Raw genomic sequence first — 114514 nt, forward strand, 5'->3', positions numbered from 1 at the left:
CGAAGCGCGTCATTCTCGCGCCGGCGAAGAGCGAGGCCGCAAGCCGGCCGCTCGCAGCCGTAGCACTCGCCCGCCAGCTTTCGCGGCGCGGCAGCCGCGTGCTCCTCGTCGATCTCCATGCCGATGCCGCCGATGGCAAGGCGATGGCGATGGTGGACGAGATCACACCGGGCCTGTTCGATCTGTTCGCGGGCGCGGCTTCCTTCACGGAAGTGATCTTCCGCGATCGCCGTTCGCGCGCCCATGTCATCCCGCGCGGCACGGCGACGCTCTCGAGCGACATGGCGGCGAGCCCGCGCTTCGCCACCATCCTCGACGCACTCGACCATACCTATGATCACATTCTGATCGATGCGGCAGGTGAAATGGCGGGTGCATTGGCGCCGACCGCCGGCGCCGTGGTGGTGGTGGCGGATGCCGACGAGGCGGAACCGGCGGCGCTGCCCGGCTATGCCGCGATGGCTGCCGTCTCACCGGTCGAGATCATGCTGCTCATCGCCGACATGCCGCCGCTCGCCGACGAGCCCGACCCGGAGACGCAGGCGGCCTGATCAATCGGCGCCGGCCGGCTCGGTACGCCGGCCGCCCAGGCGTCGGCGGAGCGATTTGGCGAGGCCCCAGAGCCTCGGATTGCCGCGGAGCGCGCGCTCGACCCGTCCGGCCTGCCCGAACAGCGCCACGGCGAGCCGCCCGCGCCACGTCACCCCGATAAGTACGCGCACATGCGGCTCGCGCTGGTCGAGCCATGACGTCTTGTAGCGCTCGTCGCCGCGGCCGAGATCGAGGATTGCGAGGCCGCGGGTGCAGCTCGCCGCCACGACGTCATGGATCAGCAATTCTCCGGGGCTGATGCGGCGCCATTCAGTATTGGCGACCGAGAGGAAATAGCCGCTCAGGCGGCCATGCTCCGTGCCGCTGCCGAGGATCGCCTGCACGGCGCCGTCGACGATCACCGCGTCGAGTTCGATGATCGGCGCGCCGGTCCGCCAGCGCCGCGCGACGAGCGCGCGAAAGAATGCAGCCACGCCCGGCTCGGCGAAACTGTCGGCGATGCCCTGTGCGCGGAACCAGGCGGCCTTCTGCGCGAAATAAGCGTCGAGCAGCGCCAGCGCCTCGTCTGCATCGGCCGCGCGGCGGACCATGTAGCCGCCGACCGGGGCGAGCGCGTTGACCTGCCAGCGATGCTTCTTGGCCTTCCTGGCGCCGTGATGGGCCGCCAGCACGGCCTTGAAATCCGGGCCGAGCGCCATCGCCCCGACATCGGTCCGCGCCGGCCGGGCGACGGGATGGGCGGCAAGCGGCACCGGCCTGCCATCCCACATCACCGGCATGGCGTCGAGATCAATGAGGTCGATGCCCTTGATCGCCCGCGCGATCCGGCCAAGCAGGCGGTCGCTGCCCTCGGCGTCCAGCCGCGCGAACAGGGCGGGGTCGAACAGCGGCATGCGGATATTGGCGTGCTCGCCGCCGAGAAAGCGCGCGATACGGAGCGGGCCGACACGCTCGATCCCGAGCGGGAGGATCGCGGCGAGCCGCCCCGCGATTCGCAGCGTGACGAGCGCCGGGCGGATCCGCTGCGGCCCCGTCGCGGTACTCACCCAGCAGTCGACCCAGTCGAAATTCTGGTAGACCGAGATCGGCCAGAGAGTGGCCGCTCTGCGCCACTCCGCCTCGATCGCGCCCATCCGCTCATGCACGCCGATCTCGATCGCGTCCGTGTCGAGCGCCGTCTGCGGCGGTGCGTGCCGGGCCTCGCTCGCTCCAGACCCGTCCATGCCGCGCTGCTCCCCTTCGTCGAATTCTTCGGTGCTATCAACCTAGTGTAAACGTCGGGTTCGTAAGAGCCTGACGATACGGTAGCTTGATGTGGATGATGGCGCTCGATGCAGGGTCTGAGAAGTCTGGGCGTCAAGGCGGGGCTGAACGCGCTCTACTGGAGCGGCGCGCATCGGCTGCTCTCCGCGCGGACCGAGGGCGCCGGCGCGATCCTGATGTTTCATCACGTCCGGCCGGCTCGCGGCGACGGCTTCCGCCCGAACGACCATCTCGAAGTCACGCCGGATTTTCTGCGCAGTGTCGTCGAGCGGCTCCGCGCGCGCGACATCGACATTGTCGACATGGACGAGGCGCTGCGGCGGCTCGGGGAGGGCAGGCGGGCGCGGCGCTTCGCCGTGCTCACCTTCGATGACGGCTATCGCAACAATATCGTCGAGGCCTATCCGGTCCTCAAAGCGCTCGAGGCGCCGTTCACCGTCTATGTCGCGACAGGGCTGGTCGATCGCGAGGCCTCGCCCTGGTGGGACGTCATCGGCGCCGTCATTGCCCAGAACGACCGCATCGATGCGACGATCGAAGGGGCGCGGCTCGCGCTCACCGCCCGCACGTCGGCCGAGAAGGCCATCGCCTGCGACCGGCTGATCTGCGCGCTGGTCGCGGCGGACGAAGACGAGCAGCGCCGTGCCGTCAGCACGATCGCGATCCGCCACGGCGTCGATATCGCCGCCATGCTCGATCGCGAGATGATGGACTGGGCCGATATCAGCCGGCTCGCCGCCGATCCGCTCGTCACCATTGGCGCCCATACGGTGGGCCATTATGCGCTGGCTAGGCTCGATGCCGCCCGCGCCCGAGACGAAATGCGCGAGAGCCGCGAGCGCATTGCCGCGATCCTCGGCGAAAGGCCGCGCCATTTCGCCTATCCCTATGGCTCGGCGCTGACGGCAGGTGAGCGGGAGTTCGCCATGGCGGCCGAGCTCGGCTTCACCAGTGCGGTCACGACGCGCCGGGGCGTGTTGCGCGCCGGCGGCGGCCAACGCCTGACGGCCTTGCCGCGCATCTCGATCAACGGCCGCTACCAGTCGATCCGCTATCTCGATCTCTTCCTGTCGGGCCTGCCCTATGTGCTGGAGGCCGGCTTCCACCGGCTCTCGGGCGGTGGCGCTAGGAGCGCGGCGCGGGCGGCTTTTGCATCCACGCGATGATCGCGCCGGCGGGCACGATCCAGAGCAGTCCGCCGATCACGTAGAACAGCGCCTGCACATAGCCGGGCGTGCCCGGCAGCTTGGCGGCGGCGATCGTCATGGCGACCAGCGCATAGACGACGACCAGAACGACGAGCGCGACCATGCCGATGAATTTGCGGAGGCGTTCGGGCATGCGAGTTCCATTCCGAAGCGATGACGCATCCCAAAAAGGGACGATGTGTCGGCATAACCTGTTCGTGCGAAGACGGCAAACGGTCGGGCGCGCCCGCCCCTGCGACGACCTGCCGGTTGTCGGCGGGCGCGCCAGCCGATAATTCCCGTGCGGCGGGGTGAGATCGAGGTGCGATGATGACGGATGGTGTTTCATTGGCCGGCTCCAGCCCGAAAGCGCCCGCGAGCCGCGCGCCCGCCTCGAAGGCGCCCGTGCGCGACAGGCGCCGCGATCGCGCGCTGATCCGCGTCTGGCTCGGCGCCGTGATCGTCATGATCGTCGCGATGATCGTCGTCGGCGGCGCGACGCGCCTCACCAATTCCGGCCTTTCGATTACCGAATGGAAGCCGATCCACGGCGTCATCCCGCCGCTCAACCTCGCCGAATGGCAGGAGGAGTTCGCGAAATACCAGCAGATCCCGCAATATGAGATGCTGAACAAGGGCATGACGCTCGATGCCTTCAAGAGCATATTCTGGTGGGAGTGGGGGCATCGCCTGCTCGGCCGGCTGATCGGCGTGGTCTTCTTCGTGCCCTTCGTGCTGCTCTGGCTGACGGGGCGGATCGAGCGCAAGCTCGTGCCGCCGCTGCTCGGCCTGTTCGTGCTCGGCGGCCTGCAGGGCGCCGTCGGCTGGTGGATGGTGGCGAGCGGCCTCGTCAACCGCGTCGACGTCAGCCAATACCGGCTGGCGACCCATCTTCTCCTCGCCTGCTTCATTCTCGCGGCGACGGTCTGGATCCGGCGTGGCCTTGCCGCCGACGATGGCGAGGATCGCGTCGCGAGCCTGCCGCTCAAGGGCATGGCGACCGCGCTCATCGTGATCGTCTTCCTGCAGATCTTCTTAGGCGGGCTCGTCGCCGGGCTCGATGCCGGCTTCACCTACAACACCTGGCCGCTGATGGACGGCGCCATCATCCCGGCGCGCGTCTACGATTACGACCCGATCTGGCGCAGCGTGTTCGAGGATGTGATGACCGTGCAGTTCGACCATCGCATGGTGGCCTATCTGCTGCTGATCGGCTCCTTCGTCCACGCCTATCAGGCCTGGAAACTGGTGCGCCGGTCGCGTGCGGCGCGGCGCGCGCGCCATCTGGCGGCGCTGGTCCTGGTGCAGGCCGGCATCGGCGTCTCGACCCTGCTCACGGTCGTCCCGATCGACCTGGCGCTCCTGCACCAGTTCGGCGCGGCCGTAGTGCTGATTGCGGCCGTATCGCACCGCCGGGCGCTCTCGCCGCCTATTCCAATCGAGAGTTGAAAGCAACGAGAGCCTACAGCTGACGTTGGTTTATTTTGCGCTGCACTCTTGACTTGCGGCTGCACAATATTTGAATTGTCAGCATGCGCTGTAGACCGTAGCCACTGTATTCGGCTCTCGTTTCGATGAGACTCTATGGACGAAGTCGTCGCGAAACTCTTCCAGATCTACGAAACCACGCCGGTTCTGGTATCGGCCTATGACGGGTTTGACCGTCTTCGCTATGCGAACCCGGCATTTCGATCGGCCTTCTTCGTCGAGCTCGGCGAGGAGCCGCTCTGGTCGGAGCTGATGCGGCGGAATTTCCTCCTCGGCCGGGGCACCGTCATTCGCAATCCCGATTTCGAGGCATGGCTATTCTCGACGCAGGCACGCCGCGGCAAGGCCGGGTTTCGCGCCTTCGAGACCGACGTGGTCGATGGCCGGTGGTTCTGGATGACGGAGACCGTGCAGGCCGACGGCTGGATGCTCTGCATTGCGAGCGACGTTACCGAGCTCAAGGCGGAAGACCGCGCCGTGCGCCAGGATCGCGACTTCGCCATCAAGACGGCCCACACGGACGACCTGACCGGCGCCGCCAACCGTCGCTATGTCATGGCGCGGATCGACGACATGCTGGACCGGCCGGCGGAGCCCCGCACGGTGCTCGGCTGCGTCGCGATCCTCGATCTCGATAATTTCAAGGTGATCAATGATCGATTCGGCCATTTGACCGGCGATCTGGTGCTGACCGATTTCGCCCGGCGCATCCAGCAGCAGATTCGCCGGACCGATTGTTTCGGCCGTGTCGGCGGCGAAGAGTTCATGCTGGTGCTGCCCAACACGTCGATCGAACAGGCCAACCTGATCGCCGAGCGCATGCTGGCCGTGGTTCGCGCATCCATGCCGTTCCCCGAACGACCGGATTTCAGATACAGCTTCTCCGCCGGCATCGCGGCGGGGCTTGAATCCGATACGGTCTCCAGCCTTTACGCCCGCGCCGACAGCGCGCTCTACCTCGCCAAGGTCGCCGGCCGCAACCGCATCCATATCGCCGAGCTGCCGCCGAGCCAGGCCGCCATCGCCTGACCTCGCCATCGCCTGAACAGGCCTATTCCGGCGCCTTGCCCCAGCCGCCGCCCTGGGCGGTCGTGATGCGGATGATCTCGCCAGGCGCGACGGGGAGGGCGCTCACCACGGCGTAGCGCTCTGTGCTGCCGTCCGTGCGCACCAGCTCGACGCGGTTGGTGGTGCCGGGTTCCCCGCCATTCAGGCCCCAGACGGGCACCACGCTGCGGCTGAAGCCTGCGCCGAGCTGCGTATCGCGGCCGCGCACGGCATATTCCGAGACGATGCCCTTGCCGCCATGATGCAGCCCGGCGCCGCCCGGCTCGTCGTTCAGCGCGAGCGTCTGGTAGTCGAGGCCATAGCGTGCCTCGGCGATCTCGATCGGGCAGTTGAACGTATCGCCATGGCCGGCCGAGAATTGCGCATTGAGGCCGTCGCGGGTCGCGCTCGCGCCCCAGCCGCCGACCTGCGGTTCGACCAGGGTGAAGTTCCGATCGGTGATGGGGTGACGACCGGCGATGACGATCGAGCAGATCGAGGCGAAGTGACCGGCCGGCAATCGCTCCGGCGAAGCCTCGGCGAGCGCCCGCCAGAGCATGTCGTAGAGCCGCACGCGGGTTTCGAAATAAAAGCCCTGCGGTGCCGGCGGAAGGGGATCGAACACCGAGCCCGGCCGCGTCAGCACCTCGAGCGGGCGAAATGACCCGGCATTGCAGACCATGTCCGGCGCCGCCACCATCTTGAACACCAGCTGGCAACCGATGACGGCGCCGTCGCGGCTCAGATTGGTCGGCCGGGCGCGCTGGTCCGGCGCGTCGCGTAGATCGACGATGAAGCGATCGTCGGTGATTTCGATCGCCGCTTTCCAGATGGTGCCGTCGTCGAGCTGCTCCTCGACCGTCAGCCGCCCCTTGGGCAGCAGGGCGAGACCCTGGCGCGAGCGCGCCTCGGCATAGTCGTAGAGGGCCGAGATCGCCCGTTCGACCGTTTCGGCGCCATAGGTCGCGACCAGGCGTTCAACCCGCTCGGCGCCCTTGCGGATGCTCGCAATCGATGCCCAGAGATCGCCTTCGAGAAAATCGGGCAGGCGCGAATTGACCTTGAGGATGGCGAGGACCGGCTTGACCGGCTCGCCGGCATCAAAAAGCTTGATCGCCGGCAGGCGCAGCCCCTCGGCGAAGATGTCGGAGGCCTCGGTCCACATCGAGCCAGGCACCGCGCCGCCAATATCGCTCCAATGGCCGACATTGGCCGTCCAGGCGATCAGGCGGCCTTCGGCGAAGACCGGCATGGCGAGGACGACGTCGTTCAGATGGGTGACGCCGCCGAAATAGGGATCGTTGGTGGCGAAGATATCGCCGGGCCGGATCTCGTCGGCCGGCGTCAGCGCGATGATCGCCTTCACCGCCTTGTCGAGCATGCCGACAAAGGTCGGGATGCCGGCACCGGAACTCACCAGATCGCCATGGGCATCGGTGATGCCCGTGCCTACATCGAGCACCTCATAGATGATCGGGCTCATCGCCGTCTTGCGCAGCACGGCGAACATCTCATCCGCCGCCGCGGAGAGCGAGGAGGCGATGATCTCGAGCGTGAAGGGATCATCCACGCCGTCGCCCATCGTCAGGCCTCGATGGGCGCGACGAAGACATCGCGCGGCAGGCGGCTGACGATGCGCGGTCCGTCCGCTTCGAGAATCACGATCTCCTCCAGGCGGATGCCAAACTTGCCCGGCAGGTAGATGCCGGGTTCGATCGAGAACACCATGCCCTCTTCGAGGATCGTCTCGCTCGTCGCCGTCAGGTAGGGCGGCTCATGGCCTTCGAGTCCGAGGCCGTGGCCGGTACGGTGGGTGAAATAGGGGCCATAGCCGGCCGCCGTGATCACGCCGCGCGCGGCCGCGTCGACATCCCTGGCCGCCACGCCGGGCTTGGCGGCGGCGCAGGCGGCCTGCACGGCTGCTTCGACGACCGCGTGCACCTTCAAATAGTCCGCGCTCGGCGTGCCGACATAGGCCATGCGGGTCAGGTCGCTCGAAAAGGCGCCGGAGCGCGCGCCGATATCGATCACGATCGCATCGCCTTCGGCGACGGCCTGGTCGCCGGTGGCATAATGCGGGAAGGCTCCGTTGCCGCCGGCGCCCACAATGGTGAAGAGCGGCGTCGCGCCGAATTCCTTGAAGACATTCTTGGCGGCCTCGGCGATCTCGCGCTCGGTCACGCCGGGCTTGATCGTGGCGAAAGCTGCTTCCATCGCGAGATCGTCGATCTCGGCATTGCGCAGGATCTCGGCCTTTTCTGCCGCATCCTTGGAGAGGCGCATCCGCCCGACCGTCTCGGCCGCGAATTTCGATTGCGGCCCGCCGAGCATCTCGATGAAGAGGAGGGCGAAATCGGCGCGCATCGTCTCGTCGACCTGCACGAGCTTCGCGCCCTGCTTGAGGCCGACCGACTCGACCAGCGCCTTGAGCGCGGCGTCGGGGCCGTCTTCGTCCGCCCAGGTGAAGAAGGGAAGCTCCGTCTGTCGGCGCATCTCCTCCGCGTTCAGCGCCGGCATCAGGAAGGCAGCTCCGGTCGGCGTCGCGACCAGCAGGCAGGGGCGCTCATCGGCATGCGGGTGGACGTCGGCGATATAGGCCATATGCGGCCCCGGCCCGAGCGCGACGGCATCGACGCCGGCCTGGCGCAGCATGGATTGCAGGGTCGCAAGACGCGTCATCGAACTCTCCCGAAATGAATTTCACTATTAGTAAAAAGTCGCGGTGCGGCGGTCAATCGATCTGTCGGGTTGCGGATGAAGTCGCTTTGCGGCATTCCGATGGTCCGGCCGTTTCGGCCCTCGCGGATCGGCATGCGCGTCCTCCTGGTCAAACTCTCCTCGCTCGGCGACGTCGTCCACAGCTTTCCGGCGTTGACCGATGTCATGCGCGCCATTCCCGATCTCACCATCGACTGGGTGGTCGACGAAGCCTTCGCGCCGCTCGCCCGCCTCCACCCCGCCGTCCGCAAGGTCATCGCGCTCCCGATTCGCCGGCTGAAAAAGGCGCCGCGCGCCACCTTCGCCGAGGCGAGGGCTCGGATCGCCGACCTTCGCTCCGAACATTACGATATCCTGATCGACGCGCAGGGGCTCGTCAAAAGCGCCCTCGTCGATCGCTTGGCCCGCGCCTCCAGCCGGCATGGCTTCGGCCGCGGTAGTGCCCGCGAAGGGCTGGCGACGCTCGCCTATACGGTCGGTCACGACATCCCCGAGACCGAACACATGGCGACCCGCATCCGCCGCCTGTTCGCCGCCGCGCTCGGCTATCCCATGCCGGAGGGCCCGGCGGCACCCGGACTCGATCCAAAGGCAATCATAGGCAATGCAGGGGCAACGCAAAGGCAACGCGTTGTCCTCATCCACGGCACGAGTTGGAAGACGAAGACCTGGACCGTTGACGGCTGGCGCACGATCGCAACCCGCGCCGGTGAGACCGGCCGCGACGTCGTCCTCTTCGCCCATGGCAAGGTCGAGACGGGCAGGGCGGAGGCGATCGCCCGCGGGCTGGACCACGTCCATCTGGAGCCGCCGGCCGGCCTCGACGCGATCATCCCGAGGATTGCCGCGGCCTCGGCCGTGGTGACGGTCGATACCGGCCTCGGCCATCTCGCTGCCGCCTTCGGCATCCCGACCGTCGGGCTCTATGGCCCGACCAATCCGGGCCTGACTGGGCTCGTCGGGCCGCATGTCGTCGAGTTGGTCGCTGGCCTGCCTTGCGCGCCCTGCGAACAGACGCAATGCCGGATCAAGCCGGATTTCGGCGAGGGACCGCCCTGCCTCGCCGGGCACGCGGCCGGCAGGGTCTGGAACGAACTTGTCAATCTGATCGAAGAATCAGGCGGAACGATCTGATCCGAATAGGGAATCAGCCTCGAGGATCGCGCCTGCAATATGGTAGAGCGTGCTGGCCGGCATATGGTCGACCAGCGGCTCGCCTGTGACACCGCGCCGATCGATCCAGCCGCCATGCAGTTCATCCGGCGCGAAGCTATCCATCAGCCGGCCGAGCAGATAGTCCGCCATCTCGGCCGCGCCCGGCTGACCCCGCTTCGCGGCCGCAGCGAACGCCTTGACGCCCTCGGCATGCGGCCAGGACCGCACCGTCCGCGCCGTGCAGGCGCCAGTCTCGTTCACTGCATCGACGATCAGCCCGGTCTCTCCGTCAAGGCCGTGCCTGAGGCCGAAGGCGAGGAGGCCGTCGACGATGCCGATCGGAACGTCGCCGCCGAGCCGGTTATACTCCTCGAAAAGCCAAGCCCACTCAAAGAGATGTCCGGGTTCGACCCGGTTTGAGCCGGCGGGGTTCAGCGGTTGCCAGTCGGGGCCGAAATCCTCGAGCAGGGCGCCGCTCCTGGGATCGATGAAGCGGCTCCGCGCCAGCCCGACCAGAGCCTGCGCCCGGACGAAATAGCGCTCGGAACCAGTCGCCTCATAGAGCGCGAGCAGCCCTTCGAGCAGGTGCATATGCGGATTCTGCCGGCGGGTCGGATCGGTGCTCGGCGCGGCGTCGAGAAAGCCGCCGAGCGGTGCCGCAAGCACCGTGTCGATCGAATCGAGCGTCTTGTCAGCAAGGCGGATCGTGCCGGGATCGCCGGTCTGGCGGAAGCTCCAGGCCAGCGCATAGAGGATAAAGGCATGGGCATAGAGGTCGCGCGTGGCATTGGCCGGCCGGCCTGCCGGATCGATCGAGAAGACCCAGCCGTCGCCGCCATCGGCGCGGAAATAGAGCCTTTCGACAGAAGCGAGGCAGCCCGCCATGTGCGCGTCGTCGGCTCCGTGCCAGCCGGCGAGGCTCGCGCGCGAAAAGGTCGCGATCTGTCGCGCCTGAACCATCAGCCGACGTGCCGGCAGTGCCACCGGGCGATGCTCGAAATCGAGGCGTTCATGATAGAGCGCGCCGTCGCGACCATGGGACGACCAGAGCGGCAGCGCCTTCGCGACGGCCCAGTTCCGCGCCGCGCCGAGAGTCTTCATGATTTCGCGAGCTTGACCAGCGCGCTGGTCGATCTGCCGGGAACGATCGGCGCCAGCACAAGCCGGCCGCCATGCGCCTTGACGAAATCGGCGCCCACCACCTCGTGCTCCTGATAGTCGGCGCCCTTGACCAGCACGTCCGGCTTCAGCGTCTGGATGATTTCCAGTGGCGTATCCTCCTCGAACAGCACGACGAGGTCGACGGCCCGCAGCGCTCCAATGACGCGTGCGCGCGCGATTTCATCCTGGAGCGGGCGTGAGGGACCCTTGAGGCGCTTGACGGACGAGTCGGTGTTGAGGCCAACAACCAGCCGGTCGCCTTCATTCGCCGCCAGTTCGATGATCGCGATGTGGCCGGGATGGACGAGGTCGAAGCAGCCATTGGTGAAGACGACGCGCTCGCCCAGCGCCTGCCAGTTCCGCACGATCTGCGCCGCCCGCTCACGCTCGGCCAGAGCGCCGGGCTCGAAACCGGCGAGCGGCGTACGGTTCAGGGCCGCGTTCAGTTCGGCGCGCGTCACTACGGCGGTGCCGAGCTTGCCGACGGCGATCGCTGCCGCCGCATTGGCGACACCCACGGCCGATTCGACCGGCAGCCCCTCGGCGATCGAGACGGCGAGGGCGGCCAGCGCCGTGTCGCCGGCGCCCGAGACGTCGAAAACCTCGCGTGCCTCGGCCGGAACATGCGTGACCGCGCCACCCTGGCGCCAGAGCGTCATGCCCTTCTCGGCCCGCGTCACGAGCACGTCGCCACCGAATTGTCCGGCGGCAGCTGCTGCCGCGATAGCGGCCGTCTCGTCGGTGTCGTCGGGCAGACCGGTCGCCTCGAAGAGTTCCTTGCGATTGGGGGTTACGAGCGTCGCGCCGCGATAGGCCTCGAAGGTGCGGCGCTTCGGGTCCACGATGATCGGCACGTTGCGCGACCGCGCTTCCGTGATCAGAGCGGTGATCACGCGGTCGGACAGCACGCCCTTCGCATAGTCGGAGAGAACGACGACATCGGCATCCGCAATCGCCACCTTGCCGGCCTCGACCAGTTCCGCCTCGATCTCTGTGCCAGGAAAGCTGGTGTTCTCGGCATCGATGCGCACGATCTGCTGTCGTCCGCTCATGACGCGGGTCTTGGTGACCGTTGGTCTGGCGGGATCCACGACCAGGCCGGCGAGGTTGGTGACACCGTGCTGACCGAGAACGTCGCGCAGTTCCCGCGCTTCGTTATCGGCACCGACCAGCCCGACAAGATGCACCCGAGCGCCGAGCGCCGACACATTGGCGGCGACATTGGCGGCGCCGCCGGCGACGACGCGCCCTGCGCTGTGGAGCAGCACCGGCACGGGCGCTTCGGGCGAAATCCGATTGACCGAGCCGGTGATGTACCGGTCGATCATGACGTCGCCTATGACAGCGACCCGCCCGGTGTGACGTTCATCCAGCATCGTGGTCCCGTGCATTCCGTCTATTCGTCGGTCGCTAAGAGCACCGATGAGAGGAAATCGTCAAGGTTGCCGCCGGCAAACAGGTGACCCGGAATTCCGGCCGCAATGGCGGCGATCAGATCCGTGTCCTTGTCGCCGATCAGGAAGGAGCGCCCGCGGTCGATCGGGAAATCGCCGAAGGCGCGCAGGATCATGCCGGGATTGGGTTTCCGATCCGGATGATCCTGCCGATAGATGGGGATCGTCGCCTCGGGGTGATAGGGGCAGGTATAGATCGCATCGAGGCGGGCGCCATGGCCTGCGAGCTCGGCGCGCAGATGGCCGTGGAAGGCGTCCATCTCGGCCTCGGTATAGTAGCCGCGCGCAACGCCGGACTGGTTGGTTACGACGATCACGAGATAGCCGGCCTCGTTCAGGCGGCGGATCGCCGCCGGCGCGCCGTCGATGAAACGGAGCGCTTCCGGCTTGTAGACATAGCCGTCATCGACATTGATGACGCCGTCGCGGTCGAGAAAGGCGGCGGGCTGCTGGGTCACGGCTTCAACCGGCGTCGTCAGTCGCGCGCAGGAAATCCACATAGCGGCGGACACCCTCTTCGAGCGACAGAAAATCGGCATTATAGCCGCGGGCGCGGAGCTTCGACATATCGGCCTCCGTAAAGTACTGATAGCCTTTGCGGATCCGCTCCGGCATGTCGACATAGGCTATCTTCGGCTCCTGGCCGAGCGCCGCGAACACCGCGCGGGCGAGGTCGGCGAAGCTGCGCGCCTGGCCGGTGCCGACATTGAAAATGCCGCTGATCGAGGGGCTAGCGACCAGCCAGCGCATCACGGCGACGCAATCGTCGACATGCACGAAATCGCGCAACTGGCCGCCATCCTCATAGTCGGGATCATGCGAGCGGAAGAGCGATACCGTCTCTCCGGCCGCGGCGATCGGATAGATCTTGTGGATCACCGATCGCATGTCGTCCTTGTGCGCCTCATGCGGGCCATAGACGTTGAAGAACTTCATCCCCGCCCATTGCGGCGGCGTCGGCCGGCCCGCGCCGACGTCGGACATGATGCGGCGGTCCGTGGCGAGCTTGCTCCAGCCATAGGCGTTGAGTGGGCGAAGGCGGGCGAGATAATCGGCGTGCTGCTCATCGATGAAACCAGCTTCGCCACCGCCATAGGTCGCCGCTGACGACGCATAGATCAGGCGCAGATCGTTTTCGGCCGCGAAGGCCCAGAGATCGAGCGTCGCGCGGATATTGCGCTCGACGATCAGGTCGACATCCGGCTCGGTCGTCGCCGAGATCGCGCCAAGATGGACGATGACCTCGACGCGGCGATGATTGGCCGCGAGCCAGCCGAGCGTGGTTTCGGGGCGTATGATGTCGTCGAGCCCGACATCGACGAGGTTCTTCCACTTGCCGCCCGTGCCGAACCAGTCCGCGACGACGACCCGCCAGCCATCGGCCGCAAGCGCGCGCGCCATGTTGGAGCCAATGAAACCGGCGCCGCCGGTGACCAGGATCGTATCGCGGCCGTCTCTCGCAGGAAGCGTCATCAGCATCACTCGTTCCGCCGGCGCATATTCGCCGGTCGGGGGCCGGTTGGATAGCGCAACTCGTCAGGCGATGGAACTGCCCGCCCGCCGCGCCGTGTCGGCAACACGGTTGACCGCGGCGAAAACCGTCACCGGATCAATACCTTCGAGGCAGGCCAGCGTCCCGAGCGGGCAGACGCGCTTGTGACAGGGCCGGCAGGAGAGATCGAGCGAAACGACCTCGGCATTGGGCGCCGTGGGCGGCGTCATTTTTTCCGAGCTCGAGCCATAAAGGACGACGAGCGGACGATCGAGCGCGCCAGCGACGTGCATCAGGCCCGAATCGTTGGAGACGACGACGTCACACGCCGAAAGCAGCGTCGCGGCCTCGACGAGCGAGGTGCGGCCGGCAAGGTCATCGACAGGCACGCCGGCCTTGTCCGCGATCTCGGCCGTGATCGCCCTGTCCTTCGGCCCACCGAAGAGCCGGACGCGATAGCCGCGACCATGGGCGAGGCGCGCGAGTCCAGCGAACTTCTCGGCCGGCCAACGCTTGGCCGGGCCATATTCGGCGCCGGGACAGAGGCCCAGCACAGGGCCCTTGCCGACCAGCCCGAACTTGTCGAGCAGTTCGGCGCTCGGCGCGTCGGGATGGCGCAGCACGGGTCGAGGGGAGGCGGGACTTGAGGAGGCGGGACTTGGGGAGGCCGAGCGGGCAACGACTGCCTCCCTCGGATTCGCGAGCGCCACGAAGCGGTCGATGGTGCGCGCCGTCTTCCTCTCGCTGTCGGGCCGGGCATCGGTGAGCAGGATGGCACGGCCCTCGGCGGAATAGCCGATGCGCTCGGGGATGCCTGCTGCGAAGGTCGGGATGGCTGCCTTGAAGGCGCGCGGAAGGATGATCGCCGTGCCATAGCCGGCCGAGCGCAGCGACCGGCCGAGCTTCCAGCGCGCGACGAGGCCGAATTCGCCATGGCCGAGCCCAAGGGGGATGGTGTTGCGCACCCCTTCGATCAGCGTAGCCATGGGCAAAGCTGCCGGAGGCGCGAGCATGTCGATAGGCCTGCCAGGGTAACGGGCACGAAGCGCCGCGACCAGGCTTGCAGCCATGACCATATCGCCGACCCAGGAGGGGCCGACGATCAGGATGGGTGATGATGGATCTGGCTGAGGCATGGTGAGGTTCGACACGTGTTCATGGCGTCGCCGAGCCATGCCGTCAAGCGCTGCGTCACATGACGGGCGGCTCGGGCCGGATCGGCGGGATATAATCCGGTTCCGCGCCCGGCAGGTCGTCTATTCCGGGATCCTCGACCGGATAGGGATGTCGGCCCTTGGGATTGGTCGCGGGAATTTCCTGCGGATCCTGGTCGGGCAATTCCTGCGGCACGTTCCCGGGGATGTCGGGAGGTCCCTTCGGCGGCTCCGGCTCGGGCACGGGATCGTGCACCGGCGGCATGTTGTTGGGATTGGGGTCGGGCTGGTTCGGCTGATTGGGCATATTGGGTCTCCTCTCAGTGTGGAAACGGCTGTCCCACACACAAGGTTCCCTGTCTGATCAAGGTGTCTGCCCCGTCCCTTCCGACGCGGGTTCCGCGCGGGAGCCGCCATGGCCGAAGAGCAGGCGCTGGTAGAGCAGGCCGATCCCGATCAGCACGATGCCGAGCCCCATGAACGAGAAAGCCCGCCAGACGCCCTCCAGGTTGGCCATGTCGACGAGAAAGACCTTGAGCACCGTCAGAAGGATCAGGGCTGCCGAAGCGAGGCGGGCCGCCTTCATGTCGAAGACGAGCCCGACCAGCAGCAGTGCGAGGCCGAGGACGAGCCAGGCGGCGGAATAGGTGTACGATTCGGCCGAGCCGATGCTGTCCACCGTCAGGTCGGGAGCCTGCGCGAACAGGAAGCGGATCTCGAGCGAGATCGCACTAAAGGCCAAGGCGAATGCCACGAGGCCAGTGGCGCTGCGGAGCCAGCGCTGGACGGGACGTGCGGCGGCGGGCAGGGGGGACGCCGCGATCAGCGCGGCCAGGATGGCGGGCAGCGCATAGGCGAGCAGGATCTCGTTGAAGATAGCGCCGCCGGCCACGGCGATGCCCGTCAGGATCGGGTTGACCACGAAGCCGAGTGCCAGCACGGCATTGGTGAGGCCGAGCAGCCGCGCCAGGACCGCGCCGATCCGGAAGACCGGGCTCGGGCGGCTTTGGGAGAGGCGCGAGAGGCCGAGCGCGAAGGCGAAGGCCGCGACCGTCGTGAGGCCCTGCTCGCTGAGTGCCGTAGAGGGCTTGAGCAGGTCGCCGCCAAAGGTGAAGGCTCGAATTTCGAAGATGACGAGGAGTGCCGCCATGATCACGGCGAGGGCCTCGGCGGCATGGACGGCGCGATCCTCGCGGACCCGCCGGAGCAGGGTCGAGGCGCCGGCAAAGGCTGCAGCCGGTATGCCGTAGCCGAACAGGATCGATAGATAGATGCCGCTGCCGGAACGCGTTCCGAAGATATAGGGATCCCAGGCGACGCGGGCGAGCGTCAGCAGCGCCAGCACGCCGACCGCGTAGCGCAGCGCCGTTATGGGGCGGCGAAGCTGCACCCAGGCCGCGCCCAGGCTCGCCAGTGCAAAGGAGGTGGTGAGCACGCCGCCTTCGAGCGCCATCGTCAGCGACAGGGCGACGGCGCCAACTGCGCCGGCGGCAAAGAGGCCGGTCGGTATCTGATCGGATGGCGCGTCAGCCCGCTCTCGGCGGGCAAAGCGCTCGGTCAAAACCGCATAAAGGAAGCCGAGCGCCAGCGTCAGCGCGGCGAAGCTGACATTCGAGACGAAGCCGGTGATGCGGAGATAGGCCACGATCGCGATCAGCAGCGGGCCGGCCGTCGCGGCGGCTGCGTGGGCTGAGATCGCGAATCGGCCGGGCTCGGGCGTGGTTCTCAGCCGGGCAAGCGCTGTCGCGATCAGCGCCGCGGCGCTCGCCGCCGCGACCGCCGCGAAGGCATTGATCGCGTCGGGCAGCGGGAGATAAGCGCTGACGGCATCGATGATCTGGGTCGTCGGCTCGGCAGCCGCCTGGCGCGCCGCCGGCCAGAAATAGAGCAGGGCGAGCGCCAGCCCGGCCGCTCCGGGCGAAGCCAGCGCGACGGCATCGTATCGCCAGGCGATGACGAGAAGGATCGCACCGCCGATAAGGCTCGCAATGATCGATGCTGTCTCATAGTCGCTCGCCATCGCGCCGGCGACGAGCAGCGCCGCGATCGCCCAGACGACGCCGACGGCCAGCCAATCCGGGCGCCCGGACGGTTCGCTGTCACGCTGCACGTCGATGATGAGGAAGAAGGCGGCGAGTACCAGCATGACGACGGCATAGATCCCGCTCTCGATTGGGGCCGCCGGCGAAGTCAGCAGCAGGAAGCCCCAGCCGACGGCGCCGATTCCGGCCGCGATCGCGAGCCAGCGCCATTGCCGGAGCCGCGCGAGGCCGTAGGCGGCGGCAGTGACGAGAGTCAGATAGCTCATCAGCATCGCGATATCGGGCGCGTCTGAGCCGACCAGCAGCGGTGCTGCATAGGCGCCGACCAGGCCAAGGCCGGAGAGCCATGGTCCATGCAGGGCAGCCGCCGCCATTGTGCCGAGGCTGATCAGCGCGAGCAGGACAAACGCCGCCGTCGGCCCGATTAGCCCATAGAGCGCGTAGGCCCCATAGGCGGTGGCGAAGAGCCCGACGGTGCCAGCAGCGGTCAATATGCCGGGAATATTGGCCGATGGGATCGCGGAGAACGCCGTGACGCGGTCGGAGCGACGCAGCCATTCGCCGGCCGCGAGCAGGGCGAGCGAGAAGGCGGCGCCAAACGCGATCCGCACACCGGGCCCGAGCAGGCCGGCATCGATCGAATAGCGCACGAGGAAGATCGCGCCGAGCGCCAGCGCGAGGCCTCCGACCCACACGGCCCAGCGCGTTCCAAGCCTTTGTTCGAGGCTCTCCTTCGGACGAGCGACCGACGGTCCGGCCGCGGAGGCAGGCTCATCGGGCGGCAGGAGCGATTCGGGTTCGGGGACCGGCTCGCTTGCCGGAACCGTCTCCGCTTCAACCGCAGGCGCAACAATTGCGACCGGCGTCTCGGGACTGACGTCCGGACCGACTGGCGGCTGCACGGCGACCAGTGATCTGCCGTCGAGCGCCGCGAGACGGGCTTCGAGCGCGGTGATCCGTCGATGCGCCTTGATGCCCATCACGAAGGACGCGATCAGCATGACGGGAAGCGCAACGATCAGCAGGAGCCCGAGGGAGATCAGTCCATCCATGAGCCGTTCCTAACACGCAATCCGGTCGACATGGCGCTGGGCCACGCTCCGCTCTTCAGGCGACAGAAAAGTGCCATCGCCGATCGATCGAGAAGCTGATCCTATCAGCCATGGCTTCCGAACGGATGAATCGTCGTTCGTCAGCCGATTCAGGTGGTGAACCCAGTCCGGGTCGCCAGAGTGGGCGGGGCTTAGCACGGCCGGAGACAGGGTGGATGTGACCATGATCGCAGGACGTCATCCAATCGCCATCTCTGTGCGGTTGCTGGCGTCGCGACTTCGCTGTATCCCGCTCAGTCGGAACAATGTGAAACAGATCAGACGGTTCGACGCGTGAACAAGGCCGAAGCCCCCGAGATGTCCGCCTCGCCGTTTTGGCTGAAGCTGGCTGCGACGATCGAAGGCGGCCTCGACAGGGTTGCCTGCTCCCGCGCTGCAAGCTTGGCGGCCATAGTGCTCGTCGCCCTGATCTGTGTGTTGCCGGGCTTCTTCACGCTGCCACCCATCGATCGCGACGAGCCGCGCTTTGCGCAGGCGACACACCAGATGGTCGAGACCGGCAATTATTTCGACATCCGCTTTCAGGACGAGGCCCGCTACAAGAAGCCGATCGGGATCTATTGGCTGCAATCGGCCGCGGTATGGCTCACCGGTACAGGTCCCGACGCGCCGATCGCCGTCTATCGGCTTGCCTCGCTCTTCGGAATTCTGGCGGCTTCCTGCCTGACATGGTGGCTCGCCATGGCCTTTGGCCGGCCACGCCTCGCGCTCCTGGCTGGTCTCCTGCTCGCCTCCACGGTGCTGGTCGGTGTCGAGGCGCGGCTCGCCAAGACGGATGCCGTTCTGCTTGCGACGATCGTGGCCGCGCATGGCGCGCTGGTGCGGGCCTGGCTCGCCGACACGCGGGAGCGAAGCTTCAAGCTCGCTGCGATCTTCTGGACGGCGCTCGGCGTCTCGATCCTCATCAAGGGGCCCGTCGGCGTCGGTGCGATCCTCTGCCCCGTTGTCGTCCTCTCGATCGTGCGGGGCTCGTTTTCGTGGCTGAAGCGGCTTGCGCCGCTGCCGGGCTTCATCTGGATGCTCATCGTCGTCTTGCCCTGGTTCGTCGCAATCGGGATCGCGAGCAAGGGAGCCTTCTTCCAGGAAGCGCTCGGCCGCGACCTGCTCGGCAAGGTCTCGGACGTGCAGGAATCGCATGGCGCGCCGCCAGGCGCCTACCTCCTCACGTTCTTTTTCACGTTCTGGCCTGTTGCCGCTTATTTCTCGACCGGTTTCGGCTGGGTACTGGACCAGTTGAAGCGGCCGACCGTGCTCTATGCCATGGCGTCGGTGGTGCCGTTCTGGCTTGCCGTCGAGGCGATGGCGACCAAGCTGCCGCACTACGTTCTGCCGCTTTATCCGTTGATCGCACTCGTCACCGCGGATGTGCTCGACAGCGGCGGGATCCGGCGTGGTTTCTCGGGCTGGTTTGCACGCTTCGCGGCATCCGGCGCGGCGCTCTTTCCCCTCGCTCTGGCGATCGCTGCGATCGTGATCGCCATTCTTCTGCACGAGGCCATGCCTATCTTCGGCATCGCGATCCTGATCGTGGCGATCGCCGTCGGCGTCGCGTCGGGCCGGCTCTTCCGCATCTCGGCGCTGGCGAGCGCGATGCTGGCAATCGCAACAGCGGCGTTGACCTATGCCGGGACGCTCGGCGTCATCCTGCCATCCTTTGACATGATCCGGATCAGCGAGAACCTCGTCCGCACCGGGCGCAGCGATCCGGCCTGCCCGGATCCAGACTTCGCCAGTGCAGGTTTCGACGAGCCCAGCCTCGTGTTCGTCGGCGGCACCAATACGCTTCTGGTCGACGGCGAGCGCGCCGCGAACTTCCTCGGCGGTGGTACGTGCCGCGTCGCATTCATAGAAAAGCGCCAATTGTCGGGTTTCAGCAGCCGTGCCGACGATCTCGGGCTGACGCTCAAGCCGCTCGGCGTCGTCAAGGGCTACAACATCAACGGCGGTCGGATGCTGGAACTGAATGTCTTCCTGCGCGGTGGGGCCGCTCCTTGAGGTCGGTCGGCGCACGGCGCTTCGCGGTGATCAACGAGAGGATCGGCGCCAATCTCACCGCCATCGGAGCGCGGATCACACGCTATCGCGAGCGGCCGGCCATCAATCCATCGGCACTGCGCCGGTCCGAAATCGCCGTGCTGACGGTGTTCTCACTTCTGGTCGTGCTCGCCGTCGGCCTCGCCTTCGACCGTCTCTCGGTCGAGCGCGCGCGCGAGGTGCCGGCGATCGGCCGCTGGTTCTTCGGCCTGCTGACCGAACTGGGCCTCTCTGCCTGGGAACTCTATCCGGCCGGGATTCTCGTGCTGTTGCTGCTTTTCGGCCGCTGGTCGATGGTGCCGCGCCGCGTCGCGGCGTTCTGGGCGGAGATCGGCGCCTTTGCAGCCTATATTTTCGGCGCAATCGCGGGCTCGGGCATCGCGCTCAACATTGCCAAGCAGTTCATCGGCCGGGGCCGACCGGGGACCTTCGACGAATATGGCGCGCTGGTCTTGCGACCCTTTCGCTTCAGCTATGAATTCCAGAGCTTTCCATCCGGCCATTCGGCGACGGCGGGCGCCCTGATCGCAATCGGCTTCCTCGTCGTGCCCAGACTGCGGATCTGGCTGATGGCGCTCGCTCTCGGCATAGCGGCGAGCCGCGTCGTGGTCGGCGCGCATTATCCGAGCGACATCGTTGGCGGGCTGTTGTTCGGCTATGTGTTCAGCCTCTGGCTCGCGGGACGCTTTGCCGCCGCCGGCTGGGCCTTTGCACGCGGACCCGAGGGCCTTATAAGGGCGCGCGCTGCGGCCATTACCTATGTCTTCGACAGTCCGGCGCGCATTATTGTTGTCATAGCTGGGCTGATCGACGCCCTTATCGGGCGACGGGTCTGGATTCCCGCGCTCTTGTCCATCGGAGATGGTTCTCATGGCGTTCCCCGCATCCAACGAGATCGCGCCGATGACATTTGATGGTTCGACGATCCGTGCGCGGCCGGCCCTTTCTGTTGTCATCCCGTGCAAGAATGAAGCGGAGAACATCCCCGAGCTGATCGGCGAGATCGCTGCCGCCCTTTCCGGCCGCTCCTTCGAAGTGATCGTGGTCGATGACGGGTCCGATGATGGCACGGATGCGGTGCTCAAGGGGATGATGCGGGAGCGCGACTGGCTGCGGGCGGTGCGACATCCGCAATCCTGCGGCCAGAGCGCAGCGGTCCGCACGGGCCTTCTGGCGGCGCGTGGCGACATCGTCATCACGATCGATGGTGACGGCCAGAACGATCCGGCCTTCATGCCGGCGCTGGTCGATGCGCTCGAGAAGGGCGGTCCGGCGATGGCGATCGTCGCCGGCCAACGGCTGAAGCGTACGGATTCGGGTGCGAAGCGGATTGCCTCGCGCCTCGCCAACAAGTTGCGTGGCGCGATATTGCAGGATGGCACGCGCGATTCCGGCTGCGGCCTGAAGGCAATCCGGCGCCCAGTCTTCCTGCTCTTCCCCTATTTCGATGGTTGGCACCGCTATCTGCCGGCGCTCGCCATTCGCGAGGGCTATACGGTCGGGCACATTGATGTCGTCGACCGCAGCCGCCGACATGGCGTGTCGAAATATGGAATTCTCGATCGGGCGCTGGTCGGCGCTGCCGATCTCTTTGGCGTCTGGTGGCTCAGGCGGCGGCGGAAGCGGATTCCGCGCCCCGTGGAGGTTAAGGTCGATGGCTAGTCTGATGAGCCAACTGAGCAACTGGCTGCACTCGGTCTTCGTGCAGCAGTTCGACGTCTGGATCCTGCTTGGATTTGCGGCGCAGGCGCTCTTCACCATGCGCTTCGTCGTGCAGTGGATTGCCAGCGAGCGCGCGCGGCGCAGCGTGGTTCCGGCCGCGTTCTGGACGTTTTCGATCGTCGGCGGTGGATTGCTGCTCGTCTATGCGATCTATCGCAAGGATCCGGTCTTCATTGCCGGGCAGGCGGCTGGCCTCGTGATCTATTTCCGCAATGTCTGGTTCATCCTGCTCGAGCGCAAGCACGCCCGCGCCGGCAATGTGACCACCTGAAGCCTGTCTGGATCCGATGAACTCCCGTGACACCCGCGCAGAAGCGCGGGTGTCTGCATTTTGGGCCGGTTCTCAGGCGAGATTGCCGATCCGGGCGAAGCTCTGTTCGAGATCGGCGATCAGGTCTGCCGGCTCTTCCAATCCCACGTGCAGGCGGATCGTCGGGCCGCCGGCCTCCCAGCTCGTTGCGGTGCGGTGGATCTTGGCGGGGATGGCGAGGCTCTCGAACCCGCCCCATGAATAGCCGAGCCCGAACAGGCCGAGCCCGTTCAGGAAGGCTTTGGTCTTGTCCTCGCTCCAGCCGTCCATGACGATCCCGAACAGGCCACTCGCGCCCTTCATGTCGCGCTTCCAGATCGCGTGGCCGGGATCGGAGGGCATGGCGGGATGCAGCAGCCGCTTGACCTCGGGGCGCTGCTCCAGCCAGCGCGCGACCGTCAGCGCGGATTGCATCTGCCGGTCGAGGCGGATTCCCATCGTGCGCAGGCCGCGATTGGCCAGATAGATGTCATCCGGCCCGACGCAGAGGCCGAGATTGCCGTGGGTGTTCTTGACGGCCTTCCAGACGGCGTCATTGGCGGCCAGCGTGCCGATCATCACGTCGGAATGACCGGAAAGATACTTGGTGCCGGCCTGGATCGAGATGTCGGCGCCATGGTCGAGCGGCTTGAAAAAATAGGGCGTCGCCCAGGTGTTGTCGGTGAGGACATAGGCGCCGCGCGCATGCGCCGCGGCGGCGATCGCAGGGATATCGGTCATCTCGAAGGTCAGAGAGCCCGGGCTCTCGACATAGACGGCCTTGGTCTCCGGCTCCATCAGGCTGGCGATCTCGGAGCCGAGCGTGGGGTCGAAGAAGGTGGTGCGGATGCCGAGGCGGGCGAGCGTCGTCACTGCTATGTGGCGCGCCGGCTCGTAGACATTGTCGGCCATGAGCAGGTGGTCGCCGGCGCTCAGGATCGCGAGCAGCGCGGTCGAGACGGCTGAAAGCCCCGATGGGCACAGGACCGTGCCTTCGGCGTTCTCGAGCTCGGAAATCGCTGTCTCAAGTCCGTCCGATGTCGGCGTACCGCGTCGGCCATAGGCATATTTCTGCGCGCCGGGCGCCATCATGTCGACGTTGGGGAACAGGACCGTCGAAGCGTGGACTACCGGTGGGTTGACAAAGGGACCGGTCAGGGCCGGATCGCGGCCGGTGCGTACGAGCCGGGTCGCAGGCCCCTGCTTGGAGCCGTCTTCATCATGCGATGACATTTCGGGGCAGAACTCCGCAAATTGGTATGGCGCAACACACCATCCCTAGCGCGATCCATGTGGAGCAAGCGCATCTGCGGTAGCTGTCGCCTCTTGACCCGCCTGCCATAATGCCCTGTGATGCAACGGTCAAATCAAGTTCCACGGGGGCGGCTTGTTTTGTGGCGGTGCCCGACGAGAGTTCGGCATGTTCAATTGAATTGATCCTGGCCGCGCCGTGATAGAGGTCGGGCACGACGACAGATTTCGTCAAATAATAAGCGCGCCTCTTCGTCTTGTAGTGACTACCTTTCTCAGGGCAACAAAAAAGGCTGTAGGATGAACAAGCATATTACTTCTCTTATTTTTGGCGCGTCACTTGCGCTTGCAGGAATATCGGCCGCTTCGGCTGGCACGCTTGAAGATGTCAAAGCCAAGGGATTTGTGCAGTGCGGTGTCAATCCGAGCCTGATTGGATTTGGTATTGCCGACGAGAAGGGTGAGTGGAGCGGTATCGACGTCGATTTCTGCCGCGCGGTCGCCTCTGCCATCTTCAACGATCCGACCAAGGTCAAGTTCAGCCCGCTGAACGCCAAGGAACGCTTTACGGCACTGCAGTCCGGCGAAGTCGACCTGCTCTCGCGCAATACGACCTGGACCATGTCGCGCGATTCTTCGCTCGGTCTGATGTTTGTCGGCGTGACCTATTATGACGGCCAGGGCTTCATGGTTCGCAAGTCGCTCGGCGTCTCGTCGGCGCTGGAGCTTTCGGGCGCCAAGGTCTGCACGCAGACCGGCACGACGACGGAACTGAACCTCGCCGACTATTTCCGCTCGCACAACATGCCCTACGAGGTCGTTGCTTTCGAGAAGAACGAGGAAGTGCTGCAGGCCTATGAGGCCGGCCGCTGCGATGCCTACACGACCGACGCCTCGGGCCTCTATGCCGAGCGCCTGAAGCTGACGAACCCCGACGACCATATGATCCTGCCCGAGATCATCTCCAAGGAGCCGCTTGGCCCGGCCGTCCGCCAGGGCGACGACAAGTGGTTCACGCTCGTGAAGTGGACCTATTTTGCGCTGATCAACGCCGAGGAACTCGGCCTGACCAAGGCGAACATCGACGAGAAGAAGTCCTCCGATAATCCCGAGATCAAGCGCTTCGTCGGCGCGGAAGGCGACTTCGGCACCCCGATCGGCCTCACGAGCGACTGGGCCTACCGGATCGTCAAGAATGTCGGCAATTACGGCGAGATCTTCGACGCGAATGTCGGCCCGTCGACCAAGCTGGGCATTGCCCGTGGCCTGAACAATCTCTGGTCGAAGGGCGGAATCCAGTACGCGCCGCCGATTCGCTAGGATCTTTCGAAATCCGCGGGCGGTTCGTCGCCGCCCGCGGACGCCCTGTCTCGGTAGACGGATCCATAGAAATCCGCGCCGGCTGCAAGAGCGCGTTCGACCAGGGGACCGGCGCTTTCGCCGGGCGATGAGGGGATATGGCATCCAGCGAACTCGGCGCGGCGTCGCCGGGGCGGCGCATAGCCGCCATCTTGAACAATCCCGCCGTGCGTGGTGCGGTCTTCCAAGTCGCATTCGTGGCCGTGCTCGGCTGGCTGATCTGGGACATCATCCAGAACACGGCGCACAACCTCCAAAAGGCCAATATCGCCGCCGGCTATGGCTTTCTGGGGCGCACGGCCGGCTTCGGCATTATCCAGAAATTCGTCGATTACACCGAGGCGAGCTCCTATGGCCGCGCGGTCTATGTCGGCCTGCTCAACACGCTTGCGGTGGCTGGACTCGGCGTCGTGCTGGCAACCATCATCGGCTTCGTCGTGGGCGTGGCGCGCCTCTCGTCCAATTGGCTGATTGCCCAACTCGCGGCCATCTATGTCGAGGTAATCCGCAATATCCCGCTGCTGCTGCAGCTCTTCTTCTGGTATTTCGCCGTCCTGCGCTCCGTCCCCGGCATGCGGGAAAAATGGAGCCTGTTCGGCCTTTTCCATATCAATATCGGCGGCTTGCACGTTCCCCGCCCCGTCGTCGAGGACGGCTTCGGATGGGTTGTGGGAGCCGTCCCGGTGGCGATCGCCATTGCCATCTTCGTGGCGCGCTGGGGCAAGGAGCGCCAGGAGGCGACCGGCGGTCGGCCGCCGATCGGCGCGATCAATACGGCGGTCATCATCGGCTTGCCGATTCTGGTCTTCTTCCTGGTCGGCCGTCCGCTGGTCTTCGATATTCCGCTCTTCAACGAAACGGGCCCGCTGCTGCGCCGCGGATTCCAGGCCGGCTCGGGCCTCACTGTCATCCCGGAATTCGTCGGCCTGCTCCTCGCGCTCTCGCTCTATACGGCCGCCTATATCGCGGAAATCGTGCGCGCCGGTATCCTCGCGGTCAGCCACGGCCAGACGGAGGCGGCGCATTCACTCGGGCTGCGATCCGGCCAGACGCTGCGCCTCGTCGTGATCCCGCAGGCGATGCGCGTCATCATCCCGCCGCTCACCAACCAATACCTGAACCTCACCAAGAACTCCTCGCTCGCCGTCGCGGTCGCCTATCCCGATCTCGTCTCGGTCGGCGGCACTGTGCTGAACCAGACCGGCCAGGCGATCGAGATGGTGAGCATCTGGATGCTGTTCTATCTCGGCCTGAGCCTCATCACCTCCTTCGTGATGAACCAGTGGAACAAGCGCGTCGCGCTGATCGAGCGGTGAGGGGGATATCATGACTGCATTCGTATCCGCCTTCGTTCGAGACGAGTTCGTCGCGCCGAAGCCGCCGCCCCCCAGCACTGTGGGTGTCGTCGGCTGGATGCGGCAGAACCTCTTTTCGAGCGTTCTCAACAGCATCCTGACGATCGCCGCCGGCGCGCTGATTGTGTGGCTGCTGATCCCGCTGGTGCGCTTCACTCTCATCGACGCCGTCTGGTCCGGCGAGGATCGATCGGCCTGCGCGCAGGCGACCGGCGCATGCTGGGCCTATGTGAAGGCCTATCTGCCGCAATTCGTCTATGGCCGTTATCCGATCGGCGAGCGTTGGCGCGTCGACATCGTGTTCTGGATGCTGGTGATCGGCCTTGTGCCGCTGCTCATTCCGCGCGTCCCGCTGAAGCGGCTGAATGCGATCTTCCTCCTGACCTTCTATCCGCTCATCGCCTATGTGCTGCTGACTGGCGGGCATCACGTGTTCACCGGCAGTTTCCTGCCTGAGGGCCTGGTTCCGCCCTCTGTGCGCTTTGCGGCCGAATACGCCCTTGTTTCGGCGCTGATCATTCTGGCGGTCGGGCTGCTGTCGGTCCTGCTGGGCAAGCCGGTGGCGGGCTCGGGTGCGCTCGCCGGCATGATTCTCGGCGGTCTCGGACTGGTGCTGGCCGTCGTCAGCATCGATTTCGGTCTCGAGCCGGTCGAGACGGCAAACTGGGGCGGCTTGCTGGTCACGCTGGTCGTGGCGGTCACAGGCATGGTGGCGTCGCTGCCGCTCGGCGTCTTGCTGGCGCTCGGGCGCCGCTCGGCCATGCCGGTCGTGCGGCTCGCCTCGGTCACGTTCATCGAAGTCTGCCGCGGCGTTCCGCTCATCACCGTGCTGTTCATGGCCTCGGTGATGCTGCCGCTTTTCCTGCCGGAGGGCGTGACCTTCGACAAGCTGCTCCGTGCGCTGATCGGCGTCGCCCTGTTCTCGTCGGCCTATATGGCGGAGACCATCCGCGGCGGCCTGCAGGCCATGCCGCGCGGGCAGTATGAGGGCGCGATGGCGCTCGGCCTCAGCTATTGGCAGATGATGCGCATGATCATCCTGCCGCAGGCCCTGCGCCTCGTCATCCCCGGCATCGTCGGATCGTTTATTGCGCTGTTCAAGGATACGACTCTGGTCGCGATCATCGGCCTGTTCGATTTCCTGGGCCAGATCCAGGCATCGGCCAATGATTCCAAATGGGCGTCGCCCGTCACCGGCATCACCGGCTATGTGTTCGCGGCAATGGTTTTCTGGGCTTTCTGCTTCTCGATGTCGCGCTATGCTGGGTTCATGGAAAAACGGCTCGATAGAAGCCGCCGCTAGACAATAAGGGGATTTCCAATGTCCGAAATGATCGCCGTCGGCGAGACGATCGTTCCGCCGCCCGCGCTTAAGGTGTCGAGCACCGAAGTCGCGGTCGAGATGATCGACGTCAACAAGTGGTATGGCGAATTCCACGTGCTGCGCGACATCAATCTCAAGGTCATGCGTGGCGAGCGCATCGTCGTGGCGGGCCCGTCAGGGTCCGGCAAATCGACCATGATCCGCTGCATCAACCGGCTGGAAGAGCACCAGAAGGGCAAGATCATCGTCGACGGCAAGGAACTCACCAACGATCTCCGGAAGATCGACGAGGTCCGGCGCGAGGTCGGCATGGTGTTCCAGCACTTCAACCTCTTTCCCCATCTCACCATCCTGGAAAACTGCACGCTGGCGCCGATCAATGTGCGCAAGATGCCGAAGCGGGAGGCGGAGGAGGTGGCGATGCATTATCTCCGTCGCGTCAAGATCCCCGAGCAGGCCAACAAATACCCTGGCCAGCTCTCGGGTGGCCAGCAGCAGCGCGTGGCGATCGCTCGTTCGCTCTGCATGAACCCGCGCGTCATGCTGTTCGACGAGCCCACCTCGGCGCTTGATCCGGAGATGATCAAGGAAGTGCTCGACGTGATGGTCGGTCTCGCGATGGAAGGCATGACGATGATCTGCGTCACCCATGAGATGGGCTTTGCGCGTCAGGTCGCGAACCGCGTGATCTTCATGGATGGCGGACAGATTATCGAGCAGAACGAGCCGGAGGCGTTCTTCACCAATCCGCAGCACGAGCGCACCAAGCTGTTCCTGAGCCAGATCCTGCACTGAGCAGCACAGGGCTCCGGCGGAGCGACACGAGGCCGGGGCGCCCCGTCAACAGGGCGCCCAATCCGCGACAGTCATCAATACCCGTTGAGGAGCGGCGTGATCCGGCGCACCGTGACGCGGCGGTTCTGGCGCTCCGGGCCATCGGTCGGGATCTTCAGATATTGCTCGCCATAGCCCTGGGTCACCAGATTGCGCGGCGGAATATCGAAATAGCGGGACAGGATGCCGGCAACCGACGCGGCGCGGCGGTCCGACAGATCCAGATTGGCGGCGTCCGAGCCGACCGCGTCGGTATGGCCCTCGATCAGGAAGACCTCGTTCGGGCTGCGGTCGAGGATGCGGCCGAGCGCGCGCCCCATGGAGCGGAGCTTGTTCACCTGGTCATCCGGAACCCGCGCCGAGCCGGTCTCGAAGGTGATCGTATCGAGGTCGACACGGCCGACCATGTCGCGGATGCGGGCATCGCGGCGGATCTCGTTCAGGCTGTAGCCGCGCCCGAACCGCCGGACCGGCGCGGCGCGCAGGGTGTTCTCGATCTCGGCCTCGCCAGCCTGGTCGCCGTTCAGGACATAGCCACGACCGGGGCCGGGTGGCGGGACATAGCCGGGCGGGGGCGGAACCTGGAACGGATCGACATAGCGCGGATCGGGCCGAACCGGGCGCTCCGTATCGATCAGCACGGTTTCGTTGCCCATCGGGTCGATCTCGATGCGGCGGATCAGCTGTCCGTCCGGGCTGGTCCATTCGACGATCCGGTAGCCGTTCGGGCGCGGGTAGGTGTTCATGATCTCGCCGCCCGGGCGTGCGGCCCGTGGCGGTGCCGACGGCGCCTTGGGCTTCGCAGGCTGCTCCCGGGGCGCTGCCGATTTCTCGACCGGCGGTGCAACTGGCTTGGCCGGTGCTGGCTTGGGCGCTGATGCGCCGGCAGCCGGCTTCTCGGGCGTCGGGCTGGCGGATGGCGATTTCGCGGGAGCAGGCTTGGCGGCGTCTGGCTTCGCTGGCGCCGTCTGCTTGACCGCCGGCGGCTGATAGGGTTTCGGCGAGGCCGGTGCGGCCGGCGGCGGAGATGCGGGCGCCTCCGCGCTCGGCGCCGGCTGGGCGCTGGCCGGCGCGGTTGGCTTGGGTTGCTCCGCGGGCGGTGTCGGGGCCGCGGCGCCGGGCGGGACGCCGGCCGCCGCCTCTGCGGCACGCAGCGACTTCATCGCATTGGCGAGCGCCTTACGGGCAGCACGAATGTCCCCGCCGGTATCCTCCGCATCCTGCAGCGACTTTTCGGCCGCTTCGAGCGAACGCTGTGCCGAGGCGACATTGTTTTCGGCCTGCGCGACCACGATCGTGCCAGCCGCGTTCTCGGCAGCGTTGGCTGTGGACATGGTGGCGAGGATGATCTGGAGCGCTGCGGTCGAAAGAAGAAGATGCGGAAGTCTCATGAAGCGTCCTTGGGACCGGCTGGTTCCGGGAACCGTCAAATGAACAGCGTTTCTGGCGCGCCTGATCCTGCCAATGCCCGGAAAATGAGGCGGCCTTATGAGGCGCAGGATGGAGCGGACCGGCTGAATAGCATCTGAACGGCGCGTTCAGACGCGCTCGAGCTTCTGGTACGGCTCGGGCGGCAGCTCGATGCCGATGTCGTCGCCGGGGCGGACCTCTCCGCCCTCCAGCACGATCGCCATCACGCCGGCCTTGCGGACGAGTTCGCCGTTCTCGTCGCGGCCGAGCACGGCGCGGGTCAGGCCAGCCTGGAAATTATCGAGCTGGATACAGGGATTGCGCAGTCCCGTGACCTCGATCACCGCATCGGGGCCGAGATGCAGGCGCGTTCCGCGCGGCAATCCCAGCAGGTCAATGCCAATGGTCGTGACGTTCTCGCCGATCGTGCCTTCGGCCACGTCGAAGCCGGCAGCGCGCAGTTCCTGCAGGATCTCCGCATGCACGAGATGAACCTGCCGGAGATTGGGCTGTGTCGGGTCGACGGCGACGCGCGAGCGGTGCTTGACCGTCTCGCCCATATGGGCGTCGCCCTCGACGCCGAGCCCCTTCAGCAGGCGGATGAACGGCCGCGCCGGCTTGGAAAAGCTGTGTGTGTCGCTCGAACTGACCGAGATCACACGCGCGCTCATTTCGTGCTGTCTCCGTCAGGCCGGGCCGGTCTCGACCGGCGTATCCGCCTTGCTGCCCCATTCGGCCCAGGAGCCGTCATAGAGGCTGACCTTGTCCGCGCCGATCGTCGTCAGGGCCAGCGACAGGATCGCCGCCGAAACGCCCGATCCGCAGCTCGTAACAATCGGCTGTGACGGATCGATGTCGGCCGCGGCGAAGACGGACTTGATGTCGTCCGCACTTTTCAGGCGGCCATTGGCGACGACCTCGCCGAACGGCACGCTGTGGCTACCCGGCATGTGGCCGGCGCGGAGGCCTGGGCGCGGCTCGGGCGCCTCGCCGCGGAAGCGGTCGGCGGGACGGGCGTCGACGATCTGGGCCGAATGGTCGGCAATGACAGACTTGACGTCGTCGATGGTGCGGACGGCATCGCTGTCGAGCGTGGCGTGGAACGTCTTCGCGGTCGCCGAGGGCAGGCCGGATTCGAGCGGACGTCCCTCCGTTTTCCAAAGCGGGAAGCCGCCGTCGAGAATGCGAACATCCTTCGCGCCGAACACGCGGAACGTCCACCAGACGCGCGCGGCGGAGAACAGGCCCGCACCGTCATAGACCACGATGGTCTGCTTGTCCGAAATCCCCGCCGCGCCAACTGTCGCGGCGAACAATTCGGCCGAGGGCAGCATGTGCGGCAGGCCGGATGTCGTGTCGGCGACCTTGTCGATATCGAAGAAGACCGCGCCCGGAATATGCGCGGCGGCATATTCGGTTGCGGCGTTTCGCCCCGCGGTCGGCAGGTACCAGGAGCCATCGACGATTGCGATACTGGGGTCTCCCAAATGGGCGGCGAGCCATTCGGTCGAGACGAAGATATCGGCGCGTTCGGTCATGATTGATTCCTTGAACGGGACCTACGGTCGGGGCGTCGGTCAGACGATTGGGGGAGGTCCTTGATCCGCAAGCCTCATTTCGGCGCGGGCGATGAGGGGAGGGTCGCAGCGGGCTAGACGAAGCGCACCCTGATGCGGCGGTTCTGCTTGCCCTTGTTCTCGATCTTCGACACGGCGAGCCCGCCAATCTCCGCCGTCGATTGCACATGGGTGCCACCGCAGGGTTGCAGGTCGATATCGCCGATCCGGACCAGCCGGACGCGGCCCGAGCCCATGGGCGGCTTGACGCTCATCGTCTTGATCAGGCCGGGATTGGCGAGAAGCTCGTCATCCGTGATCCACTCGGTCGAGACCGCGTGGTCGGCAGCGATCAGTTCCGCGAGGCGGGCATCGATCTCTTCCTTCTGCGGCACTGTGCCGTCAATGTCGAAATCGAGATGGCCTTCCTCTGTGCCGATGCGTCCGCCCGAGACCGGGAAGGGTACGGCCACGGTGAGAAGATGCAGGCCCGTATGGATCCGCATGTGGCGATGGCGGGTCGCCCAGTCGAGATGAGCGACGAGCGTTTCGCCGATCTCCGGCAGCGGCGAACCCTCAGCCGGCACATGCACGATCTCCGTCTTCGTGTCGCCGTAAACGGTCGTCGCGATCGAAATCATCGTGCCGTCGGCGCGCTCGAGCGCGCCGGCATCACCGGGTTGTCCGCCACCCGTCGCATAGAAGATCGTACGGTCGAGGATGATGCCGCCGCGCTCATTGACGCCGACCACCTTCGCCTCCGCCGTGGAGAGATAGGGGTCTTCGCGGAAGAGCAGGGCGGTCTCGGTCATGGTCGGCTTGCCTCGAAGGGGATGGTCAGATTGCGGGTGCGCTCGAGCCAGCTTGGGACTGGCAACCCTTTTTCGCGCAGGAAGGCCGGGTTGAACAGCTTGGATTGGTAACGCGTGCCATAGTCGCACAGAATGGTCACGATCGTATGCCCCGGCCCGAGCGTCTTGGCGAGCCGGATCGCCCCGGCGATGTTGACGCCGGACGAGCCGCCGAGCACCAAGCCCTCATGCTCCGCCAGATCGAAGACGATATCGAGCGCTTCGCTGTCGGTGATCTGATAGGCGGCATCGACGGGCGCGCCTTCGAGATTGGCCGTGATGCGGCCCTGTCCGATGCCCTCGGTGATCGAAGAGCCTTCGGCCTTCAGGACGCCGGTGGTGTAGTAGCTGTAGAGCGATGCGCCGAGCGGATCGGCGAGCGCGATGACGACGTTCGGGTTGCGCTTCTTCAGCGCGATGCCGACGCCGGCGAGCGTCCCGCCCGAGCCGACGGCTGAGACGAAGCCATCGACCTTGCCGTCCGTCTGCTCCCAGATCTCGGGACCGGTCGTGTCGATATGGGCCTGCCTGTTCGCGACATTGTCGAACTGGTTGGCCCAGATTGCGCCGTTCGGCTCGGTCTTGGCGAGTTCGAGCGCGAGCCGGCCCGAAAGGCGGACGTAATTGTTCGGGTCCTTGTAGGGGACAGCGGGAACCTCGACCAGCGTGGCGCCGGCGAGACGGAGCGCATCCTTCTTCTCCTGCGACTGCGTTTCCGGAATAACGATCACAGTCTTGAAGCCGAGCGCGCTGGCGACGAGCGCCAGTCCGATGCCGGTGTTCCCCGCCGTGCCTTCGACGATCGTTCCGCCCGGCCGCAACTGGCCCTTGGCGATCGCGTCCTGCACGATGAAGAGCGCGGCACGGTCCTTGACCGACTGGCCGGGATTCAGGAACTCCGCCTTGCCCAGGATATTGCAGCCGGTCTCCTTCGAGGCCCGGCGCAGCCGGATCAGCGGCGTGTTTCCGATCGCTTCGATGACGGTGGGCAATACGGCCATGATGTCTTTCGCGCTTGTCTTGAGAGGCTAGAGCAAGTTCGCCTCACATTGAAGCGGACAGGCTTTTCGTGTCGATTGCCGGCAGCCGCGTTTCCCCGCAAACCGTTCCTCGTTCTGCGGGAAGAGCAGGAGCCGACCGCCACCAGACTTGCTGCAATGCGCGCGGAACCGCAAAGCACCATTCCGCGCGTCGGTGTCGGCTCAGGGAAAAATATTCCGGAAATCAGGGTGTCGGCGCAACGGTTGATCAGCCGGCGTCCTGCGTCGAGGCGAACGCGCGCAGCGCGCGCTCTCGGCTCGCCGAGAGGTCGACCAAGGGCGGCGGGTAGTCGAGCCGTTTTGCGCTCGTCCAGGGCTTGTGAATCTGCTTCGCCGGCAGACCCGCGAGCTCGGGCACGAAGCGGCGGATGTAGGCGCCCTCCGGATCGAATTTCTCACCCTGCAGCACGGGATTGAAGATGCGGAAATAGGGCGCGGCATCGGCGCCGGAGCCCGCCACCCATTGCCAGCCGGCCGGGTTGTTGGCGGCATCCGCGTCGACCAGCGTATCCCAGAACCACGCCTCGCCGAGGCGCCAGTCCGCGAGCAGGTTCTTGATCAGGAATGAGGCCGTGATCATGCGGACGCGATTATGCATCCAGCCGGTCTGCCAGAGCTGGCGCATGCCGGCATCGACGATCGGGTAGCCGGTCCGGCCGCGCTGCCAGGCCGCAAGCAGGGCGGGCTCGGGCTGTGACCATGGAAAGCTGTCGAAGCGCGGCTGGAAATTCGCGCTGGCGAGATCGGGCCGATGATAGAGCAGGTGCCAGGAGAATTCCCGCCACCCGAGTTCCGACAGGAATTTCGTCCGGTCCGGCCCACCTCGGTCCCTTTCATCGCCGCCGTTCAGCGCATGCCAGATCTGGAACGGACTGATCTCGCCGAAGCGCAGATGCGGCGAAAGGCGCGACGTCGCCTCGATTGCCGGTTCATCGCGATGCCCGGCATAGAGGGCAAGCCTTTGCTTGAGAAAGGCGTCGAGACGCGAAGCGGCGCCCGCCTCGCCCGGTGTCCATTCCGCACGCAGGCCTTCGGACCAGTCGGGATGGCTGGGCAACAGGCGCCAATCGACGAGCATTTCGCTGGAAATCACGGTGGCCGAGCCGGGCCAGCGCTTTGGTGCGGGGAGGGGTAGGCGCGGCTCCATCCGACCAAGGCAGGAGCGCCAGAACGGCGTGAAGACGCGAAACGGCTGGTCGCTGCCCGAACGGATCGTCCACGGCTCGAACAGCAGGTTGGCGTGGAAGCTCTCCGCCGCTACGCCCCTCGCACGGAGGTCGGTCTTGATATCGGCGTCGATATCGCGCTCGGGCTGGCTGTAGCGGCGGTTCCAGACCACGGCGCCGGCGCCGAGTTCATCGGCCAGATCCAGCACGACGTCGCGCGCGCGGCCACGGCGGAGGATCAGCCTCTGGCCCGAACGCTTCAGCGCGGCGCCGAGCGCTACCAGCGAATGATGCAGCCACCAGCGGCTGGCGGCGCCGAGCGGGCGAAGACCCGTGCTCGTCTCGTCGAGAACATAGAGCAGGGCGATGGGCGCCCCACGTTCGATGGCATCGGTGAGCGCCGGGTTGTCGGCCAGGCGAAGATCATCGCGAAACCAGACAATGGTCGGTTGCGGGTTCGCCATGGATTGGCTCACTCCGCCGGGGCCAGCGTGGCGCGTGACGGCGCAAGCCGCGCCCAGGCCGGCCGTTCGAACAGGAAGCGCAGTCTCGTGCCACGGACCAGCCAGAAGAACAGGATCGGCGTGGTGGCTGCGACAGCGGTCACGATCAGCGAGACCCAGCCGAGATCCGCGATGATGCCGGTCCTGAGCAAGATCGTGCGCGTCACCGCCATGGGCAGAAAGAAGGCGAGATAGATGACGATCGAGTTCTGCCCGCAATAGCGCAAGGCGCGCATCGCATGGGCCTTGGAGAGCAGCGCGGAGAACGAGACGACGGCGCCCGCACCGGCGAGCCCGAGCGCAAGGCTCGCAAAGGGCAGCTCGGAATAGCCGCCGAAGACGGCCAGATATTCGACGATCGCCCAGAGGACCAGACCGGCGGCGGCAACCCACGGCCGCGCGATCACCGACGCTGCCAGGCGGAAGATATGCGGCGCGAAGACGTAGCCGGAGTAGAAATAGACGAAGCGGGACGCGAACTCGTCGGGAACGACCCATCCGGTCTCGATCGGCGCGATCTCGAGAGCCGCGGCGGCGAGCCACACGATCCACCATGGCACGCGGCGCAAGAGCTTGGTCACCGCGAAAAAGATCGGCAGCAGATAGATGAACCAGAGTGTCCCGAAGGGATCGACAAAGGCGAGGGCGAACTGACGAAACGCCTCGATTGCGCCATCCTCGGCGATCATGCCCGGCGCCTTGAAGGCGAACTGGATGATCAGCCACAGAATGTAGAAATAGGCGAAATGAACGATCTTGCGATCGGCATAGCTGCGCCAGTCGCGATCGATCACCTGAGCCAGGAAGAGGCCCGATATCATGAAGAAGTCGGGCATCCGGAAGGGCTTGGCGAAGGCGACGACATAGGTCATCCAGCCTTCCGCGCCTGCGGCCTTTTCCACGCCCAGCGTCGAGTGCATCATCACCACCATGATGATGCAGAAGCCCTTCGCGTAATCGACCCAATCGATGCGCGGACGTTCAGCCGAAATCGACGCCAACCGGGAATGCTCCGACCTGAGAGAACGCCATTCTAGCCGCCGGCCGTCGCGGCCAGGTTAATGCGCGCGCATCGTGGCCCGGATCCGCCTGTCCCATGTCACGCCTTGCCCGCGGTACCGACAGGGCAGGGCGCGCCCTCGCCGAACACCAGCCTTGCGGCTAGTGGACGAGCCGCTTGGCCGCGCAACGCTTGTCGACGGCGAGCTTGATCAGCGCCTGGCGTTCGCCGCGCGCATGGGCCAGCATCTGGTCATATTCGGGATTGGGCGTCGGGATCGCGAACAGCACGAACCAGATGGTCGGGCTGCGCTTGAAATTGTCCCAGCTGTTGTTGGCGCTGCCGATCTTGACGTTCAACGCCTGGATACGCGCAGCGATCTGGTCGCAATTGAGCTTGCGATAGGGAGCCGGATTGACGGGCGTCACGTCAGGCTGGGCAATCGCGCCTGTCGTCAACCCTGCCAGCACGAACAAAGCGGCGATGGCTCGTCTCATCGGTCTTCTCCTGCAACAAATCTCGACCTGCCGCAGCTTTCGAGCGGCCCCGGTCTCTGGTCTCCCCGGCGTCCGGCCGGATGGAGGCCCGTGCGTGCCATCGCGCGGCGACAAGCAGGCCGGACGTGCGCCGGCCTGCTGTGCCTCGTGCTTCGCGCGCGATCAGCGGCGGCCCGAGCAATCCTCGATATTCGCCGAGCCGCCGGCGCCGCAGGCATTCGGGGGATTGTCCATTGCCTGGATGGCGGCGGAATTCGGGTTGCTCGTGCAGCCGGCAAAACCAGCGCAGCCCGCCAACAGAGCGATCGACATCATTAACACACGCATTCTTAGCTCCCCATGGTCCCCTAGACCTACCGATCGGGATCGACCGGCTTCAGCTCAGCCGTCATTCCCGGCATTGAGTTTCTCAGTCCGCTTTCCCTCGTCGATCGGCAGGGTCTGCAGATATCCACATTCGGTCGCCTATGCCCTGGAGGCGAGGCATAGTGCCTCCGGGCACGAGCCACCGCGCAACTTGTCGTCGATGGGCCGGTCGAGCGCGCGCATCAGGTCCGGCGGCATGCAGACGCCGGCAAGCGTCGCATCGATCCTCGGGCGCCCGCGCGATATCCGGTCAAAGGTCGGCATCTCGATCATCAATAAACGATAGCGGAAAAGGCTGTTGGCGACAATGAGCGCCGCAAAGGCGGACGCCGCCAGCTTGAGGGCCGGATGCTCCTGAGCCTCCGGGTTTCGGCGCCTCTGACCACCCAGCCGTCGCGCCCAAGCCAAGCCTTGGAGCGTTGAGCCTCCGAGCAGCCGTTTCCCCCGGCCTTTGCTGTGCCGTTCGAAAGCTCCCTCAAGACACAGGCGCGGCAGACTGAGGCTCCTCGAAGATCAATCCAATGGCCGCCCGCCGCCCGTCGGACAACTGCCATCGGCTGTTCGGCCACCATTGGCGACGGGGCGCCTGTCCGAGGCCCTGGGGCATGGTTGGTCCTGTCCCGGCGCGCACAGCCAAATGGCGTGGCGTCACGCGTGACCGCGCAATTCCACTTGCATTCCGCCCGCGGCTTTCGCATTGATCCGCGGCCGGCATGCAGCTGTGTTCACACGCGGTCCGGATGGGTGGCCGAGTGGTTTAAGGCAGCGGTCTTGAAAACCGCCGAGGGTGCAAGCCCTCCGTGGGTTCGAATCCCACCCCATCCGCCATTTCTGATGCCTCGATGACCGCTCAAAACGGCTGAATGCCGCCAGAACAGCCGATATCAGCCATTGACGCGGAGCGCTAGATGGGGACTTCTGTACCAACTATTGTACCAGAAGATGGTCTCGGCGGGGTTCGGATGCCCACCACGCCAACGGGCGGGCATGACAAGCGTTGTCACACTGCCACGAAGCCGCCGTCGACGAAGAGTTCCTCGCCGCCCACGAAGCTGCTTTCGTCCGATGCCAGAAACAGCACGGCTTTGGCGATCTCTTCGGTCTGAGCCAGCCTGCCGAATGGAATGGTCTGCTTCATCCAGTCCTCGGAACCAGCATTGCTTTGCAGATAGCTGTGCATCGCCGGGGTCAGGACCATGCCGGGTGAAACGACGTTCACACGAATGCCCCGGCTCTTCAGATCCGTTGTCCAAGTGCGCGCGAAAGAGCGGATCGCCGCCTTTGTGGCGCTGTAGATGGACAAGTTCGGAAACCCCTTGCTCCCCGCGCCTGATCCAGCCAACACGATGGCACCCCCGGCGGACATTAGTGGCAGTGCTTTTTGCACGGTGAAGACCGTGCCCTTCACGTTGATGCCAAATACGCGGTCAAGATGGTCTTCCTCAATACCACCGATAGGGGCGGATTCGGACACTCCAGCATTGGCGAATACAACGTCCACCCGCCCGTGATCGCGCTTTATCTGAGCGTAGAGCCTGTCGAGGTGGTCGAGATCGCTGACATCGCCCTGGACACCGATGGCACCATCGCCGATTTCGTCGAGTGCCTCGTCCAGGCGCTCTTGCCGACGGCCCGTAATGTAGACCTTGGCGCCTTCCGCGGCGAAGGACTTGGCCGTGGTCAAGCCGATGCCGTCTGTACCGCCCGTGATCGCCACGACTTTGTCATCGAATCGCTTGGTCATTCTCATTGCCCGCTATCTCATTAACTGGAGGGTTGCTCCACTTACGATATGGAGGCATCCTCCGTTTGGCAAGAGCGGTGATGAGGCCTTTTTTGACGGATGAGACTTCTTTGCGAGCCGATGCCCAGCGCAACAGGGAGCGGATCCTTGCTGCGGCCGAAGAGGTCTTTCTCGAGCGAGGTGCCGGCGCCTCGCTGGAAGACGTCGCGAAGCGCGCTGGCGTGGGAATCGGGACGCTCTACCGTCGTTTTGCGACACGAGAGGAATTGCTGGCGGCGACCTACAGCGCCCGCTTCTTGGCGCTGGCCGAGAGCAGTCGTGCCAGGGACGCCGATATTGGCCCGCTAGACGGGCTGCGCGCCTATCTTGAAGAGCTCGTCCGACACACGAGCGTATACCGGGGCCTTGCAGCAACGCTCGGGACAGTCATGCAGGTCGGAACGCCCGGTTGCGTGGCAACAAGCGAGGAGGGGGCTCGGCTTTTGCGTCGCGCGCAAGAGGCTGGGGTCATTCGGCCTGATATCAGCTTCAATGATCTGATCTGCGTGGCGGTCGCAATCTCGCTCGCTATCGAGCAAGACAGTTCACCGCAAACGCGCATAGCTCATCTGGTCGGCGTGTTCATCGATGGAATGGCAGTGCACTGAGGCGCCGGGTCTCCGGGCCTCAGATGGGTTCATTTGGCTGCTGCGATCGGGAAGAGGCTGCTCGAGCCGCGTCGAGGTCACGAGCCCTACCAACTCGGCCCCCTCCACTGGACACGGTCGCAATGTGCTCGGCGCCCTTCGGACGCTTGATCTCTTTTTAGCCGATCCCGGGATGGGTTGAGCCGACGGCCTCGGCGGCGCGGCGGCGTGATCGATCGCGTTCGGATAGGGCCGGTGCGAAGGTGCCCCACTGAGCGCGGCGGCGCTCGCCCATGTTCCATGTGGCTTGCCGAATGTCTCAGATCGCTATCGATGGTCGGCTCCCGGGCGCCAGCTACAGCTTCGGCGCCGCGGTCGTTTCGCCGTCGGGTTCATATTGGAGAATGTCCCCCGGCTGGCAGTCAAGGTAGCGGCAGATGGCTTCCAATGTGTCGAATCGCATGCCTTTGACCTTGCCCTGCCTGAGCAAGCTGAGATTCGCTTCGGTTATCCCGATATATTCGGCAAGTTCCTTGGACTTTACATTGCGCAGCGCCAGCATCGCCGCAAGGTTCACTTTGATTGGCATGGCGATCAGACGAACTGGCTGTTTTCTTCGGCGAGCACGGCGGCCTTTTCCATGGCCCAGGCCAAGGACGCGACCACGCCTGCAAACAGAGCGAGGATCATCACGTCAGAGCTGATGTCGATGGCGATCTGCTTCGGGCCCCCATTCCAGCTCAGCGCCAGCGTGAAGAGCATGCCTGCCAACGGCTTGGCCAAAGCGCTCAGCGCGGTACCCAGAGCAAAATCACGCAGCCCGGCTATGCCCTTGGCAGTGAACGGTCGCCCTGCCGCGAACTGAGTGAGACAGACGCGCAGCCGCAATAAGCCCCAGCTCATGGGCAGGAGATGCAGCAGCGCCGTGGCGATCGCGACAATCTGCATGCCGGCGCCGTGAACCAAGAGCTGGGAGCCGACCAGCCAATAGCCGATCGCCAGTGCCGGCAACAGCGCCGCCAGCCCCAACGCCACCACGCTCAACGCGCTGAACGCGATACGTGCCCGCGGCGACAGCCCCAAGGCCGCCTCCGACCCCACGGCACCAGAGAAGACGAGGCTGCTTTGGTTCTTCATGTTTCTCCCCCCTGCGAGCCGGCTCGAACTATGCGCCTGAAATTATCGTTTGACAATAATTTCTAGCTGCCGGATAAGCAATAATTGTTGTTTTACGATAACGGAGTTTGCAAATGAACGCTATACGCACCGTGCTGCTCACGCTCTCGCTTGGCCTCGCCTTGCCGGCGCAGGCGACCCCGTCGACGCCCACCGGAGCGATCTCCGTGGCCCAGGTCGTCGACCTGATCCGGCGCTCGCCAACGGACAATGCCGCCCGAAACGCAGCGATGGCCTATCTCGCGGGCGTCGGGGAAGCCACCGGCCTGCTGGTTGCCGAGGCCGGGCGGCGTTCCTCAGTCACCATCACCTGTGCCAGACCACTTGGCATTTCGAGCACGACAGCGCTCGCCGCGCTTTCTCGCACGGACAAGGGGACGTGGGACAGAACCGCTGCTACCCCCATCGTCGTCGACGACATGCTGAGCCGCGCGGGTTGCCGCTAGTTGATCAAGGTTGGGGGCGGTCGCCATGCTGCGGCCGCCCCCCTTATCGAGCTCTCGCAGAGTTGCGGGCTCGACGATCCCGTATCCTCCGCTGGGTCAACCGGCGGCCGACCGCCAAGCCCGCCCGTGGAGCCTATTGCACACGCCGATTGGCCGAGGGCGGTCGGAACGACAGTCAGTACCATTTGGCACCTGTCCCGTAGTCGCCGGAGTACGTCGATACAATTTCGTACTACCGATATTCGAACATAAACAATTTTGCATGCTCTCCAAGTCGGACATCTTGCCGTTGTCACGAACTCATGGAGAACACGATGTCTGAACACGAAGCGTCGATAGCGAACGGATTGAAGTCCCCTGGCAGGGTGGCGAAGCGGGCAGGTCTGTGGTCAACCATCATGGCGTCTTGCGCCGCGCTGCTGATACTGAACGGCGGCACCGGGCCGTCTTACGCGATGGATATCGACCGCGCGGCTCCGGTCATCAGCAGCGACGAAATCCTGATCAACGCGCCGATCGACATCATCTGGAGCGTTCAGACCAACATCTCGAACTGGCCGCAGTGGCGGCCGACGGTGCCTGCGGCGCATTGGGAGGGCGAGTTGAAGGTCGGCTCGGCTTTCCGCTGGGAGGAGGGCGGGCTCAAGATCGTTTCAACCGTGCGCGAGATCGTGCCCGAGCGACGGATCGTCTGGACCGGCCCCGCCCAGGGCATTGATGCGGTTCATGCCTGGACGTTCACGCCCACCGAGCATGGCGTGCTCGTCCGGACCGAAGAGTCCTGGAACGGCGAGGCCGTTCGCGGCATGGAACCGACGCTGCAACCGATCCTGGACGGCGCCTTGAAGGATTGGCTGATGCGGCTCAAGGCGAAAAGCGAAAGTGTCGGCGGATCGCACGTCGCCGGGTGATGCAGCGGGCGGTCACCCTTTCGCTGCAGCCCGATCGGTGTCATCCGGCTCACGAAACGGACCATTGCGACGAGGCCGCCACTCGGCCCCGCCGCGATCCTCGGCGATACGGCCGTCCTCGGAAAGCTGAGCGGGGTTGCCGCTCAACCAGGAGGGGCCTTGGCGAGGGCGCTTGCCTGGAAGCGCAGGCCGTCGATGAGGAGGGCCACCATCCGGCGCGCCTCGTCGACGTCGCCATCGCTCGCTGGCGCGGCGAGCCTCATGGCCGCCAGCAGCAATGCACGCGCATCCACGTCGGCACGGATCTCCCCCACGGCGGCGGCGGCATCGAGCAAGCCGCGCAATGCGGGCGTGAGTTGGCCCAGGACGTAGTTCGGCAGCGCCTGGTAGGCCGGATCGCCGGAGTGAAGTGCGGGTCCCAGGCCACGCTTGGTGCTGGCGAGATCCACCAGACGCTGGACCCATTCGGCAAGCGCCGCGCCTGGTGGTTCGCTTCCGCCCAATGTCGCGGCCGCCACGACGCAATTGTCGACTTCGCGCTGCATGATCGCTTTGACGAGGTCCGAGCGTTGCGGAAAGTGCCGATAGAGGGTGCCGACGCCGACGCCGGCCTCGGCGGCAATCGTCCGCATCGGCGCCTCGACGCCCAGCCTGTCGAACACGGTTGCGGCCGCCCGGAGGAGGGCATCGACATTGCGGCGCGCATCGGCCCGCATCGGTGAGCTTTGCTTGTCCTGCGTGTCCGGTCGATCGACGTCCATCTTCTGAAACCCATGGCTACTTGATAAACGGAACAACGTTCCGTATAAATGGACGGTGGTTCCGTTTCATATCTATATCGCTGGCGGCAGATCCGCCAGACCCCATCAAGGAGACGAAGATGCATTACCGCCCTCTCGGCCGGACCGGCATTCAGGTGAGCCGCTATTGTCTCGGCACGATGATGTTCGGCAAGCTGGCCAATGCGGATCATGATGCGTGTATCGGCATGGTCCACAAGGCGCTCGACTTCGGCATCAACTTCGTCGACACGGCCGATGCCTACAGCCAGGGCGATTCCGAGATCATTGTCGGCAAGGCGTTGAAGGGCCGTAGAGATGCGGTCGTGCTCGCCACCAAAGCCGCCCTTCCAATGGGCGATGGTCCGAACCAGCGCGGAATGTCGCGTCGCTGGATCACGCAAGCGGTCGAGGGCTCGTTGCAGCGCCTGCAGACCGACTATATCGACCTCTACCAGATCCATCGCATGTCGCCGGATACGGATGTGGAGGAGACGCTTTCGGTGCTCACCGATCTGATGCGCGCCGGCAAGATCCGCGCTTTCGGCGCATCGACCGTTCCCGCGTCCGACATTGTGGAGGCCCAATGGACGGCCGAGCGTCGTGGCCTGGCGCGTTTCCGCACCGAGCAGCCGCCCTACTCGATCCTCAACCGTTCGATCGAGCGCGAGGTGTTGCCGACCTGCCAGCGCTATGGCATGGGCGTGATGGCCTGGAGCCCATTGGCGAAAGGCATGCTGACCGGCAAGTATCGAAAGGGCGAGCCGCAGCCGGATTCGCTGCGCGCGAAGTTCTTCCCGCAGGCGATGTCGGACGAAGCGAGTCTCAGCGCGGTCGAGCAACTCGTTCCCGTGGCTGAAGGCGCTGGCATCTCGCTGATGCACATGGCGCTTGCTTTCGTCCTGTCCCACCCCGCGCTCACCGCAGCGATCATCGGCCCCCGCACCATGGAGCAGCTCGATGGCCTGCTCGCGGGCGCGGACGTCGTGTTGAGCGATGACATCCTCGACCGGATCGACGAGATCGTGCCTCCCGGCGTCGACGTCGCCCCTCTCGAGAGAGCGGCATACGTGCCGCCATCGCTGGCGCAGCGCTCGCTGCGCCGCCTCGCGATCGTGGAGCGGTCAGCCGCCTGACGGGAGCGCGCCGCCGGCAAGGGGCAGCACGGCTCGCGAAAGAGCAGTGATCATAGCCGGCGCGCGAACGGCGCGCCGGCAGGAACCTCGTCATATCGATGAACGAGGACGGGGGCCCTGAATTTCGGCCACCCCGCGCATCCCCCGCACGGCGATCGCTATCATCGCGGCACGGAATTCGCGCTGGATGTTCAGCCTGGCGTCCGCAGGGCGAGGAGGCGCCGCGCATTGGCGCCCGCGATGAGCGCCTGCGCCTCGGCGTCGAGGCTGGCTTCCGTGAGGCTCGCGGTCAGGGTCGGCCGCGAAAGCGCCGGGAGGATCGGCCAGTCCGTTCCCGCCAGCACGCGCTCGGCGCCGAAGAAGCCGGTGAGCGTGCGGATGATCGCCGGATCGTGCCCCATCGTGTCGAAATAGATGTTCGGGCGGAGGCCGGCGGCGCGGGCCTCGCGGCCATATTTGCCGCCGCGCGAGGCTTGCACGATCGCGCCGAGGCCGAGGGTGGCGAAGACCAGGTGCAGGTCCGGCAGTTCGTCGAGCAGGCCCGACTGCAGCAGCGAGAGAAAGGCGACGCCGTTCATCAGCCCGCGTCCCAGCGAATTGCCGAGCGCGCCGGCGCCGGCGATGAGGCTTTCCCGCCCCGGCGTGTTGTTGGGATGAACGAAGACCGGCACCTTGAGGCGCGCGGCGACTTCCAGCGTCGGGCGCGCGCTCGCATCGCCCGGAAAGACGCCATGCCGGCTCGAATCGATCACGATGCCGGAAAGCCCGAGCTCGCCGACCGCCCGCTCGGCCTCGCGCGCCCCGGCCTCGCCCGAGAACACGTCGACCACGGCGAGCGCGGCGAGGTGATCGGGATGGGCCTGCACGAGGCCAGCCAGATAGTCGTTCGTCCGCGACACCTCCGCGGCGTCGACCGGCGCTTCCGTGCCGAACCGGCTCTCGATCGTCGCGCTGATCACGCTGAGCGAGACGCCGCCGGCGAGCGCCTCATCGATCAAGGCCGAGGGGCTGGTGATGCGGCGGCGGATATCGTCCGAAAAACCGAAGCCGGGCTGGTGGCCGCTCCCGTCGGCGGCGGCCCAGTGGGCGGGCCATAGATGGGTGTGAAAATCGACGATGTCGAGCCAATCGGTGGAGGTCATGCGGGCACCTTCTCGGCAGTCGTCTCGCTCGTACCGATGCGATATTGGGCGGGTGGCGGGGTTCCGTTGACGGCGAAATCGCCCACGACGCGGTCGCGATAGATGCGCGGATTGTGCGAGGAGATCGTGCGCGCGTTGCGCCAGTAGCGGTCGAGGCCGAGGCCGCGCTTGGCAGCCGATGCGCCGAGCGCGTCGAAGAGCAGCGTCGTCGCGTCGAGGATCAGATTGGTCACGACATTGACCGACTGGTTGATCTCGAGTTCCGCAATCGCATTGGCGGCCGCGAGCCTCTCGGGATTGCTGTCGAGGCGTGCCTCATAGGCGCGCTGGGTCGCCTCCGCCGCCCTGAGGACGATCGACCCCGATGAATAGGCGGCGCCGCGCACGCGACCCACGACCTGCAGGATCTGCGGGTCTTCGCTGACGCGGGGCGCATTGCCATGGCTATAGATGCGGGTGCGCTCGCGCACGAGCCGCGCGACGTCATTGGCGGCGGCGCGGCCGATGCCGGCGAGCGTCGCCAGATGGACGAGCTGGAAGAAGGCCGACGAATAAGCGAACCGTCCGCCGGGCGGATTGACGAGTTCCGGGTCGATCACGACGTCGGAGAAGCGCACCGTGCCGCTCGCCGTCAGCGCCTGGCCGAAGCCGTCCCAATCATCGATGACGTCGACGCCGGGTGCCTGTCGCGGTACGAGCGCGCCGACGGGCTGGCCGTTCTCGTCGGTTCCGCCGAGATTGATCCAGTCGGCGAAGAGCGAGCCGGTCGTGTAATATTTCGAGCCGTTGAGCAGCCAGTGATCGCCATGGCGCGTCAGCCGGGTCGAGAACGCGCCGATGCGGGCCTCGCCCACCTCGGAGAAGCCGCTTCCGATCGTCTCGCGATTGGCGATGCGCCCGAGCCAGACGGCGCGCCATTCGAGCGCGCTCGAATTCAGCACATCCTCGGTGAAGCCGAAATGCGAGCGCAGCGCATTGGTGACGTTGGAATCGGCCTCCGATAATTCGATCAGCAGGTTGAAGAGTTCCGGCAGGCTGGCGCCGAAGCCGCCTTGCTCCGGCGCGAGGCGCAAGGTGGTGAAGCCGGCATCCCGTAGCCAGCCGATCTCCTCATGGGGCAGGCCGCGCGCAAGGTCGCGCTCGACCGCTGTGGCGCGGATGCGGGCGAAGACGGGGCGGAATTCCTGCGCGAGCGCTTCATAGCGCTCCGATGGTCCCGCGCCCCATGCCAAATCGATCTGGGTCATCCTTGTCCGTTCGGGATGTTGGAGATTGATATCGCCCGCGCGGCGTGGCGTTCGCCGCGCAGGCCTCTGTCCGGCTCTACGCGACCGCGGCCAGCTTGCTGCCGGCGAAGTCGTGCTTGAGGATTGCGATCTCGAAGCCGCGCCGCTTCAGCCAATGGGCCGTCGTGGCGGCCCGCGTTCCCGTCGGCTCGTCGATGAGCACGACGCGCGCGCCGCGCACCGCGATGGTCCGATAGGAAACGCCGAGCAATTGCCCACCCTCCGACGAGATCGAACCGGGCAGATGGCTGGCCTCGAATTCCTCGGGCGTGCGCACGTCGAGCCAATAGGTCGTCCGGCCCTCATCATTCCGCCAGGCGCGCGCCGTCGCCTCGTCGATCTCGGGGATCGCATCCTCAGCCGCGATGCGGGCAGTGAAGCTCTCGGCTGCGCGGCGCGCCGCCTCCGATACCGGCCCGTAGAGGCGGGTTGCGCCCGTCTCGAGCGCGAGGCCGGCCTTGCGCCAGCCAGCGGTGCCGTCGTCGAGATAGGCGACCTTGTTCGGAACGCCGCCATCGATCAGCGTCTGCGCGCCGATGATCGCGCGCGGCAGTCCGGCGCAGGAAACGAGCACCTGCGTCTCCGGCGAGGGCACGAGGTCGGTGAAGCGCAGCAGCAGCTCGGCGCCGGGCACGCTGATCGCGCCGGGCACATGGTCGCGCGTGAACTCCTCGACCGTGCGCGTATCGAGCACGACCACATCCTTGCCGGCATCGCGCCACTGCTTCAGCTCCGCCGCGCTTACGACCGGCGTGCCGCGCTCGTCGCGGATCGCGAGCGAGAAGACGACGCCGGGCGTATCGAAGGTCGGCAGGCCCTCGCCAAGCGCCAGCCAGGCCGGAACGCCGCCAGCAAGCGCCACGACATGGCTGCGACCGGCGCGTGCGAGCTTTTCCGCGATTTCGACGGCGATGCCGCTGCGATCGTCCACCAAAACGGTCCGAACCGCATGGCGCGGAATATGTCGCCCGATCTCGGCCTCGACACGGTCCGCCGGCAGGTTGGTCGCATAAAGCGGCTCGCCCTTGCCGAAGGCGGCAGCATCGCGCAGGTCGAGCACGGCGAGTTCCTCGCCATCCTCGATCCAGGACCGGAAAGTCTGTGCGTCAATGGTCGGAGCACTCATGGGAGACCTATCCTTGTTGCGGGTCGGCGCATCGGCCGAGGGGGAGGGCGGAGCGGAAACGGCGGGCACGTCGACGCCGAGCCAGCTGAGCAATTGCCGTCGCAGGCGGTCGAGCGCCGGATCGCCGAGCGCGCGTGGGCGCGGCCAGTCGAGGATCGCCTCATGGGCGATCGACCCGTCGCGCATGACGAGGATGCGGTCGGCGAGAAGCAGCGCTTCTTCCACGTCATGGGTCACCAGCAGCACCGCCTGGCGGTGGCGCTGCCAGAGATCGGCCACCAGCGCCTGAGCCTTCAATCGCGTCAGTGCGTCGAGCGAGCCGAAGGGCTCGTCGAGCAGCAGCAGGTCGGGATTGCGGACCAGCGCCCGGGCGAGCGAAGCGCGCTGCGCCTCGCCGCCGGAAAGGTCCTTCGGCCATGCGTCACCGCGCGCGCCAAGGCCGACCTCGGCCAGCGCCGCATCGGCGCGTGCGCGGTCGCGCCTGCCGGGGAGGCCGACCACGACGTTGGCCCAGACGCGTTTCCACGGGAAAAGCCTCGGCGCCTGGAACGCGACGCCGCGCCGTGGCGAGACGAAGACATCGCCTTTAATGTCATGATCGAGATCGGCGAGGATGCGCAGCAGCGTGCTCTTGCCGCAGCCGCTGGCGCCGAGCAGGGCCACGAACTCGCCGCGGCGAATGTCGAGGTCGAGCCCCTTGATGACGGTGCGCTCGTCGAAGCGGCGGACCAGTCCACGGACGCGGATGGCGAGATCGTGCGGTGCAGCGGGCTGGCTCATGGTCACGCTCCAGCGAAGTTCTGCCGCCAGCGCAGCAATCCGCGCTCGAGTCCGCGCACGATCAGATCGGCGCTGAGCCCGAGGATCGCGTAGATCACAAGGCAGACGAGGATGATGTCGACGCGGTAGACTTCACGGGCATGGGTGATCAGATAGCCGAGCCCGCCTTGCGCGTTCACAGTCTCGGCGAAGACCAGCGCGAGCCATGCCGAGCCGAGCGAATAGCGCAGACCGACCAGGAGATTGGGGAGGGCGCCCGGCAGGATCACCTGGAACACCAGCGCGGCGCGCCCCAGTCCCAGCGTATGGGCCGCTTCCACCAGCGTCCGATCGACATTGCGGATGCCGGCGAAGGTGTTGACGTAAAGCGGGAAGGTCACGGCAAAGGCGACGAGCGTCACCTTCGGCGCCTCGTCAATGCCGAGCCAGATGATCAGGAGCGGGATCAGGCCGGCCCAGGGCAGGGTGCGCGCCATCTGCATCGGCGCGTCGACGAGATCCTCGCCGAGGCGGAAAAGGCCCGAGAGGACCGCAAGGCCGATGCCGGTGAAAGCGCCGATGGCGAACCCGGACAAGACCCGCTGCAGCGACAGCGTCATCGCCTCGGAAAGCTCGCCGCTGTCGAACAGTTCGAGCAGCGTCTGACCCATGGTGCGGGGCGAGGGAAACAGATCCTCCGAAATCCAGCCGAGGCTCGTGGCGAACCACCAGAGCGCAAGCAGCGCGACCGCGCCGGTCATCCGGCTCACGAACCGTGGCACGAGCGGCCGCCGGGCCTGATGCGCCGGTGCAATGCGCACCAGCCCAGCCGGCGCGGCCTCGTCCCGTCGGGCTTTCGTATCCAGCGCCGTCCTGGGGAAGGACGGCGCGCCGGTTGCGGTCGTGTCGGCCATTACTGCGAGGCCGCCAGCTTCTTGTTTTCATCGGTGATCACATCGCCGAAATCCTTGGCGACGTAATCCTTGACGTCATAGGCGGTCTTGAACGACCCGGTCTTGTGGAAGTAGTCGACTTCCTGCTGCCAGCCGGCGATCACGTCGGCATCGGTCGCGGGGACATATTCGACCCGCGAGCGGCTCGTCTGCAGCGCGGCTGCATCGGGCGAGATCTGCGAAAGCTTGGCGACCTGCGCCGACCATTCGTCGGGATGGGCATTGACCCAGGCCTGGGCGCGGATGATGCGCCGGGTCAGGTCCTGCAGCGCGGCCTTGCGCGCCGGGTCGTCGAGATCGGCCGTCGGCGTATAGAGCACACCCGCCGTGTCTATGACCTTGCTCAGCGATTTCAGGATGCGGGCGCCATGCTGCTGCTGGGCGATCGCCGTGTTCGGATCCCAGACCACGAAGGCATCGACCTGGCCGTTGACCAGCGCCGAGAGGCCATCGGTGGTGTTCAGACGCAGGATCAGCTTCTCGTCGAAGGGGACGTTCGCCTGTTCGAGCGCCTTGGCAAACTGGTAGTGCTGCTTGGTGAAATAGGGCAGGGCAACCTTGTGGCCCTTCAATTCCTCGACCGTCTGGAGCGGGGAATCGCCGCGCACCAGGATCGCGCTGCCGCTCTCCTTGCGTTCCCAGGTTCCGGCGAGGATGGTGATCTTCAATCCATTGGCGATGCCGAACAGCACGCCCGTATCGCCGCCGGCGGCGATGTCGACATGGCCGGCCCGGAGCGCCTCGACCAAAGGTGGCGTCGAGTCGAAGTCCGCCCACTTGATCGTGTAGGGGACGTTGTCGGCTTCGCCCGATGCGATCAATTGGCGATGCAGGCCGGTCTTGTTCGGGGTCCCGACCGTGATGGTCAGTTTCGAGAGGTCCGGCGCGTCATCGGCGAGCGCCGCCGTGGCGAGCATCGCGGTCGCCGCCAGCCCGAGGCCGAGGCGCTTCGCAATCTGTCCAAATCGTCCGTGTGTCATGACGTAGCCTTTTGGTTGGGTGTCGGCAGGGCGGAACGCGGTCCGCGCCCGAGCGGGGCGGGCGCGCCTCAGAAGACGCGGCCTTCCTTCAGATGATCGGTGGTGCCGTTCAGGGTGAAATCGCCGACCACGCGCGCCTTGTGCAGCAGCGGGTTGTGGTTGAGCAGCGTGCGGACATTGCGCCAGTGGCGATCGAAATTGAGCTTGCGCGAGGTCGCCGATCCGCCGCCGACATCGAACATCGTCTCGGCCGTCCTGAGCGCGAGCTTGGCGATCACGATCTGGGTCTTCGCGGTGGCGAGCGCGCCCTGCAGGATGTTCGCATCGGCATCGGCTTCGGACGCGTCGGCAAGAAGCGCCGAGGCCGAGCGATCGAGCGCTGCGGCATTGGCGGCGATCAGGCCGTCGATCGCGAAGGAATTGGCCGAAAGCTCGCCGATGATCTGCTGCACGAACGGATCGTCGATCGCCCGCTGGACATGGCTGTGCAGGGCGGCGCGTGCCTGCTTCTGCACATAGGCCGTCGCATCGGAGACGACATTGCGGATGATGCCGCCGGCGCAGGCGACGAGGTGCAGCTGGCGCAGCGCCGATGTGTGGCGGCCGACCAGATTGACCAGCTCGCGCGGCGCGATCTCGTGGGCGAACACCTCGACGTCGATCAGGTCGACGCCGCCGCTCGCGGTCAGCCGCTGGCCCATGCCGTCCCAATCGTCGAGGATATGGATGCCGGGCCGGTCGAGCGGCAGCAGCGCGGTCACGAAGACGCCGTCCTCGTCCAGCGCGCCGAAGCTCGCATAGTCGGAGAAGGCGGTGCCGGTCGCGTAATATTTCTTGCCGTTCAGGCGATAGCTGTCGCCCTGCCGTTTCAGCGTGGTGGTCACCTGTCCGGGCTGCGCCGTGCCGAGTTCGGTGAAGGCGCCGCCGAAGATCGCGCCATCGAGGACGCGGGAAAGCTGGAGATCATTGCCGGGCGAGCGCGCCGAGAGGATCAGTGCCTCGGTGAAGTTGAAATGCGAGCGCAGCGCATGGGCGACGTTGGAATCCGCCGCCGCCAGCGTCGCGATGATCTCGATCAGGTCGCTGATCGAGCCGCCCGGTCCGCCGCGCTCGACGGGAACGCGGATGGCGCCGAGGCCGGACTTGCGGAACAGCGCGAAGGCCTCGAACGGGAGCGCGCGATCGATGTCGCGCTCCGAAGCGCCCTTGGCGATCTCAGCCGCAAGCGCGGGGAGCCGCGCCAGCAGCGTCGCGCGGTCCGGACGTGCGGTGGCGGATGGCCCGTCGGGGCGCAAGGCGGCGGTCTGGATATTCATGATCGAACCTCTGCCGCCCGAACGATCGCCGGCGGCCCTGTGCGTCTGGATAGGAGGAGGGAGGGGCGGACCCGCGACTAGGCGCCGGCGTCGATATAGGTCGCGGCAAAGCTTCCCGACGGGCCATCGGCCACGGTGATGAAATCCTTGACGCGCTTGTTGTAGATGGTGAGCTGGCGGAAGCCGATCAGCGTGATGTCGGGCACGTCGTGCGCGATGATCACCTGCAACTGGTTGAAGAGCTCGACGCGCTTGGCCGGATCGTTCTCGATCGCCGCCTGCTCGAGGATCTTGTCGACTTCCGGGTTTGAATAGCCCGAGCCGTTCGAGAACGGCACGCCCTTCTTGAAGTTCTTCGACCAATAGAGGCGCTGCACGCCGATCGTCGGATCGAATGTGTTGCCCATGCCGTTGGTGACAAAGTCGAAATCGCGATCCGTATAGACGCGCTTCAGCCAGCTGGGCACGTCCTGCCCGCGCAGCACGACCTTGATGCCGACCTTGCCGAGGCTGTCGCGGACATATTCGCCGATGCGCGTATAGGTGTCGCCATAGGGCATGACGTCATGCTCGACGGTGAAGCGGACGCCATCGGCGCCGCGCGGATAGCCGGCCTCGTCGAGCAGCCGCTCCGCTTCCTTCAGGTCGTAGCCATAGACGGGCGTGGCGGGATTGTAGAATTTCTTGAGCAGCGGGCTGATGGGCCCGGTCGCCGGGATGCCGTAGCCATAGAAGGCGATGTCGATGACCTTCTGCCGGTCGATCGCATGGGCGACTGCCTGGCGAACCTTCAGATCCTTGAAATATCTGCTGTCGAGGTTGAACTCGATCCGGTAGACCGTTGGCGAATAGTCCGCGCCGCGATCGTCGACGCCGATATTCGGCAGTTCCTTGATGCGCTCGATTTCCGAGAGCGAGACGGGCGTATCCGGCGCGAGATCGACCTCGCCGGCCTCGATCGCCGCAAGGCGGGCGCTCGCATCGGGAATGAACTTCACGACGATGCGGTCTAGATAGGGCCTCGGCGCGTCCCAATAGTCCGGATTGCGCTCGAGGATGATGTGGCTGCCGACCACCCATTCCTTGAACTTGAACGGGCCGGTGCCGATCGGCGCGCGGCCGTTCGGGTTGCCGGGAAAATCGGTGGTGCCCTCATAGACATGCTTTGGCACGATCGGAGATTCACTCGCCTGCAGCGCGCCGAGAAGATAGGGCGCGGGATGGGAGAGCTTGATCACCGCCGTATGGTCGTCCGGCGTCAGCACTTCGGTCACGCTGGAGAAAGTGGCGCGGCCGCGCGGATGCACCTGCCTCGGCGTCAGGATCGAGAAGGCGACGTCGGCCGAGGTGAAGGGCTGGTCGTCATGCCATTTCACGCCCTCGCGGAGCGTGAAGGTATATTCGAGCCCGTCCGGCGAGACCGACCAGGCGGTCGCGAGCTGCGGGATCGGCGCGAAGGTATCGAGATCATAGGCGAGCAGGCCTTCGGTGATCTTCGGGCTGACCCGCGTGGTCGGTCCGGCCGTATGCGCCAGCGTCAGCAGGGTCGGCGGCTCGGGCTGGACCAGGAAGTTCAGCGTGCCGCCGCTCACCGGCGCACTCTCCGCGCCATAGGCCGGTGCGATCCGCGCGGCCGGGAGCGCGATCGTCGCCACGCCGAGCATCAGGGCCTTTGCGAAGTCGCGCCGGGACAGTGAGGACATCGATCTCTCCGAAACAGGTGAGGCCGCCGAGCGCAGCCGATATGCTTCGTTTTCGAGCCGAGGGCAGGGTAAGTCGACTGAAAAAATATTGTCGTTGGCCATGCGAATGCTTGCTGGCCGAGGTCATCCATTCTCCATTTCATTCTCCCGTGAGTATCGTTGACCCGAGATCGGCCTGGGCGGGCAAGAGTTGCGCGCGGCGGCCGCGATCGGCGCCGCAAACGTCTTCGGCGACCGCTCCGGTGGCGTTCAACAGCGCCGTTTCTTCTGCCTATAAATCACCGGAAACCGCCCGTGACTGGCGCGAAGACCTCGCAGCCGGCATTGTCGCAACGGGCGGGCCGCACATGAATTCCGGAGAGCCGCATGTCCGTCATCGCCGAAGCCGCCGCGCCGCGTTTCCCGAGCCCCTTCGATTTCCCCGATAGTCCGCTGTCTGAGGCCGCGCGCCAGCCGCTGATGCTCGGCGCGTTCCTGAACCTGCAGGACATCAACATCTCCTCGCATCCGACCAGCAACAGCTGGACCTTCGACTACAATGCCGAGATCGTCCGCCTCTCCGACGAGCTTGGCTTCGAGCTCGCCTTCAGCCGCACGCAATGGCTGCCCAAGGGCGGCTATGACGGCGAAGCCTCGCTCGATGCGTTCGTCGCGCTCGGCGCCATGGCGGCGATCACCAGGCGCATCCTGCTGATCTCGACCATGCACGTCCTCTACGGTCCGCTGCATCCGCTCCACATCGCCAAATATGGCGCGACGCTGGATCACATCGCCAAGGGGCGCTGGGGCATCAACATCGTGACGGGCCATCGCTCTGTCGAGCACGAGATGTTCGGCTGGCAGCGCATCGAGCACGACCAGCGCTACGCCATGACGGCCGAGCTCTTCGACGTCCTGCAGCATCTCTGGTCTGACGACGAGAATTACTCCTATGACGGCAAGCTCTCGCCCTGGAAGCTGCACAACGCCTTCATCACGCCGAAGCCCGCCTTCGGCCGCCCGATCCTCGTCAACGCGACCGGTTCTCCGGCCGGCATCGACTTCGCAGCGCATTATTCGGACCTCGTCTTCATTACCTCGCCGGGCGGCGCGCATATCGACAGTGCGCTCGATACTTTGCCGGCGCATATCGGTCGCATCCGCGCGGCAGCCGCGGCGGCGGGCCGGCCGATCAAGACGCTGATCAACCCGATCATCATCAGCCGCGATACTGAGGCGGAAGCGAACGCCTATGCCCAAGCGATCGTCGCCGGCAAGCCGGTCGCGACCAGCCAGGGCTTCTCGCCCCAGGCCTATGACAGCGACGCCCATGCCTGGCGCGGCCGCCTCGATCCGAGCCACAAGCAGGGTCTCGGCCTCGGCGGCAATATCGAGATCATCGGCACGCCGGAACAGGTGGTGGACAAGCTCGTCGCCCTGCACAAGACCGGCATCGATGGCGTGCAACTGAGCTTCTACGACTTCGCGCCCGACCTCGAATATTTCGGCGCCCGCGTGCTGCCCCTGCTCAAGCAGGCGGGCCTGCGGGTTTAGGGGGCGAAAGAGGGGGCCGCGCTGGACGCGTATGACGGTGCAGGCGGCAGGGCCAAGGCTCCGTCTCAACCCGCCCGCAAGGGGCGGGTTCAGCGGAGCGTGGGGTTTCGTTCGGGCGCCACGCGAACTCGCCACAGACCGTCATCCCGGGCGGAGCGCAGCGGAGACCCGGGATCCATGCAGCCTGAGCGGTTTTTCTTTCACTCCCAATTCCTCGGCTGAATGGGTCCCCGCTTTCGCGGGGATGACGGCGCTGGAGGGGGGATGGTGCAAGCCAAGCATGACGGCGCAGGCGGCAGGGCGTAGCTCCCCTTAACCCGCCCCTTGCGGGCGGGTCGAAAGTGCGGAGCACTTTCGGGGCGGGGTTAGCCTTGGCGAAGCCGAGGCGTTCTTGTCTCGAGCCGGTCTTGACGGCTCCGTGTCCGGCCCCTGCAACCCGACCCCGCCCCAAAACCGCTCTGCGGTTTTGACCCGCCCGCAAGGGGCGGGTTAAGTGGAGCGTGGGGGGGCGTTCGGGGGCTACGCCCAACCCGGCCACAGGCCGTCATCCCGGGCGGAGCGGACTCCCAATGCCTCGGCTGAATGGGTCCCCGCTTTCGCGGGGATGACGGCGCTGGAGGGGGTGATGGTGCAAGCCAAGCATGACGGCGCAGGCGGCAGGGCGTAGCTCCCCTTAACCCGCCCCTGGAGGGCGGGCCGAAAGTGCAAAGCACTTTCGGGGCGGGGGTAGCTTCGGCCCTTGCCGAAGCGTGCTTGGCGGTTGGTGTCGGCGGATGTCGGCACGGACAGGCGCCGGTCCGATCAACGCGCCCCCCTCCCCAAAACCGCTTTGCGGTTTTGACCCTCCCTCAGGGGGAGGGTTTGGATCGAGCTTGGGGTGACGCTTGTTGTCCAACATCTGAGCCGTCATGCCCGCACGTGTTGCGGGCGTCCACGTCTTGCCTGCGGTCGGTGTGTGGCGAGGCGAAGGACAGGAAGGCGTGGATGGCCGGGACAAACCCGGCCACAGGCCGTCATCCCGGGCGGAGCGGACGACCGGGCGTTCCTTGAAACCAGCCAGAACCCGGGCGCGATCCGTCGCGGGGAGGAGAGGCTGTGTCTGCGCTGGGTCGTGCCGACGCTAGATCTGGTACACGAAGGCGACCTTGTTGTCGCTTTCGCTGCCCAGGTCGCGCATTTCGGCGAGCGTGCGATGGTCGAGCACGTCGGCGATCGCCTGGCGCACTTCGAGCATCATGTGCCGAACCTGGCAGGTGATCTCGTCGCAATCATCGCACGGCTCGTAGCGCGTGCGGCTGGCGCAGGAAATCGGGGCGAGGGGGCCGTCGAGGACGCGGATGATCTGGCCGACCTTGATCTCGGTCGCGGCCCGCGCGAGGCGATAGCCGCCGCCCTTGCCCTTGCGGCTGGTGACGAAGCCCGCATTGCGGAGTTCGCCCAATATGGCGTCGAGAAACTTCTTCGGGATGTTGTTGGCCGTCGCGATATCGCTGACGAGCGCCAATTCACCCTGAGGAATCTGCGCGAGATAGACGAGGGCCTTGAGGCCGTATTTGCCCTTCTTGGTCAGCATGATGCTCGGCGCACGATCCCGTCCGGAGGCGGTCGGCCCGACGGACTGTCTGAGAATTTCGTTCGGGAACCGTATTTCAGGTCGAACCGGTTTCTTAGACATAATTTCTATCGGCCAGATATACAAGCAGGCTGGAGCCGGGATCAACGCTGAGCGAGAGATGGCCGCAACAGGGCGCGGCCATCTCGGTTCAATGGAGATTTAGCGAGCGCATCAGGCGGATCGGTCGACGACGTCAGGCGCCGACTGCCTGCTTGACCGGGCGCACGAAGGGCACGACGGGCGAGGCGCCGCCGGCAGCGATGCGCGGCACGCGGCCCTCGACCGGATGGCTCGGATCGTTGAAGCCATGCGTCGAGGCGTGGCCGGTCGTGACCAGCCTGTCGACCAGCGCCTCGTCCTCGGCGGTCAGGCGGATGTCGAGCGCCTTCACATAGCCGTCCCACTGCTCTTCGGTGCGCGGACCGGCGATCGCGGCGGTGACGATCTGATTGTTCAGCACCCAGGCGAGCGCGAAATCGGCGCTCGAAATGCCACGCGCCTCGGCGTGCGCACGGATCTGCTGCGCGATCTGGAGCGATTCCGGACGGAATTCCGTCTCGAGGATGCGCTTGTCGTTGCGGCCGGCGCGCGTATCGGCGGCCGGTGCCGAAGCGGGATCATACTTGCCCGTCAGCACGCCGCGGGCGAGCGGGCTGTAGGAGACGACGCCGAGGCCGTAATAGGCGGCGGCCGGGAGTTGCTCGGCTTCCGCGGTGCGGTTGACGATGTTGTAGAGCGGCTGGCTTGCCACCGGCCGGTCGATGCCGAATTCGTCCGCCAGATGCGCGACTTCGGCGATGCGCCAGGCGCGGAAGTTCGAGACGCCGAAATAGCGCAGCTTGCCGTCGCGGATCAGGTCGGCAATGGCGCGCACGGCTTCGCCGAGTGGCGCGTCGAAGACGGCCCGGTGGAAGTAGAGGATGTCGATATAGTCGGTGCCGAGCCGGCGCAGGCTGTTCTCGACCGTCTGGATGATCCATTTGCGCGAATGGCCGCCGAGATTGGGGCCCTTCTTGTGCGAATTGACGAACTTCGTCGCCACGACCCAGTCGTCGCGGTTCGACTTGATACCGCGGCCCGTCACTTCCTCCGAGACGCCGTCGCCATAGACGTCGGCGGTATCGATGAAATTGATGCCCTGGTCATGCGCCTTGGCGATGATGCGGTGGGCGGTGGCCTCGTCGGCGGGGCCGCCGAACATCATCGTGCCGAGCGAGAGCGGCGAGACCTTCAGCGCGCTGCGGCCGAGATAGCGATAGTCAACCATGGGAGAACTCCAGTTTCAGAAGGCAGGAAGGGTCAGGCCGCATCGGCATGGTGGCAGGCCACCTGATGCGTCGGGCCGAAGGATGTGAGCGCCGGGTCAACGGTGCGGCAGATGTCGGTCGCGAGCGGGCAGCGCGGATGGAAGCGGCAGCCGCTCGGGATATTCTGCGGACTCGGCAGGTCGCCCGAGATCGGCGCGGCCTGTCGGCGGCGCGACGGATCGGGCACGGCATCCATCAGGGCGCGGGTATAGGGATGTTTCGGCTGTGCCCAGAGGGTCCTGTTGTCGGCGCTCTCGACGATGCGGCCGAGATACATGACCAGCACGCGATCGGTGAAATAGCGCACCACCGAGAGGTCATGCGAGATGAAGAGATAGGAGAGGCCGAGATCCTTCTTCATCGAGGAGAGCAGGTTCAGGATTTGCGCCTGGATCGAGAGATCGAGCGCGGAGACCGGCTCGTCGCAGACGACGAGCTCCGGATCGAGGATCAGTGCGCGCGCGATGCCGATGCGCTGGCGCTGGCCGCCGGAAAACTCATGCGGATAGCGCGAAAGCGCCGTGCGCGGCAGGCCGACGCGGTCGATCAGCGCCTCGACGCGCTTCGCCCGTTCGGCACGGTTGCCATAGCCGTGGACCACGAGCGGCGCGGTCAGGATATCGCGGATGTTCTGGCGCGGATTGAGCGAGCCGAACGGGTCCTGGAAGATCATCTGCAGCCGCCGGCGGACCGGGCGTAGCGATCTCTCGCTGATCCTGGTGATGTCTTCCTGCTTGAAGACGATGCTGCCTTTGGTCGGTGCGACGAGCCGCGTGATCGTCTTGCCGAGCGTCGATTTTCCGCAGCCGGATTCGCCGACGAGGCCGACGGTCTCGCCATCCTCGACGGTGAGCGAGACATCGTCGACCGCGCGCAGCGTTCCGCTCGGGCCGGCATAATGGGTGTGGAGGTCAGAGACCGCGAGCAGCGACATGACGCTCTCCCTCAGCGAAGATGACGGGGCAGGCGACGAGGCGGTCCTCGGCCGGCACGAGAAGATCGGGAACGCGCGTGCGACAGCCGCTGCGCACGATCGGGCAGCGCGGGGCGAACGGGCAGCCATTCTCGCCGATCGCCGAGACGATGCTGCCGGGGATCTCGGTCAGCGGCCCGTCGGTATAGTGATAGTCGTCCTTGAGGCGTGGCGAGGCGTTGAGAAGGCCGCGCGTATAAGGATGGAGCGGATCGGCGAAGAGCGCTTCCGGCAGGGCCTGTTCGACCTTTCGCCCCGCATACATGACGACGACATTGTCGGCCCATTGCGTGACGATGCCGAGATCATGGGTGATCAGGATCAGCGCCATGGAGAGCTCGCGCCGCAGCCGGTCGAGCAGGTCGAGCACCTGCGCCTGGATCGTCACGTCGAGCGCGGTGGTCGGCTCGTCGGCGATCAGCAGGCGCGGCCGGCAGGCGACGGCGATCGCGATCATCACGCGCTGGCGCATGCCGCCGGAGAGCTGGTGCGGGTAGTCGTCGATGCGCTTGTGCGGCGCCGGGATGCGCACGAGGTCGAGCAGTTCGATCGCGCGGAGCCTCGCGGCCTTGGCCGAGAGCCCTTCATGCAGGCGCAGGCTTTCCGTGATCTGGCGGCCGATCGTCAGCACCGGATTGAGCGAGGTCATCGGCTCCTGAAAGATCATGGCGATCTCCTTGCCGCGCAGGCTGCGGATCGAGCGATCGTCCAGCTTGAGCAGGTCGCGGCCCGAAAAGTCGATCCGTCCCGAGGTGATCTGCGCCGCCTTCGGCAGCAACCGCATCAGGGCAAGCGCGGTCAGCGATTTGCCGGAGCCGGATTCGCCGACGATCGCCAGCGTCTCGCCCTCGGAGACATCGAAGGAGAGATTGCGGACCGGCTCGATCCTGGGAAATTTGACCGTCAGGTCGCGGACGGAGAGGAGGGAGGCATTGGCCATCAGCGTTCGTCCGTGAAGCGTGGGTTGAGCGCGTCGTTCAGGCCGTCGCCGATCAGGTTCAGCGCCAGCACGGTGAAGACGATGGCGAGGCCGGGAATGGCGGTGAGGTACCAAGCGGTGCGGAGCAGTTCACGGCCGTCGCCGATCATCGAGCCCCAGGAGACGAGATTGGGATCGCCGAGGCCCATGAATGAAAGCGCCGATTCCATCAGGATCGCCGAGGCGACCATGACCGACGAGGTGACGATGATCGGCGGCAGCGCGTTGGGCAGGATTTCGCGGATGATGATGCGAACATGGCCATAGCCGAGGCTGCGCGCCGCCACGACATAGTCCTTCTCGCGGATGGCGCGGAACTCGGAGCGCACGAGCCGCGCCACGGTCGGCCATGACACGATGCCGACCGCGCCCGTCACGACGGCGACGGATGGCTGGGCGATCGCGACCAGCACGACCAGCAGGATGAAGCTCGGCAGCGTCTGCACGATCTCGATGAGCTTGACGAGGACGTCATCGACCCAGCCGCCGAAATAGCCGGCCGTCGAACCGATGATCAGGCCGACGGCGAGTCCGATTACGGTGGCGACGATGCCGACGAGCAGCGAGATCCGGGCCCCGTGCAGAATGCCGGAAAGGACGTCGCGGCCGAGCGAGTCGGTGCCGAGCGGATAGGTCGAGTTGGTGCCGGGCCAGATGAAGGGTCGCGCGACCATCGAGAGCGGGTCCTCGGGATAGAGCACGGGCGCGAGCAGCGCGGCGGCCACGACGAGGACCAGGAAGATCAGGCCCGTCATGGCATTGGGATTGCGCAGGAAAACCCTGAGCGCGCGGTTCGCCGACGTCGTTCCCGTCTCGGCAGAAGCGGTGGTCGCCCTCATCGCGTCCGGGGCATGGACGTTCGACCAGCGTTCCTCATTCGGCGTCGGCGCATCCGGTTTCGGCGGCGAACGATCATAGGCGAGGGCCGGGTTCAGGACGACCGGCGCGCGCTCGGCGGTATCTGGATTGCTCATCAACGAACTCCGATGCGCGGATCGAGCCAGGCATGGAGCAGGTCCACGACTGCATTGGCGGCGATCACGACGAGCGAGGAGAGGAGGAGAATGCCGAGAAGGACGGTGAAATCGCGCCCCATCACGGCCTCGAAGGCGAGGCGGCCGAGGCCAGGCCAGCTATAGACGGTCTCGACGACCACGGCGCCGCCGAGCATGCCGCCGAGATGCATGCCGGCCATCGTCGTGACCGGCAGCAAGGCGTTGCGGAGGATGTGCCGCGTCGTGATCGTGAAGGGAGAGAGGCCCTTGGCGGCCGCGGTGCGGACATAGTCCTGCGACTTGACCTCCAGCATCGCCGCACGCGTCAGCCGGGCATAGATCGCGACATAGAACAGCGCCAGCGAGGTCGCCGGCAGGATCATGTAGCGGAGCTGATCGAGGACAGCATGAAGTCCGGTGAGGTCCGAGCCGATCGTTCCGGAGCCGCCGCTCGGCAGCCAGCCGAGCTTGACCGAGAACAGCACGATCAGCATCAGGCCAATCCAGAAGCCGGGGATCGAATAGAACAGCAGCGAGAGGACCGAGATGATCCGGTCGGGCAGCTTGCCGGCGAAGACTGCCATGATCGAGCCGAGCGCGAGGCCCAGGACGACGGCGATCGCCAGCGCGACCAGCATTAGCAGCAGCGTGCCCGGCAGGCGCTGCCCGATCAGTTCGGCGACCGGCATGTTGTAGCGCGGCGAGAAGCCGAGGCTGAAATGGGCGAGATTGTCCAGATAGGCAAAGAGCCGGTGGAGGATCGGCAAGTCGAGCCCGAAACGTGAGCGCAGCGCCGCGACGGTCTCCTCCGTCGCCGAACCGGCCTCGCCGGCCATGACGTCGGCAGCGTCGCCAGGTGCGAGCTGCAGCAGGAAGAAGTCGAGGACGATGATCACCAAAATTGTGGGGATCGCCTGAAGCGCGGTGCGCAGGAGCGCACGCCCTATCCGTCGGTAAGCCGTCATCCGATGGTCCGTTCACGCGAATGGATATCGAGCTGTTCAAGGGTGGCGTCCGGTCATGCCGCCGGGTGGCCAGCTCGTTGAAATATAAGTTGACTAGTTTTATGGACTTTGTCAAATCTAGTTATAGAAATTTGATCCTGAATATCGGCATTAACTGGATCTACGTACCGAAATATTGCTCTCTTCGCCGTAGAGCAGGGATGGATTTCTCATCAGGACGGGATCGCGGAAACGCAGACCCCTCAAACGGCCCAATGATGAAACGGCTCTTCGACCGCTTGACCGGATCTCTTCAAGACAAGGTTCAACATGACGACATCTCTTCTCACGCCCTCCCGCCGACGCTTCCTGGCTCTCTCGGCCGGTGCTGCGGGGGCTGGTCTGCTTGGGCGCGTGTCTCGCCTTTCTGCCGACGAGATCAAGCGCGGAGGAACCGTCAATCTCGTGCTTTCCGCCGAGCCGCCAGTCATCACGACGATCGCGCAGACTGCCTATAATTCGGTCTATCTTTCCGCCAAGACGACCGAGGGCCTGCTCACCTATGATTTCGACCTGAACCCGAGGCCGCAGCTCGCGACGGAATGGTCGGTCAGCCCGGATGGCCTGCGCTACAGCTTCAAGCTGCGCGAGGGCGTCAAATGGCATGACGGTCAGCCTTTCACCTCGGCCGACGTCGCCTATTCGATTGCGACTATCAAGGAGGTTCACCCGCGCGGTCGCAGCACGTTCCGCAACCTGGTCGATATCCAGACGCCGGATGCGCATTCGGTCGTGCTCGTGCTTTCCAGGCCTGCGCCCTACCTGATCAGCGCGCTTGCCGCATCGGAAACCCCGATCGTGCCGAAGCATCTCTATGAAGGCACCAAGGCGGACACCAATCCCGTCTCGAATGCACCGATCGGCACGGGGCCATATCTCTTCAAGGAATGGGTGCGCGGTAGCCATATCGTCTACGAGCGCAACCCGGATTATTGGGACCAGCCCAAGCCCTATGTCGACCGGCTCGTGGTTCGCTTCATTCCCGACATCGCCGCCCGCGCGCTCGCTATCGAGACTGGCGAGATCCAGATCGGGCCGTCCTCGCCGGTGCCGCTCAGCGATCTCGAGCGCTTCGAACAATTGCCGAACATCGCCTTCGAGCGGAACGGCTACCAATATGCAAACGGCATATCGCGGGTGGAATTCAACCTGGACCGCCCCGTGTTCCAGGATGTCCGCGTCCGCCAGGCCTTCGCCCATGTGATCGATCGCCAGGTGATCCGCGATACGATCAATTACGGCTATGGCCAGACCATTCCCGGCCCGATCAGCCCGAACCTCACCAAGTTCTACTATCCCGAGCTGAAGACCTATCCCATCGATCGGGCCAAGGCCGAGGCCCTGCTCGACGAGGCGGGGCTGAAGCGCGGCGAGGACGGCGTGCGCGTTCGGCTCGTGCATGACTATGTGCCGAGCGCGGAGAGCTACAAGCGCGGCGCCGACTATATCAAGCAGGCACTCGGCAAGGTCGGCATCGACGTGTCGGTGCGCTCGCAGGATTTCGCCTCCTACACCAAGCGCGTCTACACCGATCGCGATTTCGACTTCACCTTCAACGGCATGAGCAATTTGTTCGATCCGACGGTCGGCGTGCAGCGCCTCTACTGGTCGAAGAACTTCAAGCCCGGCGTGCCGTTCTCGAATGGCTCGCACTACAATAATCCGAAGGTCGACGCCCTGCTCGAGGCCGCCTCCGTCGAGGTGGATCCCGCGCTCCGCTATCAGCAATTCGTCGATTTCCAGAAGATCCTCGTCGAGGACCTGCCGGATATCGGCATCGTCAGCCAGCCGGACCTGACCATCTACGACAAGCGCGTTGCGGGACACACGGTCGGCGCCGATGGCGTCGCCGGCAATCTCGCCGACGTGCATTTCATCGCCTGACCTCATCAAAAGGGCGGGCCTCTGCCCGCCCGCCTTTCACGGACGCGCAGCATGAACATCGCTCATAAGCCGGGATCCATCGTCGGCCTGCCGCATTTGCCTTCGCCGATCGATTATCCGGATAGCCCGCTCTCCAAGGCGCTCGAGCAGCCGATCCTGCTCGGCCTCTTCCTGCCGATCCAGGCGGGTGGCTGGACGCAATCGACCCTGCCGCGCACGACGGATTGGAGCTTCGACTACAACAAGAAGCTGACGCTGCGTGCCGAGGAACTCGGCTTCGACCTCGTCTTCGCACTCTCGCAATGGCTGCCAAAGGGCGGCTATGGCGGCGTCTTCGACGGGCAGGCGCTCGACAGCTTCATTTCGATCAGCGCGCTCGCCGGCTTGACGAACAGGATCATCCTGATCTCGACCATCCACGTCCTCTATGGGCCGTGGCATCCGCTCCATCTCGCGAAGTTCGGCGCGACGCTCGATCACATTACCGGCGGGCGCTGGGGCATCAACGTCGTGACCGGGCACCGGGCGGTCGAACACGAGATGTTCGGCTGGCCACGGATCGAGCACGACAAGCGCTATGAGCTCGCGGCCGAATTCATCGAGGTGCTGAACCGGCTCTGGACCGACAAGGAGAATTTCTCCTTCGAGGGTCAGTCGAGTTGGAAGCTTGGCGGCGGCTTCGTGACGCCGAAGCCGAATTTCGGCCGGCCGGTGCTCGTCAACGCGACCGGCTCGGACGCCGGCATCGCCTTTGCCGGCCGCTATTCCGATATCGTCTTCATCACCAGCCCGACCGGCTCCGACATCGACAGCGCGCTCGAATCGCTGCCGGCCCATGCGGCGCGGGTCAAGAAGTCGGCGACCGATGTCGGCCGCAGCGTCCGTACGCTGCTCAATCCCATGGTCATCGCCCGCGAGACCGAGAAGGAAGCCTGGGACTATGCCGACGCGATCGTCGCCCATGCCGATCATCGCTCGAAGAACGGCTTCCAGTCCTTCGACAGCGACGCTCATGCCTGGAAGGGTCGCGAGGGCCGCGTCGACCCCTACAAGTTCGTCGGTGGCAATATCCGCGTCATCGGCAGCCCCGAACAGATCGTCGATCAGTTCGTGAAGCTGAAGCAGGCCGGCATAGACGGGCTGCAGCTCTCCTTCTTCGATTTCGCGCCCGACCTCGAATTCTTCGGCGACCGCATTCTGCCGCTCATGAAGCAGGCCGGCCTGCGCCTTTGAGGGAGATCACCATGACCGACACGAACACGCTCGACGTCTGGTATACGCGCTGCCCCGTGCCGACGCCGCTCGGTCTCGCGGCACAGCTCGGCTGGCTCGAGGAGACGTTCCAGCATCACGGCGTCACGCTGAAATCAATCATCGATTCACCCGATCGATCAGTGCGCGAGAGCCATTTCGACCATCACCTTTCCTGGTCGTTCCGCCAGGGCGGCAATGTTCCGCCGATCCGTGCGCGTTCCGAAGGCCGGGCGACGCGGCTGGTCGGCATAACCTGGACGGATGAGTTCCAGGCGCTGATCACCTTGCCGGAGACAGGCATCAGGACCACGCGCGATCTAGTTGGCCGCCGCTTCGGCATTGCGAGCCGGCCGGCGGGGATCGTCGATTTCCTCAAGGCCACCGCCCTGAAGGGCCTCGTCTCCGCGCTGTCGCTGGAAGGGCTGACCAAGCACGATGTGGAGATCGTCGACATTCCCGTCGCCGAATCCGTGATCGACGGCGTCGGCGACCCCACCCGCTTCGGCCTGAAGCAGCGTCTGCCCTATGCGCACGAGATCGCGGCGCTCATCCGCGGCGAGGTCGATGCGGTCTATGTGAAAGGCACGCAGGGGATCACGGTCGCCAACCTGTTCGCCGCCGTTCCGATCGTCGAGTTCGGTTTCCATCCCGACCCGAAGATCCGCATCAATTCCGGCTCGCCGCGCGTGCTCACGGTCGATGAACGCCTGGCGGAGGAGCGGCCGGATCTGGTCGCGGCTCTGATCGGGACGATCCGGCGCGCCGGCGCCTGGGCCGAGGCCCATCCAGACGAGGTGCGCCGCTTCGTCGGCCGCGAGGTCGGCGCCTCGGAAGAGACCGTCCTCGCCGCCAACGGGCCGGATCTGCACCGCCATCTCGGCATCGGACTCGATCCCGACCTCGTCGATGCTGTCGGCCACTACAAGGATTTCCTCCGCGACGAGGGCTTCCTGGCTGGCGATTTCGGTATCGCGGATTGGGTCGACGAGCGGCCCTATCAAGCGCTCGACACGCTCGCCGTCGCCTGACGGCCAAGGGGATCATCATGAACAGTCACGTCGCCGATCACGATACGTTCATCGGCAAGGCGCGGGTGCTTGCAGACCGCTTTGCGCAGACTGCCGCGCATCACGATGTTACGGGCGAATTCCCGGCGGCCAATTTTCAGGCCTTGTTTGAGGCGGGGTTGCTCTCGATCCCCGCCGCCAAGGCTTATGGCGGGCCGGGCAGGGGTCTTGTCGATGCGCAGGCCGTGATCAGCGAGATCGCGCGCGGCGAGCCCTCGACGGCGCTCGTGCTCGCGATGAACTATCTCCAGTTCGCGACGATCGCGCGCTCGCCGCAATGGCCGCCACATCTGGCGGAGGCGCTCGTGCGCCGTTCGCTCGAAAAGCCGACGCTTCTGAACGCGGCGCAGGCCGAACCGAGCGTCGGATCGCCGTCGCACGGCGCGCTGCCCGAGACGCGGGCGCGTCTGGTCGACGGCGCCTGGCGGATCACCGGCCGCAAGAGCTACGTCACGGGGCAGCCCGGCTTGACCTATGCCGCCATCCTCGCCGTGACGGAGGAGGAGAACCCACGCCTCTCCCATCTTCTCGTGCCGCTCGATGCCCCCGGCATCACGGTGATTAAGACATGGGACACGGCCGGAATGCGCGCAACGGCGAGTCATGACGTTGTTCTCGATGATGTGGCGGTGCCGTTCGACCACCTGCTGGATGAGGTTCCTGCGTCGGCGGGCGTGAAGCGCGACGAGACCGGCATGGCCTGGGCTTTCACGCTGATCGCCTCGGTCTATGACGGTGTCGCCCGTTCCGCGCGCGACTGGATCGTCGATTTCGTCAAGAATCGTGTCCCGGGCAGCCTCGGCGCCCCACTCTCCACCGTCCCGCGCATCCGCGACGGGATCGGCGATATCGAGGTGCGGCTGATCGCGAATGCGCGCCTGCTGCGTTCGATTGCGGACGACGTCGATGCCGGGTTGCCGGTCGGTCCGGCTGCGGCGAGCGTCAAGCATGTCGTCATCGAAAACGCCTTCGCGATCACCAGTCTGGCACTCGAACTGGGCGGCAATCCCGGCATTGCGCGCACGTCGCCGCTGGAGCGTCACCATCGCGACGCTGTCGCCGGCCGTGCCCATGCGCCGCAAAGCAATCTGATCCGCGGCATCGCCGCCCGCGCCGTCCTGGGCTGAGCCGCCACCGTTTCGCCGATGGCCGTTCTGTCGCGATGAACGCCTCTCAACCGGCCTCAAAAGACAATAGTCTATCTTGTTGATAGACTAATCAGCCGGCTAGCATGGCTCCCGTTCATCAAGCGATCCGCCGGCCGAGCCGCATGAGGCTTCGGCTCTGGCCGATCGAAATCACCCTTTGACATCGGAGCGGGCCTGTCATGGCAAAGCGCAAGGAACAGTTGAAGCTCGGCGCCTTTCTTCTCTTCACCGGCCACCATGTCGCGGCCTGGCGCCATCCGAAGGCGCAGCCCGACAGCGAGTTTCAGGATTTCGTCAAGCTGGCGAAGCTCGCCGAGGCGGCCAAGTTTGACGCAATCTTCTTCGCCGATGGTGTCGGGGTTCGGCTCGACGATCCTGACGCCGCGAGTCGCAAGGCTCATAACGGCACCTATCCCTTCGAGCCGATCACGCTTCTCTCCGCGCTTGCCGCCGTCACGGAGAATATCGGCCTGATCGCGACGGCTTCGACGAGCTTCTCCGATCCCTACAATCTGGCCCGCCAGTTCGCCTCGCTCGATCGCTTGAGCGGAGGACGCGCCGGCTGGAACCTCGTCACGTCGTCGGATGCGGGTGCAGCGCTCAATTTCGGCCATGATGCGCATCTGCTGCATGGCGATCGCTATGAGCGCGCGCAGGAATTCGCCGATGTCGTGCTGGGCCTATGGGACAGCTGGGAGGATGACGCCTTCCCGCGCGACCGCGAGAGCGGGCGCTATTTCGACCGCGACAAGCTGCATGTCCTCAATCATCGCGGCAAGCATTTCAAGGTTCGCGGGCCGCTCAATATTCCCCGCTCGCCGCAGGGCCACCCGGTCGTGGTCCAGGCCGGCGCCTCCGAGGCCGGCAAGGAACTTGCCGCCCGCACCGCCGAGGCGATTTTCGCCGCGCAGATCACGCTCGATGAGGCTGTCGCCTATTACGCCGACGTGAAGGGCCGACTGGCGAAATATGGCCGCTCGCCGGATGATCTGAAGATCCTGCCAGGGGTTCATCCGGTGATCGGCCGGACGGAATCCGAGGCGCGGGAGAAGTTCGAGGAATTGCAGGCGCTCATCCAGCCCGAGGTTGGGCTGAACCTGCTGGCCAACCTCTCTGGAGGCGTCGATCTTTCCCAATATCCGCTCGATGGCCCGCTGCCGGAGCTGCCCGAGACCAATGGCGGCAAGAGCCGGCAGGCCCTTCTGATAGAGCTGGCGCGGCGTGAAAACCTGACGATCCGCCAGCTCTATCTGCGCATTGCCGGGGCGCGCGGCCATTGGCAGCTCGTCGGTACGCCGGAGCAGATTGCCGATCAACTCGAGGAGCGCTTCGAGAATTATGGTGCCGACGGTTTCAACCTGATGTCGCCGATCAATCCGGGCGGCCTCACCGATTTCATCGAGCTGGTCGTGCCCGAACTGCGCCGTCGCGGCCTGTTCCGTTCCGAATATGAGGGCAAGACGCTGCGCGAAAATCTCGGGCTCAAGCGTCCGACCAACCGGTTTGCCGCCACTGAGGCGGTGGCCGCCGCCGAATAGCCGACAGGACTTTCATCCAATGCCAGGGATCAAGCGCTCATGAGCCGAGACAAGCTATTTCTGATTGAGCCGGGCTTCGAGGATCCGACGCGTCCGGGCGAACGCTTCGTTTGTCCCTACTGCAATCAGGTCGAGGGGCTGCTCGCCGCCTTTCCCGATCTGGCGACCAGGCTCGATGTCGTTCGCGTGCCGTTCGCCCGCCCACGCCAGCCCGTGATCGATCTTCTCGGCGAGACGAACCAGTCGCTGCCGGTTCTGGTGTTGGCGGATGGCGAGGCGCCGGCGGATGCCGAGCGTCATGACGACCGCGCCTTCGTCAGCGACACCAGGCGGATCCTCGAACTCCTTTCGGAGCGCCACGGCTTCCCGCGCCTTCACGATTAGAATTCGAGACGACGGAGTTCCCATGACCGACCTATTCGAGCCCGATACCACCGATCCGCATCGACCCGTGGATCAAGCGCCACTACGGCGATCTCTACATCGAGACCAGAGACGCGACGGCGCTGGCGGACCAGGCGCTCGATGCGTTTGATCTTGCCTGGTCGCGTGGCGACGTTGAGCGGAACGCCGCCGGGCGTCCATGAGCAATGGTGGAACCGAAGCTGAGGCCAAGCAGCGGCAAGGCGACCTTTTCGCCCGGGTCCCACTCGACTGCAGCCTCGTCGGCGTGCTGCAGATCGATCGTGAGCGGCTGAAGCTCGACGAGAGGCTGCCCGGTGATCTGCCCGTGCCGCAGCAGGATGGCCTGTTCCGTACCGAATATGAGGGCCGCGGTCGACTGGACCGAACAGGCCTCCGTCCGGATCGGTACGAAAGAGGCCCTGAAGGGTCGCCACGCCATCGCCGACACGATCCGCGCGCTCGGCTTCGCCCTCAAATGAAGCGAGGATCGCGCGGCCGCGGTGCCGCGTGATCCGCCCCGCATCCTCAGCCGGCCTTGCCGGTCGGAGCGGTGTGGTTGGAGAGGTGGCGATAGCCGCCGTGCCAGTAGAGCAGCGGCTGAACTTCCGATCTGACGGTGATGGCACGGACCGATCCGATCAGGATCGCGTGCGAATGGCGCTCGATCGCTTCCTCGAGTTCGCAATCCAGCACGGTCAGCGCATTGACGAGGCCGAGATTGCCCGTGACGAGCTGCTGCCAATCGGCGCCCTGATAGCGATCGGCACCCTTAATGCCACCGCGTCCGGCGAAATTATCGGCGACATGCTGCTGGTCGTCGGCGAGTACGTTCACGCAGAAGCTGCGATAGCGCTGGATGATCGGCCAAGAGGAGGACGAGCGGTTCAGCGAGACGATGATCGAGGGATTATCGGCCGAGAGCGACGAGACCGAGGTCGCGGTAAAGCCGGTCAGGTCGGAACCCTGGCCGACCGTGATGACGCTGACGGCGCCGGCGAGATGGCGCATCGAATTCTTGAACGCGGCACTTTCGACCAGAGGCTGAAAGGGCTCGGCGCTCGTCCGTGAAGGATAGGCTGCGGCGAGGGACATGGCGTTCTCCACGGTGGCGATGGGTCTTGGCGATCAATGATGGGCGAGGGCGGGAACTGGCCGCTCGAAGGGTGGGGGCGCCTGGTCGAGGGCGCGGAGCGCGCGGGCCTCGGCGAGCAGCCAACTGCGGAACAGGTCGACGCGGGCGAGCTTGGCCTTGTGCGGCAAGGCCGCAAAGAAATAGGAGAACTCGACCTGCCGTGGCGGGCCGAGGGGCTGCACCAGCCGTCCGGCCTCGATGTCACCTTCGGCGAGACGCAGCTTGCCGAGGGCTATGCCCTGGCCGGCGATCGCGGCGTCAAGCACGAGCGAGGACTGGTTGAGCCGGAGGCCGCCGGAGACCAATTGTCCCGGCAATCCGGCTGAACGGAGCCAGCTCGGCCAATCCGGGCAGGTCGGATCGCGCTCCGGCCCGTCATCGTGAATGACCGGCGCGCCACGCAGCGCTTCCGGGCCGCGGTGAAGGCCGTGGGCATGGGCGAAGGCCGGGCTGCAGACGGGTGCGACCGCCTCCGCGAACAGGCGCTCCACGGTGAGGCCCGGAAACGAGCCGGTGCCGTAGCGGATCACGCAGTCCATGTCTTCGGAGGCGAGATCGACATGATCGGCGGAGGCATCGACGACGATTTCAAGATCCGGTGCCGCTTGTTTCAGCGCGTCGAGGCGCGGCAGCAGCCAGCGACCGGCGAAGGAGGGCGGCACGGAGACCTTGAGCGGCGCGTCGTCCTCATAGCCCGAGAGCCGTGCCACGGATTCGACGACGGCCTCGAAGGCGCTGGTGAGGCCGGGCATCAAGGCGAGCCCGGCCTCGGTCAGTTGCAGCTTGCCGCGGTTGCGATGGAACAATGCCTGCCCGAGATGGTCTTCGAGCAGGCGAATCTGCTGGCCGATGGCTGCGGACGTGACGTGGAGTTCGTCGGCTGCCTGGGTGAAGCTCAGATGGCGCGCAGCGGCCACGAAGGCACGCAGCGACGTCAGCGGCGGCAAGCGCGCCAAGGTCGGCTGGAGCTGTCGGGAGCGAAATGCGTACACCTTGTTCATGGGCGCATTGCAGCATGAGAGGCCGCGACCTGACGAGGCCGCCCATGTCACGATCGATGGCGAACGAGACTTTCCGTCCTCGAAACGCACCGAAATTGAGAAAGGAAATCTGCTCGACGCAAGTTGTCCATTTAGTTGATCAAATTAGTCGTTTTTAGTTCGCTTTCGTTCCTGCCCCACGACCGAATCCCTGCTCGGCCAATGGCTCCTATGCGGGCCGCCGTGAGATGCGGCCTGGCCGCTCTGAAATGGGCGATGCGGGGCAGGTGTGGTTGACCATTATTCTGCGTCACAGAGTTCTGGAAGCATTATCGATCAGCGCGGCGCGAGGCGGCGGTAAATGATCTTTAGATTGATCGCGATTGCAAGAATGCGAATCTCAGAAAGCCGATCTATTCCAGCGCGATAGAAAAATGAACTTCGTTTCCTGCTTGATCGTCTGCACGCTCTGCTGATCGCGTCTGGATGCCCTCCTAGTCTGGACGCTTCGATTTGAACAAAGGTTCGGAGCAAGCAATGACGATCACCCGACGGCTCTTCAACCAGATGCTGTTTCTTGCCGGTGCCAGCACGGCGCTGCCGTTTCACGCCTTCGCCGAAGAGAGCAAGCCGACGACAGGCGGGACGCTCAACTTCGTCTATTATCCCGAGCCCAACCAGATTGTCGCGATCAACACCAGCGCCGGCGGCCCGGCGACGATCGGTCCGAAGATCTTCGACGGACTGCTCGCTTATGACTACAATCTCAATCCGAAGCCGGCTCTCGCCAAGGAATGGTCGGTCAGCCCCGATGGGCTGGAACTGACCTTCAAGCTGCGCGAGGGTGTGAAATTCAGCGACGGCCATGATCTGACCTCGGAAGACGTCGCCTTCTCGATATCGCGCCTGCGCGAGGCGCATCCACGCGGCCGTATCACCTTCCAGAACGTGACGAATATCGACACGTCGGACCCGCATATCGTCAAGATCACGCTGTCGAAGCCGTCGGCCCCGATCCTCTCCGCGCTCGCGGCTACCGAGTCGCCGATCGTGCCGAAGCACATCTTCGAGGCGCTGAAGCCGACGGACGATCCCGCCTATGAGCAGATCATCGGCAGCGGACCGTTCGTGCTGAAGGAATGGGTCAAGGGCAGCCACATCCTCGTCGAACGCAACCCGACCTATTGGGATGCGCCGCGCCCCCATCTCGACCGCATCATCTTCCGCTTCATCACCGATCCTGGCGCACGCGCGGCGGCACTGGAAGCTGGCGAGGTCGATATCGGCCCGAACCCGGTCTCGTTTGGCGATCTGGAACGCTTCAAGGCCCTGCCGCAATTCGTCGTCGATACGACGGTGTTTGCCTATAGCGGTCCGCTGCACCAGCTGATCATCAATCTGGAGAACAACTACCTGAAGGATCAGAAGGTTCGTCAGGCGATCGCCCATGCGATCAACCTTGAGCAACTCAACAATATCGTCTTCTACGGCTATGGTCAGGTCTCGCCGACGCCGATCAGCGTGGTGAACACCAAATATTTCGATCCCGACGTCAAGGCGGCGACATTCGATCCCGCGCTTTCGGACAAGATTCTCGACGAGGCCGGCTACAAGCGCGGCGCCGATGGCTTCCGCTTCAAGCTGCGGCTCACCAACAATCCCTACAACCCTTCAGGCTATTCCGACTTCCTGAAGCAGGCGCTCGCCAAGATCGGCATCGACGCCGAAATCCAGAAGTTCGACTTCGGCACCTATGTGAAGACGATCTACACCGATGGCGCATGGGATCTCTCGACCGAGTCCTGCGGCAATATCTTCGACCCGAGTGCCGGCGCACAACGTCTCTACTGGTCGAAGAACATCAAGAAGGGCCTGCCCTTCTCGAACGGCACCCACTACGCCAATCCCGAGGTCGACGCCATCCTCGAGGCAGCCGCCATTGAGCTCGATGAAACCAAGCGCAAGGCGCTCTTCTTCAAGTTCCAGGAGATCATCGCGCAGGAGCTGCCGATCATCAATCTGATCGCGCCGCCTACCATCATCGTTTCCAAGAAGACCGTGAAGAACTACGCACCGGGCGGGGAGGGGCTCTCCGGCAGCTTCGCCGACGCCTATATCGATCCTAACGCGGCCTGATCTCGTTGTAGCAATCTGGGTCCCGGCGCATCCCGGCTTTCGGGCGGGCGCCGGGGCCAAACTGCGTCTGGCGGGCGGTGCTCACAGAGCGCTGGGATACGCAATGGCCGTGTGAGGAGCGCGTTTGGAAGCAGGGCGCCAAGGCGCGGAGAGCGCTGCTACCACTAAGCGCCGCATGATCGGACGAATGTCGATTCGACTCAAGCCGGGATAGGTTCATAGGACTCGACCGGCAGGATCTGCTCAGCAAGCGCGATGGCCTGCGCAAGCTGTTCGCCGATCGAACTCGACTCCCAGGCGACGCCGCGAAACGGATGGCCGATGGCGAGGATGTTCGGCTGGACATGGCCGCGCCCGTCGATCACGAGCCCCTGCCTCGTGGCGTCGATGCCGAAGCCGGTGGCATGGGGACGAACGATCCCCTCCGCGACGAGGTTGCGGACGAGCGGATCGTCGATCCGTGTCCAATCATGTTCCTGATGGCCACGGCAGTCGATGACACCGTCGAAGGCACGTTCTTCTACCGCACCGTTGTGACGCCAGCGGATCGTGGCAGCCAATCGGCTACCGATCGCGTCGAGCGATGTGACGCGGCCGGCACCGCGCGTGAGCCGCCCCTCTCGGATGACGTTGTCCACAACGGCGCCCGACGGCGGCGCTGCCCGGTGCAGCGCGACATCCCAGAAGGCGCGCAGATGCCGCGCGAAGCGCCTCTGTTCGGCGGCGTCCGCGCCCTGCCAGAGCGCCAGCACATGCGGGCGAATGGCGAGCGGGAGCCGTTGCCAATCCTCGCCGATCGCCGAGATTGCGCGTCGCTCGGCCTTGACGGCCGCAAGAAGCGCCTTGGCCGTCGTCGGGAAGGAGCCCGGCACGAGAAAGCTCGGCCATACCTCGGTCGTGCGTCGGGGTTCGATGAACTGGCCTCGCCGCGAGACGACCTGATAGCAACCGGCATAGCCGCGGCTCTCCAGGCTCGCGACGACATCGACCATGCTGAGGCTCGATCCAATGAGCAGTACCTCCCTTGCATTGGTGAGCCGGTCTATGGCGGCGCGATCCCAGGGATCGCGGACGAAACGCGGATGATCGGCGATCGCCGCCTCCTGCGGGCGAAGGGCCGATTGAAACACGCCGAGCGCAAGGACGACGCGATTGGCGACAAGGGTTTCGCCGCCGTCGAGCTTGACCTCTGCCCTTCCATCGATCTGCCTGATCGATATGGCGGAGCCCTGCACATGGCGAAAGCTGGCGCGGCCCCCTGCCTCTCGCTGTGCGCGCTCGAGCTCGGACTGGAGATAGCTGCCATAGAGCCAGCGCGGCGCACTGCTTTCATGGATGTCGTCGGGAACGGCCCAGCCATGCGCCGCACCGTGCTGCCGCAGCCAGTCGACCAGATGGTCGGGCCGATCGGGATGGAGGCCGAAGATGCGGGCGGGGCCGTTCAGCAGATGGACCGGGTCGGTGGTGCCGTAGGCGACGCCACGGCCCAGTTCAACGCGGCGCTCGATGATGGTGATGGCGAGCGGCGCTCTTGCCCGGTCCAGAAGCTTGATCGCCGTCACCGTTCCGGCGAAGCCGCCGCCGATGATGATGATGGAGCGGGGGGCGGCGCCGTTCGACATGGAGTTCTCCGACAGGATTGAAGCCGGCACGAGCGGCATCGTATGCAGACGACTTGGCCAGTCGCGCTAAGGCTCTGTCAAAGAACAATATTTTCGCCACCCGCGAAGGCCAGCTTCGCGCGCCTGTGCGTGAATGGCGCTAAGCATTGCACCATTGGCAGATGGGAGCAGCGTGCAATGTCGGACCAACGGAAAATCAGGCTCGGCGCCTTCCTGCGCGGGCCGGGCCATCATGTCGCGGCGTGGCGCCATCCCGATGTGCCGGCCAATCCCGGCCTCAGCCTGAAGCATTATGCAGAAGGGGCTCGGACGGCTGAGCGCGGGCTGTTCGACATGGCCTTTCTCGCTGACAGCCTGGTGGCGCGCAATGGCGACCAGCCGATCGCGACCTTCGAGCGGACGGGGCATGTCGCCCATTTCGAGCCGCTGACGCTTCTCTCCGCGCTCTCGGCGCTGACCGAGCATATCGGCCTCGTCGCCACTGCTTCGACGACCTATGACGATCCCTTCCATATGGCTCGCGTCTTTGCCTCGCTCGATCATCTGAGCGGCGGGCGGGCCGGTTGGAATGTCGTCACCTCGGCCGATCCGGGTGCCGCCGCCAATTTCAGCCGCGACCGCCACCTGAACCATGCCGAGCGCTATGACCGCGCGCTCGAATTCGTCACCGTAGTCAAGAAGCTCTGGGATTCCTATGACGACGACGCCTTCGTCGCCGACAAGGCGAGCGGCATCGCGATCGATCGCGACAAGATCCATGTGGCGAACCATATTGGACGTCATTTTCAGGTGCGGGGCCCACTCAATGTCGCCCGTCCGCCACAGGGCCACCCTGTCATCGTTCAGGCGGGGTCCTCCGATGCCGGCCAGGATCTCGCGGCGGAGACGGCCGAGGTCGTATTCACTGCACACGCGAATATCGGTTCGGCGAAGCGGTTCTATAGCGATCTGAAAGGCCGCCTCGCGCGCTTCGGCCGCTCGCCCGGCGGGCTGAAGATCATGCCGGGCATATTCCCGGTAATCGGCCGGACGCAGGCCGAAGCCGAGGACAAGTACGACGCGATCCAGGACCTTATTGATCCGGTGGTCGGGCTCGCGCTCGCCTCGGGGCTTCTCGGCGGCGTCGATCTTTCATCCTATCCGCTCGACGGACCCTTGCCGGATTTGCCGGAGTCGGAAACCGTCAAGAGCCGGTTCAAGCTGGTCTCCGATCTCGCTCACGACCGGCAACTCACGATCCGCGAACTCTACAAGGCCATCGCGGGCGCCCGGGGGCATTACCAGATCGTCGGTACCGCAAACGATGTTGCCGATCTCCTGGAGGAGTGGTTCACCGAGGGTGCCGCGGACGGCTTCAACATCATGCCGCCGATCCAGCCCTCCGGCCTCAGCGACTTCGTCGACACGGTCGTCCCCGAACTCCAACGTCGCAGCCTCTTCCGCACGGCCTATGAAGGTGAGACGCTGCGCGAAAATCTGGGTCTGGAGCGGCCGCTGAGCGGTAGCCAGCTCCTTGCGACCCAGCGAGCCTGAGTGCCGCCGGATGCGCCCCTGACGTTGGGCATTGAGCCCCCATTGCCGTTCGATTGGGGAGGCAAATGCCTGCGCTCCGTGATCAGAAGGGGGGTGAGTTGTTCGGACCAAGCGCTGCCCTACAACTCCGGGAGCACCTTGCGGATGTGGTCGCCGAGGGCTTTGGCGGCGGGGGATGGTCGCGGTTCGGCGAATTCCAGCGCGATGCCGATCGTCGGAAGCGGCGGCAATCCGGCCGAGACGATATGGAGATCGGGCGGAACGGCGGTTCGTGTCAGGACACTGATCGCGTGGCCTGATCGGGCGATGGCGATCAGGCCGGCGAGGCTGTTGCTCGCGAAGGCGACCCGATAGCGGCGGTTGACCGACTCCATGGCCTCGCAGGCCGCCCGATAATCGAGCGTCGTCGGCGCGGACAGCGCCAGCGGCAGGCTGGCATGGCCGAGACTGTCAGGCTCCACCGCATCCGCGACCCAGACGAAGCTCTCCTTGCGGATGACGTCGCTGCTCTCTGGGTCGGATAGCGACACAAGCGCCATATCGATCTGCCGCCGATGCAGCATCGGGCGGAGGCTCGGGGTCGGCGCGCAGACCATGTGCAATTCGACGTCGGGATGGAGTGCGCAGAAGCCGCGCAGCAGGTCGGGCAGGAAGGCGATGGAATAATCCTCGGGACAGCCGAGGCTGACCGAGCCTCTGAGCCCCGATCCACCCATATCGGCCAGGATCTCGTCATGTCTGGCCATAAGGGATTCCGCATGAGCCAGGAATCTCTCGCCCGCAGCCGTGAGCCGCACGCCCGACCCGCTGCGATGGAGGAGCGGCTGCCCGATCAATTCCTCCAGGCGATGCATCTGCATGCTCAGCGCCGATTGGGTGCGTCCGACTTGTTGCGCGGCGAGGCTGATCGATCCGGTGCGGGCGACAATGATGAAGTTTCGCAGCAGGGGGAGATCGAGGAGCCGCACAGCATCAATCCGGTTGATATCGGATTAAAGCAATATCAATTGGCCTGGAAGGGCAAGGGCCTGTAGCCGTTGGATAGACGCTGCCAAGAAGGTGATGCCATGTCGATGAACGCCGATCCCGCATTCTGGGCCTCTGCCAACAAGCATCTGACGCGCTATGGACCCAGTTTCGAATCGATCATCGTCGAGCGGGCCGAGGGCAGCTTCGTCTATGATGCCGATGGGCGGGCGATACTGGATTTCACCTCGGGCCAGATGAGCGCCGTTCTCGGCCATACGCATCCCGATATCGTAGCCGCGGTCCAGAAACAGATGGCGTCGGTGGCGCATCTCTTCAGCGGCATGCTGACGCGTCCGGTCGTGGAACTCGCCTCGCGTCTCGCCACGTTGGCGCCCGGCCTCGACCGCGTTCAACTCCTCACGACGGGCGGCGAATCGAACGAGGCGGCGATCCGCATGGCGAAGCTAGTGACAGGCGGGCACGAGATCGTCGCCTTCGCCCAGAGCTGGCACGGCATGACCGGAGCCGCGGCGTCCGCCACCTATAGCGCCGGCCGCCGGGGCTATGGGCCCGCCGCGGCTGGCTCATTCGTCATTCCGGCGCCGAACGCCTACCGCCCGCGCTTCAGGCATCCTGACGGCTCGAACGATTGGCAGGCCGAACTCGACGACGCGTTCGAACTGATCGACCGGCAGTCGACCGGCAATCTGGCGGCCTTTATTGCTGAGCCGATCCTCTCGAGCGGCGGCATTCTGGAGCTTCCGCCCGGCTATCTCGCCGCGCTGAAGGGCAAATGCGCCGAGCGTGGCATGCTGCTGATCCTCGACGAGGCCCAGACGGGCGTGGGCCGCACGGGACATATGTTCGCCTTCCAGCGCGACGGTGTCACGCCCGACATCATGACGCTGTCGAAGACGCTCGGCGCAGGCCTGCCGCTTGCTGCGGTCATGACCTCGGCCGAGATCGAGCAGAAGGCGTTTGAGAAGGGGTACCTCTTCTACACGACGCACGCCTCCGATCCGCTCCCGGCCGCGGTCGGCGTAACCGTGCTCGACGTGATCGAGCGTGACGGTCTGGTCGAGCAGGCGGTCATGCGCGGCGATAGGCTGCGCGAGGGCCTGCTCATGCTCAAGCAGAGGTTCGAGTGCGTTGGAGATGTCCGGGGACGTGGCCTCCTGCTCGGTCTGGAAATCGTGACCGACCGGCAGACCAAGGCTCCGGGATTCGAGCTGGGCGCCGAGATCATGGAACAGGCGATGCTCCGCGGCCTGAGCATGAACATCGTCAAGCTGCCCGGCATGGGCGGCGTCTTCCGTATCGCGCCGCCCCTGACGGTTTCCGACGCCGAGATCGATCGCGGACTGGACATCCTCTCCGACGCGATCGAGGCAGCGCTTCAGAAGCCCTGAAACTTGCAGGGCTAGACAGTTTTGGATCAGGCCGGATGCGAAGCGCCACGGGCATTGCATCCGGCCAGTCTGAACACGATGGTTCGGAGCCTGGCGTGAGGGCTGCGAGCTGCTCGCCGCCGCGACCTCCGTCATTGATGCGAGCAGAGCCGAGATTTTCGGCGTGGCGACATTCGAGAATGTGTCGGAGACGGCGTCGGGCAGGATGACGCGGCCGGGATCAGGCCGCAGATGGAGCGCCTCGCGGTTCGGAAGTGTCGCTTGAGGCAAGATAGTCTCGGTTCTGTCGAGTGAGGAAGAAGGACCACGCTCTGGGCGCGCACGGGCGGCAATCGTCGCCGTGCAGCAAAAGGCAACAGACGAAAGACCGATAATCTCTTGCTCGTCGGTAACGAGCCGATATTCGCCGGCGGGTTGAAGCTGCCCGATGGTCGACATCATGAACGGATGTTCGAACGTGATCGTCGTCTCAGTCGCTCCGGTCGCCATATCGTATCTTCCCGCATCCGCGGTCGCTGTGCCGGGCTGGATGCTCCCGCGGTGTGCACAGGGGTCGTGCAACAGGGCTATCGACGACGGTCTGATCGCGACTTCGCTGCACCACGCGGTCGTGCTGGAGAAGCCATGTCTATCCGCGAGGCGGGGCGACTGATTGGCCTGACCGGAGGCGGCGCGGCGGACAGTGCTGATCCGGGCGACGGCGAGAGCTGAGATAGCGGAACTGAAATGACTGCCGCTGCATTGTGATCACGCCGGCATCGCAACTCTTGCAGCCGCGTGAGCCGTCCCGGCCGACCTGCCGTTCCAAATCGGACTTTTCAAATGTTGATGTCGATCTTCCATGCCTTCGCGGCGCTGGCGCTGGCGGGCGCAATCTGCGCCGTCGTCGCAGGGACCGCGGCCGAACATTTCCGGCGGGCCGAGATGAGCCAAGCCGCCGAAACGGGCCCGCGAACCGATATCGCGGCCCATCGGCACGAATTCGCCATGGGCTATGGCGTAATCTGCGTCAGGGCGTCGGCTGTCTTCGCCGTCATCGCGGGCGCGGCCTATCTGGTCGCATAGACCGGCAGGGCCGGCGCCCCATGAACCCGCGCCCCATAAGGGGCTACGCGCTGCGCAGTCTCAGTTCCCGGAACGAGATCAGGCGACCAGCCTTCTCGTCCCAGAGCGCCAGGGTGGCGCAGCGAAAGCTCTGAAGCAGCGTCAGGCGGCCGACGCTCGCCAGTTCCGGATGGTCGTCGAGTACTTCGCTGAGGCGATAGAACGGAATCCGGCTCGAGAGATGGTGCACGTGGTGCACGCCGATATTGCCGGTGAACCAGGCGAGCGGGCCGGGCAGCTCATAGTGGGAACTGCCCTGCAGCGCGGCCTCGTGGAAGTTCCATGCCTCGGCGTGGTCCCATTTCGTGCCCTCGAACTGGTGCTGCACGTAGAAGAACCAGACGGCGAGCGTCGCGGCGATCAGCAGAACGGGCCCCTGGATCATCAGGAGGGGTCCGAGGCCGAGAAGCCAGATCAAGCCAATGACGAGGGCGGCAATGGCGACATTCGTGCCCATGGTGCTCGCCCAAGGCTCATAACCAGCGCGCATCAGGCCGACCGGCACCCGGTAATGCAGCAGGAAGAGATAGCCCGGGATCAGGCCGAAGATCACCAGCGGGTTCCGATAGATGCGGTATTTGAGCCGCCCCATGCGATCGAGCGCGGCATATTCGGCGACCGTCAGCGTGTCGATGTCGCCCATGCCGCGCCGGTCGAGATTGCCGACCGCCGCGTGATGGACGGCATGCGTCCTGCGCCAGAATGCGTAGGGCGTGAAGGTCAGAACGCCCAGCGTCCGGCCGACCCAGTCATTGGCGGCGCGCCAGCGGAAGAAGGCGCCATGGCCGCAATCATGCTGGATCATGAAGAGCCGCATCAGGAAGGCGGCCGCCGGCGCGGCGAGCAGTAGCGTCAGCCAGTAGCTCACGTCCAGCAGGACCCACATGGCGAGCCAGATTCCCAGAAGCGGCAACAAGGTGACCGACAGCTCGAAGATGCTGCGTGCCGTTCTCGGCTCGCGGTAGCGTCCAAGGCTCTGCATCAGGCGCTTGTCGTCAATAAAAGCGGCAGTCATTCGACGTTGTCTCTCCAGAAAGCCGCCAGACACGGCACAGCACATTGGCAATTCGGTTCAGCGTTCAGCGCCATGGCAGGCCCATGCCGGTGGTCACGGCCGCGATTTCGGACACGTCCATGCGGTCGCCTCTCTCTCGATCCAGGCCTGCAAGCGGCGAGAGCCGGCCAAGTCTTCGATCAGAGAGCGGATGGCCGGGGAGGGTGTTCCGAACGCGCGGGTGACTTCACTCTTGGTGAAATACACGACAGCCGGAGCATGCAGGTTGTGCACGTAACGCCTTTCTCTGGCGACTGCACTCCCGTCCGTGGGTCGGTCAGGCCGCTAGTAGACGCGAGTTGGCCCCAACAAGCAATGACAGAACGCACGCTCCTCCGCCCGCATTGGGCGAATTGGCGCCGCTTCTTGCCGGATTGGGCGATGTGACAGCCTAGCGGATGGGTGGCAAGCTGGACGTCGTGGCCACCGCGTTCGGGAGAATGTGGCCCGGTCCATTGATGATCAGGCGCATGAGGGTGCCGGGCTCGGGTGTTTCCATCGGCGCACGCGGCAGGCTGAACCGCGTCGTGGCGGGTGCCTCACCCGGTATCTTCGCGGTCGATGCGCCTCTCTCGACTTCGAGCGTGATCGTACAAAGCGCGCCGCCAAAATCCGTCTCGACGACGCGCGCGAAAACGTCCTGTTCGGTGGCCGGCTGAGTCAATGGCTCGGCAGGCATGAGCCCGATCTGTTCCGGGCGCAGCATGATCATGGCCGGCGACACTGGTTGTTGGTCTCCGACGCGAACGATCCCAAGGGCGCAGCGCGCCCATCCATCTGCCATCTCCGCCGGAATAATGATGGCATCGCCCAGGAACGACGCGACCATCGGATCGCTCGGCCGCAGATAGAGCTCGCGCGGTGAACCGACCTGCAGCAACTTGCCCTGCCGCATCACCGCGACCTGATCAGCGAAGGAGAGCGCTTCGGCCTGGTCGTGCGTGACGAGGATCGTCGTCACGCCGGCGGCACTCAGCAGATCCGATACCGCCTTCCGGGTGCTGGCGCGCAGCGCCGTGTCGAGGGCCGAGAAGGGCTCGTCGAGCAAGACGAGGCGCGGTCGCGGGGCAAGCGCCCGAGCGAGCGCGACGCGCTGCTGCTGGCCACCGGAGAGCTGGTCCGGCCGCCGCCGCAACAGCGCCGGATCGAGTTCCACCATCGCCATCAGTTCGCGAATGCGTGCGTCGCGTCCGGAATCGCGCCGTGGCAGGCCGAAGCCGATATTCTCGGCGATGCTGAGATGGGGGAAGAGCGCGCCGTCCTGCGCCACGATGCCGATGCCCCGACGATACGCGGGAACCGACGAGGCGCCATCGGCCAGGGTTTCGCCGCCGAGCATCAGGCGGCCTGAATCGGGCGTGTCCGATCCGGCGATAATGCGCAGGAGCGTCGTCTTGCCCGAGCCGGACGGCCCGACAATGGCCGTGCGACTGCCGCGCTCGACGCCGAGATCGATACCATCAAGCGCCATCGTTGCGCCGTAGCGCTTGCGAATGGCTTGAAGCGTCAGGAAGCTCATCGGCCTGCACTCCGTCGCGATTGCACATAGAGGAGCCAGGTCAGCGGCATTGAGAACAGCACCATGATCAGCGCATAGGGCGCCGCCGCGGCATAGTCGATCTCGCCGCTCAGCGACCAGAACGCCATGGCGAGCGTGCGCGTGCCGTTCGGCGCCAGCATCTGGGTTGCCGTCAACTCGTTGAAGACCCCGAGCGACACCAGCGCCATGCTTGCCGCGGCGCCGGGTGCGGCGAGGCGCATCGTGACGGACCAGAGCACATGGATCGGCCTGCGGCCCAGGCTCGCCGCTGCTTGCTCCAGCTCCACAGGCGCCTGCGCCATGCTGGCGCGCAGGCTGATTAGCGCGCGGGGCAGGAACATCAGCGCATAGGCGACAAGGATCGTGAACAGCGTCTGGTAGAGCGGCAGGGCCACGCGGACCGTAATGGTCACGAGAGCCAGGGCGACGACGACGCCGGGCAGGGAGCCGACGATATAGTTGCAGCCCTCGAGCAGGCGCTGCAGCCGGCCGGGCCTGCGGATCGAAAGCCAGGCCATCGGGATCGCCGCCATTGTGGCGAGTGCCGCACCGGCAAGGGCGAGGAAGAGTGTCTGGCCGAGCGCGAGGCCGATGCTGCCGAGGTCCCAGATCTCCGCGCCGCCGGCGATGAGCCAGCGGGCCAGGGTTAGTGCCGGCACGCCGAGGGAGAGGAAGGCGACGAGCAGTGGCAGCAGCAGGCAGGGCCAGGCCGCGCGGCCAAGCCGGAGGGGGCGGGCCCGCATCGCCGCACCGGAGCCGACGCGCGCATAGCGCTCACGGCCTCGCAATCCGGCTTCGAGCGTCAGGAGCAGCAGGCAGCACATGACCAGCACACCCGCCAGCATATTGGCGGCGGGGCCGTTGAACGTCGACTGGAACTGCTCGACGATCGCAGTCGTGAAGGTATCGAAGCGGATCATGGCATAGAGGCCATATTCGGCCAGCAGGTGCAGAGCGACCAGAAGCGCGCCGCCGAGGATGGCGAGCCGCAATTGCGGCAGCACGATGCGGAAGAAGACGCGCGCAGGGGAATGACCGAGCGAAGCGGCGGCGTCTTCAAGGCCTGGATCGAGCCGGCGCATCGCGGCCGAGATCGGCAGATAGAGAAACGGAAAATAGGCGAGCACGGAGATCAGGACGCCCGCGCCGAGGCCGTGCAGGCTCGGGATAAGGCTGATCCAGGCATAACTCTGGACGAAGGCTGGCACGGCAAGCGGCGCAACGGCCAGCCACGACCAGAGCCGGGCCGCCGGCAGGTCGGTCCGCTCGGTGAGCCAGGCGAGCGCCGTAGCGAGCACGGCCGAGATCGGCACCGTCGCGATCACCAGCAGGACGGTATTGACCATGAGCTCGCCGACGCGTGGCCGGAAGATCATGGCCGACGCGGTGGCCCATCCGGTCTGGATGGTGACGCCGATGACGAAGCCGAGCGGAAGCAGCGAGGCAGCCGAGACGAGAACCGCGAGGATCGCCATCCAGGGCGGGGCAGGGCGTCGGCTCCAGGGCCGCACCCGCAGCAGGATCGGGGTCCCGTCCGGCCGGATGGTTTCAACGGATCCGTGCATCGTCATGTCTCAATATCGGGATGAATGCGGCGACCGCATCTCGTCATGACGTCGCACCGTGGCGAAAACGGGTCGCTCATCGCGCGAGCAACCAAATTGGCCTTGCGGGGCGCAGGGTCCCGCAAGGCCATTTCCGAATGGTCGGGCACTATGCCCGGATTACAGGATGCCGGCCGCCGTCATCAGGTCCGTGACCTTCTTGCTGTCGAGCGTGGACGGCTCGACCTTCGGCGCCTGGAGATCGGCGAGGGGAACGAGCTTGGGATTCGAGTCCGCGCCCTTGCCGACGGCGTATTCGAACGAGGTTCCGGTCTTCAATATGTCCTGGCCACCCTTGCCGGCGATCCACTTGACGAAGGCCTGCGCCTCTTCGGGATGCTTGCTCGAGGCGAGCACGCCACCGCCGGAAATGCTGACGAACGCGCCCGGATCCTGATTGCGGAAATAGTGCAGCGCGACGTTCTTGCTGTTCTCGCCGGTCTTGGCCTGATCGCCGAACCAGTAATAGTGATAGATGACGGCGCCTTCGATCTGGCCGGCATTGACGGCCTTCATGGCCGTGCTGTTGCCCTTGTAGGCGGTGAAGTTCTCCTTCATCGCCTTCAGCCAGGCGGCCGTGGCCTCTTCGCCCTTCAGCTCGAGCAGCGCGGCGACGATCGCCTGGAAATCGGCGCCGCCGGGGGAGGCGGCCCAGCGGCCCTTCCAACTCGGGTCGGCAAGGTCGAGCAGCGATTTCGGCAACTGGTCTTCGCTCAGCTTGGTCTTGTCATAGGCGAAGACGGTGCTGCGGGCGGCGATGCCGGTCCACTTGCCGTCGGCGGGGCGGAAATTGTCCGGCACCTGCGCCAGCGTCGCGGCATCGAGCGGCGCGAACAGCCCGGCAGCGTCGACGAGGGCCATGGCGGGCGAGTTTTCGGTCAGAAACACGTCGGCCGACGAGGCGGCGCCTTCCTGGACGATCTGGTTTCCGAGTTCGGTATCGCTGCCATTGCGCAGCGTGACCTTGATGCCGGTCTCGGCCGTGAATGCATCGGCCCAGGCCTGCGTCAGGCTCTCATGCTGGGCGTTATAGACCACGATTCCGTCGGCGCTTTGCGCATTGGCTGCAACGGGGGCGGCGATCAGGCCGAGGGCGAAGGTCGCGACGCTTGCGAGGAGGGGGAGGGAGAGTTTCATGAACCACCTTTGACGGCGCCGGTCTTCAGCATGACGCGCCGTGCGGTCCATCTACCGTCGGATCGAAGTACAATCAATGCGTATGTTTTGGAATTATTATAAATCCAGACAGCAATCGAGCCGCCGTGAACAGTTAAAACAGATGTATTCGTCAGTATAGATCACGGGCATCGAATGTCGAACCGTGCATCCATTCCTGCATGGTGGCGAGGGGGTGCAACGGGCCGATATCGGCCGGCCGGCGGGACGAGTTCGTCAGATGCCGGCGCCGAGGTCGAAGAATTCGGTCGCAAGCGCCGTGCGCGTGAGGAGATCTTCCGGCTCGCCGCGATCGGCGCGGGCAAGCTCGTCGACGAGCCGTGCGACCTGCGCCGCGATCTCAGGCACGGCGGTGACTTCCCACCAGGCGGGACGCGTCAGCGGGCCGAGCGCGTGCAGCCAGCGCGAGCCGGTGCCGGACCGGTCGATGATGGCGCAATCGGCCGTCTCGATGCCGAGGCCGAGCGCATCGGCCTTGATATGGCCGCGCTCGCGCAAGGCGGCGTAGAGCGGCAGGCCGATCGTATCGAAATCGCTGCGCGGGCCGGTGCAGTTGATGACGCGGGCGAAGTCTCGTTGCTCGGTACGGAACTGGCCGCGCCGGCCGATCGTCACCGTCACGCGCCCATCCGCCTCGTGGAAGCCGCGCAGCCTGCCGGCCTGCACGCCGAGGCGCCCCGAACTAAGGAGAGCGTCGAGCCCGGCTGCGATCCGGGGCGCCATGCGGTGGCGGTGGACATCCCAATAGGGGCGCGCATGGCGAAGGAAGCTCGCCCGCTGCCGCTCGTTCCAGCCGGACCAGACCCGCGCGACGGCCGGCCGCGCCGCATCCATCACGCGCTGCCAGGGTATGCCGGCGGCCTCCGCCTCGGCGGCCTGGGCGCGCACGGCCTTCATGGCGCGAAGTGGCGTCGCTGTCATCGCCTCGTCGAGGAAGGGCGCCCAGTGGCCACCCGCGCGATGCGCCTTGGGCAGCAGGCCACGACGCGAGAGCGCCAGGATCGGCCCGCTATGGCCCGTCTCCGTCAGTGCCAGCGCCACGTCGACCATGGTCAGCCCCGTGCCGATCAGCAGCACGGCGCCATCATCCGGAACGCTCGAAAGCGCGCTCGCGGCCCATGGGTCTCCAACAAAGAGGGGCGAATCGTAGAACCAGTCGTCGCGCGAGCGCGGCGCCTTGGGCGGCAGGTTGCCCGTCGCGAGGATCACGCGATCGGCCGGCAGGCTGCGGCCATCGGCGAGCAGCACGGCGCGCTCGGGCTGTTCGCTCAGGCCGACGGCTTCGCCGCGCACCCGCCGGATGCCGGTGCCGCCATTGCGCGCGGTCGCGGCTTCGAGCCGTTCGCGGAGATAGGCGCCGAAAGCGGCGCGCGACACGAAGGCCTGCGCCAGTTCGCCGCCCGCTTCCTCCAGCACGGCATCGAGCTCGGCCGGCGCATGGGACGTCAGCCAATTGGTGAAGCTCGGCGCGAGGCCGAGTTCCATCCGGTGCACCGGCACGTTCAGGAGATGGATCGGCTGGCAGGCGCCATAGGCGAGGCCGTGCCCGGCGATCTCGTTGCGCTCGACCAGGACGATATCGGCGAGCGGATCCGCGGCGGCGAGCTTGATCGCGAAGAGGCTGCCGCTGAAGCCGCCGCCAATGATCACGATCCGCGACCGCTTCGCGCTTATGGTGTCGCCGTCCATGGGGAGGCCTCCGCTTGATCGCGATGCGGGGAAGGCGCATCGCCGCCCGCCGGAGCGAGTCAGGAAGGTCCTAGTTGACCCGACATCGCTGCTGACGGCAACGCCGCATCGGCCGCTAGAAGACGGCCTTCTCCGGCTGCGGCAGCACGTCTGCGCCGATGGCGAAGGCGAGGCTTGCGAGGCGGCTGCGCTCTCCTTTCTTGCGCGAAACGAAATGGAGCGGGATCGTGAGCGTCTCGGCAAAGGCCAGCCGCTTCAGCCCGTCGACATGGACCTGGCCGTTATACGGCAGGATGCCGATGCCGATATTCTCATGTGCGAGATGCCAGATGGTCTCGACTGAACTGACCTCCTGAATGGTCTCCGGCTGCACGTCGAATTGCTGCAGATAGCCGTCGAAGACCTGTCGGGAGCGCCGGCTGCGCGGCGAGATGATGATCTTCTGCCCCGAAAGCGCGCTGACGGAGATACGGTCCGCCATGGCGAATTCATGATCGAGCGAGGCATAGGCGAAGAAGGGGTAGCGTCCCACCTCGACGGCGTCTATCTCGTTGTCCTCGCCCGGCATGGTGAGGAAACCCACATCGCATTCGCGCGAGCGCAGCGCCGCGAGCACCTGGTCATAGGTCGATATCGTCACGTCGAAATCGATGCTCGGAATGCGCTCCTTGCAGCGGCGCATCAGCTCGCCGAGCTTCGGCGTCGTCACGGAGCGGATGCGCAGGGTTCGGCGGGAGAACGAGGCCGCGACATCCTCGACGTCGGCGAAAGCATCGATCAGTCTATCCGTTGCGGCAAGCAGCGCTTCGCCCTCAGGCGTGAGCACCACGCCCTGTCGTCCTCGTGTAAGCAGGGCAACGCCGCAAATATCCTCAAGCCCCTGTATATGACGCGTCAACGCAGGTTGCGAGATGTTGATCTTTGCCGCAGCGGATGAAAAGCCGCCATAGCGTGCAACCGCGTGGAAATATTTCAGATGTGTGAACGTTATGCTCATCGCGGCGGTATCCATGCCCAATCGGTATTTCCACCCCTGAATCTATCTAGCTAGGTCTGGCGACATCGCGGTGACGGCGCGCTCAGCGCTCCGTCGACATGGAGAACGGGACCATGCTCAAGACCAGTCGCAGAGATCTTCTGAAAGGCATCGCGGCCGCCGGCGTGTTCGGGGCGCTGCCGGGTGGATTGGCCCATGCGGCCGACGCAGCCGGTCGTCCGGACCTGCGCATTGGCGCCAACGGCCTGCCGCGCAGCCTGGAGCCGATCAACGGCATCGGCAATACCGGCATCCGCATCCTCAACCAGCTCTACGACACGCTGATCGTCCGCGATTTCTTCCATGATGGCGCTGCCGGCGACGCCACAGCGCTCGTACCGGGCCTCGCCGAACGCTGGGAGAGGCTCGACGACCGCACCGTGCGCTTCACGCTGCGCCAGGGCGTCCTGTTCCATAACGGCGTCGAGATGACGGCCGACGATGTGGCCTTCTCGTTCTCCTCCGAGCGCCTCTGGGGCGACGCGGCGCTGAAGGGCGTTCCGAACGGCCGCGCCTTCTCGCCCGATTTCGACGAGCCGGTCGTCGAGAGCCGCTATAGCGTGCTCATCAAGACGAAGACGCCGAGCTATCTGATCGAGAAGTTCATGGCGTCGTGGGTCGGCCGCGTCGTGCCGCGCGACTATTATCGCCAGCTCGGCGCCGAGGGCTTCGGCAATGCGCCGGTCGGCACCGGCCCGTACAAGCTGGCCGAATTCCGCCCGAACGACCGCGTGGTGATCGAGGCCTTCGACGGCTATTGGGGCGCGAAGCCGACCGCGGCCCGCATCATCTTCCAGTCGGTTCCCGAGCCCGCCACCCGCGTGGCCGGCCTCATCAGCGGCGAATACGACATCGTCACCACGCTGACGCCCGACGACATGGCGATGATCCAGCGCTTCCCGAATTTCGAGACGCGCGGCATGAACATCGAGAATTTCCAGATGTTCGTGTTCAACATGAACCAGCCGATCTTCAAGGATAACACGCTGCGCCGCGCCATGGCGCTCGCGGTCAACCGCCCGCTCCTGAACCAGTCGCTCTGGCACGACATGGCCTCGCTGCCGCGCGGCTTCAACTTCCCGCATTACGGCGCGACCTACGATCCGAACCGCGATTTCTTCCGCTACGATCCGGCGGCCGCGCGCGATCTCGTCAAGCAGAGCGGCTATGACGGCCGCGAGCTGACCTACCTGACCTTCGGCAACTACTACGCCAATGCCGTGCCGGCCATGATGATGATGATCGAGATGTGGCGCGACATCGGCGTCAAGGTCGTGCCGCTCAATGTCGCGCAGGGCAGCACCGTGCCGAACGAGCAGGTCTATCTGCGCAACTGGTCGAACGGCATGTCGCTCACCGACGCCGCCACCACGCTGGTGACGGAGTTCGGACCCGGCCGCCAGGTCCAGACGCGCCATGGCTGGCAGGCCCCGGCCGAGTTCAACGAGCTGGCCCTCAAGGTCATGCAGATCCAGGACGGCCCCGAGCGGTCCGCCGCCTTCAGTCGCATGCGCGATATCTTCGAGGCCGAAAGCCCGGCCGTGCCGCTCTACCGGCCGTTCGACGTCTATGCCGCGCGCAAGGACGTCATCTGGCATCCGGTCAGCTTCGAGATGATGGAGCTTCGCGCCAACAATCTGAAGTTCGCCTGATCCAAGCGCCGCCCGGTCACAGCGTCATGCTTCTCCAGGTCTCCGACCTCGCCATACGCTCCCGCTCGGGCGGCGTCCGTATCCTCGACGGCGTCGATCTGCAACTCGGCGCCGGCGAGGTCCTCGGGCTCGTGGGCGAATCCGGCTGCGGCAAGAGCATGACGTGCTACGCCATCGCCGACCTGCTGCCCGCCGGCCTCGTCCGCGCGGGCGGCAGCGTGCGCTTCGACGGCGTCGACATGGGCAGCCTCGACGAGCCGGCCCGGCGTCGGCTGCGCGGCGGCCGGATCGCCATGATCTTCCAGGATCCGACCAGCCATCTCAATCCCGTCCACCGCGTCGGCACCTATCTGGAAGGCGCGCTGAAGCGCCATCGTGGGCTCTCCGGTACCGACGCGCGCATGGAGGCGATCCGCCTGCTGGAGCGCGTCGGGATCAGTGATGCCAAGCGGCGCATGAACGCCTATCCGCATGAATTCTCCGGCGGCATGAACCAGCGCCTGATGATTGCCCATGCGCTGGCCTGCGAGCCGGACCTGCTCATCGCCGACGAGCCGACCACCGCACTCGACGTAACGACACAGGCCCAGATCCTCGACCTGATCGAGACGGTGCGCGCGGAGACCGGCATGGCAATCCTGATCGTCTCGCATGATCTCGGTGTGATCGCCCGCCTCGCCGATCGTGCCGCCGTCATGCATTGCGGCCGCATCGTCGAGACCGCGCCGGTCGAGGCGCTGTTCGACCGACCCGCCCATCCCTATACGAGCGCACTCATCGGCTGCATGCCGACCGTCGATCCGGATGATTGCGATCCGCCGCGGCCGATTCGCGGGTCCGTGCCGTCGCTCGCCGACCTGCCGGGCGGCTGCCATTTCCACCCGCGCTGCGATCGCCGGATGCCCGCCTGCGGGCTCGCTCGTCCGCCCCTTGCAGCGCTGGCCGATGGGCAGTCGAGCGCGTGCTTCAATCCGGTGCCGACATGGTGAGTGCAGTCCCCATTCTCGAGGCGCGCGGCCTCGGCCGCATATTCACCCGGCGCGGCGGCCTCTTCGCGCCCAGATCGGTGCTGCGCGCCGTCGAAGGCATCGACCTTGAACTGCCCGTTGGCGGACGCCTCGCCATTGTCGGCGAATCCGGCTGCGGCAAGTCCACGCTCGGCCGCCTGCTGCTCGGTCTCGCCGCGCCTTCCGCCGGAACCATCCTCTTCGAGAGCATGGAACATGGCCATCGCTCGCCTGCCGACTGGAAGCGCTTTCGTCGCGAGAGCGCGCTGGTGCAGCAGAACCCGCTTGCCGCCCTCGACCCGCAGATGACGATCGGCGCGCAGGTGGCCGAGCCGCTGACCGTCCATGGCCGGGCGCGTGGCGCCGCCGCGCGGGAGATGGCGGAGCGCGGCCTCGTCGAGGTCGGCCTCGGGCCGGAGATGATGGCCCGCTTCCCGCACCAGCTGTCCGGCGGCCAACGCCAGCGCGTCGTGATTGCCCGCGCGCTCGTCATGTCGCCGAAGCTCGTCGTCTTCGACGAAGCCGTCTCGGCGCTCGACGTTTCGGTGCAGGCGCAGGTCGTGGGGCTGATCAACGCGCAGCAACACCGGCTCGGGCTCAGCTATCTCTTCATCTCGCATGATCTCCGGATCGTGCGGCATGTCGCCGATCGCATCGCCGTCATGTATCTCGGCCGCATTGTCGAAACCGGCCCGATCGACGCGATCTATCGTGCGCCCACGCATCCCTACACGCAGGCGCTTCTCGCCGCGGTGCCCCGTCTCGATCCCCGCGCGCGCCGTCCGGCGGTCACCATTCGCGGCGAGGCGACCGCCTCGGCTGCCGACGGACCGGGCTGCGCGTTCCGGACGCGCTGCGCCATGGCGATCGCGCGCTGCGCCAGCGAGCGGCCGGAGCTTCTCGCGCTCGGCGACCGCGCGACCGCCTGCCATCGCGCGGGGGAAGTGTCCGAGCCGCAGCGCGAACGGATGGAGCTGGTCTCGTGAGCCGCTTTCTCGCCAACCGCCTGCTGCGCGCGCTGATCACGCTGTTCCTGACCGTGACCTTCGTCTTTATCGTGCTGCGCTTCAGCGGCGATCCGGCGGAGCAAATGCTGTCGCCCGACGCCACCCCGGAGGCGATGCAGGCCTTCCGCGAGCGCTGGGGCCTCGATCGGTCGATCCTCGAACAATATCTCTTCTATGTCCGCAACATCGCCTCGGGCGAGTTCGGCTTTTCCTATGCCAATGGCCGCCCGGTGATCGATGTCGTTACCGAGCGCATACCGAAGACGCTGATCCTGACGGGCGCCGGCCTCGTGACGCTGATCCTGATCGGCGTTCCCGCCGGCATCGCCGCGGCGCTCCGCCGCAACACCGCCGCCGACCGGATCACCATGAGCCTCGCCGTCGGGGGCTACAGCATACCGAGCTTCCTGCTCGGCCTCGCGCTCATCTATGTCTTCGCCGTCGAATTGCGCTGGCTGCCGAGCTCCGGCAGCGGCGACTGGCGCCACGCCGTGCTGCCGATCGCGACCTACGGTCTGGCCGGGGCGGCCGGTATCGCCCGCTTCACGCGCTCAGCGATGATCGAGGTGCTCGACCAGCCCTATATCCGCGCCGCCAAGGCGGCGGGAATCGCGCCCATCGAGATCGTGTTCCGCCATGCGCTGCCCAATGCGTCAATCCCGATCGTCACCATGCTCGGCTTCAATGTCGCGGGGCTGCTCGGCGGCGCCGTCCTCGTCGAGACCGTGTTCGCCTGGCCCGGTCTCGGCAGCGGCTTTGTGCGCGCCGTAAGCCAGGGCGATCTCGCGGTGGTCCAGTTCATGGTGCTGATCTTCACCGCCTTCATGGTCTCGGTGAATTTCACCGTCGACGTCCTCTACGCCGTCCTCAATCCTCGCATCCGGCTGTCCGACCATGGCGCTCACTAGTCTTCCGGGGGCGCTTCGCCTCAGCACGTCGGGGATGCGCTCGCCGCTCTCGATCCGACTCGCCATGCTCTGGCTCGTCGCCGTGCTCGCGATCGGCATCTTCGCGCCGCTCCTGGCGCCGCACGATTATCTGCACCAGTCGCCGCTCGAGCGCTTCCTGCAGCCCTGGTTCCTGGGCGGCACGCCGACCCATCTGTTCGGCACCGACTATCTCGGACGCGATGTGCTGAGCAACCTGCTGATGGCGACGCGGACATCGCTCGTCGTGGCGATCCTCGGCTCGCTGATCTGCGCGCTGCTCGGTACGGCACTCGGTTTCACGGCGGCGCATTTCGGCGGCACGGTCGACAATCTGATCATGGGCTTCTCGGACGCGATGGCGTCGGTGCCGTTCATCATCTTCGCGCTCGCCGTGCTCGCTTTTTTCGGCTCCGATCCGCTGATCTTCATCGGGCTCGTCGGTGTCGCGTCATGGGAGCGCTATGCGCGGCTGACGCGCGGGCTCGTACTCGATGCCGCGACCAACGGCTATGCCGAGGCCGTGCGGATCACCGGCGCGGCGCCTTTGCGGATCTATCTGCGGCACATCCTGCCCAACATCATCGGCCCGCTCGTCGTGCAACTCACGATCAACTTCCCCGAGATCATCCTGCTCGAAAGCGGTCTGTCCTTCCTTGGTCTCGGCATCCAGCCGCCCTTGACCAGCCTTGGTCTGATGGTCGCGGAAGGGCGGGACTATGTCGCCATCGCCTGGTGGCTCTGCGCGCTGCCGGGCATCGTCATCCTGCTCACGACACTCGCCGTCAGCCTTGCCGGCGACCATCTGCGCGACCGTTTCGACGCGCGCCTGCGCTAATTCCCCCAACGACCTGGAGAAACCATGTCCCTGCTGCGATCCGAAACCGGCAAGATTCATATTTGTGGCCATCGCGGCCACAGCGTCGGCGCGCCCGAAAACACGCTTGCCGCCTTCCGGATGGCGAAGAGCCTGGGCGGCACGTTTTGCGAAACCGATCTGGCGCTGACGCAGGACGGCGAACTCGTGCTGATCCATGACCAGACCGTCGACCGCACTACCGACGGCAAGGGGCTCGTGGCCGGCATGACGCTCGCAGAACTCGCGAGCCTGGATGCGGGCGGCTGGTTCGGCGCGGAATTCGCCGGCGAGCCGATCCCGACGCTGCGCGACGCATTGGCGCTCGCCCGTGACATCGGGCTGATGCTCCAGGTCGAGCTCAAGATCTATGGCCGCGACGATGCGCTCCTTCCTCCGCTCGCCGCGCTCCTTGACGAGATGGACGCGCATGAGCTGGTTCAGTTCTCCTCCTTCGACTTCCGGCAATTGCGCGAGGCGAAACGCCAGATCCCGAAGGTGCGCACCGTCGGCATCACCCATTCGCGCCTGATCGACCCGGTGGCGACGGCGCGGGCGACCAATCTCGACGCGATCAACATCGAGATCCAGCATTTCCCGAGCGGCGAGGCGCTGGAACTGCACGAGGCCGGCATCGCCGCCTTCCTCTACGTGCCGCGCCCCGAGAAGATCGCGCGCGATGCGGCCTACGGCCTCGACATTGAGGGTGCGCTGCTCGGCTGGGTCGAGGACGGCCGGATCGACCAGCTCTGCGGCGACGATGTCGGCTGGCTGACGCGTTTCGTCAGTGGCGAGCCTTGGTCGATGCAGGCCGAATGAGGGCAGGCCGGATCCGGTCGGGCGATCAGCGTCCCCAGACGACGGCGTTTTCGTGGCGCTTGATGATGTGCTTCAGGTTCTCGAACGCCGTCGTGACATGGCCGGCGAATCGCTCGGCGGCGGGCGAACGATGCCCGCCGACCCGCCGCAGGATGCCGAGTGAGCGGTTGGGCTGCGGGATCTCATAGGGGAGGACCATCACGCGGTTCTCCTTTCTCTGCGCGAACACGACGGAGAAGGGCAGCACGGCGAGCGCGTCCGTCTCGGCGAGAAAATTGATGACGCTCATCAGCGAGCCACCGGAATAGCGAACGTTGAGGTCCGACATGCCGATGCTCATCAGGATCATCTGCAGGTCCGACATCAGCGGCGAGCCGGGCAGGGGGGCCACCCAGGGAAAGCTGGTCAGGTCGTGCGCCCGGAGGCGCCGATTGCGCAGCAGCGGATGGTCCGGACGGCAGGCCACGATGTTGCGGCCAGGCAGGATCTCGGTGAATTCGAAGCCGGGTCCGAGGTCGAGGACGCCGATCGGCACGATGCCGAGGTCGATCTGGTTGCCCTCCAGCGCCGCGACCATTTCGGGCAGGTTCAGATAGCTCTGCTGGACGGTGACCTCAGGCTCCAGGTTCTGGAATTCGCCAATCATCCGGCTGATCATCGCATCCATGAAAAACGGCACGCCGCCGACGCGCACGACGCCCTTGGTGCCCTTCATGAAGCCTTGCACGGCATCGGACGCCTTGCGCGAGGCGGTGATGATCGTCCGGCCCTGCGCGGCAAGCTGAGCGCCGAGCGGCGTCGCCTGCAAGGGGCGGCGGCCTTTCAGAAACAGCGGTTCGCCGACCCGCGCTTCCAGCATGGCGAGCGAACGGCTGACCGCCGGCTGGGTCAGGCCCAGCATGGCGGCGCCCTCCGATACGCCGCCCGCATCCAGCACGGCGGCAAGCTGCATCAAATGGCGTTCATTCAGCTTCATAGCAAAGTGCTATACAAGCCTGCTCACAACTCATCAAGCATCGCCTCGGACCGTGCTATCCCGTTGAGCAAGGGGAAGGGAGGCCCCGGCGGAATGCACGGCCAGCACGACGGCCCGCAGAGGGATGAAATCCCCGGGGCGATCTCGACGCAGGCGGAGGAGTTCTCGCGTCGTTTGACGGCAGCAGGCCAGTCCCGCCTCGCAGCGGCGGCGCAGGCGGCCGTGGATGGATTACACGCGCTGATCGCGGAGCTGCGGCCCTCGGGCGAGGAGTTCCGCCTGGCGATCGATTTCCTGACAGAGGTCGGTCACTACGCCGACGCCCGGCGGCAGGAATGGGTGCTGTTCGCCGATGTCCTCGGCGTGTCCTCGCTGATCGAGGACCAGAACAGCCCGCGGCCTGCCGGTGCGACCCCCAACACGCTGGCCGGTCCGTTCTACCGGTCCGACGTGCCGGAAATGCCGCTCGGCGCCAATATCTCGCGCGACCACAAGGGCGAGCCTCTCGATGTCGAGGGCCGAATCGTCGGCCTTGATGGCGCCGGGATCGGCGGCGCGCTCGTCGAGGTCTGGCAGGCCAATGCCGAGGGTCTCTACGAGAACCAGGAGCCGGACAGGCAGCCCGAGTTCAATCTGCGTGGCCGATTCCATGCCGATCCGCAGGGGCGGTTTCGCTTCGTCACGGTGAAGCCGAAGGGCTACGCGCTGCCATCGGACGGGCCTGTCGGCCAGCTGATGTCGGCGCTCGGTCTCGGCCTCGAACGACCCGCCCACATTCATTTCCGTGTCTCGGCCGACGGTTTCGAGACGCTGACGACCCACATTTTCGACCGATCCGACCCTGCGATCGGCCGGGACGCCATTTTCGGGGTCAAGCCCGAACTCATGGCCGAGTTTCGTGCGCTTCCTCCCGGTGGAGGAAAACGGAAGCACGCCCTCGACCTCAATCTCGTGCTCTGCCCACAGCGGCAGGGCGAAAGCGGAACCTCTGGGAGGAGATGACCGATGGCCCGTATAAGCGGCTACCACCATTTGACGATGTCGACCGACAGCGCGCAGGACGACTATGACTTCTATACCAAGACGCTCGGCCTGCATTCGGTGAAGCGCACCGTCCTGTTCGACGGCGTGATCCCTGTCTATCACCTCTATTACGGCTCGCCGAACGGCGATGCTTCGACGATCATCACCACGTTTCCGTTCCGCAAGCCCGGTGTCTATGGCCGTCGCGGTACGAACCAATCACGCACCATCATGCAGGCCATCCCCAAGGGAGCGGCCGATTTCTGGGTCGACCGGCTGAACGAGCGCGGCATCGAGGCGACGAAGATCACGCGTTTCGGCGCCGATCGCGCTCTCTTCGCGCATCCGTGCGGCATTGTGCATGAGCTGGTGGAGAGCGACAGCGATCCGCGCGAGCCCATCACCAACGCGGCACAGGGCATCGGCAAGGATCATGGCATCAAGGGCATTTATGGCAGCGTCGTCGCCGTCATGGACCGCACCGCCATGGACGACTTCCTGACCATCGCGCTGCCGCTGGAGAAGGAAGCCGACACGCATGAAGGCCTCGTTTATCGCGTGCCCGACGCTGGTGGCGTCAATCAGCGCGTCGAGGTGATCGTCGACCGCGATAGCCCTCAGGGCACATGGACGCTGGCCGGCGGCACGATCCACCATCTCGCGCTCAATACGGGCGACGAAGAAAACCAGATGGCGCTGCGTGCCCATATCGAAGGTCTCGGCTTCACCGACATCTCCGAGCAGAAGGACCGCAACTACTTCAAGTCCTGCTATGTCCGTTCGCCCGGTGGCGCACTGTTCGAGCTCGCCTGGACCACGCCGGAAGGCTGGGCCAAGGACGAGCCTCCGGGCGCGATTGGCAAGACGCTCGTGTTCCCGCCCTGGTTCAAGGATCGCGAGGCGGAACTCCGCGCCGGCCTCGAGGAGGCGGAATTCGCATGAATTCCGGCAGCGGTCCGCTTCGGCTTGGGTCGAGGGGTTCGGAGGCGAAGGCGATCTGCGTCTTCGTCCACGGCCGCGGCCAATCGCCGGAAGAGATGCAGTCCCATGTGCTGGCGCGGCTTTCCGCGCCATCCGTGGCCTTCGTCTTGCCGCGCGCACCGCTGGGTGCGTGGTGGGATGCGCGCGCCGTCGAGCCGCTAACGCCGGTCGCCCGTGCGCAGCTTTCCGCCGCGCTCGATCATCTGGCGGCGGCGCTCGCCGCCGCGCGGGGAGAACTGCCCGGCCGGCCGCTGCTTCTGGCCGGCTTCTCGCAAGGGGCGTGTCTCGCTATCGAATATCTCTGCGCCGGATTGCCGCCGCCGGACGCGCTGGCGGCCTTTACCGGCTGCCGCGTCGGTGTCGCGACCGATGCGCGGTCCGAGGCCGCACCAGCCGGAACCACCGTCTATCTCTCCGGCGGTGATGCCGACCCCTGGATTCCCGTCTCGGCCTTTGCCGATGCGGCCCAGTCGCTCGGCGGCAGTGGCGTGCGCCTCCGGGCCGATCTGTTTCCCGGCCGCGGCCACGAGGTCAGTGACAGCGAGATCGCCATGCTGGACGGGATGCTTGCCGACCTTGCGGCCGGCCGGAATCCGCGGATGGAGGCGGCACGATGATGGAGAATTTCGTCTTCCCGGGTCTGACGACGCGCGTCGTTTTCGGTTCGGGAACGATGGCGCGCGCGGAAGAGGAAGTCCGGCGGCTCGGCCATGACAAGGTCCTGGTGCTCTCTACGCCGCATCAGAAGGCGGATGCCGAGAAGCTGGCGACGAGCCTGGGTAGCCTGTCCGCCGGGATCTTTGCCGGCGCGGTCATGCATACGCCGGTCAATGTGACCGAAGAGGCGGTCGAGGCGTTCCGAGCCAGTGGTGCGAGCGCGGTCGTCAGCCTCGGCGGCGGCTCGACCACGGGGCTCGGCAAGGCGATTGCGCTGCGGACGGGCGCCGATCAGGTCGTGATCCCCACGACCTATGCCGGCTCGGAAATGACCGACATTCTCGGCGAGACGGCGGGGGGCGAGAAGACCACGCGCCGTTCGCCGGATATTCGTCCCGAGACCGTCATCTATGACGTCGACCTGACGCTGAGCCTGCCGGTCGGGCTCACCGTGACCTCGGCAATGAACGCGATCGCCCACGCGATGGAGGCGTTCTACGCGCCAGACCGCAATCCGGTGATCGTGCTGATGTGCAGGGATGCGCTTGCCGCCTTTCGCGACGGCATCCCGAAGCTGATCGAGGATCCGCACGACCGGACGGCGCGGGCCGAGGCGCTTTATGCGGCGTGGTGCTGCTCGACGGCGCTCGGCTATGTCCAGATGGCGCTGCATCACAAGCTCGCCCATGTCTTTGGCGGTTCGCTCGACACGCCCCATGCCGAGACCCACGCGATCCTGCTGCCCTATACGACTGCCTTCAACGAAGCGGCGGTGCCAGAACTGCTTGCTCCGATTGCCGATGCGTTCGGCGGCGGATCGGCCGGCGGCGGAATTTGGGATTTCGCGAGAAGCGTCGGCTCGCCGCTGAGCCTCAAGGCGATTGGTATCGAGGAAGCCGATCTCGACCGGGCCACGGCGATCGCCGTCAGGAATGCCTACGCCAATCCGAGGCCAATAGACCCGGGATCGATCCGCGAACTTCTCCAGGCGGCGTGGGAGGGACGCCGTCCGGGGGGCTGAGAATAAACAAGAGGGAGGAGGAAGACATGATTACAAGACGCAGCTTACTGAAGGCTTCGGCGGCGACGGGACTGACCCTCGCCACGTCTGGCCTTGCCATGCCGGCCATCGCGCAGGGCGCCAAGATCCGCCTCGGCTATGTCTCGCCACAGACGGGGCCGCTCGCCGGCTTCGCCGAGAGCGACGCCTACAACATCAAGGCGTTCCTGGCTTCCGAGGCCGGCAAGAACTTCGAAGTCATCGTCAAGGACAGCCAGTCCAATCCGAACCGCGCGGCCGAGGTGGCGAAGAGCCTGATCGTCGATGACGAGATCAACCTGATGCTCGTCGGCTCGACGCCGGAAAACACCAATCCGGTCGCCACCACCTGCGAGGCGGAAGGCGTGCCCGTCATCTCGACCATGGCGCCCTGGCAGCCCTGGTTCATCGGCCAGCAGGGCAATCCCGGCGATCCCGCGTCCTGGAAGCCGTTCGAGTTCGCCTATCACTATTTCTGGGGTCTCGAAGACATCATCGCCGTCTATACCGGCATGTGGAAACAGCTCGACACCAACGGCAAGGTCGGCGGGCTGTTCCCGAACGATGCCGACGGCAATGCCTGGGGCGATCCGAAGAATGGCCTGAAGCCCGGCCTTGATGCGGCGGGCTTCAGCCTGACCGATCCCGGCCGCTACCAGAACCTGTCGGATGATTTCACCGCCCAGGTGAACGCGTTCAAGGCCGCCAATGTCGAGATCGTGACCGGCGTGGTGATCCCGCCCGATTTCACGACCTTCTGGAACCAGGCCCGTCAGCAGGGCTTCAAGCCGAAGGCCGTGACGGTCGCCAAGGCGATCCTGTTCCCGCAATCGGTCGAGACGCTGGGCGATGCCGGCAACAACCTCTCCTCCGAAGTCTGGTGGTCGGCGTCCCATCCGTTCAAGTCGACCCTGACAGGCCAGTCCTCGGCCGAGCTTGCGGCCGACTATACCGCCAAGTCCGGGCGCCCGTGGACCCAGCCGATCGGCTTCGTCCATTCGCTGTTCGAAGTGGCGGCGAATGTCATGGGCCGCGTCTCCGACCCGACCAAGGCCGAGGCGATCGCGGAGGCGATTGCCGCCACCGACATGACGACGGTCGTCGGCAAGGTGGCGTGGAACGGTGCCGGCGTGCCGCCCTTCGCGGCCAAGAACGTCTGCAAGACGCCGCTCGTCGGCGGGCAGTGGCGGAAGAAGGATAGCGGCTTCGATCTCGTCATCGTCGAGAACGCCAGCGCGCCCGAGATTCCGGCCGCCGGCAAGATGGAAGCCCTGGTCTGATGCCTGCCGAGGGCGGCGACATTCGCCGCCCTCGTTCCGCGCGACCCGAGGATGAAAGCAATGATACTCAGGCTGGACAATGTCTCGAAATCGTACGGGGCGCTGAAGGTTACGGATAACGTGACCGTCGCGGTGCCGCGTGGCGAAGCTCTGGGCATTATCGGCCCGAACGGGGCGGGGAAGTCGACGCTCTTCAACCTCATCACCGGCAATGTGCTGCCGAATGAGGGCCGCATCGAATTCCTCGGCCGCGACGTAACCCGCGCTCCCGCGATGGAACGCGTGCGCATGGGTGTCGGGCGCTCGTTCCAGATCCCTCAGCCCTTCGAGGGGCTGACGGTGTTCGAGAACCTGCTGACGGCCGCCGCTTTCGGCCGTGGCGGTCGCGAGGCCGACATGGTCGATGCTTGCGCACACATCCTCGACGAAACCGAATTGCTGAAGAAGGCCAATGTCGTGGCGGGAACGCTGAGCCTGCTCGATCGCAAGCGGCTGGAGCTCGCCCGCGCATTGGCGACCGGCCCTGAACTCCTGCTGCTGGACGAGATTGCCGGTGGGCTCACCGAAGGCGAATGCAAGGCACTGGTCGCGACGATCCGGGCGATCCATGCACGGAGCACCACGATCATCTGGATCGAGCATGTCCTGCACGCGCTGAACTCCGTGGTCGAGCGGCTGCTGGTGCTGGATTTCGGCCGCGTGATCGGCATCGGCGCGCCGGACGAGATCATGGCGTCCCGCGAAGTCCGCGAAATCTATCTGGGGCTCGAAGTCTGATGCTGCTCGAGACGCGCGCCCTTACCGCGAGCTATGGCCAGTTCCGGGCGCTGTTCGGCGTGGATATCACCGTGGCTGCGGGCGAATGCGTCGCCATCATCGGCGCCAATGGCGCCGGAAAATCCACGCTGATGCGCTCGATCACGGGCGTGATCCGCAACGAGCCCGGCATGGTGCTGCACCGGGGCGAGCCGATCGGTGCGCTCAGTTCGGCCGAGGTGATGAAGCGCGGCATCGCCATGGTGCCCGAGGGTCGCAAGCTCTTCCCCTCGCTCACGGTTGAGGAAAACCTGCTGATCGGCGGGCAGATGCGCAAGGTGCCGGGGCCGTGGAACCTCGACGCCGTCTATGAACTGTTTCCGATCCTGCGCGAGCGGCGCAACAATTCCGGCACGGCGCTTTCGGGCGGACAGCAGCAGATGGTGGCCATCGGCCGCGCGCTGATGTCGAACCCCGAGCTGTTGCTTTGCGACGAGATCAGCCTCGGCCTCGCGCCGGTGGTCATCCGCGACATCTATGCGGCACTGCCCAAGGTTCGCGCCGGCGGTGCCGCGATCGTCGTGGTCGAGCAGGATATCGGCAAGGCGCTCGCCGTCGCCGACCGGGTCTACTGCATGATGGAAGGCCGCGTGACGCTTACTGCGAAGGCGGCCGACGTGTCGCGCCAGCAGATCCATGCGGCCTATTTCGGGGAGGCCGCATGATGTGGCTCGACACCCTCGTGCAGGGCATTCTGCTGGGCGGCCTCTATGCGCTGTTCGCGGCCGGCCTCAGCCTCGTCTTCGGCATCATGCGGCTGGTCAACCTCGCCCATGGCGACCTGATCGTCTTCGCCGCTTATCTTGTGCTGATAGGCGTCACGCTGTTCGGCCTCTCGCCCTGGCTCGCCGCCCTTCTCGCCATGCCGGTGATGTTCGCGTTCGGCTGGCTTTTGCAGACCGCCGTGCTCAACCGCGTGCTCGGCAAGGACATCCTGCCGCCGCTCCTCGTCACGTTCGGCCTCTCGGTCGTGCTGCAGAACGGGCTGCTCGAAGGCTTCTCGGCCGATAGCCGCCGCATTCCGGCGGGCAGCCTGGAGGGCGCATCGCTCGATCTCGGCCTCGTCACGGTGGGCGTGATGCCGCTCCTGACCTTCGCCTCCGCGATCGCCGCGATCGTCGCGCTGAACGCCCTTTTCTATCACACGGCGCTCGGCAGGGCGTTCCGCGCCACCTCGGACGATGTCGTCACGGCTGGGCTTATGGGGATCGAGCCGAAGCGGATTTTCGCCATCGCCACCGGCATCGCCATGGTCGTGGTGACGCTGGCCGCGCTCTATCTGGGCATGCGCGCCAATTTCGATCCCTCGATCGGGCCGGCACGGCTGATCTACGCCTTCGAGGCGGTGATCATCGGCGGCCTCGGCAGCCTGTGGGGGACGCTCGCCGGCGGCGTGATCATTGGTGTGGCGCAGACGTTCGGCGCCGCAGTGAACCCAGAATGGCAGATTCTGGCCGGCCATATCGCCTTCCTGGCGGTGATGCTGCTCAAGCCGCGCGGCCTTTTCCCGCGCGCCGTGGATTGAGGGCGGCATGTACAAGCTCACCACCCGAACCCGCGCCGGCACAGCGACCGCCATCGCCGTGCTCGTCCTGATCCTGGCCGGATTGGCCTTGCCTGCGGTCGCCTCTCGCGGCGCGATCCAGGATCTGTTCTTCATCCTGACCATGCTGACGCTGGCGCAGCTCTGGAACCTCTTGGCGGGTTATGGCGGCCTCGTCTCGGTCGGGCAGCAGGCCTTTGTCGGCATCGGTGCCTATGCGATGTTCGCGGGCGTCATCCTGCTCGGCTGGAATCCGGTCTGGGCGATCCTGCTCGGCGGCCTCGCCGCGCTGGTGCTCGCCATTCCGACGGCCTTCTTCGCCTTCCGCTTGCAGGGCGCCTATTTCGCCATCGGCACCTGGGTCATCGCCGAGGTGACACGCTTGCTGATCGCCCAGTGGAAGACGCTCGGCGGCGGCACCGGCACCTCGCTGCCGCGCGAGGCGACGAGCAATATCCTTGGCACCGACCTGATCCGCGCGCTGTTCGGCGTGCGCGAGGCGGCGGCGCGCGACATCCTCGCCTATTGGCTGGCGCTGCTGCTGGTCGTGGTGGTGACGGGCGGGATCTACTGGCTGCAGCGCAGCCGCCTCGGGCTCGCCCTTGCGGCCGTCCGCGACAATGTCGAGGCGGCGCGATCGGTCGGCGTCGATGCCGGGCGGCTCAAATGGGCGGTCTTCCTGATCGCCGCGGTCGCCACGGGCCTGACCGGCGCGCTGATCTTCCTGCAGACGGCCCGCATCTCGCCGGATGCCGCCTTCGCGGTCACCGACTGGACGGCCTACGTCATCTTCATCGTCGTCATTGGCGGCATCGGCACCATCGAGGGGCCGATCGTCGGCGTGATCGTCTTCTTCGTGCTGCGTTCGGCGCTGGCCGATTACGGCAGCTGGTACCTGATGACACTCGGCCTGATCGCCATCGCCGTGATGCTGTTCGCGCCGAAAGGGTTGTGGGGGCTGATCTCGGCCCGCAGCGGCCTGCACCTGTTTCCGGTCCGCCGCAGGCTGGCCGGTCCTAAGATCGAGGGAGGAAACTGATGGCTGATATCGAAACCGACGTCCTGGTCGTGGGAACGGGCCCTGCCGGCTCGGCCACGGCAGCGCTTCTGTCCAGCGCGGGCGTGGCCAACATGGTCGTTAACCGCTACCGCTGGCTCGCGAATACGCCGCGCGCCCACATTACGAACCAGCGCGCCATGGAAGTGCTGCGCGATCTCGGTCCCGACGTCGAGGCCGAAGCCGTCATGCATGCGTCGCCCCAGGAACTGATGGGCGAGAACGTGTTCTGCGAAAGCCTCGCCGGCGAGGAGATCGGCCGCATGAAGAGCTGGGGCACGCACCCGCTCTCCAAGGCCGAGCACCTCCTGTCGTCGCCGACCTTCATGAACGATCTGCCGCAGACCTTCATGGAGCCGATCCTGTTCAAGACGGCCTGCTCGCGCGGCACGCAGGCCCGCATGAGCACGGAATATCTGAGCCACGTCCAGGACGAGGATGGCGTCACTACGACGCTGCGCGACCGCCTCTCGGGCGGCACGTTCACGGTGCGCTCGAAGTTCCTCGTCGGCGCCGATGGCGGCAACTCGCTGGTGGCCGAACAGCTCGGCCTGCCCTTCGAAGGCAAGATGGGCGTCGGCGGGTCGATGAACATCCTGTTCCGCGCTGACCTTTCGAAGTATGTCGCTCATCGGCCGAGCGTCCTCTACTGGGTCATGCAGCCCGGCGCCGATGTCGGCGGCATCGGCATGGGCCTCGTGCGCATGGTGCGGCCGTGGAACGAATGGCTGATCGTCTGGGGCTATGACATCAACCAGCCGCCGCCGGATGTGACGCCGGAGCTTGCGACGGAGGTCGCGCGCCAGCTGGTCGGCGATCCCGCGCTCGAGATCGAACTGCTCGGTGCCAACACCTGGACGGTGAACAACTGCTTCGCCACCAACATGCAGAAGGGGCGGGTGTTCATCATGGGCGATGCCGCACATCGGCACCCCCCGTCGAACGGTCTCGGCTCGAACACGTCGATCCAGGACGGCTTCAACCTCGCTTGGAAGCTCGCCAAGGTGGTCAAGGGCCAGGCCGGCATCGGTCTGCTCGACAGCTACACTGTGGAGCGTGCCCCGATCGCGCGCCAGATCGTGACGCGCGCCAACCAGTCCATCGCCGAGTTCGGTCCGATCTTCGAGGCGCTCGGCATGGATGGCGGCGTCGATCACGAGAAGATCCAGAAGAACATGGAAGCGCGCTGCGACGCGACACCTGCCGCCGAGGCGCAGCGCGAGGCGCTCCGCAAGGCGATGGCCTTCAAGAAATACGAGTTCGACGCGCATGGTGTCGAGATGAACCAGCGCTACCGGTCCGATGCGGTGGTGACGGACGGGCAGGAGGAGCCGGCCTTCGAGAAGGATCGTGAGCTGCATTACGCGCCCACGACCTGGCCCGGCGCACGGCTGCCGCATGTCTGGGTGTTCGAACGCTCGGGCAACAAGGTCTCGACGCTTGATCTGTGCGGCCGTGGCGAGTTCACGCTGCTGACCGGGATTGGCGGCGAGGCGTGGGTGAAGGCGGCCGAGACGGTCGGCGCGGAACTCGGCCTGCCGATCCGCACCCATGTCATCGGACCGCGTCGCCCGATCGAGGACCACACCGGCGACTGGGCCCGCGCCAGCGAGATCCGCGACGCCGGCTGCCTGATCGTCCGTCCGGATCATCACGTCGCCTGGCGCTCCGAGACGCTGGCGGCCGATCCGGTGGCCGAGCTGCGCCGCGTCCTCAAATCCATTCTCGCGCGCTGAGGAGGACCCCATGATCGCCGAACACGAATATGGCTATTTCACCGAGGCGAACTCGGCCGAAGTCGTCGTGGCGCGCAACAGGAATGCGAAGGACGAGCGGCTGAAGCAGGTGATGGAGGTCATCACCCGCAAACTGCACGAGGCGGTGAAGGAGATCGAGCCGACCCAGGAGGAGTGGTTCGCCGCGATCATGTTCCTGACCGAGACGGGCCAGATCTGCAATGAATGGCGGCAGGAATACATCCTGCTGTCGGATGTGCTCGGCGTCTCGATGCTGGTCGACGCCATCAACAACCGGAAGCCCTCCGGCGCCTCGGAATCGACGGTGCTTGGGCCGTTCCATGTCGCCGACGCGCCCGAACTGCCGATGGGCTCGAACATCTGCCTCGACCAGAAGGGCGAGCCGATGTTCGTCCATGGCCGCATCCTCGACACCGAGGGTCGTCCGATCGAGGGCGCCAAGATCGATGTCTGGCAGGCCAATGACGAGGGCTTCTACGACGTGCAGCAGAAGGGCATCCAGCCCGATTTCAACCTGCGCGGCGTGTTCCGCACCGGCGCGGACGGGCGCTACTGGTTCCGTGGTGTGAAGCCGAAATACTACCCGATCCCCGATGACGGCCCGGTCGGCAAGCTGCTCGGCGCGCTCGGACGCCATCCGAACCGGCCGGCACACTTGCACTACATCGTCGAGGCCCCGGGCTTCGACGCGCTCACGACGCACATCTTCGATCCCGGCGATCCGTACATCGATTCCGATGCCGTTTTCGGCGTGAAGAAGAGCCTGCTGGCCGAGTTCCGCAAGGTCGACGATCCGGAGGCGGCGGCGAAGGTCGACGTCCCCGCGCCGTTCTATGACGTGGAATTCGATTTCGTGCTGTCGCGCAAGAAGACGTAGCCCGCGTCGCGGGCGCCGGGGAGGGCGCCCACGACGGGAGAACGATGCGAAAATGGGAGGACTGAATGGCCGCGCTTGAGAAGATGTTCGATGTCCGGGGCAAGTCGGTGATCGTTACCGGCGGCGCCAGCGGCATCGGCAGGGCCTATGCCGAGATCATGGCGGAGAATGGCGCGAAGGTCTGCATCTTCGATATTGATCGGGATGGCCTGGCGCGGGTCGTCGCGGAGATGACGGCGCAGGGCTGGGACGTCTGGGGCCAGGCGGTGGATGTCAGTGACCGCCCCGCCATGGCCGCGGCGTTCGATGCCGTTGCGGCACGGAACGGCCGCATCGACACGGTCTTCGCCAATGCAGGCATCGATCCGGGCCCCGGCTTCAACACGGTGACGGGCGAGCGCAATCCGGACGGGGCGATCGAGAATATTCCCGACGAGCAATGGGACCGGGGCATCGAGCTCAATCTGACGTCGGTCTACACGACGGTGAAGAACGCCGTTCGCCACATGAAGCCGAATGGCGGCGGCGAGATCATCGTCACCTCGTCAATCGCCTCGATGATCAATGAGAGCATAGTCGGCACGTCCTACATGCCGGCCAAGGCCGCGGTGAACCATTTCGTCCGCCACATGGCGATGGAGCTCGGCGCCTATGGCATTCGCGTCAATGCCATCCTTCCCGGGCCATTCATCACCAACATCGCCGGCGGCAGGCTGCGCAACAAGGCCGACCGCGCTGCCTTCGAAAGCCAGTCGCTGATCGGACGCATCGGTGATGTCGAGGACATCAAGGGCCTGGCGCTGCTGCTCGCCTCGCCGGCCGGTTCCTTTTTCACCGGCTCGCTGATCGTGATCGACGGCGGCTCGCTGACCCGCATGACCTGATCGAAGCCAGCGGCCTGCCAGGGAGGGCGGGCCGCCCAACAAAAGCAAACCATCCAGAAGGAGGAGTCTCGGATGACTTACTACAACCGCATTGTAAAGTCGGGCCTGCGCCCCAGCCGCCGAAGCGTGCTGAAGGGGCTCGGCGCCAGTGCAGCCGCCAGCACGCTCGCTTTGCCGGGCTATGCCCGTGCCGCGAGCGCCGGCAAGATCAAGATCGGCTATATCAGCCCGACAACCGGCCCGTTGGCTCTGTTCGGCGAGACCGATGGCTATACGCTGCAGAAGATCCGCGCCCTGCTGGGTGGCCAGCTGCAGTCCTCGAACGGCAATACCTACGAGATCGAAATCCTCGATCGCGACAGCCAGTCGAACCCGAACAAGTCGGCCGAAATCGCGGGCAATCTCATCCTGAACGACGAGATCCAGCTGCTGCTTCCCGCCTCCACCACCGACACGATCCTGCCGGCGGCCGAGCAGGCCGAACTCTACGAGACGCCGTGCCTCTCGTCCGGCGCACCGTGGCAGGCCGTCGTCTTCCCGCGCGGCGGCGGCAAGCAGACCTTCGAGTGGACCTACCATTTCTTCTGGGGCCTCGACGAGGCGCTCAACACCTTTGTCGGGCTCTGGAACCATCTGGAGACCAACAAGAAGGTCGGCATGCTGTTCCCCCAGAACATTGACGGCGAGACCTGGGGCAATGACGAGTACGGCCTGCCGGCGCCGACGCGCAAGGCCGGCTACGAGGTCGTGGTGCCCGGCTACTTCCAGCCGCGCACCAATGACTTCTCCGCCCAGATCTCCGAGTTCAAGAAGCAGAACTGCGAGATCATCGGCGGCATCACCTATCCCGATGATCTGAAGACCTTCGTCACCCAGTGCAACCAGCAGGGCTTCAAGCCCAAGGCGATCACCGTGGCGGCGGCGCTCCTGTTCCCGAGCGGCGTCGAGGCCATGGGTCCGCTCGGCAACGGCATGTCGTCGGAGGTCTGGTGGACGCCGGCCTTCCCCTTCAAGTCGTCGCTCACCGGCCAGGTCAGCCAGGATATCGCCGACCAGTGGGAAGCCGATACCAAGAAGCAGTGGACCCAGCCGCTTGGCTATTCGCACGCGCTGCTGGAGGTCGCGATCGACATTCTGAAGCGCTCGTCCGACCCGCTCAGCCGCGAGGCCAACCGCGACGCGATGGCCGCCACCGACCTGCAGTCGCTCGTCGGGCACATCAAGTTCGACGGCTCGCCGCACAAGAACATCTGCAAGACGCCGATCTTCGGCGGCCAGTGGGTGAAGGGCGAGAAGTGGCCATACGACCTGAAGATCGTGGACAACACGGTCAATCAGCTCTTTGCGCCCCAGCAGGCGATCCAGCCGATCGCGTGGTGAGATGAGACAGGACGCGGGTGGAGTAATGGATAGCGAGATCCTGCTGAAAGCGCGCGGCGTGTCGAAATCCTTCGGCGCCGTCCGCGTCCTGCATGAGGTGAGCTTCGATGTGCATCGGGGCGAGGTGCTCGGCATCCTCGGCCCGAATGGAGCGGGCAAGACGACGCTGTTCAATATGATCAGCGGTGATCTGAAGGTATCGGCGGGCGAAATCCAGCTCGGCGACACCGCGCTGCGCGGCGAGCCGCCGTTCCGGCGCTGCAAGATGGGGATCGGGCGGACCTACCAGATCCCGCGCCCCTATTCCGGCATGACGACCTTCGAGAACCTGCTGGTCGCCGCCGCGTTTGGCGGCGGCCGGTCGGAGAAGCAGAGCTATGCCTTCTGCGCGCAGGTCCTGCGCGATTGCGAGCTCTCCGACAAGGCGAACGTCTCCGCCGGCAAGCTGACGCTGCTCGACCGCAAGCGGCTCGAACTGGCGCGTGCGCTCGCCTCGGACCCGAAGCTCCTGCTTCTGGACGAGATAGCGGGCGGGCTGACCGACGATGAATCGAAGGCGCTGGTGGCGCTGGTGCGCCGCATCCGCGACCGCGGCATCACCATCGTGTGGATCGAGCATGTGCTGCATGCGCTGCTGGCGGTGGCCGACCGGCTGCTGGTGCTGAACTTCGGCGAGAAGATCGCCGAAGGCGTACCCGCCGAGGTGATCGCGCTGCCCGAGGTCCAGCGCGTCTATATGGGGATCGAGGTATGACGGCCGTTCTTTCGACCCAGGGGCTCATCGCCCGCTATGGGGATTTCCAGGCGCTCTACGGCGTCGACACCGAGTTGCACCAGGGCGAGGCCGTGGCCCTGATTGGCGCGAACGGGGCGGGCAAGTCGACCTTCCTGCGCTCGATCATGGGCCTGCTTCCCGTCGCCCGCGACATGGTGAGGCTGGATGGCGAGCCCGTCGGCGGGACCGCGACCGACCGCATGGTGCAGAAGGGCGTCGCGATCGTCCCGGAAGGGCGTCGCCTCTTCACCGGCATGTCGGTCGAGGACAATCTGCGCGTCGCCATCGACCAGGCCGCGCGCATCGGCGCCAAGGGCGGATGGACGCTTCCGCGCGTTCACCAGCTGTTCCCGATCCTGAAGGAAAAGGCACGCACCCAGGTGCAGAGCCTTTCCGGCGGGCAGCAGCAGATGGTGGCGATCGGCCGTGCGCTGCTCTGCCAGCCGCGCGTGCTGCTCTGCGACGAGATCAGCCTGGGCCTCGCGCCCAAGGTGATCCGCGAGATCTATGCCGCCCTGCCGGAGATCCGCGCCACGGGCACGGCGGTGATCGTGGTCGAGCAGGATGTGGGCCTCGCCCAGTCCGCCTCGGACCGCCTCTATTGCATGCTGGAGGGCCGCGTGACCCTGACCGGCAGGTCCGCCGACGTCACGCGCGAGCAGATTGGCAAAGCCTATTTTGGAGCGGGCCATGGAGTGGTTTGACGCACTGGTGCAGGGCATCCTGCTGGGCGGCATGTACGCCCAATATGCGCTCGGCATGGCGCTGATGTTCGGCGTCATGCGGATCGTGAACATCAGCCATGGCGATCTGGTGATCCTGCTGTCGCTGATCGGCATATCGATGGCCACCGCCTGGGGGCTCGGGCCGCTGCCCGTGCTGATCGTCCTCGTGCCGCTCGCGGTGCTGATGGGCTGGGTGCTGCAGAAGGCCGTCCTGAACAAGGTGGTCGGCAGCGATCCGCTGCCCTCGCTGATCGCCACGTTCGGCCTGTCGATCGCGCTGCAGAACCTGATGCTGCAGATCTGGTCGGCGAACAGCCGGTCCTTGCCCGGCCATGGCCTCGAAAGCCAGTCGATCGAGATCGGCGGCATCTATATCGGCCTGCTGCCGGTGATCGTGCTGGTGGTGGCGACCGCGTTGACCTGGGGCCTCGACCTGACCCTGAAGCGCACGCGCTTCGGCCGCGCGCTGCGGGCCGCATCGGCGGATGTCGAGGCGGCGGCCATGACGGGCATCAACCCCCGCGCCGTTTATGCGATGGCGACGGCGGCGGCGGTCGGCATCCTCGGCTTTGCCGCCGTCTTCCAGTCGCTGCGCTCGACCGTCGCGCCGGCCGATGGCCCGGCCCAGCTGATCTACGCCTTCGAGGCGGTGATCATCGGCGGCATGGGCGCCGTCTGGGGAGCGTTCCTCGGCTCCATGGTGCTCGGCATATCGCAGGCTATCGGTTTCCGCATCGATCCGGGCTTCGGCGTCCTCGCCGGGCACATCGTCTTCCTGATCGTGCTGGCGACCCGCCCGCAGGGCCTGTTCGGAAAGGCAACGACATGAGCGCAATCCCGTATCCCGCAGCCGAAGTGCCCGAGGTCCAGGTCCAGCGCCAGACCCCGTCGGGCCGGATCGCGATGACGCTGGCCGTGTTCGCCTTGGTCGCGATCGCCGCCATGCCGTGGTGGGCCTCGACCGGAACGATCCGCTCGATCCTGGTGCTCTGCTGCTACATCGCGGTCGCGCAGATGTGGAACCTGCTCGCCGGCTATGCCGGTCTCGTCTCGGTCGGTCAGCAGGCCTTCATGGGCGCGGCGGGCTATGCGCTCTTCGTGCTGGCGCAGACCTACGGCATCAACCCGTTCGTCGCGGTCTTCCTTTCGCTGCTGGTGCCGGCGGCGCTGGCCGTGCCGATCTATTTCCTGCTGCACCGCCTCGATGGACCCTATTTCTCGATCGGTACGTGGGTCGTGGCCGAAGTGTTCCGCTTGGCGGCATCGAACCTGCCGATCGTCAATGCCGGAGCCGGCATGTCGCTGCGCGTGATGAAGGATTATTCGTCCTTCGAGCGCAATGTCGCCATGTCGCTGCTCTGCGCCGGCATGCTGCTCGTCACGCTCGGCGGCAGCTACTGGCTGCTGCGTTCGCGCTTCGGCCTCGCGCTGATCGCCATGCGCGACAATCCCGTCGCCGCGGCGAGCCAGGGCGTCAATGTCGCGAAGCTGCGCTTCCTGATCTACATTGCCTCGGCGGTCGGCTGCGGCTTGGCTGGCGCGATCTATTTCATGGCGCAACTCCGCATCACGCCCGGCTCCGCCTTCGACCCGATGTGGGCGAACGTCGCCATCTTCATCGTGATGGTCGGTGGCATCGGCTCCATCGAAGGCGTGCTGATCGGCTCGCTGATCTACTTCATCGCAGATCGCTGGTTCGGTGAATATGGCGCGAGCTATTTCGTCGTGCTCGGCCTGATGACGCTGCTGGTGGCGCTCTATGCCCGCACCGGCATATGGGGCCTGGTCTCCAAGCGATGGGATGCGCCGTGGTTCCCGATCCGGCGCAAGCTCGTCGATCAGAACCGCTGAGGAGGGAGGGGACCATGAAAGCAGCAATATTCGATACGGTCGGCATTCCGCTCAGGATCGGGACTGTTCCCGATCCCGCGCCGGCGCCGGACGAGGTCGTCGTCAGGGTCGCCGCCTGCGGCATCTGCGGCAGCGACCTGCACATAACGGAGGACCCGGTGCCGTTCGGCATCGGCGCGGGCTTCGTCCTTGGGCATGAATTCGCCGGCAACATCGTGGCACTCGGCTCCGATGTCTCCGATTTCCGGATCGGCGACCGCGTCGCCGTCGTGCCGATGCGCGGCTGCGGCCATTGCGATGCCTGCCGGCGGGGAGATCCGGGGAGGTGCCCCGAAATGACGCTGATCGGCGGTGGCTATGCGGAATATGCGACCGTCGCGGCGCGCCAGTGCCACATTCTGCCCGATGACGTGGCGCTCGAGGACGGCGCGCTCGCCGAACCGCTCTCGGTCGCGCTGCATTGCATCGTCCGCTCGGGCATGAAGCCGGGTGACAGGGTCGCGATCCTCGGCGCTGGGCCGATTGGCCTGCTCGTCGCCTTCTGGGCACGGCGGATGGGGGCGTCGCGGATCGTGGTGGCCGATATCCACGAGCACCAGCGCGACCGGGCGCTTGCCCTCGGGGCGACCGGCTTCGCGCTCTCGGGCGAGAGACTGGCCGAAAACCTCGCCGATCTCTGCGACGGCCCGCCGGACATCATCTTCGAATGCGTCGGCAAGCGCGGCCTGCTCGCCGCGGCGGTCGACGCTGTCCGCCTGCAGGGCACCGTCGTCGGCGTCGGGCTCTGCATCGGCGGCGACGAATGGGATCCGTTCGTCGCGCTTTCCAAGGAGGTGAACCTGCTGTTCTCGGTTTTCTTCCACCAGCGCAACGAATTCGGCGTCGCGCTCGACGCCCTGAGGGGCGGCCCGTTTGCGCCGCAGGCTCTCATCACCGACCGGATCGATCTGTCGCCCGTGCCGCAGATCTTCGAGAGCCTTCGCCGGCGAACCACGCAATGCAAGGTGCTGATCCAGCCCGAATTTGTCTGAGGAGGACTGAACATGGCCGTTTCATTCGAAACGCTCGAATATGATATCGGCGGCACGAAGACGGTGGTGAAGGCCATCGGCGAGGGCAAGCCCGTGCTGTTCCTGCACGGTGCATCGACGCTCGAAGGCTTCGATTTCGCCGAAGGGCTCGCCGATCGCTTCCGCGTGCTGCTGCCGAGCCATCCGGGCTTCGGCTTCTCGGGTGATGCGCCGCATATATCGGGCATGTCCGACATGGTGCTGCATTATCTGAACCTGCTCGACGCGCTGGAGCTTGAGGAAAAGCCGCATCTGGTCGGCTTCTCCATGGGCGGCTGGATGGCGACCGAGCTTGCGGCGGTGGCGCGCGAGCGCTTCGACAAGGTGGTGCTGGTCGCGCCGGCCGGGCTCAACGACCCCGCTCATCCTGCGACCAATCTCGGCGCGCTCGCGCCGCAGGACCTGCCGGGCTATCTCGCGCACGATGTGTCCGTGGCACTGCGCTATTTCCCTGACGGCTCGGATGCGGCGTTTGCCGAGGCGTTCGGGGCTGACCGGGTCCGCGAGGGCGAGACGCTCGGCCGGCTGCTGGCGCCGTTCGGCATGGGCCATCCAAACCTGACCCGCTTCCTCGGACGCATCAGCAACCCGGCGCTGGTGGTCTGGGGCACGGAGGACCGGCTGCTGCCGGCGAGCCAGGCGCCGCTCTTCGTCTCGGCGCTGCCCGATGCGGAACTGCTGCTGGTGGAGGACGCCGGCCATTTCGTCATGCAGGAAAAGCCCGAGACGCTGACCAGGATCGGCGATTTTCTCGCCGGCTGAACTGACTTCAAGGAGGAGGAGAGATCATGAACAAACCCATCAAGCACGGCTATTGGGGCTCGAGCGTCGACTATCGCGATCTCCTGAAGCGGATCGCCGAGATCGGGCCGACGCTGGAGGCGAACGCCGCGGCCGACGAGGAGGCCGGCGAACTGACGCAAGAGAGCTTCGAACTGCTGAAGCCGCTGCGCATTTCGCATTTGCTGGCGACCGAAGCGCTCGGCGGCGCGCAATTGCCGCCAACCCAGGTGCTGGAATTGCTGGAGGCGATCACCTGGCATTCCGGCGCGGCGGGTTGGGTGTCGATGGTGCATTGCTGCATCGGCGCCATGTCGGCCGCCTTCCTGCCGGATAGCGCCGTCGAGCGTCTTTTCGCACCGGGCACCGACAATCGCTTCTCAGGGCAGGGCGCACCGCTCGGCATGCTGAAGAAGGTCGAGGGCGGCTACCGGCTGACCGGCAAGTGGAGCTATGGCAGCGGCTTCAGCCACGCCACCTATTCCCACAGCGCCGCCTTCGTCGATGACGGCACCGGCAAGCCCGCCAAGGACGAGAACGGCAACGTCATCGTCATGTGCGCGCACGCACCGATCCCCGAGCACACGATGCTCGGCAACTGGGATGTGCTGGGGCTCGGCGGCACGGGCAGCATCGATTATGCGGCGGAAGATGTCTTCATCGCCGATGATCTCGTCTTCCCGATCCTGACTGCGCCGCCGATGCGGCAGAAGGAGCTGTTCAGCCTCGGCGTCGTCGGCCTCGCGGCCATCGGCCATACCGGCTGGGCGCTTGGCACCGGCCGTCGCATGCTGGACGAGATCGCCAAGTTCGCGCGCGCCAAGTCGGGCCGTGCCGGCCTGATCGGCGAGAGCGAGAAGTTCTGGTACGATTACGGCCGCGCCGAGGCCCGTTATCGGGCGGCTCGCGCCTTTGTCTTCGAGACGTGGCGTGAAATCGAGGCGCTTGCCGAGGCCGGCGAGAAGATGTCCACCCGCCAGATCAGCCTCGTGCATCTGGCGAAGTCGGAGATCCACGAAGCCGGCGTCGATATCTGCAACTTCGCCTATCGGGCGGGTGGTGGCGCTTCGCTCCGTGCCGGCGTGATCCAGCGCACCTTCCGCGAGATGATGGTGGCCGCCAACCACTTCACGATCGCGCCGTCGATCGTCACCTCGGCGGGTCGCGACCTCGGCGGCGTCTGGAGCAACCGTGTCTGGCAGTTCTACGACCTGATCGAGAAGAAGTAATCCCTGGGGCCGGGCGGCGCGTGCCGTCCGGCCTTCCCGTCCTGCTGCAGAAGAGATACGCCGATGAGCCAGCCGCATCCGATGACCAGCGCCTTTCGGGAAGCCTTTCGCCGGCATCCGGCAGGCGTCGCCGTGATCACCGCCGATCCAGGCGACCGACCGGTGGCGATGACCGTATCCTCGCTGATCTCGGTCAGCGCCGCGCCGCCGATCGTCGCCTTCTCGCTTTCGACCAAGTCCGGCTCGTCCGAGCCGTTGCTGCGAGCGGAGACGATGGTGATCCACCTGCTCCGCTACACCGATATCGATCTGGCCCAGCTCTGCGCGTCGAGCGGCGCCGACCGCTTTCCGCCGGGCGGCGCGTGGGAACGGCTGCCGACGGGCGAGCCGCGCTAT

At 65.7% G+C, this 114514-nt stretch carries 104 protein-coding genes, 1 tRNA gene and 1 pseudogene (2 of these 106 only partly in view); 56 read left to right on the forward strand and 50 right to left on the reverse strand.

The window, feature by feature from the left end; genetic code table 11:
* On the forward strand, positions 1-551 hold the end of the coding sequence (locus QO014_RS02880) for a GumC family protein (protein WP_266347134.1). The gene continues 1588 nt to the left of window position 1, outside the view; 551 of the gene's 2139 nt are visible here — the last part of the coding sequence; the start codon falls outside the window, past its left edge; the stop codon is at positions 549-551.
* On the opposite strand, the gene QO014_RS02885 is transcribed toward QO014_RS02880, so the two are convergent.
* The gene (locus QO014_RS02885; RefSeq protein WP_266347135.1) at positions 552-1775 is read right to left on the reverse strand and encodes a GNAT family N-acetyltransferase; all 1224 of its coding nucleotides are present in this window, start codon (positions 1773-1775) and stop codon (positions 552-554) included.
* A 108-nt stretch (positions 1776-1883) separates the two neighbouring features.
* On the opposite strand from QO014_RS02885, the gene QO014_RS02890 reads away from it, so the two are divergent.
* The gene (locus QO014_RS02890) at positions 1884-2981 is read left to right on the forward strand and encodes a polysaccharide deacetylase family protein (RefSeq protein WP_266347136.1); all 1098 of its coding nucleotides are present in this window, start codon (positions 1884-1886) and stop codon (positions 2979-2981) included.
* Here the strand turns inward: QO014_RS02890 and QO014_RS02895 are convergent.
* Positions 2941-3156, reverse strand: a complete 216-nt coding sequence (locus QO014_RS02895; RefSeq protein ID WP_266347137.1) for a DUF2842 domain-containing protein — start codon at positions 3154-3156, stop codon at positions 2941-2943. The two genes, QO014_RS02890 and QO014_RS02895, sit on opposite strands and share 41 nt — an antisense overlap.
* 173 nt (positions 3157-3329) lie before the next feature.
* Here QO014_RS02895 and QO014_RS02900 point away from each other — a divergent pair, with 173 nt between their 5' ends.
* Both QO014_RS02900 and QO014_RS02905 read left to right on the forward strand, forming a co-directional pair.
* On the forward strand, positions 3330-4451 hold the full coding sequence (locus QO014_RS02900) for a COX15/CtaA family protein (protein WP_266347138.1): 1122 nt from the start codon (positions 3330-3332) through the stop codon (positions 4449-4451).
* A 135-nt stretch (positions 4452-4586) separates the two neighbouring features.
* Positions 4587-5519 carry a sensor domain-containing diguanylate cyclase gene (locus QO014_RS02905; protein ID WP_266347139.1) on the forward strand — a complete coding sequence of 311 codons (933 nt, stop codon included), beginning with the start codon at positions 4587-4589 and terminating at the stop codon, positions 5517-5519.
* Between the two features lie 22 nt (positions 5520-5541).
* Here QO014_RS02905 and QO014_RS02910 read toward each other — a convergent pair whose 3' ends face one another.
* Together QO014_RS02910 and QO014_RS02915 are read right to left on the reverse strand one after the other, a co-directional pair.
* Positions 5542-7119 (reverse strand): hydantoinase B/oxoprolinase family protein, encoded by a 1578-nt coding sequence (locus QO014_RS02910; RefSeq protein WP_266347140.1) that lies wholly within the window; start codon positions 7117-7119, stop codon positions 5542-5544.
* Positions 7120-7121: 2 nt separating this feature from the next.
* Entirely contained in the window at positions 7122-8216 is a 1095-nt protein-coding gene (locus QO014_RS02915; RefSeq protein ID WP_266347141.1) for a M24 family metallopeptidase, read from the reverse strand.
* A 132-nt stretch (positions 8217-8348) separates the two neighbouring features.
* Here QO014_RS02915 and waaC point away from each other — a divergent pair, with 132 nt between their 5' ends.
* Entirely contained in the window at positions 8349-9389 is a 1041-nt protein-coding gene (gene waaC / locus QO014_RS02920) for a lipopolysaccharide heptosyltransferase I (RefSeq protein WP_266347142.1), read from the forward strand.
* Here waaC and QO014_RS02925 read toward each other — a convergent pair.
* The 7 genes from QO014_RS02925 to QO014_RS02955 all read right to left on the reverse strand — a co-directional run bounded on the left by QO014_RS02925 (position 9372) and on the right by QO014_RS02955 (position 17765).
* Positions 9372-10511 carry an AGE family epimerase/isomerase gene (locus QO014_RS02925; RefSeq protein WP_266347143.1) on the reverse strand — a complete coding sequence of 380 codons (1140 nt, stop codon included), beginning with the start codon at positions 10509-10511 and terminating at the stop codon, positions 9372-9374. The two genes, waaC and QO014_RS02925, sit on opposite strands and share 18 nt — an antisense overlap.
* Entirely contained in the window at positions 10508-11947 is a 1440-nt protein-coding gene (rfaE1, locus tag QO014_RS02930; protein ID WP_266347144.1) for a D-glycero-beta-D-manno-heptose-7-phosphate kinase, read from the reverse strand. Before rfaE1 ends, QO014_RS02925 begins: the two co-directional genes overlap by 4 nt.
* Positions 11948-11967: 20 nt before the next feature.
* Positions 11968-12525, reverse strand: coding sequence for a D-glycero-alpha-D-manno-heptose-1,7-bisphosphate 7-phosphatase (locus tag QO014_RS02935; RefSeq protein WP_266347145.1), 558 nt, complete (start codon positions 12523-12525; stop codon positions 11968-11970).
* Complete coding sequence (rfaD, locus tag QO014_RS02940; protein WP_266347146.1) at positions 12488-13498, reverse strand: ADP-glyceromanno-heptose 6-epimerase; 1011 nt, start codon at positions 13496-13498, stop codon at positions 12488-12490. The genes QO014_RS02935 and rfaD overlap by 38 nt, the downstream gene beginning before the upstream one ends.
* 63 nt (positions 13499-13561) lie before the next feature.
* Complete coding sequence (gene waaF / locus QO014_RS02945) at positions 13562-14692, reverse strand: lipopolysaccharide heptosyltransferase II (RefSeq protein ID WP_307257437.1); 1131 nt, start codon at positions 14690-14692, stop codon at positions 13562-13564.
* 16 nt (positions 14693-14708) lie between these two features.
* Positions 14709-14978: a hypothetical protein gene (locus tag QO014_RS02950; protein WP_266347148.1), complete on the reverse strand. Its 270-nt coding sequence runs from the start codon at positions 14976-14978 to the stop codon at positions 14709-14711.
* A gap of 57 nt (positions 14979-15035) precedes the next feature.
* On the reverse strand, positions 15036-17765 hold the full coding sequence (locus tag QO014_RS02955) for a DUF2339 domain-containing protein (RefSeq protein ID WP_266347149.1): 2730 nt from the start codon (positions 17763-17765) through the stop codon (positions 15036-15038).
* Positions 17766-18098: 333 nt separating this feature from the next.
* Here QO014_RS02955 and QO014_RS02960 point away from each other — a divergent pair, with 333 nt between their 5' ends.
* Genes QO014_RS02960 through QO014_RS02975 form a run of 4 tightly spaced genes read left to right on the forward strand, consistent with a single transcriptional unit; the run spans position 18099 to position 21852 of the window.
* On the forward strand, positions 18099-19820 hold the full coding sequence (locus QO014_RS02960; RefSeq protein ID WP_266347150.1) for an ArnT family glycosyltransferase: 1722 nt from the start codon (positions 18099-18101) through the stop codon (positions 19818-19820).
* Complete coding sequence (locus QO014_RS02965; RefSeq protein ID WP_266347151.1) at positions 19817-20773, forward strand: phosphatase PAP2 family protein; 957 nt, start codon at positions 19817-19819, stop codon at positions 20771-20773. The genes QO014_RS02960 and QO014_RS02965 overlap by 4 nt, the downstream gene beginning before the upstream one ends.
* Positions 20763-21521: a glycosyltransferase family 2 protein gene (locus tag QO014_RS02970; protein ID WP_266347152.1), complete on the forward strand. Its 759-nt coding sequence runs from the start codon at positions 20763-20765 to the stop codon at positions 21519-21521. Before QO014_RS02965 ends, QO014_RS02970 begins: the two co-directional genes overlap by 11 nt.
* On the forward strand, positions 21514-21852 hold the full coding sequence (locus QO014_RS02975; RefSeq protein WP_266347153.1) for a lipid-A-disaccharide synthase N-terminal domain-containing protein: 339 nt from the start codon (positions 21514-21516) through the stop codon (positions 21850-21852). The genes QO014_RS02970 and QO014_RS02975 overlap by 8 nt, the downstream gene beginning before the upstream one ends.
* Positions 21853-21924: 72 nt before the next feature.
* On the opposite strand, the gene metC is transcribed toward QO014_RS02975, so the two are convergent.
* Positions 21925-23103: a cystathionine beta-lyase gene (gene metC / locus QO014_RS02980; protein WP_266347154.1), complete on the reverse strand. Its 1179-nt coding sequence runs from the start codon at positions 23101-23103 to the stop codon at positions 21925-21927.
* Positions 23104-23421: 318 nt separating this feature from the next.
* Between metC and QO014_RS02985 the strand changes: the two genes are divergently transcribed.
* From QO014_RS02985 to QO014_RS03000, 4 genes are all read left to right on the forward strand, one after another.
* Complete coding sequence (locus tag QO014_RS02985; RefSeq protein ID WP_266347155.1) at positions 23422-24441, forward strand: amino acid ABC transporter substrate-binding protein; 1020 nt, start codon at positions 23422-23424, stop codon at positions 24439-24441.
* 137 nt (positions 24442-24578) lie between these two features.
* Positions 24579-25796 carry an amino acid ABC transporter permease gene (locus QO014_RS02990; RefSeq protein ID WP_266347156.1) on the forward strand — a complete coding sequence of 406 codons (1218 nt, stop codon included), beginning with the start codon at positions 24579-24581 and terminating at the stop codon, positions 25794-25796.
* 10 nt (positions 25797-25806) lie between these two features.
* A complete protein-coding gene (locus QO014_RS02995; RefSeq protein ID WP_266347157.1) occupies positions 25807-27138 on the forward strand; it encodes an amino acid ABC transporter permease in 1332 nt (443 codons plus the stop codon).
* Between the two features lie 27 nt (positions 27139-27165).
* On the forward strand, positions 27166-27954 hold the full coding sequence (locus QO014_RS03000) for an amino acid ABC transporter ATP-binding protein (protein WP_307257668.1): 789 nt from the start codon (positions 27166-27168) through the stop codon (positions 27952-27954).
* 74 nt (positions 27955-28028) lie between these two features.
* Here QO014_RS03000 and QO014_RS03005 read toward each other — a convergent pair whose 3' ends face one another.
* The 8 genes from QO014_RS03005 to QO014_RS03040 form a co-directional block, all read right to left on the reverse strand.
* On the reverse strand, positions 28029-29384 hold the full coding sequence (locus QO014_RS03005; RefSeq protein WP_266347158.1) for an OmpA family protein: 1356 nt from the start codon (positions 29382-29384) through the stop codon (positions 28029-28031).
* A 147-nt stretch (positions 29385-29531) separates the two neighbouring features.
* Positions 29532-30074: an MOSC domain-containing protein gene (locus QO014_RS03010; RefSeq protein WP_266347159.1), complete on the reverse strand. Its 543-nt coding sequence runs from the start codon at positions 30072-30074 to the stop codon at positions 29532-29534.
* 15 nt (positions 30075-30089) lie between these two features.
* Positions 30090-30941: a 3-mercaptopyruvate sulfurtransferase gene (sseA, locus tag QO014_RS03015; RefSeq protein ID WP_266347160.1), complete on the reverse strand. Its 852-nt coding sequence runs from the start codon at positions 30939-30941 to the stop codon at positions 30090-30092.
* 113 nt (positions 30942-31054) lie between these two features.
* A complete protein-coding gene (locus QO014_RS03020; RefSeq protein ID WP_266347161.1) occupies positions 31055-31771 on the reverse strand; it encodes an alanyl-tRNA editing protein in 717 nt (238 codons plus the stop codon).
* Positions 31768-32811 (reverse strand): cysteine synthase A, encoded by a 1044-nt coding sequence (locus QO014_RS03025; RefSeq protein WP_266347162.1) that lies wholly within the window; start codon positions 32809-32811, stop codon positions 31768-31770. Before QO014_RS03025 ends, QO014_RS03020 begins: the two co-directional genes overlap by 4 nt.
* A gap of 247 nt (positions 32812-33058) precedes the next feature.
* Complete coding sequence (locus QO014_RS03030) at positions 33059-34480, reverse strand: cryptochrome/photolyase family protein (protein ID WP_266347163.1); 1422 nt, start codon at positions 34478-34480, stop codon at positions 33059-33061.
* Positions 34481-34488: 8 nt separating this feature from the next.
* Positions 34489-35520, reverse strand: a complete 1032-nt coding sequence (locus QO014_RS03035) for an acyltransferase family protein (protein WP_266347164.1) — start codon at positions 35518-35520, stop codon at positions 34489-34491.
* Between the two features lie 160 nt (positions 35521-35680).
* Positions 35681-36016, reverse strand: a complete 336-nt coding sequence (locus QO014_RS03040; RefSeq protein ID WP_266347165.1) for a hypothetical protein — start codon at positions 36014-36016, stop codon at positions 35681-35683.
* Between the two features lie 1104 nt (positions 36017-37120).
* Here QO014_RS03040 and QO014_RS03045 point away from each other — a divergent pair.
* A tRNA-Ser gene (locus tag QO014_RS03045) sits at positions 37121-37210 on the forward strand.
* A 172-nt stretch (positions 37211-37382) separates the two neighbouring features.
* Here the strand turns inward: QO014_RS03045 and QO014_RS03050 are convergent.
* Entirely contained in the window at positions 37383-38126 is a 744-nt protein-coding gene (locus tag QO014_RS03050) for an SDR family NAD(P)-dependent oxidoreductase (RefSeq protein ID WP_266347166.1), read from the reverse strand.
* Positions 38127-38218: 92 nt separating this feature from the next.
* On the opposite strand from QO014_RS03050, the gene QO014_RS03055 reads away from it, so the two are divergent.
* Complete coding sequence (locus QO014_RS03055) at positions 38219-38773, forward strand: TetR/AcrR family transcriptional regulator (protein WP_266347167.1); 555 nt, start codon at positions 38219-38221, stop codon at positions 38771-38773.
* A 334-nt stretch (positions 38774-39107) separates the two neighbouring features.
* Here QO014_RS03055 and QO014_RS03060 read toward each other — a convergent pair whose 3' ends face one another.
* Positions 39108-39341, reverse strand: a complete 234-nt coding sequence (locus tag QO014_RS03060) for a helix-turn-helix domain-containing protein (protein ID WP_266347168.1) — start codon at positions 39339-39341, stop codon at positions 39108-39110.
* A 5-nt stretch (positions 39342-39346) separates the two neighbouring features.
* Positions 39347-39889, reverse strand: coding sequence for a hypothetical protein (locus QO014_RS03065; RefSeq protein ID WP_266347169.1), 543 nt, complete (start codon positions 39887-39889; stop codon positions 39347-39349).
* Between the two features lie 113 nt (positions 39890-40002).
* Here QO014_RS03065 and QO014_RS03070 point away from each other — a divergent pair, with 113 nt between their 5' ends.
* Complete coding sequence (locus tag QO014_RS03070; RefSeq protein WP_266347170.1) at positions 40003-40374, forward strand: chlorophyllide reductase; 372 nt, start codon at positions 40003-40005, stop codon at positions 40372-40374.
* Between the two features lie 302 nt (positions 40375-40676).
* Entirely contained in the window at positions 40677-41285 is a 609-nt protein-coding gene (locus QO014_RS03075; protein WP_266347171.1) for an SRPBCC family protein, read from the forward strand.
* Between the two features lie 143 nt (positions 41286-41428).
* Here QO014_RS03075 and QO014_RS03080 read toward each other — a convergent pair whose 3' ends face one another.
* A complete protein-coding gene (locus QO014_RS03080; RefSeq protein WP_266347172.1) occupies positions 41429-42046 on the reverse strand; it encodes a TetR/AcrR family transcriptional regulator in 618 nt (205 codons plus the stop codon).
* Between the two features lie 119 nt (positions 42047-42165).
* Here QO014_RS03080 and QO014_RS03085 point away from each other — a divergent pair, with 119 nt between their 5' ends.
* A complete protein-coding gene (locus tag QO014_RS03085) occupies positions 42166-43200 on the forward strand; it encodes an aldo/keto reductase (protein ID WP_266347173.1) in 1035 nt (344 codons plus the stop codon).
* A gap of 191 nt (positions 43201-43391) precedes the next feature.
* Here the strand turns inward: QO014_RS03085 and QO014_RS03090 are convergent, their stop codons facing one another.
* The 8 genes and pseudogenes from QO014_RS03090 to QO014_RS03125 form a co-directional block, all read right to left on the reverse strand.
* Entirely contained in the window at positions 43392-44342 is a 951-nt protein-coding gene (locus tag QO014_RS03090; protein ID WP_266347174.1) for an amidohydrolase family protein, read from the reverse strand.
* On the reverse strand, positions 44339-45589 hold the full coding sequence (locus tag QO014_RS03095; protein ID WP_266347175.1) for an acyl-CoA dehydrogenase family protein: 1251 nt from the start codon (positions 45587-45589) through the stop codon (positions 44339-44341). Before QO014_RS03095 ends, QO014_RS03090 begins: the two co-directional genes overlap by 4 nt.
* 76 nt (positions 45590-45665) lie before the next feature.
* On the reverse strand, positions 45666-46754 hold the full coding sequence (locus tag QO014_RS03100) for a rhodanese-like domain-containing protein (RefSeq protein ID WP_266347777.1): 1089 nt from the start codon (positions 46752-46754) through the stop codon (positions 45666-45668).
* A 51-nt stretch (positions 46755-46805) separates the two neighbouring features.
* Positions 46806-47534: pseudogene (locus QO014_RS03105) on the reverse strand (ABC transporter ATP-binding protein); the annotation flags it as partial.
* 2 nt (positions 47535-47536) lie between these two features.
* Entirely contained in the window at positions 47537-48427 is an 891-nt protein-coding gene (locus QO014_RS03110; RefSeq protein ID WP_266347176.1) for an ABC transporter permease, read from the reverse strand.
* Positions 48427-49446 (reverse strand): ABC transporter substrate-binding protein, encoded by a 1020-nt coding sequence (locus QO014_RS03115; RefSeq protein ID WP_266347177.1) that lies wholly within the window; start codon positions 49444-49446, stop codon positions 48427-48429. Before QO014_RS03115 ends, QO014_RS03110 begins: the two co-directional genes overlap by 1 nt.
* 68 nt (positions 49447-49514) lie before the next feature.
* On the reverse strand, positions 49515-50762 hold the full coding sequence (locus QO014_RS03120; RefSeq protein ID WP_266347178.1) for an acyl-CoA dehydrogenase family protein: 1248 nt from the start codon (positions 50760-50762) through the stop codon (positions 49515-49517).
* 77 nt (positions 50763-50839) lie between these two features.
* Positions 50840-52465 carry an ABC transporter substrate-binding protein gene (locus QO014_RS03125; RefSeq protein ID WP_266347179.1) on the reverse strand — a complete coding sequence of 542 codons (1626 nt, stop codon included), beginning with the start codon at positions 52463-52465 and terminating at the stop codon, positions 50840-50842.
* A gap of 366 nt (positions 52466-52831) precedes the next feature.
* On the opposite strand from QO014_RS03125, the gene QO014_RS03130 reads away from it, so the two are divergent.
* Entirely contained in the window at positions 52832-53998 is a 1167-nt protein-coding gene (locus QO014_RS03130; protein ID WP_266347180.1) for an LLM class flavin-dependent oxidoreductase, read from the forward strand.
* 1120 nt (positions 53999-55118) lie between these two features.
* On the opposite strand, the gene QO014_RS03135 is transcribed toward QO014_RS03130, so the two are convergent.
* The 6 genes from QO014_RS03135 to QO014_RS03160 all read right to left on the reverse strand — a co-directional run bounded on the left by QO014_RS03135 (position 55119) and on the right by QO014_RS03160 (position 60832).
* Positions 55119-55571 carry an RrF2 family transcriptional regulator gene (locus tag QO014_RS03135; RefSeq protein ID WP_266347181.1) on the reverse strand — a complete coding sequence of 151 codons (453 nt, stop codon included), beginning with the start codon at positions 55569-55571 and terminating at the stop codon, positions 55119-55121.
* Between the two features lie 235 nt (positions 55572-55806).
* Positions 55807-56880, reverse strand: a complete 1074-nt coding sequence (locus QO014_RS03140) for an aldo/keto reductase (protein ID WP_266347182.1) — start codon at positions 56878-56880, stop codon at positions 55807-55809.
* A gap of 32 nt (positions 56881-56912) precedes the next feature.
* Positions 56913-57854, reverse strand: coding sequence for an ABC transporter ATP-binding protein (locus QO014_RS03145; RefSeq protein WP_266347183.1), 942 nt, complete (start codon positions 57852-57854; stop codon positions 56913-56915).
* Positions 57832-58833: an ABC transporter ATP-binding protein gene (locus tag QO014_RS03150; protein WP_266347184.1), complete on the reverse strand. Its 1002-nt coding sequence runs from the start codon at positions 58831-58833 to the stop codon at positions 57832-57834. The genes QO014_RS03145 and QO014_RS03150 overlap by 23 nt, the downstream gene beginning before the upstream one ends.
* Entirely contained in the window at positions 58833-59846 is a 1014-nt protein-coding gene (locus QO014_RS03155) for an ABC transporter permease (protein WP_266347185.1), read from the reverse strand. Before QO014_RS03155 ends, QO014_RS03150 begins: the two co-directional genes overlap by 1 nt.
* The gene (locus tag QO014_RS03160; RefSeq protein ID WP_266347186.1) at positions 59846-60832 is read right to left on the reverse strand and encodes an ABC transporter permease; all 987 of its coding nucleotides are present in this window, start codon (positions 60830-60832) and stop codon (positions 59846-59848) included. Before QO014_RS03160 ends, QO014_RS03155 begins: the two co-directional genes overlap by 1 nt.
* A gap of 309 nt (positions 60833-61141) precedes the next feature.
* Here QO014_RS03160 and QO014_RS03165 point away from each other — a divergent pair, with 309 nt between their 5' ends.
* The 6 genes from QO014_RS03165 (at position 61142) to QO014_RS03190 (ending at position 68146) form a co-directional block, all read left to right on the forward strand.
* Positions 61142-62755 carry an ABC transporter substrate-binding protein gene (locus QO014_RS03165; protein WP_266347187.1) on the forward strand — a complete coding sequence of 538 codons (1614 nt, stop codon included), beginning with the start codon at positions 61142-61144 and terminating at the stop codon, positions 62753-62755.
* Positions 62756-62806: 51 nt separating this feature from the next.
* A complete protein-coding gene (locus QO014_RS03170) occupies positions 62807-63988 on the forward strand; it encodes an LLM class flavin-dependent oxidoreductase (protein WP_266347188.1) in 1182 nt (393 codons plus the stop codon).
* An 11-nt stretch (positions 63989-63999) separates the two neighbouring features.
* Positions 64000-65037, forward strand: a complete 1038-nt coding sequence (locus QO014_RS03175) for an ABC transporter substrate-binding protein (protein WP_266347189.1) — start codon at positions 64000-64002, stop codon at positions 65035-65037.
* Between the two features lie 17 nt (positions 65038-65054).
* Positions 65055-66203 (forward strand): acyl-CoA dehydrogenase family protein, encoded by a 1149-nt coding sequence (locus QO014_RS03180; RefSeq protein WP_266347190.1) that lies wholly within the window; start codon positions 65055-65057, stop codon positions 66201-66203.
* A 200-nt stretch (positions 66204-66403) separates the two neighbouring features.
* Positions 66404-67762 (forward strand): LLM class flavin-dependent oxidoreductase, encoded by a 1359-nt coding sequence (locus QO014_RS03185; RefSeq protein WP_266347191.1) that lies wholly within the window; start codon positions 66404-66406, stop codon positions 67760-67762.
* Between the two features lie 39 nt (positions 67763-67801).
* Positions 67802-68146: a DUF3088 domain-containing protein gene (locus QO014_RS03190; protein ID WP_266347192.1), complete on the forward strand. Its 345-nt coding sequence runs from the start codon at positions 67802-67804 to the stop codon at positions 68144-68146.
* A gap of 94 nt (positions 68147-68240) precedes the next feature.
* Here the strand turns inward: QO014_RS03190 and QO014_RS03195 are convergent, their stop codons facing one another.
* The 3 genes from QO014_RS03195 to gcvA all read right to left on the reverse strand — a co-directional run bounded on the left by QO014_RS03195 (position 68241) and on the right by gcvA (position 70300).
* Complete coding sequence (locus QO014_RS03195; protein WP_266347193.1) at positions 68241-68615, reverse strand: hypothetical protein; 375 nt, start codon at positions 68613-68615, stop codon at positions 68241-68243.
* Between the two features lie 77 nt (positions 68616-68692).
* Complete coding sequence (locus QO014_RS03200; RefSeq protein ID WP_370877081.1) at positions 68693-69259, reverse strand: flavin reductase family protein; 567 nt, start codon at positions 69257-69259, stop codon at positions 68693-68695.
* Positions 69260-69292: 33 nt separating this feature from the next.
* Entirely contained in the window at positions 69293-70300 is a 1008-nt protein-coding gene (gene gcvA, locus QO014_RS03205; protein ID WP_266347194.1) for a transcriptional regulator GcvA, read from the reverse strand.
* Positions 70301-70816: 516 nt separating this feature from the next.
* Here gcvA and QO014_RS03210 point away from each other — a divergent pair.
* Positions 70817-72415, forward strand: a complete 1599-nt coding sequence (locus tag QO014_RS03210; RefSeq protein WP_266347195.1) for an ABC transporter substrate-binding protein — start codon at positions 70817-70819, stop codon at positions 72413-72415.
* 200 nt (positions 72416-72615) lie between these two features.
* On the opposite strand, the gene QO014_RS03215 is transcribed toward QO014_RS03210, so the two are convergent.
* Positions 72616-74037, reverse strand: a complete 1422-nt coding sequence (locus QO014_RS03215; protein ID WP_266347196.1) for an FAD/NAD(P)-binding protein — start codon at positions 74035-74037, stop codon at positions 72616-72618.
* Positions 74038-74214: 177 nt separating this feature from the next.
* On the opposite strand from QO014_RS03215, the gene QO014_RS03220 reads away from it, so the two are divergent.
* On the forward strand, positions 74215-75570 hold the full coding sequence (locus QO014_RS03220) for an LLM class flavin-dependent oxidoreductase (protein WP_266347197.1): 1356 nt from the start codon (positions 74215-74217) through the stop codon (positions 75568-75570).
* A 119-nt stretch (positions 75571-75689) separates the two neighbouring features.
* On the opposite strand, the gene QO014_RS03225 is transcribed toward QO014_RS03220, so the two are convergent.
* Positions 75690-76538: a LysR family transcriptional regulator gene (locus QO014_RS03225; RefSeq protein WP_266347198.1), complete on the reverse strand. Its 849-nt coding sequence runs from the start codon at positions 76536-76538 to the stop codon at positions 75690-75692.
* A gap of 99 nt (positions 76539-76637) precedes the next feature.
* On the opposite strand from QO014_RS03225, the gene QO014_RS03230 reads away from it, so the two are divergent.
* The gene (locus QO014_RS03230; RefSeq protein WP_266347199.1) at positions 76638-77948 is read left to right on the forward strand and encodes an aspartate aminotransferase family protein; all 1311 of its coding nucleotides are present in this window, start codon (positions 76638-76640) and stop codon (positions 77946-77948) included.
* Positions 77949-78770: 822 nt separating this feature from the next.
* Entirely contained in the window at positions 78771-79013 is a 243-nt protein-coding gene (locus QO014_RS03235) for a hypothetical protein (RefSeq protein WP_266347200.1), read from the forward strand.
* 43 nt (positions 79014-79056) lie between these two features.
* Here the strand turns inward: QO014_RS03235 and QO014_RS03240 are convergent, their stop codons facing one another.
* The 6 genes from QO014_RS03240 to QO014_RS03265 form a co-directional block, all read right to left on the reverse strand.
* Positions 79057-80067, reverse strand: coding sequence for a fatty acid desaturase (locus QO014_RS03240; protein ID WP_266347201.1), 1011 nt, complete (start codon positions 80065-80067; stop codon positions 79057-79059).
* Positions 80068-80497: 430 nt separating this feature from the next.
* A complete protein-coding gene (locus QO014_RS03245) occupies positions 80498-81625 on the reverse strand; it encodes an ABC transporter ATP-binding protein (RefSeq protein WP_266347202.1) in 1128 nt (375 codons plus the stop codon).
* A complete protein-coding gene (locus tag QO014_RS03250) occupies positions 81622-83211 on the reverse strand; it encodes an ABC transporter permease (protein ID WP_266347203.1) in 1590 nt (529 codons plus the stop codon). Before QO014_RS03250 ends, QO014_RS03245 begins: the two co-directional genes overlap by 4 nt.
* A 159-nt stretch (positions 83212-83370) precedes the next feature.
* Entirely contained in the window at positions 83371-84387 is a 1017-nt protein-coding gene (locus tag QO014_RS03255) for an iron ABC transporter substrate-binding protein (RefSeq protein ID WP_266347204.1), read from the reverse strand.
* A 255-nt stretch (positions 84388-84642) separates the two neighbouring features.
* On the reverse strand, positions 84643-86115 hold the full coding sequence (locus QO014_RS03260) for an FAD/NAD(P)-binding protein (protein ID WP_266347205.1): 1473 nt from the start codon (positions 86113-86115) through the stop codon (positions 84643-84645).
* Between the two features lie 115 nt (positions 86116-86230).
* The gene (locus QO014_RS03265; protein WP_266347206.1) at positions 86231-87112 is read right to left on the reverse strand and encodes a LysR family transcriptional regulator; all 882 of its coding nucleotides are present in this window, start codon (positions 87110-87112) and stop codon (positions 86231-86233) included.
* A gap of 113 nt (positions 87113-87225) precedes the next feature.
* Between QO014_RS03265 and QO014_RS03270 the strand changes: the two genes are divergently transcribed.
* The 6 genes from QO014_RS03270 to QO014_RS03295 are packed head-to-tail and all read left to right on the forward strand — an operon-like array spanning position 87226 to position 93418.
* Positions 87226-88803 (forward strand): ABC transporter substrate-binding protein, encoded by a 1578-nt coding sequence (locus QO014_RS03270; protein WP_266347207.1) that lies wholly within the window; start codon positions 87226-87228, stop codon positions 88801-88803.
* A gap of 26 nt (positions 88804-88829) precedes the next feature.
* Positions 88830-89792 (forward strand): ABC transporter ATP-binding protein, encoded by a 963-nt coding sequence (locus QO014_RS03275; RefSeq protein WP_266347208.1) that lies wholly within the window; start codon positions 88830-88832, stop codon positions 89790-89792.
* A complete protein-coding gene (locus QO014_RS03280; protein WP_266347209.1) occupies positions 89786-90796 on the forward strand; it encodes an oligopeptide/dipeptide ABC transporter ATP-binding protein in 1011 nt (336 codons plus the stop codon). Before QO014_RS03275 ends, QO014_RS03280 begins: the two co-directional genes overlap by 7 nt.
* Positions 90793-91725, forward strand: a complete 933-nt coding sequence (locus QO014_RS03285; protein WP_266347210.1) for an ABC transporter permease — start codon at positions 90793-90795, stop codon at positions 91723-91725. Before QO014_RS03280 ends, QO014_RS03285 begins: the two co-directional genes overlap by 4 nt.
* On the forward strand, positions 91712-92581 hold the full coding sequence (locus QO014_RS03290) for an ABC transporter permease (protein ID WP_266347211.1): 870 nt from the start codon (positions 91712-91714) through the stop codon (positions 92579-92581). Before QO014_RS03285 ends, QO014_RS03290 begins: the two co-directional genes overlap by 14 nt.
* Before the next feature lie 24 nt (positions 92582-92605).
* Positions 92606-93418: a glycerophosphodiester phosphodiesterase gene (locus tag QO014_RS03295; protein WP_266347212.1), complete on the forward strand. Its 813-nt coding sequence runs from the start codon at positions 92606-92608 to the stop codon at positions 93416-93418.
* Between the two features lie 25 nt (positions 93419-93443).
* Here QO014_RS03295 and QO014_RS03300 read toward each other — a convergent pair whose 3' ends face one another.
* Positions 93444-94394, reverse strand: coding sequence for a LysR family transcriptional regulator (locus QO014_RS03300; protein WP_266347213.1), 951 nt, complete (start codon positions 94392-94394; stop codon positions 93444-93446).
* Between the two features lie 93 nt (positions 94395-94487).
* Here QO014_RS03300 and QO014_RS03305 point away from each other — a divergent pair, with 93 nt between their 5' ends.
* From QO014_RS03305 to QO014_RS03405, 21 genes are all read left to right on the forward strand, one after another.
* On the forward strand, positions 94488-95396 hold the full coding sequence (locus QO014_RS03305; RefSeq protein ID WP_266347214.1) for a dioxygenase family protein: 909 nt from the start codon (positions 94488-94490) through the stop codon (positions 95394-95396).
* Between the two features lie 3 nt (positions 95397-95399).
* Complete coding sequence (locus QO014_RS03310) at positions 95400-96359, forward strand: VOC family protein (protein WP_266347215.1); 960 nt, start codon at positions 95400-95402, stop codon at positions 96357-96359.
* Complete coding sequence (locus tag QO014_RS03315; protein WP_266347216.1) at positions 96356-97015, forward strand: alpha/beta hydrolase; 660 nt, start codon at positions 96356-96358, stop codon at positions 97013-97015. The genes QO014_RS03310 and QO014_RS03315 overlap by 4 nt, the downstream gene beginning before the upstream one ends.
* Positions 97012-98076, forward strand: a complete 1065-nt coding sequence (locus tag QO014_RS03320) for a maleylacetate reductase (RefSeq protein WP_266347217.1) — start codon at positions 97012-97014, stop codon at positions 98074-98076. Before QO014_RS03315 ends, QO014_RS03320 begins: the two co-directional genes overlap by 4 nt.
* Positions 98077-98102: 26 nt before the next feature.
* Positions 98103-99374 (forward strand): ABC transporter substrate-binding protein, encoded by a 1272-nt coding sequence (locus QO014_RS03325; protein ID WP_266347218.1) that lies wholly within the window; start codon positions 98103-98105, stop codon positions 99372-99374.
* A 60-nt stretch (positions 99375-99434) separates the two neighbouring features.
* A complete protein-coding gene (locus tag QO014_RS03330) occupies positions 99435-100151 on the forward strand; it encodes an ABC transporter ATP-binding protein (protein WP_266347219.1) in 717 nt (238 codons plus the stop codon).
* Positions 100148-100855, forward strand: a complete 708-nt coding sequence (locus QO014_RS03335) for an ABC transporter ATP-binding protein (protein WP_266347779.1) — start codon at positions 100148-100150, stop codon at positions 100853-100855. Before QO014_RS03330 ends, QO014_RS03335 begins: the two co-directional genes overlap by 4 nt.
* Entirely contained in the window at positions 100852-101715 is an 864-nt protein-coding gene (locus tag QO014_RS03340) for a branched-chain amino acid ABC transporter permease (RefSeq protein ID WP_266347220.1), read from the forward strand. Before QO014_RS03335 ends, QO014_RS03340 begins: the two co-directional genes overlap by 4 nt.
* 7 nt (positions 101716-101722) lie before the next feature.
* Positions 101723-102772 (forward strand): branched-chain amino acid ABC transporter permease, encoded by a 1050-nt coding sequence (locus tag QO014_RS03345; RefSeq protein ID WP_266347221.1) that lies wholly within the window; start codon positions 101723-101725, stop codon positions 102770-102772.
* Positions 102772-104526: an FAD-dependent oxidoreductase gene (locus tag QO014_RS03350; RefSeq protein ID WP_266347222.1), complete on the forward strand. Its 1755-nt coding sequence runs from the start codon at positions 102772-102774 to the stop codon at positions 104524-104526. The genes QO014_RS03345 and QO014_RS03350 overlap by 1 nt, the downstream gene beginning before the upstream one ends.
* A gap of 10 nt (positions 104527-104536) precedes the next feature.
* Positions 104537-105424, forward strand: a complete 888-nt coding sequence (locus QO014_RS03355) for an intradiol ring-cleavage dioxygenase (RefSeq protein WP_266347223.1) — start codon at positions 104537-104539, stop codon at positions 105422-105424.
* Positions 105425-105489: 65 nt separating this feature from the next.
* On the forward strand, positions 105490-106308 hold the full coding sequence (locus QO014_RS03360) for an SDR family NAD(P)-dependent oxidoreductase (protein WP_266347224.1): 819 nt from the start codon (positions 105490-105492) through the stop codon (positions 106306-106308).
* A 72-nt stretch (positions 106309-106380) separates the two neighbouring features.
* Entirely contained in the window at positions 106381-107688 is a 1308-nt protein-coding gene (locus QO014_RS03365) for an ABC transporter substrate-binding protein (protein ID WP_266347225.1), read from the forward strand.
* A 25-nt stretch (positions 107689-107713) separates the two neighbouring features.
* Positions 107714-108442 carry an ABC transporter ATP-binding protein gene (locus QO014_RS03370; RefSeq protein WP_266347226.1) on the forward strand — a complete coding sequence of 243 codons (729 nt, stop codon included), beginning with the start codon at positions 107714-107716 and terminating at the stop codon, positions 108440-108442.
* Positions 108439-109167: an ABC transporter ATP-binding protein gene (locus QO014_RS03375; RefSeq protein ID WP_266347227.1), complete on the forward strand. Its 729-nt coding sequence runs from the start codon at positions 108439-108441 to the stop codon at positions 109165-109167. The genes QO014_RS03370 and QO014_RS03375 overlap by 4 nt, the downstream gene beginning before the upstream one ends.
* A complete protein-coding gene (locus QO014_RS03380) occupies positions 109154-110017 on the forward strand; it encodes a branched-chain amino acid ABC transporter permease (RefSeq protein ID WP_266347228.1) in 864 nt (287 codons plus the stop codon). Before QO014_RS03375 ends, QO014_RS03380 begins: the two co-directional genes overlap by 14 nt.
* A complete protein-coding gene (locus QO014_RS03385) occupies positions 110014-111039 on the forward strand; it encodes a branched-chain amino acid ABC transporter permease (RefSeq protein ID WP_266347229.1) in 1026 nt (341 codons plus the stop codon). Before QO014_RS03380 ends, QO014_RS03385 begins: the two co-directional genes overlap by 4 nt.
* A gap of 14 nt (positions 111040-111053) precedes the next feature.
* Complete coding sequence (locus QO014_RS03390; RefSeq protein ID WP_266347230.1) at positions 111054-112070, forward strand: zinc-dependent alcohol dehydrogenase; 1017 nt, start codon at positions 111054-111056, stop codon at positions 112068-112070.
* A 12-nt stretch (positions 112071-112082) separates the two neighbouring features.
* Positions 112083-112871 carry an alpha/beta fold hydrolase gene (locus tag QO014_RS03395; protein WP_266347231.1) on the forward strand — a complete coding sequence of 263 codons (789 nt, stop codon included), beginning with the start codon at positions 112083-112085 and terminating at the stop codon, positions 112869-112871.
* Between the two features lie 26 nt (positions 112872-112897).
* A complete protein-coding gene (locus QO014_RS03400) occupies positions 112898-114118 on the forward strand; it encodes an acyl-CoA dehydrogenase family protein (RefSeq protein ID WP_266347232.1) in 1221 nt (406 codons plus the stop codon).
* Between the two features lie 63 nt (positions 114119-114181).
* A protein-coding gene (locus QO014_RS03405) for a flavin reductase family protein (protein ID WP_266347233.1) crosses the window boundary here: on the forward strand, positions 114182-114514 show its 5' portion. 216 nt of this gene lie beyond the right edge of the window; only the first 333 of its 549 coding nucleotides appear in the window; it begins with the start codon at positions 114182-114184; its stop codon lies off the right edge, out of view.

Source organism: Kaistia dalseonensis, from assembly GCF_030814715.1.
Classification (GTDB): domain Bacteria; phylum Pseudomonadota; class Alphaproteobacteria; order Rhizobiales; family Kaistiaceae; genus Kaistia; species Kaistia dalseonensis.

Bases quoted from the DNA above. Each gene is read 5' to 3' on its own strand.
- QO014_RS03080 (WP_266347172.1), bottom strand. From the start codon at position 42,046: ATGGACGTCGATCGACCGGACACGCAGGACAAGCAAAGCTCACCGATG.
- QO014_RS02935 (WP_266347145.1), bottom strand. From the start codon at position 12,525: ATGTGGATTTCCTGCGCGCGACTGACGACGCCGGTTGAAGCCGTGACC.
- QO014_RS03040 (WP_266347165.1), bottom strand. From the start codon at position 36,016: ATGAGACGAGCCATCGCCGCTTTGTTCGTGCTGGCAGGGTTGACGACA.
- QO014_RS02950 (WP_266347148.1), bottom strand. From the start codon at position 14,978: ATGCCCAATCAGCCGAACCAGCCCGACCCCAATCCCAACAACATGCCG.
- QO014_RS03155 (WP_266347185.1), bottom strand. From the start codon at position 59,846: ATGAGCAATCCAGATACCGCCGAGCGCGCGCCGGTCGTCCTGAACCCG.
- QO014_RS03325 (WP_266347218.1), top strand. From the start codon at position 98,103: ATGATTACAAGACGCAGCTTACTGAAGGCTTCGGCGGCGACGGGACTG.
- QO014_RS03020 (WP_266347161.1), bottom strand. From the start codon at position 31,771: ATGACCGAGACCGCCCTGCTCTTCCGCGAAGACCCCTATCTCTCCACG.
- QO014_RS03110 (WP_266347176.1), bottom strand. From the start codon at position 48,427: ATGGCCGACACGACCGCAACCGGCGCGCCGTCCTTCCCCAGGACGGCG.
- QO014_RS02915 (WP_266347141.1), bottom strand. From the start codon at position 8,216: ATGACGCGTCTTGCGACCCTGCAATCCATGCTGCGCCAGGCCGGCGTC.
- QO014_RS03260 (WP_266347205.1), bottom strand. From the start codon at position 86,115: ATGGACGGCGACACCATAAGCGCGAAGCGGTCGCGGATCGTGATCATT.
- QO014_RS03230 (WP_266347199.1), top strand. From the start codon at position 76,638: ATGTCGATGAACGCCGATCCCGCATTCTGGGCCTCTGCCAACAAGCAT.
- QO014_RS03250 (WP_266347203.1), bottom strand. From the start codon at position 83,211: ATGCACGGATCCGTTGAAACCATCCGGCCGGACGGGACCCCGATCCTG.
- QO014_RS03200 (WP_370877081.1), bottom strand. From the start codon at position 69,259: ATGTCCCTCGCCGCAGCCTATCCTTCACGGACGAGCGCCGAGCCCTTT.
- QO014_RS03240 (WP_266347201.1), bottom strand. From the start codon at position 80,067: ATGACTGCCGCTTTTATTGACGACAAGCGCCTGATGCAGAGCCTTGGA.
- QO014_RS03175 (WP_266347189.1), top strand. From the start codon at position 64,000: ATGACCGACACGAACACGCTCGACGTCTGGTATACGCGCTGCCCCGTG.
- QO014_RS03210 (WP_266347195.1), top strand. From the start codon at position 70,817: ATGACGATCACCCGACGGCTCTTCAACCAGATGCTGTTTCTTGCCGGT.
- QO014_RS03355 (WP_266347223.1), top strand. From the start codon at position 104,537: ATGATCGCCGAACACGAATATGGCTATTTCACCGAGGCGAACTCGGCC.
- QO014_RS03165 (WP_266347187.1), top strand. From the start codon at position 61,142: ATGACGACATCTCTTCTCACGCCCTCCCGCCGACGCTTCCTGGCTCTC.
- QO014_RS03330 (WP_266347219.1), top strand. From the start codon at position 99,435: ATGATACTCAGGCTGGACAATGTCTCGAAATCGTACGGGGCGCTGAAG.
- QO014_RS03090 (WP_266347174.1), bottom strand. From the start codon at position 44,342: ATGACCTCCACCGATTGGCTCGACATCGTCGATTTTCACACCCATCTA.
- QO014_RS03270 (WP_266347207.1), top strand. From the start codon at position 87,226: ATGCTCAAGACCAGTCGCAGAGATCTTCTGAAAGGCATCGCGGCCGCC.
- QO014_RS02985 (WP_266347155.1), top strand. From the start codon at position 23,422: ATGAACAAGCATATTACTTCTCTTATTTTTGGCGCGTCACTTGCGCTT.
- QO014_RS03380 (WP_266347228.1), top strand. From the start codon at position 109,154: ATGGAGTGGTTTGACGCACTGGTGCAGGGCATCCTGCTGGGCGGCATG.
- QO014_RS03075 (WP_266347171.1), top strand. From the start codon at position 40,677: ATGGAGAACACGATGTCTGAACACGAAGCGTCGATAGCGAACGGATTG.
- QO014_RS03070 (WP_266347170.1), top strand. From the start codon at position 40,003: ATGAACGCTATACGCACCGTGCTGCTCACGCTCTCGCTTGGCCTCGCC.
- QO014_RS03340 (WP_266347220.1), top strand. From the start codon at position 100,852: ATGATGTGGCTCGACACCCTCGTGCAGGGCATTCTGCTGGGCGGCCTC.
- QO014_RS03215 (WP_266347196.1), bottom strand. From the start codon at position 74,037: ATGTCGAACGGCGCCGCCCCCCGCTCCATCATCATCATCGGCGGCGGC.
- QO014_RS03115 (WP_266347177.1), bottom strand. From the start codon at position 49,446: ATGACACACGGACGATTTGGACAGATTGCGAAGCGCCTCGGCCTCGGG.
- QO014_RS02905 (WP_266347139.1), top strand. From the start codon at position 4,587: ATGGACGAAGTCGTCGCGAAACTCTTCCAGATCTACGAAACCACGCCG.
- QO014_RS03005 (WP_266347158.1), bottom strand. From the start codon at position 29,384: ATGAGACTTCCGCATCTTCTTCTTTCGACCGCAGCGCTCCAGATCATC.
- QO014_RS02925 (WP_266347143.1), bottom strand. From the start codon at position 10,511: ATGAAGACTCTCGGCGCGGCGCGGAACTGGGCCGTCGCGAAGGCGCTG.
- QO014_RS03150 (WP_266347184.1), bottom strand. From the start codon at position 58,833: ATGGCCAATGCCTCCCTCCTCTCCGTCCGCGACCTGACGGTCAAATTT.
- QO014_RS03095 (WP_266347175.1), bottom strand. From the start codon at position 45,589: ATGACCCAGATCGATTTGGCATGGGGCGCGGGACCATCGGAGCGCTAT.
- QO014_RS02995 (WP_266347157.1), top strand. From the start codon at position 25,807: ATGACTGCATTCGTATCCGCCTTCGTTCGAGACGAGTTCGTCGCGCCG.
- QO014_RS03000 (WP_307257668.1), top strand. From the start codon at position 27,166: ATGATCGCCGTCGGCGAGACGATCGTTCCGCCGCCCGCGCTTAAGGTG.
- QO014_RS03315 (WP_266347216.1), top strand. From the start codon at position 96,356: ATGAATTCCGGCAGCGGTCCGCTTCGGCTTGGGTCGAGGGGTTCGGAG.
- QO014_RS03365 (WP_266347225.1), top strand. From the start codon at position 106,381: ATGACTTACTACAACCGCATTGTAAAGTCGGGCCTGCGCCCCAGCCGC.
- QO014_RS03190 (WP_266347192.1), top strand. From the start codon at position 67,802: ATGAGCCGAGACAAGCTATTTCTGATTGAGCCGGGCTTCGAGGATCCG.
- QO014_RS03350 (WP_266347222.1), top strand. From the start codon at position 102,772: ATGGCTGATATCGAAACCGACGTCCTGGTCGTGGGAACGGGCCCTGCC.
- QO014_RS03390 (WP_266347230.1), top strand. From the start codon at position 111,054: ATGAAAGCAGCAATATTCGATACGGTCGGCATTCCGCTCAGGATCGGG.
- QO014_RS03135 (WP_266347181.1), bottom strand. From the start codon at position 55,571: ATGCTGACCAAGAAGGGCAAATACGGCCTCAAGGCCCTCGTCTATCTC.
- QO014_RS03310 (WP_266347215.1), top strand. From the start codon at position 95,400: ATGGCCCGTATAAGCGGCTACCACCATTTGACGATGTCGACCGACAGC.
- waaC (WP_266347142.1), top strand. From the start codon at position 8,349: ATGCGCGTCCTCCTGGTCAAACTCTCCTCGCTCGGCGACGTCGTCCAC.
- QO014_RS03030 (WP_266347163.1), bottom strand. From the start codon at position 34,480: ATGGCGAACCCGCAACCGACCATTGTCTGGTTTCGCGATGATCTTCGC.
- QO014_RS02970 (WP_266347152.1), top strand. From the start codon at position 20,763: ATGACATTTGATGGTTCGACGATCCGTGCGCGGCCGGCCCTTTCTGTT.
- QO014_RS03140 (WP_266347182.1), bottom strand. From the start codon at position 56,880: ATGGTTGACTATCGCTATCTCGGCCGCAGCGCGCTGAAGGTCTCGCCG.
- QO014_RS03050 (WP_266347166.1), bottom strand. From the start codon at position 38,126: ATGACCAAGCGATTCGATGACAAAGTCGTGGCGATCACGGGCGGTACA.
- QO014_RS03145 (WP_266347183.1), bottom strand. From the start codon at position 57,854: ATGTCGCTGCTCGCGGTCTCTGACCTCCACACCCATTATGCCGGCCCG.
- QO014_RS02885 (WP_266347135.1), bottom strand. From the start codon at position 1,775: ATGGACGGGTCTGGAGCGAGCGAGGCCCGGCACGCACCGCCGCAGACG.
- QO014_RS03085 (WP_266347173.1), top strand. From the start codon at position 42,166: ATGCATTACCGCCCTCTCGGCCGGACCGGCATTCAGGTGAGCCGCTAT.
- QO014_RS03010 (WP_266347159.1), bottom strand. From the start codon at position 30,074: ATGAGCGCGCGTGTGATCTCGGTCAGTTCGAGCGACACACACAGCTTT.
- QO014_RS03065 (WP_266347169.1), bottom strand. From the start codon at position 39,889: ATGAAGAACCAAAGCAGCCTCGTCTTCTCTGGTGCCGTGGGGTCGGAG.
- QO014_RS03025 (WP_266347162.1), bottom strand. From the start codon at position 32,811: ATGGCCGTATTGCCCACCGTCATCGAAGCGATCGGAAACACGCCGCTG.
- QO014_RS03060 (WP_266347168.1), bottom strand. From the start codon at position 39,341: ATGCCAATCAAAGTGAACCTTGCGGCGATGCTGGCGCTGCGCAATGTA.
- QO014_RS03295 (WP_266347212.1), top strand. From the start codon at position 92,606: ATGTCCCTGCTGCGATCCGAAACCGGCAAGATTCATATTTGTGGCCAT.
- QO014_RS03265 (WP_266347206.1), bottom strand. From the start codon at position 87,112: ATGAGCATAACGTTCACACATCTGAAATATTTCCACGCGGTTGCACGC.
- QO014_RS03100 (WP_266347777.1), bottom strand. From the start codon at position 46,754: ATGAGTGCTCCGACCATTGACGCACAGACTTTCCGGTCCTGGATCGAG.
- QO014_RS02895 (WP_266347137.1), bottom strand. From the start codon at position 3,156: ATGCCCGAACGCCTCCGCAAATTCATCGGCATGGTCGCGCTCGTCGTT.
- QO014_RS03345 (WP_266347221.1), top strand. From the start codon at position 101,723: ATGTACAAGCTCACCACCCGAACCCGCGCCGGCACAGCGACCGCCATC.
- QO014_RS03255 (WP_266347204.1), bottom strand. From the start codon at position 84,387: ATGAAACTCTCCCTCCCCCTCCTCGCAAGCGTCGCGACCTTCGCCCTC.
- waaF (WP_307257437.1), bottom strand. From the start codon at position 14,692: ATGGCTCGGCGACGCCATGAACACGTGTCGAACCTCACCATGCCTCAG.
- QO014_RS03275 (WP_266347208.1), top strand. From the start codon at position 88,830: ATGCTTCTCCAGGTCTCCGACCTCGCCATACGCTCCCGCTCGGGCGGC.
- QO014_RS02890 (WP_266347136.1), top strand. From the start codon at position 1,884: ATGCAGGGTCTGAGAAGTCTGGGCGTCAAGGCGGGGCTGAACGCGCTC.
- QO014_RS03130 (WP_266347180.1), top strand. From the start codon at position 52,832: ATGTCCGTCATCGCCGAAGCCGCCGCGCCGCGTTTCCCGAGCCCCTTC.
- QO014_RS03185 (WP_266347191.1), top strand. From the start codon at position 66,404: ATGGCAAAGCGCAAGGAACAGTTGAAGCTCGGCGCCTTTCTTCTCTTC.
- QO014_RS03370 (WP_266347226.1), top strand. From the start codon at position 107,714: ATGGATAGCGAGATCCTGCTGAAAGCGCGCGGCGTGTCGAAATCCTTC.
- QO014_RS03385 (WP_266347229.1), top strand. From the start codon at position 110,014: ATGAGCGCAATCCCGTATCCCGCAGCCGAAGTGCCCGAGGTCCAGGTC.
- QO014_RS03395 (WP_266347231.1), top strand. From the start codon at position 112,083: ATGGCCGTTTCATTCGAAACGCTCGAATATGATATCGGCGGCACGAAG.
- QO014_RS02900 (WP_266347138.1), top strand. From the start codon at position 3,330: ATGATGACGGATGGTGTTTCATTGGCCGGCTCCAGCCCGAAAGCGCCC.
- QO014_RS02990 (WP_266347156.1), top strand. From the start codon at position 24,579: ATGGCATCCAGCGAACTCGGCGCGGCGTCGCCGGGGCGGCGCATAGCC.
- rfaE1 (WP_266347144.1), bottom strand. From the start codon at position 11,947: ATGCTGGATGAACGTCACACCGGGCGGGTCGCTGTCATAGGCGACGTC.
- metC (WP_266347154.1), bottom strand. From the start codon at position 23,103: ATGTCATCGCATGATGAAGACGGCTCCAAGCAGGGGCCTGCGACCCGG.
- QO014_RS02910 (WP_266347140.1), bottom strand. From the start codon at position 7,119: ATGGGCGACGGCGTGGATGATCCCTTCACGCTCGAGATCATCGCCTCC.
- QO014_RS03220 (WP_266347197.1), top strand. From the start codon at position 74,215: ATGTCGGACCAACGGAAAATCAGGCTCGGCGCCTTCCTGCGCGGGCCG.
- QO014_RS03180 (WP_266347190.1), top strand. From the start codon at position 65,055: ATGAACAGTCACGTCGCCGATCACGATACGTTCATCGGCAAGGCGCGG.
- gcvA (WP_266347194.1), bottom strand. From the start codon at position 70,300: ATGAACAAGGTGTACGCATTTCGCTCCCGACAGCTCCAGCCGACCTTG.
- QO014_RS03170 (WP_266347188.1), top strand. From the start codon at position 62,807: ATGAACATCGCTCATAAGCCGGGATCCATCGTCGGCCTGCCGCATTTG.
- rfaD (WP_266347146.1), bottom strand. From the start codon at position 13,498: ATGACGCTTCCTGCGAGAGACGGCCGCGATACGATCCTGGTCACCGGC.
- QO014_RS03120 (WP_266347178.1), bottom strand. From the start codon at position 50,762: ATGAATATCCAGACCGCCGCCTTGCGCCCCGACGGGCCATCCGCCACC.
- QO014_RS03245 (WP_266347202.1), bottom strand. From the start codon at position 81,625: ATGAGCTTCCTGACGCTTCAAGCCATTCGCAAGCGCTACGGCGCAACG.
- QO014_RS02955 (WP_266347149.1), bottom strand. From the start codon at position 17,765: ATGGATGGACTGATCTCCCTCGGGCTCCTGCTGATCGTTGCGCTTCCC.
- QO014_RS03235 (WP_266347200.1), top strand. From the start codon at position 78,771: ATGTTGATGTCGATCTTCCATGCCTTCGCGGCGCTGGCGCTGGCGGGC.
- QO014_RS03125 (WP_266347179.1), bottom strand. From the start codon at position 52,465: ATGTCCTCACTGTCCCGGCGCGACTTCGCAAAGGCCCTGATGCTCGGC.
- QO014_RS03375 (WP_266347227.1), top strand. From the start codon at position 108,439: ATGACGGCCGTTCTTTCGACCCAGGGGCTCATCGCCCGCTATGGGGAT.
- QO014_RS03280 (WP_266347209.1), top strand. From the start codon at position 89,786: ATGGTGAGTGCAGTCCCCATTCTCGAGGCGCGCGGCCTCGGCCGCATA.
- QO014_RS03400 (WP_266347232.1), top strand. From the start codon at position 112,898: ATGAACAAACCCATCAAGCACGGCTATTGGGGCTCGAGCGTCGACTAT.
- QO014_RS03290 (WP_266347211.1), top strand. From the start codon at position 91,712: ATGGCGCTCACTAGTCTTCCGGGGGCGCTTCGCCTCAGCACGTCGGGG.
- QO014_RS03360 (WP_266347224.1), top strand. From the start codon at position 105,490: ATGGCCGCGCTTGAGAAGATGTTCGATGTCCGGGGCAAGTCGGTGATC.
- QO014_RS03160 (WP_266347186.1), bottom strand. From the start codon at position 60,832: ATGACGGCTTACCGACGGATAGGGCGTGCGCTCCTGCGCACCGCGCTT.
- sseA (WP_266347160.1), bottom strand. From the start codon at position 30,941: ATGACCGAACGCGCCGATATCTTCGTCTCGACCGAATGGCTCGCCGCC.
- QO014_RS03305 (WP_266347214.1), top strand. From the start codon at position 94,488: ATGCACGGCCAGCACGACGGCCCGCAGAGGGATGAAATCCCCGGGGCG.
- QO014_RS03320 (WP_266347217.1), top strand. From the start codon at position 97,012: ATGATGGAGAATTTCGTCTTCCCGGGTCTGACGACGCGCGTCGTTTTC.
- QO014_RS03300 (WP_266347213.1), bottom strand. From the start codon at position 94,394: ATGAAGCTGAATGAACGCCATTTGATGCAGCTTGCCGCCGTGCTGGAT.
- QO014_RS02975 (WP_266347153.1), top strand. From the start codon at position 21,514: ATGGCTAGTCTGATGAGCCAACTGAGCAACTGGCTGCACTCGGTCTTC.